The 115,343-nt window shown below is 43.4% G+C and carries 105 protein-coding genes, 3 tRNA genes, 3 rRNA genes, 3 pseudogenes and 1 riboswitch (1 of these 115 running past the window's edge); of the genes and pseudogenes, 43 read left to right on the top strand and 71 right to left on the bottom strand.

The genetic code is table 11. The features are described 5' to 3' along the window. A protein-coding gene (locus BUQ89_RS05110; protein WP_028461478.1) for an ATP-binding protein crosses the window boundary here: on the bottom strand, positions 1–2,884 show its 5' portion. The gene continues 875 nt to the left of window position 1, outside the view; only the first 2,884 of its 3,759 coding nucleotides appear in the window; the start codon lies at positions 2,882–2,884; its stop codon lies beyond the left edge, outside the window. Positions 2,885–3,435: 551 nt separating this feature from the next. Continuing rightward, positions 3,436–3,849 (bottom strand): GFA family protein, encoded by a 414-nt coding sequence (locus BUQ89_RS05105; RefSeq protein WP_028461479.1) that lies wholly within the window; start codon positions 3,847–3,849, stop codon positions 3,436–3,438. A 374-nt stretch (positions 3,850–4,223) separates the two neighbouring features. Between BUQ89_RS05105 and BUQ89_RS05100 the strand changes: the two genes are divergently transcribed. After that, the gene (locus BUQ89_RS05100) at positions 4,224–5,045 is read left to right on the top strand and encodes an alpha/beta fold hydrolase (RefSeq protein ID WP_177183585.1); all 822 of its coding nucleotides are present in this window, start codon (positions 4,224–4,226) and stop codon (positions 5,043–5,045) included. Positions 5,046–5,801: 756 nt separating this feature from the next. Here the strand turns inward: BUQ89_RS05100 and BUQ89_RS05095 are convergent. Both BUQ89_RS05095 and tnpB read right to left on the bottom strand, forming a co-directional pair. Further along, positions 5,802–6,461, bottom strand: coding sequence for a thioredoxin domain-containing protein (locus BUQ89_RS05095; protein ID WP_028461480.1), 660 nt, complete (start codon positions 6,459–6,461; stop codon positions 5,802–5,804). 586 nt (positions 6,462–7,047) lie between these two features. Continuing rightward, a complete protein-coding gene (tnpB, locus tag BUQ89_RS05090) occupies positions 7,048–8,181 on the bottom strand; it encodes an IS200/IS605 family element RNA-guided endonuclease TnpB (RefSeq protein WP_074202516.1) in 1,134 nt (377 codons plus the stop codon). A 216-nt stretch (positions 8,182–8,397) separates the two neighbouring features. Here tnpB and BUQ89_RS05085 point away from each other — a divergent pair, with 216 nt between their 5' ends. After that, positions 8,398–9,141 carry a hypothetical protein gene (locus tag BUQ89_RS05085; protein ID WP_028462416.1) on the top strand — a complete coding sequence of 248 codons (744 nt, stop codon included), beginning with the start codon at positions 8,398–8,400 and terminating at the stop codon, positions 9,139–9,141. A gap of 72 nt (positions 9,142–9,213) precedes the next feature. Here BUQ89_RS05085 and BUQ89_RS05080 read toward each other — a convergent pair whose 3' ends face one another. Together BUQ89_RS05080 and BUQ89_RS05075 are read right to left on the bottom strand one after the other, a co-directional pair. Continuing rightward, positions 9,214–9,723, bottom strand: a complete 510-nt coding sequence (locus BUQ89_RS05080; RefSeq protein ID WP_051537743.1) for an NfeD family protein — start codon at positions 9,721–9,723, stop codon at positions 9,214–9,216. A gap of 139 nt (positions 9,724–9,862) precedes the next feature. Next, positions 9,863–10,828, bottom strand: a complete 966-nt coding sequence (locus BUQ89_RS05075; protein ID WP_028462418.1) for an SPFH domain-containing protein — start codon at positions 10,826–10,828, stop codon at positions 9,863–9,865. 418 nt (positions 10,829–11,246) lie between these two features. Here BUQ89_RS05075 and murJ point away from each other — a divergent pair, with 418 nt between their 5' ends. Next, the gene (gene murJ, locus BUQ89_RS05070) at positions 11,247–12,779 is read left to right on the top strand and encodes a murein biosynthesis integral membrane protein MurJ (RefSeq protein WP_028462419.1); all 1,533 of its coding nucleotides are present in this window, start codon (positions 11,247–11,249) and stop codon (positions 12,777–12,779) included. 231 nt (positions 12,780–13,010) lie between these two features. On the opposite strand, the gene BUQ89_RS13490 is transcribed toward murJ, so the two are convergent. The 6 genes from BUQ89_RS13490 to ggt all read right to left on the bottom strand — a co-directional run bounded on the left by BUQ89_RS13490 (position 13,011) and on the right by ggt (position 18,994). Next, the gene (locus BUQ89_RS13490) at positions 13,011–13,196 is read right to left on the bottom strand and encodes a hypothetical protein (RefSeq protein ID WP_143071294.1); all 186 of its coding nucleotides are present in this window, start codon (positions 13,194–13,196) and stop codon (positions 13,011–13,013) included. 35 nt (positions 13,197–13,231) lie between these two features. Next, positions 13,232–14,044 (bottom strand): GTP cyclohydrolase FolE2, encoded by an 813-nt coding sequence (gene folE2 / locus BUQ89_RS05065; RefSeq protein ID WP_028462420.1) that lies wholly within the window; start codon positions 14,042–14,044, stop codon positions 13,232–13,234. 93 nt (positions 14,045–14,137) lie between these two features. Next, positions 14,138–15,982 (bottom strand): 1-deoxy-D-xylulose-5-phosphate synthase, encoded by a 1,845-nt coding sequence (dxs, locus tag BUQ89_RS05060; RefSeq protein WP_028462421.1) that lies wholly within the window; start codon positions 15,980–15,982, stop codon positions 14,138–14,140. Between the two features lie 45 nt (positions 15,983–16,027). Next, a complete protein-coding gene (locus tag BUQ89_RS05055; RefSeq protein ID WP_028462422.1) occupies positions 16,028–16,921 on the bottom strand; it encodes a polyprenyl synthetase family protein in 894 nt (297 codons plus the stop codon). Then, the gene (locus BUQ89_RS05050; protein ID WP_028462423.1) at positions 16,911–17,165 is read right to left on the bottom strand and encodes an exodeoxyribonuclease VII small subunit; all 255 of its coding nucleotides are present in this window, start codon (positions 17,163–17,165) and stop codon (positions 16,911–16,913) included. The genes BUQ89_RS05055 and BUQ89_RS05050 overlap by 11 nt, the downstream gene beginning before the upstream one ends. Before the next feature lie 125 nt (positions 17,166–17,290). After that, positions 17,291–18,994 carry a gamma-glutamyltransferase gene (gene ggt, locus BUQ89_RS05045; protein ID WP_051537745.1) on the bottom strand — a complete coding sequence of 568 codons (1,704 nt, stop codon included), beginning with the start codon at positions 18,992–18,994 and terminating at the stop codon, positions 17,291–17,293. A gap of 333 nt (positions 18,995–19,327) precedes the next feature. On the opposite strand from ggt, the gene BUQ89_RS05040 reads away from it, so the two are divergent. Beyond that, entirely contained in the window at positions 19,328–19,774 is a 447-nt protein-coding gene (locus tag BUQ89_RS05040; protein WP_028462424.1) for a hypothetical protein, read from the top strand. Positions 19,775–20,043: 269 nt separating this feature from the next. On the opposite strand, the pseudogene tnpA (BUQ89_RS05035) reads toward BUQ89_RS05040, so the two are convergent. Continuing rightward, positions 20,044–20,459 (bottom strand): annotated as a pseudogene (gene tnpA / locus BUQ89_RS05035) (IS200/IS605 family transposase). A gap of 31 nt (positions 20,460–20,490) precedes the next feature. On the opposite strand from tnpA (BUQ89_RS05035), the gene BUQ89_RS05030 reads away from it, so the two are divergent. The 7 genes from BUQ89_RS05030 to folK all read left to right on the top strand — a co-directional run bounded on the left by BUQ89_RS05030 (position 20,491) and on the right by folK (position 27,221). After that, complete coding sequence (locus BUQ89_RS05030; RefSeq protein ID WP_074202515.1) at positions 20,491–21,723, top strand: RNA-guided endonuclease InsQ/TnpB family protein; 1,233 nt, start codon at positions 20,491–20,493, stop codon at positions 21,721–21,723. A 396-nt stretch (positions 21,724–22,119) separates the two neighbouring features. Continuing rightward, positions 22,120–23,274: a hypothetical protein gene (locus BUQ89_RS05025; RefSeq protein WP_036574107.1), complete on the top strand. Its 1,155-nt coding sequence runs from the start codon at positions 22,120–22,122 to the stop codon at positions 23,272–23,274. 3 nt (positions 23,275–23,277) lie between these two features. After that, a complete protein-coding gene (locus BUQ89_RS05020) occupies positions 23,278–24,114 on the top strand; it encodes a nucleotidyltransferase family protein (protein WP_051537767.1) in 837 nt (278 codons plus the stop codon). Positions 24,115–24,174: 60 nt separating this feature from the next. Continuing rightward, positions 24,175–25,242, top strand: coding sequence for an LPS export ABC transporter permease LptF (lptF, locus tag BUQ89_RS05015; RefSeq protein ID WP_028462485.1), 1,068 nt, complete (start codon positions 24,175–24,177; stop codon positions 25,240–25,242). Between the two features lie 2 nt (positions 25,243–25,244). Continuing rightward, positions 25,245–26,306: an LPS export ABC transporter permease LptG gene (lptG, locus tag BUQ89_RS05010; RefSeq protein ID WP_083399581.1), complete on the top strand. Its 1,062-nt coding sequence runs from the start codon at positions 25,245–25,247 to the stop codon at positions 26,304–26,306. Between the two features lie 191 nt (positions 26,307–26,497). Next, entirely contained in the window at positions 26,498–26,854 is a 357-nt protein-coding gene (gene folX / locus BUQ89_RS05005) for a dihydroneopterin triphosphate 2'-epimerase (protein ID WP_028462487.1), read from the top strand. Beyond that, on the top strand, positions 26,847–27,221 hold the full coding sequence (folK, locus tag BUQ89_RS05000; RefSeq protein WP_028462488.1) for a 2-amino-4-hydroxy-6-hydroxymethyldihydropteridine diphosphokinase: 375 nt from the start codon (positions 26,847–26,849) through the stop codon (positions 27,219–27,221). The genes folX and folK overlap by 8 nt, the downstream gene beginning before the upstream one ends. 583 nt (positions 27,222–27,804) lie before the next feature. Here folK and BUQ89_RS04995 read toward each other — a convergent pair. Next, on the bottom strand, positions 27,805–29,037 hold the full coding sequence (locus BUQ89_RS04995) for an RNA-guided endonuclease InsQ/TnpB family protein (RefSeq protein ID WP_074202514.1): 1,233 nt from the start codon (positions 29,035–29,037) through the stop codon (positions 27,805–27,807). 30 nt (positions 29,038–29,067) lie between these two features. Here BUQ89_RS04995 and tnpA (BUQ89_RS04990) point away from each other — a divergent pair, with 30 nt between their 5' ends. From tnpA (BUQ89_RS04990) to BUQ89_RS04970, 5 genes are all read left to right on the top strand, one after another. Continuing rightward, positions 29,068–29,484: an IS200/IS605 family transposase gene (gene tnpA / locus BUQ89_RS04990; protein WP_074202513.1), complete on the top strand. Its 417-nt coding sequence runs from the start codon at positions 29,068–29,070 to the stop codon at positions 29,482–29,484. A gap of 224 nt (positions 29,485–29,708) precedes the next feature. Then, the gene (locus tag BUQ89_RS04985; protein WP_028461646.1) at positions 29,709–30,917 is read left to right on the top strand and encodes a CDP-alcohol phosphatidyltransferase family protein; all 1,209 of its coding nucleotides are present in this window, start codon (positions 29,709–29,711) and stop codon (positions 30,915–30,917) included. 139 nt (positions 30,918–31,056) lie between these two features. Beyond that, positions 31,057–32,049: a diacylglycerol/lipid kinase family protein gene (locus BUQ89_RS14130; RefSeq protein ID WP_028461647.1), complete on the top strand. Its 993-nt coding sequence runs from the start codon at positions 31,057–31,059 to the stop codon at positions 32,047–32,049. Between the two features lie 15 nt (positions 32,050–32,064). After that, a complete protein-coding gene (locus BUQ89_RS14125; protein WP_028461648.1) occupies positions 32,065–33,036 on the top strand; it encodes a hypothetical protein in 972 nt (323 codons plus the stop codon). A gap of 68 nt (positions 33,037–33,104) precedes the next feature. Continuing rightward, the gene (locus tag BUQ89_RS04970) at positions 33,105–33,749 is read left to right on the top strand and encodes a DUF2959 domain-containing protein (RefSeq protein WP_028461649.1); all 645 of its coding nucleotides are present in this window, start codon (positions 33,105–33,107) and stop codon (positions 33,747–33,749) included. A 179-nt stretch (positions 33,750–33,928) separates the two neighbouring features. Here BUQ89_RS04970 and nadC read toward each other — a convergent pair whose 3' ends face one another. Continuing rightward, a complete protein-coding gene (nadC, locus tag BUQ89_RS04965) occupies positions 33,929–34,765 on the bottom strand; it encodes a carboxylating nicotinate-nucleotide diphosphorylase (protein WP_028461650.1) in 837 nt (278 codons plus the stop codon). A gap of 86 nt (positions 34,766–34,851) precedes the next feature. Between nadC and BUQ89_RS04960 the strand changes: the two genes are divergently transcribed. The 4 genes from BUQ89_RS04960 to bamC all read left to right on the top strand — a co-directional run bounded on the left by BUQ89_RS04960 (position 34,852) and on the right by bamC (position 41,377). Beyond that, positions 34,852–36,363, top strand: coding sequence for an FMN-binding glutamate synthase family protein (locus BUQ89_RS04960; protein WP_028461651.1), 1,512 nt, complete (start codon positions 34,852–34,854; stop codon positions 36,361–36,363). 249 nt (positions 36,364–36,612) lie between these two features. Beyond that, the gene (clpB, locus tag BUQ89_RS04955) at positions 36,613–39,234 is read left to right on the top strand and encodes an ATP-dependent chaperone ClpB (protein WP_028461652.1); all 2,622 of its coding nucleotides are present in this window, start codon (positions 36,613–36,615) and stop codon (positions 39,232–39,234) included. Between the two features lie 105 nt (positions 39,235–39,339). Then, entirely contained in the window at positions 39,340–40,227 is an 888-nt protein-coding gene (gene dapA, locus BUQ89_RS04950) for a 4-hydroxy-tetrahydrodipicolinate synthase (RefSeq protein WP_028461653.1), read from the top strand. A gap of 40 nt (positions 40,228–40,267) precedes the next feature. Continuing rightward, the gene (gene bamC, locus BUQ89_RS04945; protein ID WP_245812899.1) at positions 40,268–41,377 is read left to right on the top strand and encodes an outer membrane protein assembly factor BamC; all 1,110 of its coding nucleotides are present in this window, start codon (positions 40,268–40,270) and stop codon (positions 41,375–41,377) included. Between the two features lie 135 nt (positions 41,378–41,512). Here bamC and BUQ89_RS14360 read toward each other — a convergent pair whose 3' ends face one another. The 8 genes from BUQ89_RS14360 to msrB all read right to left on the bottom strand — a co-directional run bounded on the left by BUQ89_RS14360 (position 41,513) and on the right by msrB (position 45,397). Next, positions 41,513–41,644 carry a hypothetical protein gene (locus BUQ89_RS14360; protein WP_256205446.1) on the bottom strand — a complete coding sequence of 44 codons (132 nt, stop codon included), beginning with the start codon at positions 41,642–41,644 and terminating at the stop codon, positions 41,513–41,515. An 11-nt stretch (positions 41,645–41,655) separates the two neighbouring features. Then, the gene (locus BUQ89_RS14355) at positions 41,656–41,787 is read right to left on the bottom strand and encodes a hypothetical protein (RefSeq protein ID WP_256205445.1); all 132 of its coding nucleotides are present in this window, start codon (positions 41,785–41,787) and stop codon (positions 41,656–41,658) included. Positions 41,788–41,798: 11 nt separating this feature from the next. Then, positions 41,799–41,930 carry a hypothetical protein gene (locus BUQ89_RS14350; protein ID WP_256205444.1) on the bottom strand — a complete coding sequence of 44 codons (132 nt, stop codon included), beginning with the start codon at positions 41,928–41,930 and terminating at the stop codon, positions 41,799–41,801. 218 nt (positions 41,931–42,148) lie between these two features. Further along, positions 42,149–42,382: a hypothetical protein gene (locus tag BUQ89_RS04940; protein ID WP_177183588.1), complete on the bottom strand. Its 234-nt coding sequence runs from the start codon at positions 42,380–42,382 to the stop codon at positions 42,149–42,151. Between the two features lie 364 nt (positions 42,383–42,746). Next, positions 42,747–42,878, bottom strand: a complete 132-nt coding sequence (locus BUQ89_RS14345) for a hypothetical protein (protein ID WP_256205443.1) — start codon at positions 42,876–42,878, stop codon at positions 42,747–42,749. Between the two features lie 171 nt (positions 42,879–43,049). Continuing rightward, positions 43,050–44,183: a cupin domain-containing protein gene (locus tag BUQ89_RS04935; protein ID WP_028461655.1), complete on the bottom strand. Its 1,134-nt coding sequence runs from the start codon at positions 44,181–44,183 to the stop codon at positions 43,050–43,052. 4 nt (positions 44,184–44,187) lie between these two features. Then, positions 44,188–44,868 carry a peptide-methionine (S)-S-oxide reductase MsrA gene (gene msrA, locus BUQ89_RS04930; RefSeq protein WP_218146747.1) on the bottom strand — a complete coding sequence of 227 codons (681 nt, stop codon included), beginning with the start codon at positions 44,866–44,868 and terminating at the stop codon, positions 44,188–44,190. Positions 44,869–44,872: 4 nt separating this feature from the next. Next, positions 44,873–45,397: a peptide-methionine (R)-S-oxide reductase MsrB gene (gene msrB, locus BUQ89_RS04925; RefSeq protein WP_028461656.1), complete on the bottom strand. Its 525-nt coding sequence runs from the start codon at positions 45,395–45,397 to the stop codon at positions 44,873–44,875. A gap of 190 nt (positions 45,398–45,587) precedes the next feature. Here msrB and BUQ89_RS04920 point away from each other — a divergent pair, with 190 nt between their 5' ends. The 6 genes and pseudogenes from BUQ89_RS04920 to BUQ89_RS14555 all read left to right on the top strand — a co-directional run bounded on the left by BUQ89_RS04920 (position 45,588) and on the right by BUQ89_RS14555 (position 49,224). Then, entirely contained in the window at positions 45,588–46,556 is a 969-nt protein-coding gene (locus tag BUQ89_RS04920; protein ID WP_028461657.1) for an acetyl-CoA carboxylase carboxyltransferase subunit alpha, read from the top strand. Then, positions 46,525–47,880, top strand: a complete 1,356-nt coding sequence (gene tilS, locus BUQ89_RS04915; RefSeq protein ID WP_028461658.1) for a tRNA lysidine(34) synthetase TilS — start codon at positions 46,525–46,527, stop codon at positions 47,878–47,880. Before BUQ89_RS04920 ends, tilS begins: the two co-directional genes overlap by 32 nt. 119 nt (positions 47,881–47,999) lie before the next feature. Beyond that, a complete protein-coding gene (locus BUQ89_RS13705; RefSeq protein WP_177183590.1) occupies positions 48,000–48,143 on the top strand; it encodes a hypothetical protein in 144 nt (47 codons plus the stop codon). Beyond that, positions 48,140–48,280 carry a hypothetical protein gene (locus BUQ89_RS13700; RefSeq protein ID WP_177183589.1) on the top strand — a complete coding sequence of 47 codons (141 nt, stop codon included), beginning with the start codon at positions 48,140–48,142 and terminating at the stop codon, positions 48,278–48,280. The genes BUQ89_RS13705 and BUQ89_RS13700 overlap by 4 nt, the downstream gene beginning before the upstream one ends. A gap of 379 nt (positions 48,281–48,659) precedes the next feature. Continuing rightward, positions 48,660–49,037: pseudogene (locus tag BUQ89_RS13205) on the top strand (transposase); the annotation flags it as partial. Then, positions 48,979–49,224 (top strand): integrase core domain-containing protein, encoded by a 246-nt coding sequence (locus BUQ89_RS14555; protein WP_083399528.1) that lies wholly within the window; start codon positions 48,979–48,981, stop codon positions 49,222–49,224. The pseudogene BUQ89_RS13205 and the gene BUQ89_RS14555, both read left to right, overlap by 59 nt. A gap of 6 nt (positions 49,225–49,230) precedes the next feature. Here BUQ89_RS14555 and BUQ89_RS04900 read toward each other — a convergent pair whose 3' ends face one another. Beyond that, complete coding sequence (locus BUQ89_RS04900) at positions 49,231–49,464, bottom strand: hypothetical protein (RefSeq protein ID WP_028461660.1); 234 nt, start codon at positions 49,462–49,464, stop codon at positions 49,231–49,233. A 197-nt stretch (positions 49,465–49,661) separates the two neighbouring features. Then, positions 49,662–51,026, bottom strand: a complete 1,365-nt coding sequence (locus tag BUQ89_RS04895; protein ID WP_245812898.1) for an OprO/OprP family phosphate-selective porin — start codon at positions 51,024–51,026, stop codon at positions 49,662–49,664. Positions 51,027–51,711: 685 nt separating this feature from the next. Between BUQ89_RS04895 and BUQ89_RS14340 the strand changes: the two genes are divergently transcribed. Genes BUQ89_RS14340 through BUQ89_RS04885 form a run of 3 tightly spaced genes read left to right on the top strand, consistent with a single transcriptional unit; the run spans position 51,712 to position 52,270 of the window. Next, the gene (locus tag BUQ89_RS14340; protein WP_256205442.1) at positions 51,712–51,840 is read left to right on the top strand and encodes a hypothetical protein; all 129 of its coding nucleotides are present in this window, start codon (positions 51,712–51,714) and stop codon (positions 51,838–51,840) included. Continuing rightward, on the top strand, positions 51,825–52,040 hold the full coding sequence (locus BUQ89_RS04890; protein WP_074202512.1) for a transposase: 216 nt from the start codon (positions 51,825–51,827) through the stop codon (positions 52,038–52,040). The genes BUQ89_RS14340 and BUQ89_RS04890 overlap by 16 nt, the downstream gene beginning before the upstream one ends. Next, positions 52,037–52,270, top strand: a complete 234-nt coding sequence (locus BUQ89_RS04885) for a hypothetical protein (protein ID WP_143071246.1) — start codon at positions 52,037–52,039, stop codon at positions 52,268–52,270. The genes BUQ89_RS04890 and BUQ89_RS04885 overlap by 4 nt, the downstream gene beginning before the upstream one ends. A 353-nt stretch (positions 52,271–52,623) precedes the next feature. On the opposite strand, the gene BUQ89_RS04880 is transcribed toward BUQ89_RS04885, so the two are convergent. The 16 genes from BUQ89_RS04880 to lplT form a co-directional block, all read right to left on the bottom strand. Next, positions 52,624–53,568 (bottom strand): S49 family peptidase, encoded by a 945-nt coding sequence (locus tag BUQ89_RS04880; protein ID WP_028461663.1) that lies wholly within the window; start codon positions 53,566–53,568, stop codon positions 52,624–52,626. A gap of 684 nt (positions 53,569–54,252) precedes the next feature. Continuing rightward, positions 54,253–54,365 (bottom strand): 5S ribosomal RNA (gene rrf / locus BUQ89_RS04875). A gap of 105 nt (positions 54,366–54,470) precedes the next feature. Beyond that, positions 54,471–57,412: ribosomal RNA gene (locus BUQ89_RS04870) — 23S ribosomal RNA — on the bottom strand. A 319-nt stretch (positions 57,413–57,731) separates the two neighbouring features. Next, positions 57,732–57,807: transfer RNA gene (locus BUQ89_RS04865), tRNA-Ala, on the bottom strand. A gap of 9 nt (positions 57,808–57,816) precedes the next feature. Beyond that, a tRNA-Ile gene (locus BUQ89_RS04860) sits at positions 57,817–57,893 on the bottom strand. 134 nt (positions 57,894–58,027) lie between these two features. Then, positions 58,028–59,565: ribosomal RNA gene (locus BUQ89_RS04855) — 16S ribosomal RNA — on the bottom strand. The 16S, 23S and 5S rRNA genes sit together here with 2 tRNA genes alongside, the layout of an rRNA operon. 402 nt (positions 59,566–59,967) lie before the next feature. Next, positions 59,968–61,075 (bottom strand): peptide chain release factor 2 gene (gene prfB / locus BUQ89_RS04850; RefSeq protein ID WP_143071245.1). Its coding sequence is split into 2 segments (ribosomal slippage): positions 59,968–60,993 and positions 60,995–61,075, totalling 1,107 coding nucleotides; the frame shifts between segments, so codons are not numbered across the junction. A gap of 791 nt (positions 61,076–61,866) precedes the next feature. Further along, positions 61,867–62,601, bottom strand: a complete 735-nt coding sequence (locus BUQ89_RS04845) for a uracil-DNA glycosylase (protein ID WP_028461665.1) — start codon at positions 62,599–62,601, stop codon at positions 61,867–61,869. After that, positions 62,598–63,062 carry a ribosomal protein S18-alanine N-acetyltransferase gene (gene rimI, locus BUQ89_RS04840; RefSeq protein ID WP_028461666.1) on the bottom strand — a complete coding sequence of 155 codons (465 nt, stop codon included), beginning with the start codon at positions 63,060–63,062 and terminating at the stop codon, positions 62,598–62,600. The genes BUQ89_RS04845 and rimI overlap by 4 nt, the downstream gene beginning before the upstream one ends. Then, a complete protein-coding gene (tsaB, locus tag BUQ89_RS04835; RefSeq protein WP_342742965.1) occupies positions 63,059–63,805 on the bottom strand; it encodes a tRNA (adenosine(37)-N6)-threonylcarbamoyltransferase complex dimerization subunit type 1 TsaB in 747 nt (248 codons plus the stop codon). The genes rimI and tsaB overlap by 4 nt, the downstream gene beginning before the upstream one ends. 48 nt (positions 63,806–63,853) lie before the next feature. Further along, on the bottom strand, positions 63,854–64,399 hold the full coding sequence (gene thpR, locus BUQ89_RS14550) for an RNA 2',3'-cyclic phosphodiesterase (RefSeq protein WP_051537602.1): 546 nt from the start codon (positions 64,397–64,399) through the stop codon (positions 63,854–63,856). Continuing rightward, positions 64,396–64,893 carry a 2-C-methyl-D-erythritol 2,4-cyclodiphosphate synthase gene (gene ispF, locus BUQ89_RS04825; protein WP_028461669.1) on the bottom strand — a complete coding sequence of 166 codons (498 nt, stop codon included), beginning with the start codon at positions 64,891–64,893 and terminating at the stop codon, positions 64,396–64,398. Before ispF ends, thpR begins: the two co-directional genes overlap by 4 nt. Next, positions 64,890–65,594 (bottom strand): 2-C-methyl-D-erythritol 4-phosphate cytidylyltransferase, encoded by a 705-nt coding sequence (gene ispD, locus BUQ89_RS04820; protein ID WP_028461670.1) that lies wholly within the window; start codon positions 65,592–65,594, stop codon positions 64,890–64,892. Before ispD ends, ispF begins: the two co-directional genes overlap by 4 nt. Before the next feature lie 178 nt (positions 65,595–65,772). Then, positions 65,773–66,237: a ferritin-like domain-containing protein gene (locus tag BUQ89_RS04815; protein WP_028461671.1), complete on the bottom strand. Its 465-nt coding sequence runs from the start codon at positions 66,235–66,237 to the stop codon at positions 65,773–65,775. A gap of 55 nt (positions 66,238–66,292) precedes the next feature. Continuing rightward, on the bottom strand, positions 66,293–66,895 hold the full coding sequence (locus tag BUQ89_RS04810; protein WP_028461672.1) for a peroxiredoxin: 603 nt from the start codon (positions 66,893–66,895) through the stop codon (positions 66,293–66,295). A gap of 569 nt (positions 66,896–67,464) precedes the next feature. After that, complete coding sequence (lplT, locus tag BUQ89_RS04805) at positions 67,465–68,739, bottom strand: lysophospholipid transporter LplT (RefSeq protein WP_028461673.1); 1,275 nt, start codon at positions 68,737–68,739, stop codon at positions 67,465–67,467. A gap of 262 nt (positions 68,740–69,001) precedes the next feature. Between lplT and alr the strand changes: the two genes are divergently transcribed. Beyond that, positions 69,002–70,111 (top strand): alanine racemase, encoded by a 1,110-nt coding sequence (alr, locus tag BUQ89_RS04800; protein WP_051537603.1) that lies wholly within the window; start codon positions 69,002–69,004, stop codon positions 70,109–70,111. Positions 70,112–70,143: 32 nt separating this feature from the next. Here the strand turns inward: alr and BUQ89_RS04795 are convergent, their stop codons facing one another. From BUQ89_RS04795 to BUQ89_RS04765, 7 genes are all read right to left on the bottom strand, one after another. Beyond that, entirely contained in the window at positions 70,144–70,944 is an 801-nt protein-coding gene (locus BUQ89_RS04795; RefSeq protein ID WP_028461674.1) for a peptidylprolyl isomerase, read from the bottom strand. A gap of 171 nt (positions 70,945–71,115) precedes the next feature. Next, positions 71,116–71,418, bottom strand: a complete 303-nt coding sequence (locus tag BUQ89_RS04790) for a YciI family protein (protein ID WP_028461675.1) — start codon at positions 71,416–71,418, stop codon at positions 71,116–71,118. A 55-nt stretch (positions 71,419–71,473) separates the two neighbouring features. Continuing rightward, positions 71,474–72,034 (bottom strand): septation protein A, encoded by a 561-nt coding sequence (locus BUQ89_RS04785; protein ID WP_028461676.1) that lies wholly within the window; start codon positions 72,032–72,034, stop codon positions 71,474–71,476. A gap of 99 nt (positions 72,035–72,133) precedes the next feature. Then, a complete protein-coding gene (locus tag BUQ89_RS04780; RefSeq protein WP_028461677.1) occupies positions 72,134–73,288 on the bottom strand; it encodes an FAD-dependent oxidoreductase in 1,155 nt (384 codons plus the stop codon). A 3-nt stretch (positions 73,289–73,291) separates the two neighbouring features. Then, complete coding sequence (locus tag BUQ89_RS04775; protein WP_028461678.1) at positions 73,292–73,456, bottom strand: rubredoxin; 165 nt, start codon at positions 73,454–73,456, stop codon at positions 73,292–73,294. A gap of 249 nt (positions 73,457–73,705) precedes the next feature. Then, positions 73,706–74,449 carry an MlaA family lipoprotein gene (locus tag BUQ89_RS04770; RefSeq protein ID WP_028461679.1) on the bottom strand — a complete coding sequence of 248 codons (744 nt, stop codon included), beginning with the start codon at positions 74,447–74,449 and terminating at the stop codon, positions 73,706–73,708. 445 nt (positions 74,450–74,894) lie between these two features. Then, complete coding sequence (locus tag BUQ89_RS04765) at positions 74,895–75,860, bottom strand: transposase (protein WP_074202510.1); 966 nt, start codon at positions 75,858–75,860, stop codon at positions 74,895–74,897. A gap of 92 nt (positions 75,861–75,952) precedes the next feature. Next, positions 75,953–76,028: riboswitch (cyclic di-GMP riboswitch) on the top strand. A gap of 296 nt (positions 76,029–76,324) precedes the next feature. Here BUQ89_RS04765 and BUQ89_RS13195 point away from each other — a divergent pair. Then, positions 76,325–77,087 (top strand): annotated as a pseudogene (locus tag BUQ89_RS13195) (IS5 family transposase). A gap of 291 nt (positions 77,088–77,378) precedes the next feature. On the opposite strand, the gene BUQ89_RS04755 reads toward BUQ89_RS13195, so the two are convergent. From BUQ89_RS04755 to BUQ89_RS04730, 6 genes are all read right to left on the bottom strand, one after another. Next, positions 77,379–78,098, bottom strand: coding sequence for a lysophospholipid acyltransferase family protein (locus BUQ89_RS04755; protein WP_036572984.1), 720 nt, complete (start codon positions 78,096–78,098; stop codon positions 77,379–77,381). Then, positions 78,098–78,637: a D-glycero-beta-D-manno-heptose 1,7-bisphosphate 7-phosphatase gene (gene gmhB, locus BUQ89_RS04750; RefSeq protein ID WP_028461442.1), complete on the bottom strand. Its 540-nt coding sequence runs from the start codon at positions 78,635–78,637 to the stop codon at positions 78,098–78,100. Before gmhB ends, BUQ89_RS04755 begins: the two co-directional genes overlap by 1 nt. A gap of 1 nt (position 78,638) precedes the next feature. Next, complete coding sequence (glyS, locus tag BUQ89_RS04745) at positions 78,639–80,753, bottom strand: glycine--tRNA ligase subunit beta (RefSeq protein ID WP_028461441.1); 2,115 nt, start codon at positions 80,751–80,753, stop codon at positions 78,639–78,641. Continuing rightward, entirely contained in the window at positions 80,750–81,679 is a 930-nt protein-coding gene (gene glyQ, locus BUQ89_RS04740; protein WP_028461440.1) for a glycine--tRNA ligase subunit alpha, read from the bottom strand. The genes glyS and glyQ overlap by 4 nt, the downstream gene beginning before the upstream one ends. A 44-nt stretch (positions 81,680–81,723) precedes the next feature. Then, the gene (lnt, locus tag BUQ89_RS04735; RefSeq protein ID WP_028461439.1) at positions 81,724–83,226 is read right to left on the bottom strand and encodes an apolipoprotein N-acyltransferase; all 1,503 of its coding nucleotides are present in this window, start codon (positions 83,224–83,226) and stop codon (positions 81,724–81,726) included. A gap of 300 nt (positions 83,227–83,526) precedes the next feature. Next, a complete protein-coding gene (locus tag BUQ89_RS04730; protein ID WP_028461438.1) occupies positions 83,527–84,537 on the bottom strand; it encodes a cytochrome-c peroxidase in 1,011 nt (336 codons plus the stop codon). A gap of 878 nt (positions 84,538–85,415) precedes the next feature. Between BUQ89_RS04730 and BUQ89_RS04725 the strand changes: the two genes are divergently transcribed. The 3 genes from BUQ89_RS04725 to BUQ89_RS04715 all read left to right on the top strand — a co-directional run bounded on the left by BUQ89_RS04725 (position 85,416) and on the right by BUQ89_RS04715 (position 92,375). Further along, positions 85,416–88,061 (top strand): PD-(D/E)XK nuclease family protein, encoded by a 2,646-nt coding sequence (locus BUQ89_RS04725; protein WP_028461437.1) that lies wholly within the window; start codon positions 85,416–85,418, stop codon positions 88,059–88,061. Further along, entirely contained in the window at positions 88,058–91,258 is a 3,201-nt protein-coding gene (locus tag BUQ89_RS04720; protein WP_028461436.1) for a UvrD-helicase domain-containing protein, read from the top strand. The genes BUQ89_RS04725 and BUQ89_RS04720 overlap by 4 nt, the downstream gene beginning before the upstream one ends. A gap of 604 nt (positions 91,259–91,862) precedes the next feature. Continuing rightward, positions 91,863–92,375: a CsgE family curli-type amyloid fiber assembly protein gene (locus tag BUQ89_RS04715; RefSeq protein WP_028461435.1), complete on the top strand. Its 513-nt coding sequence runs from the start codon at positions 91,863–91,865 to the stop codon at positions 92,373–92,375. 266 nt (positions 92,376–92,641) lie between these two features. Here the strand turns inward: BUQ89_RS04715 and BUQ89_RS04710 are convergent, their stop codons facing one another. The 7 genes from BUQ89_RS04710 to ftsY all read right to left on the bottom strand — a co-directional run bounded on the left by BUQ89_RS04710 (position 92,642) and on the right by ftsY (position 99,235). After that, positions 92,642–92,995, bottom strand: a complete 354-nt coding sequence (locus tag BUQ89_RS04710) for an arsenate reductase family protein (RefSeq protein ID WP_028461434.1) — start codon at positions 92,993–92,995, stop codon at positions 92,642–92,644. A gap of 607 nt (positions 92,996–93,602) precedes the next feature. Then, positions 93,603–94,550, bottom strand: coding sequence for an ornithine cyclodeaminase family protein (locus BUQ89_RS04705; RefSeq protein ID WP_028461433.1), 948 nt, complete (start codon positions 94,548–94,550; stop codon positions 93,603–93,605). A gap of 799 nt (positions 94,551–95,349) precedes the next feature. Continuing rightward, a tRNA-Ser gene (locus tag BUQ89_RS04700) sits at positions 95,350–95,442 on the bottom strand. Positions 95,443–95,649: 207 nt separating this feature from the next. Continuing rightward, entirely contained in the window at positions 95,650–96,492 is an 843-nt protein-coding gene (gene rpoH, locus BUQ89_RS04695; RefSeq protein WP_028461432.1) for an RNA polymerase sigma factor RpoH, read from the bottom strand. Between the two features lie 131 nt (positions 96,493–96,623). Further along, positions 96,624–97,535, bottom strand: coding sequence for a permease-like cell division protein FtsX (gene ftsX, locus BUQ89_RS04690; RefSeq protein WP_083399523.1), 912 nt, complete (start codon positions 97,533–97,535; stop codon positions 96,624–96,626). Next, positions 97,532–98,185 carry a cell division ATP-binding protein FtsE gene (gene ftsE, locus BUQ89_RS04685; RefSeq protein WP_028461430.1) on the bottom strand — a complete coding sequence of 218 codons (654 nt, stop codon included), beginning with the start codon at positions 98,183–98,185 and terminating at the stop codon, positions 97,532–97,534. Before ftsE ends, ftsX begins: the two co-directional genes overlap by 4 nt. A gap of 54 nt (positions 98,186–98,239) precedes the next feature. Continuing rightward, a complete protein-coding gene (gene ftsY / locus BUQ89_RS04680; RefSeq protein ID WP_028461429.1) occupies positions 98,240–99,235 on the bottom strand; it encodes a signal recognition particle-docking protein FtsY in 996 nt (331 codons plus the stop codon). A gap of 76 nt (positions 99,236–99,311) precedes the next feature. On the opposite strand from ftsY, the gene BUQ89_RS04675 reads away from it, so the two are divergent. Continuing rightward, positions 99,312–100,703: a M16 family metallopeptidase gene (locus BUQ89_RS04675; protein ID WP_036572981.1), complete on the top strand. Its 1,392-nt coding sequence runs from the start codon at positions 99,312–99,314 to the stop codon at positions 100,701–100,703. Positions 100,704–100,851: 148 nt separating this feature from the next. Here BUQ89_RS04675 and BUQ89_RS04670 read toward each other — a convergent pair whose 3' ends face one another. Next, entirely contained in the window at positions 100,852–101,397 is a 546-nt protein-coding gene (locus tag BUQ89_RS04670; RefSeq protein ID WP_028461427.1) for a cytochrome P460 family protein, read from the bottom strand. A 198-nt stretch (positions 101,398–101,595) separates the two neighbouring features. Then, positions 101,596–101,967, bottom strand: a complete 372-nt coding sequence (locus tag BUQ89_RS04665; protein WP_028461426.1) for a DUF6164 family protein — start codon at positions 101,965–101,967, stop codon at positions 101,596–101,598. Positions 101,968–102,093: 126 nt separating this feature from the next. Here BUQ89_RS04665 and BUQ89_RS04660 point away from each other — a divergent pair, with 126 nt between their 5' ends. After that, positions 102,094–102,930 carry an SDR family oxidoreductase gene (locus tag BUQ89_RS04660; RefSeq protein ID WP_028461425.1) on the top strand — a complete coding sequence of 279 codons (837 nt, stop codon included), beginning with the start codon at positions 102,094–102,096 and terminating at the stop codon, positions 102,928–102,930. A 105-nt stretch (positions 102,931–103,035) separates the two neighbouring features. On the opposite strand, the gene BUQ89_RS04655 is transcribed toward BUQ89_RS04660, so the two are convergent. Beyond that, complete coding sequence (locus BUQ89_RS04655; RefSeq protein ID WP_036572978.1) at positions 103,036–103,896, bottom strand: porin family protein; 861 nt, start codon at positions 103,894–103,896, stop codon at positions 103,036–103,038. A gap of 130 nt (positions 103,897–104,026) precedes the next feature. Here BUQ89_RS04655 and aat point away from each other — a divergent pair, with 130 nt between their 5' ends. The 6 genes from aat to BUQ89_RS04625 all read left to right on the top strand — a co-directional run bounded on the left by aat (position 104,027) and on the right by BUQ89_RS04625 (position 108,669). After that, positions 104,027–104,725, top strand: a complete 699-nt coding sequence (gene aat, locus BUQ89_RS04650; protein WP_028461423.1) for a leucyl/phenylalanyl-tRNA--protein transferase — start codon at positions 104,027–104,029, stop codon at positions 104,723–104,725. After that, complete coding sequence (locus BUQ89_RS04645; RefSeq protein WP_028461422.1) at positions 104,709–105,446, top strand: arginyltransferase; 738 nt, start codon at positions 104,709–104,711, stop codon at positions 105,444–105,446. The genes aat and BUQ89_RS04645 overlap by 17 nt, the downstream gene beginning before the upstream one ends. A gap of 73 nt (positions 105,447–105,519) precedes the next feature. Then, complete coding sequence (locus tag BUQ89_RS04640) at positions 105,520–106,551, top strand: quinone-dependent dihydroorotate dehydrogenase (RefSeq protein WP_028461421.1); 1,032 nt, start codon at positions 105,520–105,522, stop codon at positions 106,549–106,551. 20 nt (positions 106,552–106,571) lie between these two features. Continuing rightward, positions 106,572–107,237: an electron transport complex subunit RsxB gene (gene rsxB, locus BUQ89_RS04635; RefSeq protein ID WP_028461420.1), complete on the top strand. Its 666-nt coding sequence runs from the start codon at positions 106,572–106,574 to the stop codon at positions 107,235–107,237. Next, positions 107,237–107,878 (top strand): endonuclease III, encoded by a 642-nt coding sequence (nth, locus tag BUQ89_RS04630; RefSeq protein WP_028461419.1) that lies wholly within the window; start codon positions 107,237–107,239, stop codon positions 107,876–107,878. The genes rsxB and nth overlap by 1 nt, the downstream gene beginning before the upstream one ends. A 350-nt stretch (positions 107,879–108,228) precedes the next feature. Further along, the gene (locus BUQ89_RS04625) at positions 108,229–108,669 is read left to right on the top strand and encodes a DUF1841 family protein (protein ID WP_028461418.1); all 441 of its coding nucleotides are present in this window, start codon (positions 108,229–108,231) and stop codon (positions 108,667–108,669) included. Between the two features lie 94 nt (positions 108,670–108,763). Here the strand turns inward: BUQ89_RS04625 and BUQ89_RS04620 are convergent, their stop codons facing one another. From BUQ89_RS04620 to BUQ89_RS04605, 4 genes are all read right to left on the bottom strand, one after another. Further along, entirely contained in the window at positions 108,764–109,096 is a 333-nt protein-coding gene (locus BUQ89_RS04620; RefSeq protein WP_028461417.1) for a c-type cytochrome, read from the bottom strand. Positions 109,097–109,123: 27 nt separating this feature from the next. After that, on the bottom strand, positions 109,124–109,450 hold the full coding sequence (locus tag BUQ89_RS04615) for a c-type cytochrome (protein WP_028461416.1): 327 nt from the start codon (positions 109,448–109,450) through the stop codon (positions 109,124–109,126). 130 nt (positions 109,451–109,580) lie between these two features. Continuing rightward, complete coding sequence (locus BUQ89_RS04610; protein WP_028461415.1) at positions 109,581–111,485, bottom strand: ATP-binding cassette domain-containing protein; 1,905 nt, start codon at positions 111,483–111,485, stop codon at positions 109,581–109,583. A gap of 117 nt (positions 111,486–111,602) precedes the next feature. Beyond that, on the bottom strand, positions 111,603–112,028 hold the full coding sequence (locus BUQ89_RS04605) for an Hsp20/alpha crystallin family protein (protein WP_028461414.1): 426 nt from the start codon (positions 112,026–112,028) through the stop codon (positions 111,603–111,605). Positions 112,029–112,457: 429 nt separating this feature from the next. Here BUQ89_RS04605 and BUQ89_RS04600 point away from each other — a divergent pair, with 429 nt between their 5' ends. After that, positions 112,458–112,841, top strand: coding sequence for a VOC family protein (locus BUQ89_RS04600; protein WP_028461413.1), 384 nt, complete (start codon positions 112,458–112,460; stop codon positions 112,839–112,841). Positions 112,842–113,100: 259 nt separating this feature from the next. Here the strand turns inward: BUQ89_RS04600 and BUQ89_RS04590 are convergent, their stop codons facing one another. The 3 genes from BUQ89_RS04590 to BUQ89_RS04580 all read right to left on the bottom strand — a co-directional run bounded on the left by BUQ89_RS04590 (position 113,101) and on the right by BUQ89_RS04580 (position 115,292). Continuing rightward, the gene (locus BUQ89_RS04590; protein ID WP_028461411.1) at positions 113,101–113,526 is read right to left on the bottom strand and encodes a hypothetical protein; all 426 of its coding nucleotides are present in this window, start codon (positions 113,524–113,526) and stop codon (positions 113,101–113,103) included. A 536-nt stretch (positions 113,527–114,062) separates the two neighbouring features. Next, on the bottom strand, positions 114,063–114,734 hold the full coding sequence (locus BUQ89_RS04585) for a hypothetical protein (RefSeq protein WP_028461410.1): 672 nt from the start codon (positions 114,732–114,734) through the stop codon (positions 114,063–114,065). Between the two features lie 96 nt (positions 114,735–114,830). Further along, positions 114,831–115,292, bottom strand: a complete 462-nt coding sequence (locus BUQ89_RS04580; protein WP_028461409.1) for a methyltransferase family protein — start codon at positions 115,290–115,292, stop codon at positions 114,831–114,833. Positions 115,293–115,343: the final 51 nt, after the last annotated feature.

Genomic DNA, 115,343 nt, shown 5'->3' with positions numbered 1-115,343 from the left:
CTCTGCCAGCAGCCATCGCCATCGCCCGTAGTAAAGACTCACGATACATGACGTCCCCATCCAGCGTGACAACATCAATGCCTTCAATACGCGCTTGACGACGGCGACCACGTTTAATAATAATAAAATGTGGATCGACATTCGATTCTCGCGCACTGGACTTACCCTTAGCTGTATGTTGCTTTGAACTGTCTCGGTTAACAAAAGCTGCGCACAATTCCTCAATCGGTGGTGTTTCATATCCCGCATCAATGACAACTAACCACAAACCAGAATCCAGCTTCTTAATTTCATTACAGGCTGTGGTCAGATCAGATAGTCGTTTAACTCTCGCACCCGCATTTTTCAAGTAAATAGACAAATCATCACTCAAACCTTCAGTATCACCATATACCAAACAGGACAACCCGGTTAGATCAAAGATTTGACCGTCAGCCACTGAACTTTCCGGCAACAGCTTAAATGGAAATTCTATGGTAAAAGTAGCCCCTTGTTCAGGCTGGCTCTGTACTGCAATTTCCGCATCCATCAGTTTCACCAGACGATGAGAAATAGCCAATCCTAAGCCAGTACCACCAAAGCGACGCGTGGTTGAAGTATCCCCCTGTGTAAAAGAGCTAAAGAGTTTTTCTCGCATCTCTTTGTCCATACCAATACCATTATCAGTTATCTGAAACGTAACCACAATCTGATCTGAATCAGATTCGGTTAGCAGTACCCTGACTGATACCTTGCCTGCTTTTTCTTGTTTACTGGAAAACTTGATGGCATTATTAACAATATTAACTAACACTTGACGCAAGCGTAAAGGGTCTCCCAATACCTTTGCTGGTATAGTGGGATCAATAAACAAGGTAAGCTCCACGCCTTTGCTTAACGCCAGGTGTGCTAACATACCGCAGGCTTTTTCCACAACGGCGGGTAATGGAAAGAGAATGTTTTCTATTTCCAGCTTACCCGCTTCAATCTTAGAAAAATCAAGAATATCCTCAATGATGTCCAGTAAAGCATAAGCGGATTCACGAATCAGATTAGCCATCTCCATTTGATAACCGCTGAGACTGCTTTGTCTCAACACATCGACCATACCGATAACACCATTCATGGGGGTACGGATCTCATGGCTCATGGCCGCAAGGAACGCGGATTTAGCCTTATTCGCCTGTTCAGCTTCAATTCTGGCTTGCTTCAGATCTTTCATCATCAGCACATGTTCCCGAATATCCCGCATCACACCGGTAAAATGTCGTTCTTCCCCTACGAAATACTCACTCACCGCAAGATATAATGCAATCCGCTCGCCATTCTTGTGAATTCCCTCTACCTCACGCCCACGACCAATACCATGTGAACCCGGGATATAAGGACGACCTACATATTCCTGTCCATATCCAGCCTGACAATATCTTTTCATGTAACTGTCATGTTTACTGCGGTCAGGTTCCGGCATTAACAGCGAAACATTTTTTCCTACTATTTCGTCATGGGTATAGCCGAATAATTTCTCCATGACTGGATTAGCTAGAAGAATGACCCCTTTTTCATCCGTAGTAACCACACAATCAACCATATGCTCAACAACCGAGCGCATTTCTTCTTCCTTAATCGCCAGAAATTCGTTGGCACATTCTAATTCATAGGTGCGCGCAACAACCCTATTCTCGAGTTCCTGGTTAAGTTGACGAAGATTCTGTTCAGCTGCCCGGCGTTCCTGATTGCTTGCATTCAAACGGACTGTCATATCATTAAACGTATGAGCCAGTTGTCCCATTTCATTCCAGCCTTCGACAAGAGCACGTTGATGCAAATTACCTGCAGCAACATCCAACGCACTTTGATTTAATTTTTTTATCGGTATAACGACTCGACGATTGAATAAAATGGCGCCAAAAATGACAGCCAGTAATGTGAGGCCCATAATCAATAAACCAAATATACGCACACGATAAATAGGTGCGAATGCTTCGTCCACATCCATTTGTACTACCATGCCCCAGTTCATGCGCGATAAGTGACGCCAGGCTGCAACAACTTCTTTACCACGATAATCAATCGTAAGTGCACCACCAGAACCACCATATAAAGCGTTATGAATGGCTGTAGAAAGAGGAGGACTATTCAATGGAATTTGACGCTTCAATGCCGCATCAGGGTCATATTTTAAAGGAGCCATTACCAGTGCGGTTTGCTCGTCCTGGATACGCGCCACAACCGTTTCGCCACTCATTCCAAGACCCACATTATTAGATAACACCTCAAATACGCGCTCACTATAAATTTGCAGCGCCAGCACGCCTTCGACCACATCCTGAATCACAATCGGAAATGCAATAAATGCAGCGATTGCGCCATGTGATGGCCCATAATATTCAAAATCTGAGATACTACCTTCTCTTTTATCTAATGCACGACGAGCCACTCTGGCTAGCCCCGTATCACGATAAGGACCGGTTAATAGATTAGTAGCAAAATCAGATTCATGACTTTGTGAATATACGATTGTACCTTGCGGAGAAATCAAAAACAGATCGTAATAGTCCGCCTCTTCAGTAAAGCGTCTGAAATGCTCACGATAGCGTGCATCAAGTTGGCGATAAGCATCTGACTCGGCCCCATCCTGAATAAAAGCTGCGGCGAGTTCACGCATTGCACTCCGTGTCGCGCTGGTATTATGTAGCAAGCTTGCATCAAGGAGTCGTTCAAGCAGATAAGTATCAATCTGTTCGACCTTTTTATCAGCAACGGCAGAAACCTTCTGAATAGCTGTTTTTTGAATTTCGGTTACAAAAATATGTAGCCCGATATTACCAATCAGCAATATTGGCAACAGTGAAACCAATGTGAACCAAACCGCAAAACGCTGGGTAAGAGAGTTAAATCCCACTGAATTCTCCTCGTGACGTTGACGAAAATTAATCCTAATTTCTGTATGTCATCGGATATTCTTACATTGCCTTTTTTGATTACCAGACCTGACGGTTACCTACTATTACCATATCATTTGTACAGCCTGCACGATCGACTATCCATTTTATCTGACATGGTGAAGCTCCCGTTTCAATCCAGTCGCAGGATGCACAGTCATTATTTTTCCATATATCTTGTTAGTACATTCAAACCCTCCAATCATCAATGCAGGGCTAACAAACCAATCAGACCAAACAACATTACCGCTGGTATCGAAAGGCTATCCCTAGTTCTTAACCATTCTGGCCAATATTCTCTAGCCGTATCATTATGCACTTGATCCTGTAACCGCTCGGCAAAAATAAATAGGAATGCTTACCTCGCATACTACAGAATTAAAACTATTCATGAGATCAATTAATTAATTGGGCACCGACCACCTGCTCCCAGCTATAACAGAATAAAAAATGAATGATAAGAAATCACCATGCTATTAATGATTATATCTAGCCTATTCCATTTCAATCATCATGCAAGATCGTCATTCAGGCTATTTCGGGCTACCTCTTCACTCTTATCGATAATTTGATGCACATTTTTCTCCCAATTTTTTCCATCAAATGGAGTCGTGTTAATTGATTTCGGACGCATATCCAAACAACGAACATTTACATCAATACCATCAGGATTAGAACGAGGCACATAAAAAGGTTTGATACCACAAATCCTACAAAAGGTATGTTTAGCAATGTTCGTATTAAATGTATATGTTTCTAATTTATCTGCACCTGAATTTAATTTGAATTTACTCAGTGGCAAGATAAGGTGAAGAAATCCTGATTTAACACAAATAGAGCAATTGCAGTCTTTCACTTCCAGATGCTCAGGGGCTTCAACTTCAAAAGTAATCGCACCACAATGGCAACTTCCTTTATAGATCACATTATTCTCCTAAAACAAGCCTGTTGCATTCATCATAAAACTCCATTTTTCTAATAGTTTAAACGTTTCGAATTGAACCAAGCCAGGATGTATGGAGATCGCATATTCTATGAGGCTCTTGCAAAAACCCTCGCTATAAGTTTTCAGCTATTGATTATAAAAAGTTAATTTTTCAACCATTGGGGTTTTGCAAAGGCCCCTCTATGATTACCGTTATTCAGTAACAAAGACTAAGATCCTCGCCGAGAACTATCTGGCAGTCATCAGCGTCACATTATTTATCCTGTCTAATAATCATGATGACTGAAACAATTTATTCTCTGATACGACCTGATCATGTCAAAATCATGTACGGTTTAACTCGAGCAGAGCAAATGCCTGGGCAACGCGCTATCGTATTGTTGCATGGGCTAGCCAGCAATATGACGCGATGGACCGAGTTTCTCATCAACACACAACTTAAATCACAGTGGGACATCATCCGTATTGACCTGCGGGGGCATGGTGATTCAAAAACCTGTGGTCGAATTGGATTAGAGCTATGGAGCGATGATCTGGTTGCATTACTCGATACCCAAAACTATGCACAAGCAGTACTGATCGGTCATAGTCTTGGCGCACAGGTTGCATTGCATTTTGGTAGTACGCATGCATCACGAGTACAGGCCTTGGCCTTAATTGATCCAGTGTTTTATCAAGCATTACAAAACAAATGGCAATGGCTGGCACGTTACCATCCTCTATTCACATGGATTGCACAATTCGTTCGTGCGATTAATGCTATTGGATTACGGCGTACTCATATTCCATTGCTAGACCTGTATACACTTGATAAAATCACACGCCAGTCTCTTCTCGAACCCGCACTGGAGCGTAAATTTATTCGACGCTATCGCTCCATCTGGGCAGATCTACACACATTTCACACCGCCCACTACCTACAGGAATTAGCCGAGATGTTTAGACCCGTGCCACTCGCGTCAACAATTCAGTCCCCAGTACTGGTGCTGCTGTCAACGGGTACAGTCTTTACGGACATCGCGCAAACACAAGTAGTTGCTCAAGGATTCCCGCACAATCAGATAGTAACCGTAAATTGCCATCACTGGCCATTGACCGAAAAACCAAATGAAGTACGACAAGCAATTGAAACATGGTGTAAAGGGCTGTTACCGGACAATTACAATGTTATGTGAAAAAACAAAGAGAGACCTTTGAAAAGGTCCTTGCTAGAAGTTTTCAACTATTGATTATAAAGGGTTAACTTTTCAACTATTGGGGTTTTGAAAAAGCCTCAAGGAATAGAAGCAGATCGCCACCATGCCTTTTAACCGGTTATTAAAGGGCGGATTCAACTTACTTTTTCTTCTCTACAACAGGCTCGCAACCTCTCTGGGGATGCCCGCTGATCCATGGAGGCAAATTCAATAAATGCAGCACCTGCAATCAATTCAATGGTATCGAAATTAACTAAATTACCTGATAAAGAAGTCGTTTCTGAACAGCAGAAACAAATAACAAAAGACCGCTGCATAACTGTATTTTTGAACTTTTCTGATTACTTGCAGCATTGATAAATCAAGCACTTAAAAACCTTGTCCAGCCCGAGATAACCAGTTATGCAGCGGTCTTAACAATGTTAAGAAGAACATGAGAGATGAATGCATCGTATTTACTGCTCGAAAAGAAAAATGCTGGGGAGACGCGTTCAAGTCGGTAAAATATGTCAAGTGAAAAGCACTCAATCAATTACACAGCATACTGAACCATGGACAATGAAGTATTAAGAGGAAACACACTTATTCAGATACTGATCACTCTCCCGGTTACTATGGTAGCCGCCTGGATTATCCTTATGAATTGATCAAGAAAGATTTATATAGAGTGATTAGAAAAAATTGGGATTAAATTAACCAGTCCATAAATTATAGCTAACTGCATAAAGACTGTTATTAATCAACTGATTGTGACAAACAATGCTCGATCAGGGATTCCTGATGAACCATTTGACCAAACGATATATCTTTAAGTTGACCTCGCCGATCGAATAAAATTGATGAAGGTGTCCCTTGCAAAGAAAACCGCTCGAAAGTCTCAGCTTTCATGGTTTTTTGCTCTAGATAATTTTTAATTTGATTCAGCATGGCTTGCCTTTTTTCTTCGGGAAGTGTCTGAAATTCCGGAAGTAATTTGCATGCATAACGCAGCACTCTCTCGTCTGTTACAGGCTCCGTATCCCGCACGACTCGATCCATCCCGACTGCGAATGGCAATTGCCAACCCAGCTTATCATGAACCAGCATATCGCGTTGGCGCAGTGCTTTGAAAGTCTGCCCAATCACTTCACCGGTTTCGACCAATCGCTGTAAATTTTCTAGCGTATTTTTATCATAATCTTCAAACGCTGTCGCCAACCCAATAGTAATCAAACCTTGTTTCTGATATTTTTCATGCAATTGAATTGCTTTCGGCAACGCATAGAGAAAACAACCCGGACAATTAACCTGAAAAACCTCCACCAGCACAACTGAACCAATCAAATTGCTCATTGTAACGGGTCCATCCTTCACCCACGAACCCACACTAATATCAGAAAGTAACTGATTATTCATTAATATATGATCCCATTAATCCTGGCTGCGTATAAAAATAACTGCTCACCCATCTTTTGTATCCATTATATATCGCTTGAAAACTGGATATCCAATATTTAAATTACTAGAAATAGATTGTGCACATCTCAGGTCAATCATAATCTCCCCTGTGTGCTCGACTCTCCTGTTCTTTTGTAAAGCTATTTCTTTCAATTGATTTTATAAGCTAATGGTCAAGTCTAAAATGAAATAAGCAATGTGACAAGTTCAAAGAAATGAGTATTCTCGCTGAAATATTAAAAATACTGATCTCTTTTGCTTCTTTGCTATTTTGCTCTTCTATGCTTGTAAATAAAACCGGAGACTTTTGCAAAACTCCAATAGTTGAAAGCTTCTAGCGAGGGCCTTTGCAAAAATCTCAACTAATACGGCGTATTTTTTCGATATTCTGATTAATCAGTGCGCCTTTGCTCCATTCAGATGCTCTCCCTATCCGCTTTAATCGCACATTTGCCTATCTCAATCTTATCCTGCACACTGGATTGACTGCTCCCCTCCGTAAACGAAGGGGATTCCCAATTCAACGAATCCAACCCGGACGCACCTAAATGCAAACAGGACTTATAGATTCTCCAAGGGCTGACACCGCCAGTCCAGCGGCCAAAACATTACGCGCTGCGTTGATGTCTCGATCATGGATTGATTCGCATTCCGGACAAGTCCATTCACGCACATTCAAAGGCATCTTGTTTACGGTATGCCCACATCCCGAGCAGCGTTTGCTGCTTGGATACCATCGGTCAATACCTACAAGCTCTCGCCCGTACCACAGCGACTTGTATTCTAATTGCCGCACAAATTCACCCCATCCTGCATCGGAAATTGATTTTGCGAGGCAACGATTTTTCTTCATATTGCTAACAGCTAAAGACTCTACAGCTATCACTTGGTTTTCGTTCACTAGCCGTGTTGAGAGTTTATGTAGAAAGTCTTTACGAGCATCAGCAATTCCTGCATGTAGTCGCGCTACTTTCAGTCTGGCTTTTTGTCTATTGGCCGACCCTTTGCGCTTTTTAGATAGCTTGCGTTGCAGCTTAGCAAGCCTGGTTTCATTCTTTCGTAGCGTGTTAGGAGACGCAATCTTCTCGCCCGTAGAAAGAATAGCGAAGTGCGTTAATCCTAAGTCAATGCCGATTTTGCCGCTAACCCTTGGCTTTCGCGCAACAGAGTCGTCGCAAAGCATAGAAACATGGTATCGACCCGCTGAGTCTTTAGAGACTGTTGCAATCGCTAGTTTTGTTGCCTTAGGAAGGGTGCGCGACCATCTGATATTCAGTGGATCTTTCATCTTCGCCAGTTTCAGAGACTTACCGTCCCACTTGAAGGCGCTGGACGTGTATTCAGCCGATTGCTTCTCATGCTTGCTTTTGAATGACGGGTATTTGGCTCGTTTGGCAAAGAAATTACCAAATGCCGTTTGCAGGTGGCGGAGAGATTGCTGCACAGGAACACTGGAAACTTTGTTCAGCCATTCAAATTCAGGCTCTTTTTTTAACTCGGTCAACAAAGAGGAGGTAGCATGATACCCGATTCTTTTTTTCTCGGTATACCAAGCATCAGAACGAACGCGCAACATCCGATTATAGACAAACCGAGCACACCCGAATGTTTGAGCCAGAATAGTTTCTTGCTCAAAAGTTGGGTAAAACCTGAATTTGTATGCGCGCTTAATTTCCATTAACACACTGTAACAGAAATAGGTGAAAAAACAGGCTTTAGTATCAGCGAAGCTGACTCCCTATCCATCCCCGGCCTTAAGACCGGGGTTTTCCGGAAGTTGGGATGATAAATATTTGTGCCTTGTACTTCCTTTTTTTGCCTGTCTCTCTCTGCTAAACTCCACCCTCTGATGAATGCTGTAGTAACGTAATACCTCATAATTAAGGAACTCTGTATGTTTGATAAACCGAACCAACTTATTTTTTATATCAATGTATTCCTTGGCACTTTGGGAATTTTGACTATTCTGTTAAGCGACTATATTGTTATTGGATTATTCCTCTCTATCAGTGCACTATTATTGATACGTGATCAGTATCATCAGAACAAATCTGCATTCACAATTTCACACTTAGAAAAGATACTCACTATCTACGACACCAAGGGAAGACAGGCAACGCAAACACAAAAACAAACAATCACCACTAATCATGCTACTAATTCAGAATTATGGTTCAAGAATATTCATTCTGCCGGAACAATCAGTAATTTCAAAATTAATGGTCATCCACCAGTAGAACAAAGAGATGAAAATGGCGTTACTCATATATCGATGAAATTATCGCCCGAGCTGAAAACTGCTGAGACGTTCGATATCACCTTATCATACGACTGTAAAAACGCCTTTACAAAAACGCAGGAAACACTCTCCCATATCATTGATATCGACACTAAATTATTGCGCTTTGTCGTAGAGTTGCCAGAAGGGCGTCCGATTGCCTCAGCCAGAATATTTTGCCGGCACGGTGATGAAGATGAGATACTCGCATCGCCTACTATTACAGAACAGAAGAAAATTGAAGCAGATATAAAAAACCCAATCTTAGGCGCTGAATACTGTTTACAGTGGGACTGGCCTGAAGCAGATATGCTAAAAAAACTAAGCCAGTTTTTTGGCTGTACTGCGAATAAACGTTAATTAACCCAATATCCGTTTTTTTTATTGCCCGGAATACAAACATCCTTCCGGGCTTAATGAATACACCGCAATTTATTTTCCCGGTGCTCCCTTGCGGGATTCGATTGAGGTCGGCTTAACCCGCAGCACACCCACGTCAACTGATGCAACTGATACACGCTCACCTGCTGCTATTGACTCTACCCCTGCCGTCATATCAATCTCAACACGCCAATCAATTCCGGAATACCGAATTTTATCAGGCGCATGCACTTGAATTTCGTTTTCCAATACCAATTCCAAGCCAATTAAATCACTACTCTGATCTGAGCCAGACACACTATGGACCTGTAAGCGTTTCAGGGTTCTCCATAATAAGGCAGTAATAATTCCAGCACTAATTCCAACGCTGGCGATACCAGCCAGCCAAGTTTCAGGTAATAGGCCCGTTAACATCATGAACCCTGTCGCCAGAGCACCTAAACCGGAAAACAATAAGACACCCGTCGACATGCCGAGCAATAGCACTTCGGTAATCAGCATTATAAATCCGACAGCAATCCAAAATTCACCCTGATGCTGGTTGATATATTCAATCACCATAATCCATACGTCTTGATAAATATACTAACTGAGACTTTTGCAAAAGACTTTGCCAAAAGCTTCCTACTATTGATTATAAATAGTTAATTTTTTAACTATTGGAGTTCTGCAAAGCTCTCTAACTGCTAATCATTAGCAATTAAGATTGACTGTATTGAGTAGAATTTTTATTAAGTGTGCCAAGAATCGTCATTGCTTCCGTCACGATATTTGCCGCCTGAGTCTGGCTATCCGCTAACAATATAACGGATGATTCCTTGGCAATCGCTTTTTTGGCTTCGATTGCACCGCTCGCCAATTCGAGCTGAATCGCCCGTTGTCCTTGTACCGTATTGGCAACATCTCCGATAATCTTCAGTGCTTTAGCTTTTGCATCGGCAACAGCAATGATGGCTTGCGCCTCACCTTGTGAATTAAGAATTTGTTCTGCCCTATCGGCTTCAGCAGCCAGCACTCTCGCTTGCTTTTCTCCTTCAGCAACATTAATTGCTGATTGCCGTTTGCCTTCCGATTCTAAGATAACCGCACGTTTTTCTCGCTCAGCCTTCATTTGCCGTTCCATTGCATCTAACACAGAACGAGGTGGCTCGATATCCTTGATCTCGTAACGTAATACCTGCACGCCCCAAGGGCCTGCTGCCTCATTAATTGCAGCGACAATATTCGTATTCAAGCTCTCACGCTCTTCGAACGTTTTATCCAGATCCATCTGACCAATCTCACTACGCATGGTAGTTTGAGCAAGCTGAGTCACCGCATAGAGATAATCATCAACTCCATAGGAAGCCCTATAAGGATTCAAAACCTTGAGATACAGGACACCATCAACAATCAAAGAGATATTATCTTTAGTAATCGCACTTTGGCTCGGTACATCTGAGGCCTGTTCTTTCAAAGTACATTGATATGCAACTCTATCAATAAAAGGAATCAATACATTCAGACCCGCTTCCATTGTTTTATGGTACTTACCAAAACGCTCAATCACATAAGCCATATTCTGGGGCACAAACTTAACGGCATTTTTGATCAGTATCACTGACAAGAGAGCAAGTCCAACCCAGAAACTAAACACAATATCTAAAGTTGGCACCACGTACTCCATGCACGACTCCTTTTTTCATTTTATGGTTTAATAATTATGCTAAACATGAACTAGTTTAAGCAATCCAAACATAGCTTACGCCTAGTCAGCACGCATCAATGTTTATATTTAGAGGGAATAAATCTTCCATTTCCAAAGAATAAGCATGTATCCATTTTTCTGTCATCAATCATAGATCCCTCTGATACCATTAATGACAAACTTTCCTGCGGTCAGCATTTTTCTGTCTAACCAAGTACTGAGCTTAACATCCTGCTATCATTGCTATACTGACACATAGAAAGTTGATAGTCAGAATTTACAGACACGTAACACCAAAGCCAATGAGAATATTCATTATCAATCAGAAACAACAACGGCATAGCCAATCCAAAGGAAACACACTGCACAATAAACTTTTCAGGCCATTTAAACTCAATTGAATTTACTCAAAGCCCTCGCTGCTATTAGCAGCATGACTTTTGTATCTCGTGTACTTGGATTTCTGCGTGATGTACTCATCGCCCGGATTTTTGGTGTCGGAATGGCTACTGATGCATTTTTTGTAGCTTTTCGTATTCCTAATCTGTTACGTCGTTTATTTGCTGAAGGTGCATTTTCTCAAGCATTCATACCCATACTGGCAGAATATAAAAATGGCCGCTCGACAGCAGAAATACGTCATCTGATTGACCATGTCACTACGTTATTGAGTATCATATTATTTGTAGTGACATTAATCGGTATCATTGCTGCCCCACTCATCATCTATGTAAGCGCACCGGGTTTTTCTGCTCATCCTGAGCAGTTCACACTGACAATCGATTTATTGCGTATTACCTTTCCCTATATCCTGTTTATTTCCCTAGTTTCACTCGCTGGTGGCATACTCAATACTTATGGAAAGTTTTATATACCGGCCTTTACACCAGCACTATTAAATCTATCATTTATTGCCTGTGCACTATGGCTGGCACCAATGGTGACCCCCCCCATATTCGCACTGGCATGGGCTGTTTTTATCGGTGGTGTATTACAGCTCGCATTTCAGATACCCTTTCTTATGCGTATTAGGCTGATGCCGCGTCTACGTTTACAAACTCATGATACTGGTGCCTGGCGCATTCTTAAGCTCATGGGACCAGCCATTTTTGGCGTATCTATCGGTCAAATTAGTTTATTAATTAATACTATATTTGCTTCATTCCTGATTACTGGCAGCGTGTCGTGGCTTTACTATGCTGATCGTTTGATGGAATTCCCTGCTGGTCTTCTCGGAGTAGCCCTGGGAACAGTACTGCTTCCATCTCTGGCCCGGCACTACACTAATAACAATACCGAAGAATATTCCCGCTTACTAGATTGGGGCTTACGCTTGACCGTATTATTAACGCTCCCCGCTGCTCTGGCATTAGCATTACTCGCGACACCCTTGATCACCACACTATTTTACTACGGTGAATTTACTGCTAACGATGTCTGGATGACACGTGAGGCATTAATTGCCTATAGTATAGGGCTATTTGGATTGATATTGGTCAAAGTCCTGGCACCCGGATTCTATGCACGGCAGAATATAAAAACACCGGTAAAAATAGCGATCATTACGTTAATTGCAACACAATTTATGAATCTTGTGTTCATTCTACCCTTGCAACATGCCGGACTAGCACTAGCGATTGGCCTGGGTGCCTGCCTCAATGCCAGCCTACTCTATTATAAATTACGTAGTCTCAAAATTTATCAACCGCAATCAGGCTGGCTTATTTTTTTCCTGAAAATATTAATAGCCTTAATGGTAATGGCCGCGACACTCTGGTTCAGTTCAGGGAGCGATGCCTCATGGCTCCCGGATTCAGCAAGCCAGCGCATCGGTCGACTATCAGGCGTAATCATAATGGGTGCGAGCAGTTATTTTGCAGCATTATGGATACTTGGCTTCCGTTTAAAGGATTTCGTTAGGCAGCATTAATAATCATTTGATGGCTCTTCTCCCTAAAAAAGGGAATTCTCAATCCAAGGGCCGCAATCCAAGCGAATTCAAACCAACCTTGATCACTGGCCACCTCCGATAGACAGTGGTCATTGAGACTGTCTCTTAATATAAGATTTATCCCTTTTTCGCTATACAACCTATTAATTATTAACAAATAGACCGGACAAGCACCTCAATTTTTGGGCTATTTCGAGACAGACCCTTATTCTACACGTCACCGACTGCCAACATCATCTCTATCGCGATCCTTTGATTTTCGTTCACCAGCTGCCCTGAACGCTTGTCCAGACAACCTTTGCGGACGCCCACGATCCTGTCGCCTGTTGAGAGCATGACAAAACGAGTCAGACCAAATGATGATACCGACAGCACTACAACAGAGATTAATCTCAAACTAAATGCGCTTAAAATTAGAAAACCGGCTGCTTCTATATAACAGGCATACTCTTTTTATCACGCTCAATCAAGGCATAAGCAGAATGATTATGGATTGATTCAAAATTCTCTGACTCCACGGTATAAGCATCAATACGCGAATCCTGATTCAGAACTTCGGCAACATCTCGTACAATGTCTTCAACAAATTTAGGATTGTCGTAGGCCTTCTCAGTCACATATTTTTCATCAGGGCGTTTCAGCAAACCATAAAGTTCACATGACGCCTTATCTTCTGCTATCTTGATCACATCTTCGATCCACACAAAACTGTTGGTACGCACGGCAATTGTTACGTGAGAGCGCTGATTATGCGCTCCGTAATCAGAAATTTTCTTGGAACATGGACATAAACTCGTCACTGCCACGACAACCTTCATAGTGAAAGTGTAATCATTATCTTTAATTTCACCTACAAAAGTTACCTCATAATCCAGCAGACTTTTCACGCCGGAAACAGGGGCCGATTTATTGACAAAATAAGGAAAAGTCATTTCAATATGGCCAGAATCTGATTCCAGCTTCTCGACCATTTCTCGCAGGATCTTTTCAAATGATTTCACTGAAATCTCACGCTCGTGGCTATTAAGTATCTCCACGAAGCGAGACATATGTGTACCTTTGAAGTTATGAGGCAAATTCACATACATGTTAAAAACGGCCACCGTATGCTGCACACCGCCATCCTTGTCAGCAACCATAATAGGATGACGAATAGCTTTGATGCCAACTCTATCAATTGCGATCCGTCTCTTATCCGGCGAGCTTTGCACGTCTGCAATGGGTAAATCTATTTGTTTATTCATGCTATTTACCTCCTATCCAAAAAGGAGCACCCGCTAAAAACATTATCAAAGACATGTAGCGTCATTCCAAAATCAGCATTAAAGATATCGATATTAAGTGGATAAGGCCACCTGAATAGACTTTATGATACCCAACTTATCTAATCCACAATCGGCCAGCATTTGCACCGAATCACCCTGATCTATAAAAATATCTGGCAGGCCTAATTGCAGCACCTTAACCTGATCGCCTCTACTACTCAGCATCTCCAATACCGCACTACCTGCTCCTCCGATAATGGTATTCTCTTCGACCGTCACCAGCAAGTCGTGATTATTTGCTAAAGAAGCAACCAGATCAGCATCCAGCGGCTTAACAAAACGCATATTAGCAACGGTAGCACCTAGCTCTTCTGCCACTTCCAAACAAGGTGTCAGCATGCTGCCAAAAGCAAGAAGTGCCACCTTGTTTCCCTGCTGACATACCTCACCACGACCTAATGGCAATGCCTGCATTTCTTTTTGCACTACCGCGCCTGTTCCTGCACCCCGCGGATAGCGAACGGCAACCGGAGTATCCATCTGAAATGCTGTGTACAGCATTTGCCGACATTCATTCTCATCCGATGGTGTCATGATCGTCATATTCGGAATGCAACGCAAATAGGTCAAGTCAAAACTACCAGCATGTGTCGGACCATCTGCTCCGACGAGTCCTGCACGATCAATAGCAAATACAACTGGCAAATTCTGGATCGCAACATCGTGAATCAATTGATCATAAGCCCGCTGCAAGAAAGTTGAGTAAATTGCAACCACTGGTTTCAAACCATCGCAAGCCGCGCCTGCGGCAAATGTCACCGCATGTTGTTCGGCAATACCAACATCAAAATAACGTTCAGGATACTCCTGCGAAAATCTTACCAGTCCAGATCCTTCGCGCATTGCAGGCGTAATACCAATTAAACGGGCATCCTGCGCCGCCATGTCGCATAACCAATCACCAAAAATTTGCGTATAGGCTGGCTTACCGGCAGGCTTAGGAACAATACCTGCATTTGGATCAAATTTATTGACACCATGATAAAGAATCGGGTCTTCTTCTGCGACCTTGTAACCCGCGCCTTTACGGGTAACAACATGCAAAAACTGAGGGCCCTCAAGATGTTTAATATTCTTTAATGTCGTCACCAATACATTCAGGTCATGCCCGTCAATTGGACCAATATAGTTAAAGCCAAACTCCTCAAACAATGTACCCGGCGTTACCATTCCTTTCATATGTTCTTCAGCGCGCTTGGCAAGTTCCAACATCGGCGGCACGACACCCAGTACTTTCTCACCAGCCCGTCTTGCTGCCGCATAAAATCGACCAGACATAAGCTTGGCAAAATAGTTATTCAACGCACCTACCGGGCGTGAAATTGACATATCATTGTCATTTAGCACTACCAGCAAATTGGCATCCATTACCCCGGCGTTATTGAGTGCTTCAAATGCCATACCCGCACTCATGGCACCATCACCGATAATCGCAATTGAGCGCCGATCTATCCCTTCCAACTGCGCCGCAACGGCCATTCCCAGCGCAGCACTGATAGACGTGCTCGAATGAGCTGTACCAAAAGCATCGTATTCACTTTCATCACGCCGCGGAAATCCGGCAATGCCGCCGTGCATACGCAATTTACTCATGCCGTTACGACGTTCCGTCAAAACCTTATGGGCATAAGTCTGATGACCGACATCCCACACGAGTCGATCATGCGCTGTATTAAAAACATAATGCAAGGCAATCGTTAATTCTACTGTACCCAGGTTGGAGGACAGATGCCCCCCGGTTTTCGCTACAGATTCAATCAAGAAGCTGCGTAATTCCTTAGCGAGCTGAGGTAATTGCTTTCGTTCCAGTGCACGTAACTGGGAAGGCGTGTTAATAGTGTCTAACAGTGGATACATTCAAAACCTGAAAATGAAATAATCTTGATAATAAAAATACTGCGCTCAGAACTTACGTTCAATAATAAAGTCAGTTACCTGGCGTAATCGAATTGCCCGTTCACCCAAACTATCCAGTGCTCGACAAGCATCGCTTTGCAATCTTTCTGCTAACTCACGAGCTTGGCTAATGCCCAGAATACTGACATAGGTTGGTTTCTTGTTTTCCGCATCCTTGCCAGCCGTCTTTCCCAGTGTTGCGGTAGTCGCTTCGGCATCCAGAATATCGTCAACCACCTGAAACGCAAGACCAATACATTTGGCATAGTGATTCAGCTTATCCTGCTGCACATCATTTAAGCTACTGCCACAATATGCCCCCAGCATCACTGCAGCACGAATCAGCGCACCTGTCTTATGAATATGCATATACTCCAACTCTGGCAAACTCAAAGTTTTGCCAACACTGGCCAAGTCAAATGCCTGTCCACCCGCCATCCCCCGTGAGCCGGATGCCTGCGCCAACTGCCTGATCATATCTAATTGAATCTGTGGCGTATCCGCTAAACAATTTTCTGCCAACAACTGAAAGGCTAAACTTTGTAGACTATCTCCTGTCAGTAACGCTGTAGCCTCGTTATATTTCACATGACAAGTTGGTTTACCTCGCCGCAGCACATCATCGTCCATGCAAGGCAGGTCATCGTGCACCAAAGAATAGGCATGAATCAGCTCTACCGCTGCTGCTGCAACCGTCACGCGTTCCACATCAGCCATACTCAATTCGCCCGCGGCAAAAGAAAGTAACGGACGCACACGTTTTCCCCCTCCCAACACGGCATAGCGCATGGCATCATGCAGGCTCTCAGGCACACAATCAGTGGCAGGCAACCGTCTGTCCAGAAAGGTTTCGATACGGGCCTGACGGCTCCTCGCCCAATCCTGGAAATCAGTGATCATCAATGCCAGACGTCATAAAGTTTTTTAGCGTATCTGCTTCAAGCATACGCACTTGTTGTTGCGCATCCTGTAGTTTATTCTGGCAATATTGTAACAATTCTGCGCCGCGTTTATAAGCTGCAAGAGAAGCTTCCAGCGGCATCTGCCCTGCCTCCATCATCGTAATAATATGCTCCAGCTCGGTCGATGCTGCCTCAAAATTTTCTGGCTGTGAATACGCAGCAGCTTTGGATGATTTTGTCATAATGCACTCAGCACAATAATAAAAAGCAAACGCTTCTATCACTTAAAACCGTTGAAAATAACGCAATTGTCTGTGTCAGGTCAATTCTATTTTCGTATCGGCAAATTACGTACCCTTTTTTCAGTCTAATAGCGTGTATCAAAAGAACCTCGTGGATCACTCGCTACATAAGATTTTTGTTCTTTTTTATCGAAGAAAATTAATTGCATATTTCCCCATTGTCGTGTTGCAGTTTTTATTACATGCCCTTTTTGTAACAACTTAGCTATCAATTTCTCATCAAACGCATTTGGCTCAATTTCAATTTGATCGGGCAAATACTGATGATGGAAACGAGGACGAGAAACCAGTTTATACGGATCAAGCTGTTGATTATCAACATAATCAATAATCGCCAACAAAAGCATGCTGATAATACGCGAGCCACCCGGCGTACCCATAATCAATATACCGTTTTCATTCTCTACAAAGGTCGGCGACATACTGGATAAAGGACGTTTCCCTGGCAAAATTGCATTCGCTTCCCTACCATACAAGCCAAAAATATTAGGCACATTATCACCCATTGAGAAATCATCCATCTCATTATTCAGTAATACCCCGGTATTTCCTGCAATAAAACCAGAACCGAAGAATGTATTGATACTGATCGTTGCTGCGACTCGATTACCCTCTATATCAATCACTGAAAAATGAGTCGTTTCAGTTCCTTTTTCCGACTCTCTTTCGGTAGGGTACACAGCACTGGAAGAGCCTGCCCGATCCAAACTGATCCGAGCAGCGCGCTGGCGAGCATAATACGCACTCATAAGCCGTTTTTCAGGAACGCTAATGAAATCGCTATCGCCCAGATACTCAACGCGATCCTGGTAAGCCAATCGCAGTACTTCTGCAATTAAATGCATCTTATCCCATTCACTCAATTCTGATACCGGGAAATGCTCAAGCATATTGAGGCCCTGTGCCAGAGTCAATCCACCTGCAGAGGGCAGCGATGCGGATGTAATCTGTGTTCCACGATAAGTAAATTGAATTGGCTTACGCTCAACTACACGATAATCCGCCAGATCCTCATATTGCCATATCCCACCGGCCTCCCTGACAGATCGAACCATCTCTTGAGCCACATGGCCACCATAAAAACCATCTGCACCTCGTGTCGCAATGCTTCTCAAGGTAGCAGCAAGCTGCGGCTGGCGTAATAACCAACCTGAAACAGGCACTTTTCCTCCATGCAGAAAAATCCGTGCCGCAAGATGATTTTGGCGCAGCTTGTTCTGATGATTCTCAATTGTTCTGGCCAGCCGTTGATCTATGCTGAACCCATCCTGCGCTAGGCGGATCGCTGGTGCAAGCGTCTTCTCTAATGATAATTGACCATAATGTTCGTTAATATAAATCAATGCAGCAGGCACACCCGGTATCGCAGCGGCACTCGGGCCATTGAGTGAGGCACCTTTTACAGGCTTCTTTTTCTCATCTAAATACATTCCACTAAATGCTTTTCCAGGCGCAGTTTCACGCCCATCAATCATAATATCTCTGGCATCACTAGCACGGTGTAATAACCAAAAGCCACCCCCACCCAACCCCGATGCAAAAGGCTCGACTACTGCTAACGCCGCACTCACAGCGACTGCCGCATCGAATGCATTACCGCCCTGTGCAAGTACCGCTTCACCCGCCTTAGTCGCTAACGGATGAGCCGATACAATTGCCGCTGGATATATAGCAGTGGCATTTGTCGAAATGACAAACAACAATACCGACAATATCCAGCAGAACCCCGTTTGCGTTTGAACGAATATCTTTACAAATTTTTTCTGCATTTATTTATTATTTTAAATCGAAAAGATCATTTAACAGACTCAACACAGGCTATTTTCCTTAAATTTTACCTCTAGATGGAAAATCCATATTGATACATATTCTTTCCTATGGCAAGATAGGATAAATAGCGTGATATTAATCTGAAATTTGCCAGATTAAAGAGTTGGTTTAAAGGGTTGATTTGTCACCTAAGTGAAACGAGAAAAACCGCAGACATACCCATTACTAGGAAGATCTCTTTTTTCACTTAGTTTGCCATAATCACTGAAGCCGGATGTGCTTTTAAAAAAGCTTATCCGAAGAAAAACTTTATTTATTATATCGAGAAAAACTTGAGCGAATATTCTGATCAAATATTTGGATATTTTGAAACAGTGCCACTATGGCCTTTTATTCTATTTGGCATACTGGGCATTATTGCTTTAAGTGTTGAAGTCCTCAACCGAAAACGGCGGGCTGATGCTATCCATAATTTTCGTTATACCATCGAATCAGAGCTGTCTGGCATGTATCCAAAGCCGGTAAACTGGCCAGTAAATATCAATACTTATCTTTGCGATAGATTGCCTGAAATGCAGGAGAATTTTGAGATTCTGAGAATCTTTATTCCGCAAGATCGTCTACTCAGTTATAACACGGCCTGGAATAACTATTGCGATTTTTGTTATAGCATTACAGATGAAAAATGCGTTGCCGCTGAGCAGTCCTCTACTGAACAGGATCCAAAAGAAGTTTTTCATAAGCTGGTTTCTGATTTGTTACAGCATACTATCATCTAAAGTATAAATAATTACTCTATGCTATTTGTGTTTTTAGAAGCCCGCTGTTTCGCAATCAATCTGTTAAAGCACCTAATTTGATATTATCTCCCGACAGATGAATTATCTATGATTTTATAGTTCTCTGCCCTAATTGAAATAGTTCGTCAGCTTCATGAATACCAGGCATGGCTATAAAAAATACGCGCCATTCAATTTAATTATTTATCAAATAGCGCGTAAAACTTCGTCCTTCAGGGCGGAGATATAAGCGCACAGGCGAAGCCTGTTTAATGCGGTCTTTGCTGTTGTTCAATATATTGCTTAATAATCGAGAGTGGTGCTCCACCACAACTACCCGCAAAATAGCTTGGACTCCAAAGCATATTACCCCAAAGCTTATTTTTAATTTCGGGATAATTCTTTTTGCGAATAAGTCGGCTTGAAACGCCTTTCAAACTATTTACCAAGTTAGAAATAGCAATTTTTGGGGATAGTTAACTAAAAGGTGAATATGATCATGCTCACCGTTAAATTCCACCAATTCTGCTTCAAAATCCAAACACACGTTTTTAAATATTTCTTCCAAATCAATTAATACCCTTCCGGAGAAAACATCTCTACGGTATTTTGTTACAAAGACCAAATGAACATGAAGATTAAAAACGCAATGTCTTCCTGCTATTATATCGTTATTAACTTGCATAGACCAATTCCTTTTGGTATAATTATATACCATGAAGCAGATTATACGCAAAGCCTTTAAATCTCGACTCAATCCAAATTCTGACCAAGTACAGAAGATGGTTGAGTTTGCGGGTGCTAATCGGTTTGTTTGGAATAAAGCCTTAGCAATGAATCTGTTCAGATTAGAGCAGAAACAGCCATTGCTTTGGTACAACGAGTTGTCATTTTGGCTAAAGCTATGGAAATCCTCAGAAGATTATGGATTTCTAAAAACCGTTCATTCTCAACCGTTGCAACAAGCCTTAAAAAACTTAGAAAAAGCGTTCAAAGACGGTTTTGATAAAAAACAGCCTTTAAAACGGATTCCAAAATTCAAGAAAAAAGGTTTGAGTGACAGCTTTCGTTATCCACAAGGATTTAAGCTGGAGCAAGAGTCTAGCAAAGTGTTCTTGCCTAAAATCGGTTGGGTGAAATATCGTAATTCACGCCAAGTCATTGGTGACGTTAAAAATATGACGATTTCCCGTAAAGGCGGTTATTGGTACGTGTCGATTCAGACTGAGTACGAGACCGAGCTAAAGCGTCATAGCTCAACCAGTATGATTGGTGTTGATATGGGCGTTACCCGCTTTGCAACCTTGTCAGACGGCTCATACGTAGAACCTTTAAACAGTTTCAGAAAGTTATCAAAGAAACTGGCTTTTGAACAGCGTAAGCTGTCTAAAAAAGTCCGTTTCTCTGCTAACTGGAAAAAGCAGAAACAAATCATTACCCGACTGTATGAGCGTATTGCCAATGCTCGTTTAGACTTCTTACACAAAACCTCAACCGAAATCAGCAAAAATCACGCAATGGTCGTAGTTGAAAATTTAAAGATAGGAAGCATGTCTAAGAGTGTCAAGGGCAGTGTTGAAAAGCATGGTAAAAACGTCAAAGCGAAATCGGGTCTAAACAAATCCATTCTTGACCAAGGATGGGGAATGTTCGTTTCGTTCTTGGAGTATAAACAGGCTTGTTCAGGCGGGGATGTATTGAAGGTAAACCCTCAATACACCTCTCAAACCTGCCCTAGATGTCAACATGTTAGTCGTGACAATCGCAAAAGCCAAAGTGCTTTTGAATGTACAGAATGTGGATTTAAAGCCAATGCCGACTTGGTAGGTGCCTTGAATGTACTTGAGCGAGGACATCGCTTGTTAGCCTGTGGAGTTGAAACGTTAGTTTCGTCTAAGAAGCAGGAACCAGTAGGCAGTAGCAATACAAACCTACTCTTAACGGCTTAATAAGTCGCTAGGAATCCCCTTCGTTTAGGAAGGGGAGGATGTCAACCTGTTTTCTTAGCCTATTCGGAATCAATGGACAAGGCGCATCAAAGTAGCTTGATTCCTAAACGCATGAAATTTCCAAATAGCACACTGACTTAATTTTACATAAGTCAGTCGACTTTCACCCTACCCAGGCCACGTACCCGGATGCGCCTGATACCTTTCATTCATTCTTAGCCAAACAATACGGCCCGGATTTTCTATAATCGCTATAATGCGCTATCCGCTTTACTGTTTAATCGAGACTTTTACAAAAGCCCTCGCCAGAAGTTTTCGACTATTGGTTATAAAGGATTAATCTTTCAACTATTGGGGTTTTGCAAAGGTCTCAATCATGTTATCTCCGTACCTACCATGAACAACAAAACCAAGCCACCTATCTCTACAACAGTGATTGTTCGCCCAGTAATGTCTTATCGCGATATGAGCACATTTATTGATGTGCCCTGGCATATCTATATCAATGATCCTGTGTGGGTTCCACCGTTACGCCTGGAAAGACGCTTTCATTTTTCCAGGTTCAACCCTTTCTTCAAACATGGAGAGTGGCAGGCTTGGATTGCCTATCGGGAAAATCAACCCGTCGGTAGAATTGGGGCGCATATTGATTCGCTTCATCGCGAACGTTATGGTGAAGATACCGGTCATTTCAATCTGCTCGAGTGTGTGGATGATACCGAAGTATTTTCAGCACTCATGCTGCATGCTGAAATATGGTTAGCTGCTCGACATACCCGTTATATCACCGGCCCCTTTAACTTCTCCATTAATCAGGAGTGCGGTATTCTGGTAGATGGTTTTGACACCCCCCCCGTCGTGATGATGCCACATTCACCACAATGGTACAGTCGGCTGCTCGAAGAGCAAGGCTATCAAGCAGTAAAAGATTTACTCGCTTACTGGGTACGCGTAGACTTTGATACGCCACATGTAATGCAAGCGCTTATACAGAAATTTTCCAAGCAAGTACGATTACGGCCACTACAACGCAACAAATTTAATCAAGAAATAGAAATGATACGTGATATATTCAACGATGCTTGGTCAGACAATTGGGGGTTTGTTCCGTTTACTCAAACAGAGTTCGCCGAGCTTGGTAATAGCCTGCGTTTACTGGTGCCGAATGATTTTATTCAAATTGCCGAAGTTGATGGTATCCCTGCAGCCTTCATGATAGTGCTACCCAATCTCAATGAAATATTTTCCGAACTCAACGGTAATTTATTTCCTTTCGGCTGGGCCAAATTAATTAATAAAATTCGAAATAAAAAAATTCACACTGCTCGCATTCCCCTTATGGGTGTCCGTAAGCAATTTCATAATACACCGCTCGGCATGGCGCTAGCTTTCATGGTAATCGATGCGCCACGGCAAGCCGGACTTTCTCGCGGTATCAAAGAAGTTGAAATGTCATGGATATTGGAAAGCAATAAAGCTATGCGCGGTATTCTGAGCAGTATCGGCAGTAAGCAATATAAGCGCTATCGTATTTATGGAAAGACACTGTAATCAATGACTCAAATAAAACGAAACAAGCGATTTACTGCACTGGTACTAGCCGCGGATCGTACCGCCAATGACCCGATTACCCTGTACACGGGCGTGCCTTGTAAGGCCATTGCACCCGTTTGCGGAACACCAATGATTATTCGTGTACTCGATGTATTAGCAGCAAGCGATCTAGTCTCATCGACAATTCTATGCGGTCCCCCAGAATCATTTCTGCCCGCCTGTCCGGAATTAAAACATCGCATTGAGTCTGGTCAAGTCACCTGGCTACCCAATCTTAACTCTCCTGCGCGCAGCGCTGAAAGCGGTTTTAAATTGTTAGATAAAGACACACCGGTATTGTTAACGACAGCGGACCACGCCTTATTAACGCCAACAACGCTGGAATATTTTTTGAATCAATCTTATGCCGCTAATGCGGATGCTACTGTGGGACTGGTCAAGCACGAAGATATGATGACAGCTTTTCCAGGTACTAAACGGACCGTCACACGACTACGGGATGGTGGCTTTTGTGGCTGTAACCTGTTTACATTTAACCCCCGAGGGCGTGAGCTGGTTACTTTCTGGCGGCAAGCAGAAGATATGCGCAAACGCCCTTGGCGGTTAATCTTACAAATTCTTGGTCTACGAATGGTACTAGCATATTTACTGGGTTCTCTAACACTGAAACAAGCACTCAAGGCTGTTTCGGAAAAATCGAGAGTGAATATACAAGCGGTGATATTACCGGACCCACAAGCGGGCATTGATGTCGACAGCGTTAAAGATTTACAGTTTGCTGAGATGATCCTAACAAAAACAGCGGCTTCTTCTCACAATCAAAATAAATCTACTTAGCTTCCTTTGATTACATCATTGCCCACCAATACTGTGCGCCGCAATTAACAAAATAAATCCATGAAAATAATTGAACGCTATATTTCGCGCGAATTATTGATACCATTTATGGTGGTGGTAGTCCTTCTAACAGGGCTATTTGCTAGCTTCAGTAGCGCTCGACTCCTGGCAGGTGCTGTAACCGAGACACTGGGTCTCTCAGCCATGCTCAAACTTGTATTACTCAAAACTTTAATTGCCCTGGAAGTATTGGTTCCCATCGCACTTTACGTTGCTGTCATTATTGGTCTAGGAAGACTCAATAAAGATCAGGAGATTAATGTATTACGCTCTTCTGGCGTCAGTGGAAAACGGATCATATACGCCGTGCTTATTGTAGCCATTCCTGTTGGAATCATCAGTGGCATTCTGTCTATCTACCTACGCCCATGGGCATATGCCGAAAGCTATATTCTGAATGCACAGGCAGAAGCCGAATTAAATACCAATCGATTTCAGGCGGGACGCTTCTATGGCAGTGTAAATAGTGGCAGAGTGATTTATGTGCGCAACAAAGATGATGCTAACAATCAAATGGCCAATATTTTCCACTATATCAAGAAAAATGATCACAATGAGATCATCGTAGCTAAAGAAGCACAGCAGCAGTTAACACCTAATCAACGGCCACGCATACAATTATCCGATGGCTATATTTATCGACTCACACATGCCGCGACAAAAGATGATGTCATTAAATTTGAGAAAATGACCTATTTTACCGACATTAACGATGTTTCAAACTATAGACGCAAAGCGACGACGACAAGAATTTTATGGGAATCGGATCAGCCACGAGAAATTGCCGAATTACAATGGCGGCTTTCTCGTCCTATCGCAACGATTCTATTGGCTTTAATTGCCGCATCTTTCATTCGCACGGCTCCACGTCAAGACAAAAGTGACAGAACCTATTTTATAGCTGCCATGGTTTTCGCAATTTACTATAATCTGAGTGGGTTAGCTCAAACCTGGGTTGAGCAAGGCGTCGTCAGCAGCATGCCCGGTATTTGGTGGTTATATTTACTGATGGCCGGCGGCCTCGGATTACTTTCATTCGGACCCGTGCAGAAACGACTCTCACGTTAATAATGATCATTTATCGCTATATTGCTCTCCAAGTTTTTATCGGTCTGATTATTGCTACAGCAATACTGTTACCGTTATTTAGCTTTTTTGATTTATTAGATCAACTAGATGACGTTGGCAAGGGTACTTATCGCGTCGAAGATGCCTTTTTATACACAGCGCTGCTACTGCCACGCAGATTTATTCAAATTGCTCCATTTGTCGCCTTATTGGGAACAGTCGCAGCACTCGGAAAGTTAGCCGTCCATTCTGAGTTGATCGCATTGCGCGTCGCGGGCATCTCACCCATTCGTATCAGCCGGGCACCACTCTGGATTGGCTTGCTTCTTCTGTTCTTCATTGCGGCATTAGAGCAATTTGTCGCACCACAGCTTCAACAGAAAGCCATTTCACATCGTGCAGTCGCACTAGAACAAAGTGCGGAACTAGGCAGAGGTCTTGGAATATGGACCAGAAATGAACAGAATATCTTGAGAATTGGTGAGATGTTACATGCCAAAAAAGCGGCCGATATTGAGATATTGCACCTTGATAAGGATGGTTTTTTATTAACACATACTCAGGCTCAATATGCCGATATTATTGAAAATGATCTATGGCGACTAAGTAATGTTATTGTAAGAACATTCACAGACAATCAAATTTTATCAACTACTGCAAGCTCAGTAAGCTGGCAATCATTTCTCAATCCTGAAGATATTTCGACCCTGACCAAACCACCCGAAAGCCTGTCACCCATTGAACTATTCCGTCATGTAGATTTCTTGCGTAATACCGGTCAAGAAGCGGACTCCTATGCACTTGCTCTATGGAGAAAAGCAGGCAGCGCACTAATGACAATAGCCATGCTACTCCTTTCAATTCCTTTTGTTTTCGGCTCGATTCGTTCAGGTCTGGGTAATAAGCTCGTATTTGCTGCGATCATGGGAATCGCTGTTTACCTGCTTGACCAGATTATTGCCAATGTAGGCTTATTGTTCCATATAAATCCAGCCTTTACGGCGCTCTTGCCCGGATCATTCTTAATTCTAATCGCTAATTTATGGCTTAGGCGAATTATGTAATATTATTTACTTCAAGAAAAATAACGCAATACTAAAACCGCTCCTTTTGCCTGGATGACTATTATTGCGGAAAATAATCCATAACTCATGGGGGTTATCTCGAAATACCTAAAAATGAGATTTTTCATTTTATTAATTTCTGATTATTATACTTTCAAATATCCAAAATATGACTTCGAGATAATCCCATCATGGCAATAATCCGCGTTAAAAATTTATTGTTAAGAACTTATATTGGCTTTAACTCAGAAGAAATAGCTAATAAACAAGATGTCATTATTAATATGACGATTGATGTAAATCTGAACAATGCAATAAGAAATGACTCTGTAGATGAATCATATGATTACAAAACCATTACCAAAAAGATAATTTTTCTTGTTCAGGACCAGAAATTTAGAATGTTAGAAAAGCTGACACAATCTATTCTGGATGAAATCATGATCAACAAAAATGTACGTTTCGCAAAAGTAGAGGTAGATAAACCACATGCCTTACGTTTTGCTGAGTCTGTTTCGATAGAATTGGAAGCTTCAAGGCATGAATGACTGCATCCTGAGCATTGGATCCAACATTAACCCTGAAGAAAATATAAGAAAGACACTCATCTTCTTAAAACAGAAAGTCAATGTAATCGACACATCTTCATGGGTAAAAACCACACCAATTGGAATAACCGATCAAGCCGATTTTATCAACGGCGCAGTAAGAATCCGGACCGCTATATCACAACAAGCGTTGACTCAATATCTAAAGAATCTAGAAGACAGACTCGGCAGAGACCGCTCCCTCCCTAAATTCGGTCCAAGAGTCATTGACCTGGATATTGTGGTCTGGAATAATAAAATTATTGATAATGATTATTACACAAGAGACTTTATCAAAAACTCCGTCCATGAAGTATGGCAAAAATAAATCGACTGACAAAATAGTTTTTAATAGAAACAGCTTACTTAAGGTCTATTTAAAAATCCTGACACTTCAGTCTACTAACAGAAAAACATATGAATGCCTCGCTATCACAACTGAAATCGGCATTACCTTATCCGAGTAATCAATCCAGTATAAATGAATAATACAAGCGCGTCGTAACACAGACAATCGGGTGTACATACCACGCGCTCCGTCGGCCATAAAACTAGCCCAGAGACCTTTACAAAACCCCAATAGTTGAAAGATTAATTCTTTGCAATCAATAGTTAAAAACTTCTGGCGAGGGCTTTTGCAAAAGTCTCGCCCGGTGATCGATTCCTGAAGAGATTGTTTGCTCCTACCCTCTGACTTAAATGGAAAATAAATACTACAAAGCCGGTTAATTCAGAAAAAACACAAGATCACTAAAAGCCTATCGGGTACCATATTCTAGCCACATCCATAATATTCAGATTTTTTATTTTATCGATATTAGATTCTTCAGAATCAGTTATTCTGACAATATGCTTGGTAACGTTGCTTGACATCCTCCCCTTCCTAAACGAAGGGGATTCCTAGCGACTTATTAAGCCGTTAAGAGTAGGTTTGTATTGCTACTGCCTACTGGTTCCTGCTTCTTAGACGAAACTAACGTTTCAACTCCACAGGCTAACAAGCGATGTCCTCGCTCAAGTACATTCAAGGCACCTACCAAGTCGGCATTGGCCTTAAATCCACATTCTGTACATTCAAAAGCACTTTGGCTTTTGCGATTGTCACGACTAACATGTTGACATCTAGGGCAGGTTTGAGAGGTGTATTGAGGGTTTACCTTCAATACATCCCCGCCTGAACAAGCCTGTTTATACTCCAAGAACGAAAGGAACATTCCCCATCCTTGGTCAAGAATGGATTTGTTTAGACCCGATTTCGCTTTGACGTTTTTACCATGCTTTTCAACACTGCCCTTGGCACTCTTAGACATGTTTCCTATCTTTAAATTCTCAACTACGACCATTGCGTGATTTTTGCTGATTTCGGTTGAGGTTTTGTGTAAGAAGTCTAAACGAGCATTGGCAATACGCTCATGCAGTCGGGTAATGATTTGTTTCTGCTTTTTCCAGTTAGCAGAGAAACGGACTTTTTTAGACAGCTTACGCTGTTCAAAAGCCAGTTTCTTTGATAACTTTCTGAAACTGTTTAAAGGTTCTACGTATGAGCCGTCTGACAAGGTTGCAAAGCGGGTAACGCCCATATCAACACCAATCATACTGGTTGAGCTATGACGCTTTAGCTCGGTCTCGTACTCAGTCTGAATCGACACGTACCAATAACCGCCTTTACGGGAAATCGTCATATTTTTAACGTCACCAATGACTTGGCGTGAATTACGATATTTCACCCAACCGATTTTAGGCAAGAACACTTTGCTAGACTCTTGCTCCAGCTTAAATCCTTGTGGATAACGAAAGCTGTCACTCAAACCTTTTTTCTTGAATTTTGGAATCCGTTTTAAAGGCTGTTTTTTATCAAAACCGCCTTTGAACGCTTTTTCTAAGTTTTTTAAGGCTTGTTGCAACGGTTGAGAATGAACGGTTTTTAGAAATCCATAATCTTCTGAGGATTTCCATAGCTTTAGCCAAAATGACAACTCGTTGTACCAAAGCAATGGCTGTTTCTGCTCTAATCTGAACAGATTCATTGCTAAGGCTTTATTCCAAACAAACCGATTAGCACCCGCAAACTCAACCATCTTCTGTATTTGGTCAGAATTTGGACTGAGTCGAAATTTAAAGGCTTTGCGTATAATCTGCTTCATGGTTATAATTATACAAAAAGGAATTAGTCTATGCAAGTTGATAACGATGTAAGAACAGGAAGACATTGTATTTTTAATCTTCATGTTCATTTGGTCTTTGTAACAAAATACCGTAGAGATGTTTTCTCCGGAAGGGTATTAATTGATTTGGAAGAAATATTTAAAAACGTGTGTTTGGATTTTGAAGCAGAATTGGTGGAATTTAACGGTAAGCATGATCATATTCACCTTTTAGTTAACTATCCACCAAAAATTGCTATTTCTAACTTGGTAAATAGTTTGAAAGGCGTTTCAAGCCGACTTATTCGCAAAAAGAATTATCCCGAAATTAAAAATAAGCTTTGGGGTAATATGCTTTGGAGTCCAAGCTATTTTGCGGGTAGTTGTGGTGGAGCACCACTCTCGATTATTAAGCAATATATTGAACAACAGCAAAGACCGCATTAAACAGGCTTCGCCTGTGCGCTTATATCTCCGCCCTGAAGGACGAAGTTTTACGCGCTATTTGATAAAAAAATATTTCTTGATTAATCATTAAAATCCATTACCGTGGCAGAGATGTAGTGTCTATTTGTAAGCTGCATTATTTTCATATGGCCAACTGCAGACGAGACGGCCACATTTAATCGCGCTATATATTCAAATAAAAATTGGACAGCAATATAATAAAAATGTCAACTTATATTTATATCATCGGTGAAAGTGAAACAAAGATTTGGGGTCTAAGTGGTCAAGAACGCCTGCAACGTATGCTCAGGAGCATCAAACAAACCATACTGGTCAATAGTATAGAAGAAATTCCAGCGACAGCGCCGGTACTCTTTTTATCTGCCAATTATTTATTCGACATCAGGGTATTAACAGCATTGATCACAATGCAGTCACAAATGGCTCTGTACAGCTATCATGAGATGCCAGTAGCAGTACGCACGGATAGCGCTCAAGCCAGGCAGATACTTAAAGCGCTATTAGATAATGGTACAACACGGGCTATTTCTGCACTCCCCCGCTATGACCTTAAAGATTTAAAAATCGATTTTCAGCAAAATTTGAAGAAAAAGGATCCACCCTACCTATTACCCATCAACCAGACAAATCGTAAGTTACTCGAAGCAGAGCTTTTTGCTGGGTCGTATAAAGGCGTCACCGATCTTGTCACAAAGTGGCTATGGCCTTGGCCTGCATACTGGTCAACACACTTTTGTGTTCGTTATGGCATACAACCCAATCAGGTTACCTTACTCAGCTTGGTATTCGCCGTGCTCGCCGGAATTGCATTCTGGCAAGGCTACTTCGGCACCGGTTTGGCAATGGGCTGGTTCATGACCTTCCTAGATACCGTAGATGGGAAGCTGGCACGCGTCACGGTCACATCAAGCCGCCTAGGCGATATACTAGATCACGGACTGGATATTATTCACCCGCCTATCTGGTATTTCGCTTGGGGAATAGGACTGGCAACCACGTTAAATCCCATTACGCATCTAGAATCACTGATATGGTTGATGTTTATTGGCTATGTCGGCGGGCGCTTATGCGAGGGAGCCTTTCAGCTTTGGTTAGCCCCATTTGATATCTTTATCTGGCGCAAACTCGATTCATTTAATCGTTTGATTACGGCACGGCGCAATCCCAACCTGATCTTATTAACCTATGGCTGGCTAACAGGGCGGCCTGATATCGGTTTTTTGCTAGTGATTATCTGGCACTTACTTTCCACAGCTATTCTGAGCGGACGACTCATAGCTGGATGGCGCACTTGGCGCCATCATCGACCTTTACGTTCATGGTTGCAAGACATTGACCCCAGTCAAGACAGGAATGAGCTCGCAGTCAGAATTTTTACCCGCGCACCAATTGAATCCAAAAATCAGGGTTAATCATGCTCCCAATAACTGCATGCAAAAATAGAAAACACATCGAGCGATCAGATTGGCTACTCAGCAGGAGACATTTTATTCGCCCCCTCGGGAAGCGGATCACTCACTTCAGTCAACGATGTTTTTCGGAATGGCACCCATGAGCCAACAAGTCTGTATTAACCGTCTGGAATCAGGGACTGCCAAGGTTGGGTTGCTTTTTAACCCTATGAGTGGACAGGTCCGGAAACGTGGAAAGATTATAAAAAAAGCACTCAGCGACATACCTTGCGGCCTTATCCGCGAAGCCAGCAGTGCAGTGGCGTTCCAAACATCAGTCGATGCACTCATGCAAGCTGAAATTGATTTATTAGTCATTGTAGCAGGAGATGGCACAATACATGCTGTACTCAGCCATTTGTTCGCAACTCAACCACGTGCCAAATGGCCTCTGCTGGCTATTATTCCAGGTGGCACAACCAATATGACATCACTGGATCTGGGCATTCGTGGCAAACCGGAGCAGGCCCTGCAGCGACTCCGATCCTATCTGCTGCAGCCATCGACACCGATATTGATACGACGCTCTGTTTTGTGTATCGAACAAGCAGGCTCTACCAAAATATATGGACTATTCTTTGCTGTCGGGTTGGTTGCAAGAGGCGTCAAATTTTCCCGTAGTAGCGTTAAACAACTGGGCCTAACCGGTGGGATATTTACTCTTCTTATTATGCTACGTTCCCTGGCAGGTATGATTCTGGGTAGCCATCAAAATGAATGGGCACCCGTTCAAATGTCCATACTTGATGCCAATGGCAAAACACATCATGGAACCTACCTGTTTGCGCTTGTTAGTGCACTGGACTGTCTGCTCTTGGGCATACGCCCCTACTGGGGACAAGAACAGGCACCACTTCATATCACATGGGTAGACCAACAACGCAAGCACCTCTGGTCCTCATTATGGCCTTTGCTTTCAGGCCGAGGGCGCATACTCAAAGAAGAGGAAGGTTATCACAGCTACAACACACACGCATTGGCATTGCACATGAATGACGAATATATTGTAGATGGCGAACTGTATCGGTCAGTCAGCCAGGATATTCCCTTATATATTACGGCAACAGACCCCATCAACTTTTTAGCGCTATAGGATCTGCAACTCACAATGACAGCTTCTTTTCCCGTATCTACCAAACCACTACCCACTGCCTTATTAGCTGAAATAACAGCACAAAGCGAAAAAACGGTAGCAGCAGATTTCTCCATTCTGGTCGATGCCGTTGTCACACGCTTTGATACCGCACTGGATGCGGTCATACTGTATGGATCCTGTTTGCATTCCCGCGATCTGGATGAAGGAATCGTGGATCTTTACGTTATCGTTGATAGCTACCGTAATGCTTATTCAGAACGTCATTTAAGCTATCTGAATACCTGGTTACCACCCAATGTGTTCTACCTTGAGGTCTCTCATCAAGGCAAAACACTACGTGCCAAGTATGCAGTTATCTCAACAACGGATTTTGAACAAGGAGCCCAATACTGGTTTCACCCTTATATCTGGGCGCGTTTTGCTCAGCCATCCCGCCTGCTCTACGCACGCAATGAAATAAGCCGCCAGCGTATCTATCATGCACTGGCCCATGCAGTGATTACTTTTCTCAGAACAGGTATTGAAGCACAAAACACTTGTACAATCGATATCGAAGAAATATGGACGCGTTGCCTGACGCTCACTTATGCAGCAGAATTGCGACCAGAACGAGAAACACGAGCACGCTACCTCGCACGTTTGAATCTAGATAACTTTGCGCAACTCACTGCGGCCGCAAGACCTGTATTAACAGACATATTTGAAATACAGTCAAGCGGGCATTACCGCTGCCTAACCAGTACAGCAACTCGGCGGCGTGCACGATGGCATTGGCGTCTGCGGCGCTGGCAAGGACGTATTCTATCTATTTTACGCCTAACCAAGGCCAGCATTACTTTTCGGGATTGTCTTGATTATGCCGCGTGGAAAATTGAGCGGCATACCGGCATCCATATTGAAATCACGCCCATGTTACGACGCCACCCTGTTCTTTGGGGTTATAAAGTCATGTGGCAATTGCTACGACGCGGCATATTGCGTTAAAAAACCTTTTCTATAAAAATAAAACCAGGCTACCGTTTTTTTATTTAAAACTATCAATGGAGACACTTGTGTATTTTTTACAGCGTTTATTCATTTTCTCTTTTGTTTCAAGCTTACTTGCTTGCTCAAGTGTGCAATACGGCATATTAGAAAAAGTAGGCATCCCTAAACGAGATGTCATGGTTTATCGGGTTGAAAAAGCCCGCGACACACAAGAGGAAACCAAAGCACAATTTAAATCCGCGTTGGCACAGTTTACCGCTGTCACCAACTTTAAAGGAGGCGATCTCGAAACGATATACAATCAATTAAACAGTGAGTACGAAGCCAGTGTCAGTAAAGCCCAGGAAGTCAGTAAGCGTATTGCAGATATAGAAGATATTGCTCAAGCATTATTTTCCGAATGGGAACAAGAAATCACGCAATATAACAATATCTCACTTAAACATAGCAGCCAGAATAAGCTGAATGCAACTAAAACACACTACAGGCAGCTTCTCTCTTTAATGAAAAGTGCAGAAACCAAAATTAAACCGGTACTCCGCGTATTCAGTGACCATGTATTGTTTCTGAAGCACAATCTTAATGCACGCGCGATTGCTTCGCTAAAAGGAGAATTAGGAATCATGAAGGCGGACGTGTCATCCTTGATCACTTCGATGGAAAAATCCATTCATGAAGCAAATGCTTTCATTAACACTATGGAAAAATAGATAGTATCCTCAGAATTTATGGCGAACGACCCAATATACTCTGTCGTTGCCATGATGCATACATGATGGCGTTATCAACTGAAACTGATAAAAGTAACAGTATCCGATAAAATAGCGCTATCTACGGGTAGACGGGCCGGTCAACATCAATCATATGCTTTAATTTGAACATCCGTTCTCTATGAAAAACGCATCGATAAATCAACGGCCTTTATATCCTTTGTCAGGCTTCCAATAGAAATTCTATCTACCCCTGTTTCCGCTATCCTGCGTACCTTTTCCAAGGTAACATTCCCAGATGCTTCTAATATCGCGCGCTCACCTGTTGCCTGGCTGGCCAGAACAACGGCCTCACGCAACTGATTCAGACTAAAATTATCTAATAAAATCATTTTTGCACCGGCCGTCAACGCGATCTGCAATTCTTCTAATGTTTCTACCTCAATTTGAATAAATATACCATGGGGTGCAATCTCCTGTGCGCTACTCAAAGCCTGCCTAACTCCACCGGCTGCAATAATATGATTCTCTTTAATTAATATGCCGTCATACAGTCCAAAACGGTGATTCACCCCCCCGCCGCATTTAACCGCATATTTTTGTGCGAATCTAAGTCCTGGCAACGTTTTACGAGTATCAACAATGACTGCTTTTGTGCCTGACACAGCCTCAACGTAATGTTGTGTACAGGTTGCAACTGCAGACAATACCTGTAGAAAATTTAATGCAGTTCGTTCAGCCGTTAATAAGATCCGGGCATTTCCTTTGATCTCACATATCTTCTGATCTGCGTAAACCACTTCTCCGTCTTTGGCAAACCAGTGTATCTGAATCTCTGATGAGAGTGCCTGAAAACAGGCTTCGAACCATGGAATACCACATAAAACAGCAACCCCTCTATTTATAATATAAGCAGTCAGGTTCTTTTCAGCTGGAATCAGTGATGCAGTTAAATCACCTTCTCCGATGTCTTCTATCAATGCCTGCCTGACGTTATTTCTAATTTCATCTAGCAAATTTTAAAACTCCTATCAGCCTAAAGAATTCACGCAACGTATGTAAATGGAATAGTATATGTCAGCCATATGAAAAAGGAGGCAACATGCCAAGTGTAATAGATTTGATTATATATAGTATAGGCACTATGTTGGGCCTTCTCATTATTGGTACGATCATACTGTGGTTCATCCAGGATATCACTCAGAAGAAACATGCCGTATTGCGCAACTATCCAGTAATCGGACGGCTACGTTTTATTTTCGAAAAACAGGGAAAATATTTTCGACAGTACTTCTTTTCCAATGACAGAGATGAAATGCCGTTTAACCGCGCAACACGAGCCTGGGTTTATAAGAATGCAAAAGATAAGGGCAGTATAGTTGGCTTTGGTTCTACCTATGATTTGCGCGAACCCGGCTCAATTATTTTTGTTAATGCGGCATTTCCTATCTTGGAAGAAGAACAACTACCCACCCCCTCACTTCTGATTGGTGAAGGCTATTGTAAGCATCCCTTTGCGGCCCGATCAATTATCAATATCAGCGGGATGAGCTATGGCGCTATTTCAGCACCGGCTGTCCGTGCATTATCACGCGGCGCAGAAAAGGCTGGATGCTGGTTAAATACGGGAGAAGGCGGTCTTGCACCTTACCATCAGGAAGGCGACTGCGACGTTATCATGCAAATTGGCACAGCCAAATACGGTATTCGTGATGAAAACGGTAATTTCTCGCCAGAACGCGCCAAAGAACTCGCCAAGGTAGTTAAAGCATTCGAAATAAAACTTTCCCAAGGAGCCAAACCAGGCAAAGGCGGATTACTCCCAGCTGCTAAAATAGGTCATGAAATCGCTGCCATTCGCGGTATTCCTGCACATCAGGACTCGATTAGCCCCAATCGCCACAGAGATATTGGCAGCATTGACGAGTTACTCGATAAAATTATTTATATTCGAGATCTCACAGGACGTCCAGTCGGTATAAAAACAGCGATTGGTGGATGGCATTTTATCAATGAATTATGCAATGCCATCAATCGACGGGGTCATGAATACGCACCAGATTTTATCACTATTGATGGTGGCGAGGGTGGCAGCGGTGCTGCACCAGAAACCTTGCTCGATTATGTAAGTCTGTCGATTACAGAAGCATTGCCGCGGGTTGTTGATTCATTATTGCAGTCTGGCTTAAAGCAGCGCATACGGATAGTTGCGGCCGGAAAACTAGTAACTTCAGCGCAAGGAGCATGGGCACTATGTGCAGGTGCTGATTTTATTAATACCGCGCGGGGCTTCATGTTTTCGCTCGGATGTATCCAGGCCATGCGTTGCCATACAAATACTTGCCCCACCGGCGTCACAACGCATGACGCACGTCTGCAGAAAGGTCTGGTTGTACAGGAAAAATACTTGCGCGTCGCTAATTATGCTATCAATGTCAATAAAGAAATTAATATGATTGCTCATTCATGCGGGTTGCACCATGCACGCGAATTAAAACGCGAACACGTACGTATCACTGAGACAGCGGGAAAAAGCATCGCACTCAACCTCTTGTATCCTTACCCTGAAGTGCAAAATGAAGTACAAAAGCAGACTCCGGGTGCAACAGATTGAAGAATCACTGTCTGGAGGCGGTTCAGTATGACTTGGAATCTGATATTACAACCTATTGCCACATGCAAAATCTATTAATATACTCATATTCCCATAGATCTGAACGATAAAAGCTTACGGCATATTGGATACTATCGAGGAATTCCTGCCATATCTAGTTGTTTAATTCGGTTTTTCAAAACAATGCGCTCTTGAAATTTTTCTCGATTCCCCCACCTAGAAGTTAATTATCTATTATGGGAGCATTCCATGCGTTATGAGAAATTAACCACCAAATTTCAACAGGCATTAGCTGATGCACAAAGCATAGCTGTTGGCCAGGATAATGCGTACATTGAACCCCAGCATCTTCTACTGGCGCTATTACAACAACAAGATGGTGGCACCGTTTCATTACTACAGCGTTCTGGTGCAAATGCTGTAGCCATTCGGGACGCACTAAGAAAAAGTATACAGCGCTTATCTAAAGTAGAGGGTACTGGTGGAGAAATTGGTATTTCACGTACGCTTGGTAATCTGCTCAATCTCGCTGATAAGGAAGCACAGAAACGGAATGATCAGTTTATTGCATCAGAAATGTTTCTACTGGCCATTCTTCAAGACAAAGGTGAGACAGGGTTATTATTAAAACAACATGGTGCCAATTATGCCGCGCTGGAACAGGCAATCATTGCGGTACGCGGCGGAGAGAACATCACCGATGCGGAAGCTGAAACTAGCCGTGAATCACTAAAGAAATATACCCTGGATCTAACCGAACGTGCTCGGCTAGGAAAACTTGACCCCGTAATAGGGCGTGATGATGAGATTCGTCGTGCCATCCAGGTACTGCAACGACGCACTAAAAATAATCCGGTATTAATTGGTGAACCGGGTGTGGGTAAGACTGCGATTGTAGAAGGCCTGGCTCAACGTATCATCAAGGGAGAGGTCCCAGAAAATCTAAAAAATAAAAGAGTACTGTCACTCGATATGGCCGCATTATTGGCCGGCGCCAAATATCGAGGAGAATTTGAAGAACGCCTCAAGTCCGTATTGAAAGAACTCGCACAAGATCAAGGTAGCACTATCGTGTTTATCGATGAACTTCATACTGTAGTCGGTGCGGGCAAAGCGGAAGGGGCAATGGATGCGGGAAATATGTTGAAACCGGCACTGGCACGTGGAGAACTACATTGCGTGGGCGCTACTACGCTAAATGAGTATCGCAAATATATTGAAAAAGATGCCGCACTGGAACGACGTTTTCAAAAAGTACTGGTGGATGAACCGACCGTTGAAGCCACTATCGCAATCTTGCGCGGCCTACAAGAAAAATATGAAGTACACCATGGTGTCGACATTACTGATCCCGCAATCGTCGCGGCAGCTGAATTATCTAATCGCTATATTACTGATCGTTTTCTACCCGATAAGGCCATTGATTTAATCGATGAAGCGGCAGCGCGGATTCGCATGGAAATCGATTCCAAACCGGAGGCAATGGATAAGCTGGATCGGCGTTTGATACAACTTAAAATTGAACGTGAAGCTATTAAAAGAGAAACAGACGAAGCCTCTTTAAAACGCTTACAGTTATTGGAAGATGAAATAAAGCAAAAGGAACGCGAATACGCTGACCTGGAGGAAATATGGAAAACAGAGAAGTCGCATGTTCAAGGGTCACAGCAGATCAAAGAAGAAATGGAGAAGGTTAAACTGGAAATGGAAGCAGCGACCCGCCAAGGAGATTGGCAGACGGTCTCTGAATTACAGTATGGGCGTATTCCAAAACTCGAGGCACAACTAAAATCTCAGCTCGATGATCAACATCAGCAAAGCGAATTCACCGGGCAAAACAAGGTAGCCAGTATACCTAAACTGCTGCGTACTCAGGTTGGTGCAGAAGAAATTGCCGAGGTCGTTTCACGCGCTACCGGCATACCCGTTTCCAAAATGATGCAGGGTGAACGCGAAAAACTTTTGTTGATGGAAAAAAAGCTGCATGAGCGTGTGGTGGGTCAAGATGAAGCCGTACGGCTTGTCTCCGATGCAATTCGTCGGTCACGTGCAGGACTTTCTGATCCCAATCGACCCTATGGTTCCTTCCTGTTCCTGGGACCTACCGGCGTTGGTAAAACCGAGTTATGCAAATCACTTGCTGGATTTCTGTTTGACTCAGTGGATCATCTCGTTCGCATTGATATGTCAGAATTCATGGAGAGGCATTCTGTAGCACGGCTGATTGGCGCACCGCCTGGATATGTCGGTTACGAGGAAGGCGGCTATCTTACCGAGATCGTGCGCAGGAAACCTTATTCTGTCATTTTGCTGGATGAAATTGAAAAGGCACATCCCGATGTATTCAATGTACTGCTGCAGGTACTTGATGATGGTCGCATGACTGACGGTCAAGGACGCACCGTTGATTTCAAAAACACGGTTATTGTGATGACATCTAATCTTGGCTCACAGATGATACAGGAAATGTCAGGTGATGATTATCAAGTCATCAAGCTGGCTGTAATGGGAGAAGTAAAATTTCATTTTCGCCCGGAATTTATCAATCGGATAGATGAAGTCATCGTTTTCCATTCATTGGATGAAAAACATATCAAATCAATAGCGCAGATACAATTAAGATACCTTACAGCAAGGTTGGCGAAACTGGAAATAGAACTGCAAGTAACGGAAGCGGCCTTAACAGAGCTTTCCAGGGCAGGCTTTGATCCAGTTTTTGGTGCGCGTCCATTAAAGCGGGCAGTTCAGGCACAAATAGAAAACCCACTGGCAAAGGAACTATTGGAAGGTCATTTTGTCGCAAAAGATACGATTCAGGTAGATTGCAAGAATGGCATCATACAATTTTCAAAAATAAGTGGTTCTATCTAACATGGATTTATTTAGAATAAATAAAATACACAAGTTAACAGGGTTAATATATTTAAGCAGTATCAGTTTCGGGTAGAATGTATACTTTTCACTGGATAGATTGTCATGTTTAAAGGTAGCTTGGTCGCTATCGTCACCCCTATGGATGAAGATGGCGGATTAGATCTAGAATGCTATCGTGCCCTAATTGATTATCATATCACTCAAGGTACCAATGGCATTGTCGTAGTTGGCACAACAGGTGAGTCTCCTACAGTAGATTTTGAGGAACATCAGCTTCTGATGCGTACCGCGGTTGATCATGCTGCGGGACGTATCCCTATAATAGCTGGAACTGGTGCAAACTCGACTCGGGAGGCAATTGATTTATCCATTTACGCAAAGAATGCGGGCGTGAATGCTTGCTTATCTGTAGCCCCCTATTACAATAAGCCCACCCAGGAAGGATTGTATCAACATTTCAAAGCAATCGCCGAGGCGGTAGATATCCCACAAATTTTGTATAACGTACCGGGTAGAACTGTCGCAGATATTGCCAACAATACGGCCTTGAGGCTTGCTCAAGTTCCAAATATTGTCGGGATTAAAGATGCAACAGGCGACATCGGACGAGGTGGTGATTTGTTGCGGCGCGCACCGCAGGATTTCCTGATTTATAGCGGAGATGATGTCAGTTCACTGGCTTTTTTATTACTGGGGGGGCATGGTGTTATTTCAGTGACAGCTAATGTTGCTCCAAAATTGATACGTGAAATGTGTGACGCGGCATTTTCTGGTGATCTATCAGCAGCTCGCTCTGCCAATAACAAGCTCATGCGTTTACATACCGACTTATTTATCGAAGCTAACCCGATTCCTGTAAAGTGGGCAGTTGCACAAATGGGGCTAATCAACAAAGGGATACGCCTACCATTGACTCCCTTATCAAATCATCATCACCAGCTTGTCAGAGAAGCCATGAATTTAGCTGAGATTTATGATTTAAAGGGATGAAATATCGAACATGAGGTGGCAAAGAATAACCATATCATATATGGCATTGGTACTATCATTAACCGTTACAAGTTGCAATCTGATATCCGAAAGTAAAAAAATCGATTACAAATCGGCTGGAAAACTGCCTGCATTAGATATTCCGCCCGATTTGATTACACCAGCAACCGATGAGCGCTATCTTATTCCTGACCTCAACGCAACAGGTAGTGCAACATATTCTGCTTATCACAATGAACGTGGCGGACAACCCAGAACAGGATTTTCTTCTTTGTTACCCGTATCAGATAAGGATATTCATATTGAGCGCGCAGGCACCCAGCGTTGGCTAGTCGTACCACAGACACCAGAAGCAGTATGGCCGAAAATAAAAGAATTTTGGCAGGAACTCGGTTTTCTGATTAAACTAGAAGTACCCGAAACGGGAATAATGGAAACTGACTGGGCAGAAAACCGGGCTAAATTACCGCAAGATTATATTCGTAGTATCCTCTCCACATTGCTAGATAGCTTGTATTCAACAGCTGAACGGGATAAATTTCGTACGCGCCTAGAGCGTGGCGAAACAGGTACAACCGAAATTTATATCAGTCATCGTGGAATGGATGAAGTAATCGAAGGCGGCAGCACTCAACGTACCATCTGGCAACCACGTCCCGCTGATCCAGACCTTGAAGCTGAAATGCTCTCTCGTTTGATGATCTATTTTGGAGTAGCAGAAGAGAATGCGAAACTAGAATTGGCAACTGTAAGCAACACTACCCGAGAGCGCGCATATATTGATCGAGAGCAAGAGAACATACTGATAGTCAACCAAGCATTTGATCGGTCATGGCGACGGGTCGGCTTGGCTCTTGACCGTATTGGCTTTACGGTTGAAGACCGTAATCGCTTAGAAGGTATTTATTACGTACGCTATGTTAATCCTGAAACAGATAGCCATAAAAGCGGAGATGATGATGGAATTCTATCGGGGCTTATGTTCTGGCGCAAAGATACTACTGATATAAAAGCAATAAAATATCGTATACAAGTTAGCGAGACTGGAACGAATAGTAGTAAAGTTGTCGTACTGAATGAAAGCGGCCTGTCCGCAAAATCTGATACTACTGATCGCATTATTAAACTACTGTATGAGCAATTAAAATAAAGCAGAAAGCAGAAAGCAAATATAGTGATTTGATTAAGAATGTTTGTTTAGTTAGAAAACAGATTCTTTCTCAAAACCAAAAAACCGCCTGTAGGCGGTTTTTTAGTTATCTCTGATAAAACATCACGAGATAACTTATTCCTTATTTTGTTCTGACATTAATTCCTTAAAATTTTCCTTTTCTTGCTCCGGAAGCGCCTGCTTCGGTCTATCACATGCTGCCAAAAATAATACAACTAAGATGGTCGCTAAAAGAGAAACTTTCATTATATTTTTCCTTAATCCTTATTTTGTTCTGACATTAATTCCTTAAAATTTTCCTTTTCTTGCTCCGGCAGCGCCTGCTTCGGTCTATCACATGCTGCCAAAAATAATACAACTAAGATGGTCGCTAAAAGAGAAACTTTCATTATATTTTTCCTTAATCCTTGCTTTGTTCAGACATCAATTTCTCAAAATTTTCCTTTTCCTGCTCCGGCAGCGCTTGTTCCGGTCTGCCACATGCTGCTAAAAATAATACAACCAGGATAGTTGCTAAAAGTGAAAATCTCATTACATATTTCCTTATATAAAAAATTCTTAAAGTGCTACAGTGTATAACAAAATCAGCCGATCATTCAAGCAAGGCTTTTTCGCTGATTAAAAAATCAACGTAGGGATAACAGCATACTGCGTTATCCCTTTGATTCAAATTAACCTTCCCCATAAGAAGAAGGTTAATTAAAAAGAAGAGGAGCTACCTTCCAATCTCTTTTCAGTCCACTATTGGAGTTATTCCTCGTTATCCTGATTCTCATCGTCTATTACCTGTTCATCAGCCTCATCGCTTTCTTTAACTACGTTAGCTTCATCTGTCGTCGATTTATCAAAAACAGGCTCAGAATCCCGCGGAGCAAAAGCAGAGGGAGGCGGCTTGTCCATAGGATGCCCATCAAGACTCTTTTTACCCTCGCAGGCTGTTAGCACAAATATCGCAAGTGCGGCGACTAAAAACGAATACTTCATCAAATAATCTCCGATATTATTTACACTAAAAGTGATAGCATAATCGAAGTAATCTAATTATACAAATTTGCAACGCGCAAATAGTCTCTGAGACATAAAATCACAAACAGCTTATTGGATTTGAATGGTTTTAATGAATAGCTTAGCGAAATAATTGAATAACCATAAGAAAGAAAAACAAGCTAACATAGTATAAGAAATGAACGAACTCGCTAATTTTTCTAAGCCATCAATGTATGATATTGATACTATTTCTTCGAAAATAATAATTCTTAATCACAACATTGAAAGAAACAGATCCAAAAAAAACGCCCTTCAGAGCAAAGAGCGTTTTTTCATTAACCTGATTAATCTTATATGCGAATTAATTATTCGACTTATCAGGTTCACTTCCCCGTTCATCCATAAAACTTGGTGGATACTGGCCCGGCTTCGGTTCACCACATCCAACTAAAAATAATGCTAAAAGAGTAGCAGCGAATAGAGCGTATTTCATTTTTTTAATCTCCTATAAATTTATAATAAATTAAAATTTATGTATAACAACTCTTCCAACTCTTACAACCTTTTGGCCATTTTAATTAGAAAGACCACTTTCCTAATACCAGAATTATAAATTACTGTCCAGAAAATTTAAAAATTTGTATGCTCCAGCTCCCTCGAACCATCAATTCGTAGCCTCATTTATGGTTATATAGCCATAAAGATACCACTCATAGAGAATATGAATCACTGCACTATCTAATGTATCACATGGCGGTAAAATCTGGCGATCAGCCAGTTTTTCTAATAATGGGTAAGCATCACTATCGATGGGGTATGCTTCACCATTGAGAAAAAGTAAGTTATTACCACTTATTAACATGCGACTTTTTAAATCAAGCTGCACACCCATTTCCTTAACCCGCTGTATAAAAACTTCCCGTACAAGCGGGCAACTGGGCTGTTTAAAAAAAATATGGGCTTTCGGTTCCGTCAGATAAATACCCAGAAAATTTTCAATATCAACGTGATGCCACTTAATTTTACTCAATATCCCACGTGTCTGGCGTAACATAGCCTGACTGATTCTTGCCGGATGAGATTGTAGTTGCATGCCAGGATCTTCATACCAACCATCAATTTCCATATGATCTTGCAGATAAATAAGGAATTGCGTAATGAGATCATGATGACTGGGCGCACGGAATCCGATTGAGTAGGTCATGCAATCATTCTCTGCCACGCCATGATGAGCATAATTTGGCGGCAGATATAACATATCACCCGATTCCAGTGTCCATTCTTGTTCCGGACAAAAATTACTTAAGATTTTAAGGGGTGCGTCTGCAATCAAGCTATCATCCTGCTGAGCAGATATCTGCCAGCGCCTGCGGCCTAAGCCCTGTAATAGAAAAACATCATAGGAATCAAGGTGTGGTCCAATTCCACCACCTCTGGGAGCATAACTAATCATCAGATCATCCAATCGCGCATGGGGAATAAAATTAAATTTCAACAACAGGTCACGTGCAGAATGAAAAAAATGATTCACATCATTCACTAATAATGTCCATTGTTTTTTTTGCAGGCCAGAAAAGTCACGGATCGTAAAAGGGCCCTGTTTGATGGACCACTTTTCATTCTTTCGGATAACCAGGCGCGATTGTGCATCTTCTTGACAGGCAAGATTAATAAGCTCATCACGAGTCAATAATCCTTCAAATTCTGCTAAAGCATTACGTACTAACAATGGTTTTTTCTGCCAATAATCTCGGAGAAAGTCTCTCGGAGTAAGATCTCCCAGAATAATTGTTTTCATGATATCAATCTGATGATTCCCATAATTCTGCTAAGCGAGCGTCACGCCCGCAATTTTTTCGATAATAAGTATATCGCAGCGGATTCTTGATGTAATAATCCTGGTGGTATTCCTCTGCTGGATAGAATACTGATGCGGGCAATATCTCGGTAACGATTGGTTGCATAAAACGCCCAGAAGTTTCCAAAGTAACCCTGGAAGCCTCTGCCAGCTTTCTCTGCTCATCATTATGGTAAAAGATCGCACTACGATATTGCGTACCACTATCACAAAATTGTTGATTAGGGGTCAGCGGATCAATCGTAAGCCAATATGCAGCTAATAATTTGGCAAAATCAGTCTTAGTTGAATCAAAATAGACCTCCACTGCTTCAACATGTCCAGTTTCACCCGCAACTACCTGTCGATATGTTGGATTAACAACTGTACCGCCAATATAACCTGATATCGTTGCAATAACGCCCGGCAGTTTGTCAAAATCAGATTCTGTGCACCAAAAACAACCACCCGCAAAAGTAGCGATGCTCAAATTTGAATCAGTCGATTCAAGAATTTTGGTTGATGACCCCTCGTATTTATCAGATTGCTGACAAGCCGTCAGCATAGTGGTTAATAATAGCACCGCCCCTAAGCGCAACCAGTGACAAGCCCATTGAGGTAAAAGAGACAAAAAATTCGTTTCCATAAAATCAACTCCTCAGCGCAGGTAGCGAATCCGCATCCAAGACAAATTTCAAGGCAATCCCGTTGTTACACCAACGTTCGCCACGTGGCGGCGGACCGTCATTAAATACGTGACCCTGATGACCACCACATCTTGCACAATGATATTCAGTTCGTGGAAATATCAACATAAAATCACGACGAGTTCCAAGATGCCCTGGAATAGGTTGAGTAAAGCTGGGCCAACCTGTTCCACTTTCATATTTATGTATACTTTCAAATAGTGGCAGATAACATGCCGCACAAATAAAAGTCCCATCACGGTATTCTTGATTAAGTGCACTACTACCTGGTGGTTCAGTATCTTCCTCAAATAATACTTTGTATGCCTCTGGCGAAACTAAATCACGCCATGCTGCATGCGGCTTGTCTAAAGGAATAACGGTAATCGTATTTTCAGAATCTGCAATGGCCTGCCGATGTACATAGAAAGAAACTAATGGCAAACTCATAATTATGCCAAAGCCTTGTAGAAATATACGTCGTTTCATAAAGATCTCCTCATAAAATATCTAAATTATGAATACAATCATACGGTCAGTATCCCGCAAATAAATTTTCCGGGCGGATCTCATATTCGAAAGGCTATTCACCTACAATTCCTATAAAGCGCATTCATGGATGCAGGTATCTACATAAATCCTGTATCATCACTATTTTAGTAATTATATCTTAGCCTACATGAAAATTACTTTTTTGGACTTTGAACAAAGCATTGCTGAGTTTGAAGCAAAAATAGAAGAATTACGCTTTGCTCAAGATGATTCTGCATTGGATATTTCAGCAGAAATAATACGTTTACAAGCAAAAAGCCAATCGCTCACTAAAAGTGTATATTCCAAATTGACACCTTGGCAAATTTCACAAGTCGCTCGACATCCGCAGCGACCTTCTACGCTCGATTATATCCAACACCTATTCACTGATTTTGAAGAACTCCATGGTGACCGAAACTTTTCTGATGATCATGCTATCATCGGTGGGCTTGCACGTTTTAATGGCCAAACAGTGATGATTATTGGCCATCAAAAAGGACGTGATACCCGAGAAAAAATTTATCGTAATTTTGGCATGCCTAAACCTGAGGGTTACCGCAAGGCGCTTCGTCTAATGCGCCTGGCAGAAAAATTCTCTGTACCACTCATTACCTTTATTGATACCCCCGGAGCTTATCCCGGCATTGATGCAGAAGAACGGGGGCAATCTGAAGCCATCGGTAAAAACCTTTATGTTCTATCCGAATTACGGGTGCCAATCGTTTGTATCATTATCGGTGAAGGAGGATCTGGCGGTGCATTGGCTGTCGCAGTGGGTGATAGTATACATATGCTACAGTATGCAACCTATTCTGTTATTTCTCCTGAGGGTTGTGCGTCTATACTATGGAAAAGTGCTGACAAAGCATCTGAGGCTGCAGAAATTATGGGAATCACTGCTGATCGGCTTAAAGCCATGAATTTCATTGATAGTACCATCAATGAGCCTATTGGAGGTTCTCATCGCGACTATCCGAGTACAATGCAATCGGTCAAAAATGTATTGCAGGAATCATTGAGAAAGTTGCAGGATTATTCCATCGAAGCATTATTAGAAAAACGTCTTGAACGATTAATGGGGTATGGTTCTTTCAAGGAAATTAAAATCGAATAACCTGTCGTGTTATACAGAAAAAATTCTGCATGCTTACATTAAGCAAAACAGTCATCTTGTCGTCGCACTAAGTGGCGGTGTGGATTCAGTCGTACTACTACATTTACTCGTTATTCTATCGAAAAAAATACAATTTACACTTTCGGCTGTTCATGTTGATCATGGAATTAGCAACAACGCGACAGCCTGGAGCAAATTTTGCTGCGATCTATGTCATGCTGCCGATATTCCTATTACCGTTGTACATTTAAAAATCAACAAACACTCTGGAATTAGCCTTGAGGCAGCAGCCCGGAATGAACGCTATCAAGTATTCAATCAGCTAAAAGCTGACTATGTGGTATTGGCTCAGCACTTGGATGATCAGGCTGAAACACTGCTGCTACAATTATTACGTGGAGCCGGAGCAAAGGGGCTGGGAGCAATGCCTATTATCAGAAAACAGCCGGCAGACATGGCTCCGTACATACTCCGGCCATTGCTTGAAATTGCACGCATACGTATTGAAGAATATGCAAAACAAAATAAATTAAGCTGGATTACCGATGAAAGCAATAACAGCATTGCTTTCAATCGTAATTACTTGCGCCATCAAATTTTTCCTTTGTTAAAAAAACGATATCCGGGCTATCAAAAAACACTGCTACGCACAAGTCGTCATTTGGCAGAAGCTTCGAATCTTCTGGATGAATTAGCTGAAATAGATTATAAAAACTGTACGGTTTCTGGAAATATTCAGGTGGCAAGTTTGCATAAGCTAAGCCTCGCACGCGCTCGGAATTTGTTACGCTACGTATTCTCAAAACAGGGGGTAATACTTCCCAGCACAGCAAAACTAGCCGATATATTGCATCAACTGCTATCCTCACGCAGGGATAATAAATTGCATGTCACTTTCGGAAATACAGAGATTCGTTGTTACAAAGGCATAATGTATATTATGCCAAAAAATACAATGCCTGAAACACAATGGCGGCTTTCCTGGCATGGCGAAAAACAATTGTTTCTTGCGGATTTAAATGGCACGATTTGCTTTATCCAGTTGGAGAATCAAGGCATTAATATTCAGAAACTAATGAGTCAACCCGTAACTATCCGTCCACGCTTAGGTGGCGAACGATTCTATCCTGACTGCAAACGACCTCGCCGAAGTCTAAAAAACTTATTACAGGAGGCGCGCATGCCACCATGGAAACGTAAAACTTTACCATTATTATTTTGTGAAGAGCATCTTGTCTGGGTCCCTGAAATCGGGATAGATTGTAATTTCCAGGTAAAACCGGGTGAATCGGGACTAGTTCCGGTATGGGAGCCAACTCTATAACCAACCTTGCTGTCAGGTTTCTATAATTCTTAGAAACCTTCGCACGGTAGACTGAAGTGGTACCGCAAAACTGGACAAATTGTTAAGCTCTGATATGAGATAAATAGAGAGACACAATCATGAGCAAGAAACGCATGCAATATTCAACAGAATTCAAAGCCAAAATAGCCTTGGCAGCAATACGTGGAGAAGAAACGGTACCACAACTAGCCCTCGTTATCCTATCCATCCCACGCAGATTAATAGCTGGAAACGTTATTTGATTGAAAAGGCCAGTGATTTGTTTGGCAAGAATGGTGACGCCAATAATAAGAATGGTCATAGTGTCGACGATTTACATCGCGTGATTGGGCAATTGACGGTGGAACGCGATTTTTTAGCCAGAAAGCGCGATCATTAAGTGTTGCTGAGCGCAAAACAATGAGCGAGCACCACGAGAAACTAAGTCAATCGCGTCAATGCCATTTGACTTCGTGTTGCACACTCGCCGTATTATTATCAGTCACAATCCACAAGTGAGAGTGAGTTAATTTTGCGGCGTAAAATGAATGAACAGTATTTGAAAACACATAGCATGCTTCACGCAGTTATGCCACCTGGTTCAGGCGCCAGAGGATGATGATAGGCCGCACAAGGAAACAACCTCAATGATGAAGATGCTGGGCATTATTAGCACAGCATCAAAGCCCAAAATTAGCATCCCGGCCAAGCAGCACAGGAAATATCCTTATCTGCTCAAAGGTAAGACCATTAGTCGTCCCAACTAAGTTTGGGCGACTGATATCACTTACGTGCCGATGGAAAAAGGTTTTGGCTATCTTGTTGCTATTATGGACCGGCATTCGCGTAAAGTACTGAGCTGGCGCTTATCCAACACGTTGGATGCTGACTTCTGTGTCCGGATTTTGGAAGCTGCCATCCAGGATCATGGCTGTCCAAAAATCATGAATAGTGATCAGGGTGTGCAGTTTACCAGTGAGGCATTTACATCAATACTAAAAACCAATGGTATACAGATCAGCATGGATGACAAGGGCTGCTACTATGACAATATTCGAGACCTTTGCAAAAACCCAGTAGTTGAAAAATTAATCCTTTATAATCAATACCAAAAAACCTCTAGCGAGGGCTTTTACAAAAATCTCTATTTTTGTTGAACGGTTATGGCGTACAGTCAAATACGAACATTTATATGCTCGGGAATTCAACAATCTAAAGGAGATAAGGAAAAGTTTAAATGTTTGGTTCAACTGGCACAATCAGGAATATTTTCATCAAAGTCTTGATGATCTAACACCAGATGAGGTTTACTATCAGAAGCATGCAATTCCTCAAGCTGCCTGAGCTTGATTAACCAGCCATGTTAAAGCTTAATCTTAATTTATCTTCAGGTTGTCTAGGTTTAATGGGGATCACTTTACAAGAGCAATTCTGGATAGGCTGGGCGATCCGTAACATCAATTGTGGCGCATAATGCTGACCAATTGCTTTTTCGATGGATGCCCAGCCAATCAGATGGTCAACTTGATTCAGAAAGTTTCCTTTGCGGGTACGGCGCACGACATCAAAATCCGAGAAGTTCACAATACATACTCATCTCATTGATTAAAAATAGTATTTTATCAAAAATAGCAGTCAAATATACCGTCTAGCGTGCAAAGGTCTCATACTGACTGAACTACTTGATACAATAATCGAGATTTTTGCAAAAGCCCTCGCCAGAAGTTTTCAACTATTGGGATTTTGCAAAGGTCTTTAATTATATATTCAAGATCAGTCTATTAGAAAGCTAATTGGGCGCGAATCATGAAAGTATCTAAATTATCAAGTTTACTGCCATCACTTTTAGTAAGCGGCGAATCCGTAATTTTTAATGCTTTGTCGTAACCCGCCATCAACCGAACGGTTTCATTAAGGTACCAATTTAAAGCAATCGTAAGGTTAGATAATTTACCACCTTTGAAAGTATTATCATTTAAATCTACTTCAGCATAACGTACAGCTAACTCCCATGCTCCCATACCGCCATTCGTAAAACTGAAGTTCTTGGCCGGAATCACTTTATAAAATTTACCGTTCTTATAGTTACGTGACTCACCTGTTAGAGTCCAGGCTGCTTCTCCATACCAGCCATTAAAATTCAAACTGGATTCCCCATTCTTACGATCTATCCAGGTATTTGTGTATTCACCACCGATACTAAAAGGACCCATAACACCGCTCGCTTCAAGTCCAAGCATTTTGATATTCTTAATATCTGTGATGCCAGCACTAATCAAATTTAAATTAGACATATGGGTTGACTCACTTGCTAACTGAAGAGGCCGGTCAGCTATTTCACCAGCATCATTGGGTTCGCGGAAATTACCGGCCACACCTAAATGAATAACCCGACTTTCTTCCATTATTGGCGCAAAGGTGACCCGAGAACTGACCGCCCAACCTTCGTCAGCGCGGGTCTTCCTCTTATTCGCAGCGATGGTATCCCCATAAATTCCAACCTGACCTGTCCAGTTTCGCCCGCGACGTGATACATTAAGGCCCAACGCGCGATCAACTGTTGATTCATTAAGAACATTCATCACTGAACGTTCTATAAATATCATATCATTTGAACTTTCCTGTAATTCACGACTAAAAGCTTGTTTCTGTTCTCCCACAATAATATCGATAAAATCCAGGCCAGTATAGTTAATAAACATATCTTTTACCCCAACCTGGTTATCAGCAAAATCAACTTGGCTTTTAAAATTCCAATCCCTAAAAAAAGTACCGCTAAACTCCATACGCCCTCTTCGAAGCTCTGTTCCGTCATTAGCCTCAATGCGCTGACCATCTGCATCACGAAAATTATCGCCACTACTAAAAGAAGCATCCGCATGAATACGACCACCCAGCTTAAACTTAAAATCACCATCTGATGTCTCGAATTTCAAACCATCTTTCCCCAGCGACACCTTAGTTGTATCCATTGTAGCGAGCCTTTCCTGTGGAATTTTTGTTTCTTCTGATTTTGCTTTTTGCTCAGAATAAGTCGCACCTTCTCCGCTAGTGTTAATGGAAGAATCCTCTATTCTCTGGAAGGAACCTAAATGCTCTCTACCAGCCCCAGGTTCCACATAGATTTGTTTGGTTTCAATATCCACGTAAAGGTCTATTGCGTAAGCAGTAAATGATAGGCTTACACATATAAGCATAATAGATGCCAGTATCAACTTGGAGAAACTCATTTTAGCCCCAATAATTGGTAAAAAACTGCGATGAGTTTATTAAATTCTTGTTACAGTTTTATGACATAGATACAACAAACTCTCTTATCTGCGGAAATACACACCTCTGATTCTTATAACCAGTATTGTTTTGAGATGGGCGCCAGCTGCTTTTTAATGCTATCTATAAATTTAAGTATTACAGCCAGTGAGGCATGCCGATTTTCATGAAATCCTCCATTCCATAAAATTAATCCATGGAATGGAGGACAAAATATAGAAAAGAAACCTTTGCAAAAATCCTCGTCAGAAGTTTTCTGCTATTGATTATAAAGGGTTAATTTTTCAACTATTGGGGTTTTGCAAAAGTTTCAGAAAAATTGCTACCAACACTCGAATTGGAGCTATCGGGAATCAAACATGAATTGACAGAAGTCAAAACGATACGAGGTTTCATAAAAGATGTGCGGTGTATTTCGACGAAGGAGTCGCAATGGGATACCGTCTAATTGAATCGATGCGACCGAACTTATTGAGCTTGTCCCAAAATATCCAAAAATCAAGGTATGTGGCGCATTGATTTATTAAAATAGAGGCACGACTATTGTGGGAAGAAACAGCCATGTCCCGTCAAGTTGAAATGATTTCACTGGAGAAGTTAGTTTCTCCTGACCACCCTTATCATTATTTTAAGCAGGCACTCAAGAAACATTTATTGCGCGTTGTTTATCTGTCGTGTCATCTGATTTAGGCCGAGAGGGTTACGGCATAGTCCGTCTTTTCTACGGTTTGTTATTAGAGTTTATGGAGGATTTAAGTGATCGGGAATGTGAACGATTTTTGAAAGAGAACCTGAGTGGCAAATGGTTGTGTGGATTTGGATTAAGTGAGATAACGCCAGATCACAATGTGTTTTATCATACCCGTAAGCGCAAGGTACCGAACGGTTGAGCCAACTATTTGCTCAGATGCGTGAAGAGCTTGCCCGTCATGGCTTGATCAGTGAGGTATTTACGTTTGTGGATGCAACACACTTAATTGCCAAAGCGAATTTATGGAAAGAACGAGATCGGGCAATCAAAGCAAAACTGGACAAGCTTAACAACGAAGTACTGCCCAAGCTCGCCTGTGATAAGCAGGCAAAGATTGGTACGGCTATAAACAGCATAGCGCCCCGTTGACATGCAATCGGGTTTAATCAACAAGGTAGCCGTGACAGCCCCACTTCCAACTCAGGTTTCCTCTCAGCTCAAAGCAAATCACTCAACTGAATTAAGTCCAGCGAGCTTAGATATTAGATCCGTAGGCTGAAAAGAAGACCAGTGCCCTAAGAGCTCAGAGGTAAGAATCATCGCTATGCTAAAGCTAGCGATGATTGATTCGTTGCCAGGCTAGTGAACTACTGATAGGTTGTTACGACAAAATCCCTCGGTAATTAATCCGCCAGTTTCCCTTAGTAATAGCACTAATGAAAATCATTTCAGAACAACAAGCCGATTCGATCACTGTATAACCTAATTACTTCCCATCAATATCATCGGAATTTCCAAGCAGAATTAGATAATATATTCATACTCACTTCACTGAAACGCTTAGCAAAACGTTCAGCGATACCTTCTTTGGCAGTATAATCAACAATATATTCAGATTTAATTACCTCACGTGCAACATATTCGGTGCTTCCCAGTGCATCAGCAAGCCCTAACTCTATACTCTTTTCACCTGTCCAAATGGCTCCACTAAAAATCTCTGGAGTATCCTTTAAACGATCACCTCTACCTTGTTGCACTATTCCGATAAACTGATCATGGATTTCTTTCAACATTTCTCTAGCATGATCTTTCTGCTTAGGATCAGCAGGGGAAAACGGATCAAGAAAGCCCTTGTTTTCTCCAGCAGTGAGCAAACGACGTTCAATACCTAATTTTTCTAATGTCCCAGTAAAACCGAAACCATCCATTAAGACGCCAATAGAACCAACTAAGCTAGCCTTATCAACAAAAATCTTATCCGCCGCCACTGCCACATAATAGCCACCCGAAGCGCATATATCAGTAATTACCGCATATAATGGTATCTTTGGATACTCTGTACGTAAACGACGAATTTCATCATTAATATAACCAGCTTGTACGGGGCTTCCGCCAGGACTGTTAATTCGTAAAACTACGCCTTGCGTATTCTTATCCTTAAAGGCTTCTCTCAAACTTGAATTAACATTGTTTGCGCTACTAATGCTGTCAGCCGAAATTTCACCATGCAAATTAACAAGTGCCGTATGTTTATCTGCTATACGTACCCCGCTATTACCAATCCATCCCAGCCCTAGAGAAAGGAGAATAAATAAATATATAAAAAACAATGACTTAAAAAATATTCCCCAACGACGAGTACGCTTCTGCTCATTTATAGAAGAAAAAACTAGTTTTTCTAAAAGTTTTCTTTCCCAATTCTCATTTTTACTTTCAAGATTATTCATGATTATTACCGTCCATTAGTAGCATATATCAGAATCATGCCCAACTCTGAGTTCAACGCTATACTATATAAATTAATACACACACCAAATTGGAATAAAAAGCTTGTCTTGCAGAAACGATAGCCATAATTCGTGATATCTTAAAAAAATAATCTCATGTTTATATCGTATTACTCTATCTAAAAGAATATAAAAATTAAGATAATTGATTGATAGGCCTATAAATCTAGGTCGAAAAATTGAGCCCAAACTAGACGATCACGAATATCAAGCTTACACAACTTATAGAACAACCTATTAGATGCCTGTAGAACCAAAATTCCGTATCAAAAAGAAATACGCTTGCCACAATCTCGATCCACTCTTGGAATTAATTCCCCCTTTCCTCCAAGCAATGGAAAAATAGTGTAAATGAGCAACCGAGGGCGGGTTTCTCAATCAGCCGCTTCTCCCTGACGGTTTCACGAATCGACGCATTCAGATTAATTCTATAATGATTCAAATTATCGCAAATTTAGAAAATTTTAGATGAAGCTCATGCTATTAAAACATGAAAATAAATAATAATATACCTGTTGTTATCCCGTTATCAAGGTGCCTTCATGAGTCTTATAATTTGCACCAATCTCATATTATAAATAAAAAAAACCCTCATTTTTTAGGATGAGGGTTTTATAAAAATTTGCCTGGCGGTAACCTACTTTAACATGCGAATGCACACTATCATCGGCGCTACTTCGTTTCACGATTCTGTTCGGGATGGGAAGATGTGGGTCCAAAGTGCTATGGCCGCCAAGCGTAACTATATACAGGATTAAAAATAATCCTGTATTTGGAAGAAGTAGAAAATAATTAGATATGTATACATATACCCTATATAACAAATAATTTCTTAAGGTTATAGGATCAAGCCGCACGGTCAATTAGTATCGGTTAGCTTAACATATTACTATGCTTCCACACCCGACCTATCAACGTCGTAGTCTTCGACGAACCTTTAGGAGAGTTAAACTCTCGGGAAGTCTTATCTTGAGGCGAGTTTCCCGCTTAGATGCTTTCAGCGGTTATCTCTTCCGCACTTAGCTACCCGGCAATACGACTGGCGTCATAACCGGTACACCAGAGGTGCGTCCACTCCGGTCCTCTCGTACTAGGAGCAGGTCCACTCAAACTTCCAACGCCCACGGCAGATAGGGACCAAACTGTCTCACGACGTTTTAAACCCAGCTCACGTACCACTTTAAATGGCGAACAGCCATACCCTTGGGACCGGCTACAGCCCCAGGATGTGATGAGCCGACATCGAGGTGCCAAACTCCCCCGTCGATATGAACTCTTGGGAGGAATCAGCCTGTTATCCCCGGCGTACCTTTTATCCGTTGAGCGATGGCCCTTCCATACAGAACCACCGGATCACTATGACCTGCTTTCGCATCTGCTCGACTTGTCAGTCTCGCAGTCAAGCACGCTTTTGCCATTGCACTATCAGCACGATTTCCGACCGTACCTAGCGTACCTTCGTACTCCTCCGTTACAATTTGGGAGGAGACCGCCCCAGTCAAACTGCCTACCATACACGGTCCCCGATCCAGATAATGGACCTAGGTTAGAATCCCGACAACATCAGGGTGGTATTTCAACGTCGGCTCCATGAACTCTAGCGAGCCCACTTCATAGCCTCCCACCTATCCTACACAAATGTTATCAAAATCCAATGTAAAGCTACAGTAAAGGTGCACGGGGTCTTTCCGTCTAGCCGCGGGGAGATTGCATCTTCACAAACATTTCAACTTCGCTGAGTCCCGGGAGGAGACAGTGTGGCCATCGTTACGCCATTCGTGCAGGTCGGAACTTACCCGACAAGGAATTTCGCTACCTTAGGACCGTTATAGTTACGGCCGCCGTTTACCGGGGCTTCAATCAAGAGCTTGCACCCCATCATTTAACCTTCCGGCACCGGGCAGGCGTCACACTCTATACGTCCACTTTCGTGTTTGCAGAGTGCTATGTTTTTATTAAACAGTCGCAGCCACCATTTCATTGCAACCCTTTTCCGCTTCACGCGCGAGGCGCTACACGTACAAAGGGCACACCTTTTCCCGAAGTTACGGTGCAATTTTGCCGAGTTCCTTCTCCCGAGTTCTCTCAAGCGCCTTGGAATTCTCATCCCACCCACCTGTGTTGGTTTACGGTACGGTCCTCATTCAACTGGAGCTTAGTGGCTTTTCCTGGAAGCATGGTATCACTCACTTGGCACTCCGAAGAGTGTTTCGTTATCACGTCTCAACTAAGCCGCCCGGATTTGCCTAAGCAGCACGTCTACACGCTTGAACCGGGACATCCAACACCCGGCTGAATTAACCTTCTCCGTCCCCACATCGCATTGAACAAAGGTACTGGAATATTAACCAGTTTCCCATCAGTTACGCATCTCTGCCTCACCTTAGGGGCCGACTCACCCTGCGCCGATTAACGTTGCACAGGAAACCTTGGGTTTACGGCGAGGGAGTCTTTCACTCCCTTTATCGCTACTCATGTCAGCATTCGCACTTCCGATACCTCCAGCGGTCTTCTCAAACCACCTTCACAGGCTTACGGAACGCTCTCCTACCATTTACATATAATGTAAATCCCTAGCTTCGGTGCACAGTTTGAGCCCCGTTACATCTTCCGCGCAGGACGACTCGATCAGTGAGCTATTACGCTTTCTTTAAAGGATGGCTGCTTCTAAGCCAACCTCCTGACTGTTTTTGCCTTCCCACTTCGTTTCCCACTTAACTGTGTCTTGGGGACCTTAGCTGAGGGTCTGGGTTGTTTCCCTTTCGACACCGGACGTTAGCACCCGATGTCTGTCTCCCACGCTTACACTCTTTGGTATTCGGAGTTTGCAATGGTTTGGTAAGTCTCAATGACCCCCTAGCCATAACAGTGCTCTACCCCCAAAGGTGATACGTGAGGCACTACCTAAATAGTTTTCGGAGAGAACCAGCTATTTCCAGATTTGTTTAGCCTTTCACCCCTACCCACAGCTCATCCCCTAATTTTTCAACATTAGTGGGTTCGGACCTCCACGAGGTGTTACCCTCGCTTCATCCTGGCCATGAGTAGATCATCTGGTTTCGGGTCTACACCCAGCAACTAAACGCCCTATTAAGACTCGCTTTCGCTGCGCTTCCCCTATACGGTTAAGCTTGCTACTGAATGTAAGTCGCTGACCCATTATACAAAAGGTACGCAGTCACCCGATATCGAAATATCAGGCTCCTACTGTTTGTATGCATGCGGTTTCAGGATCTATTTCACTCCCCTTCCGGGGTTCTTTTCGCCTTTCCCTCACGGTACTGGTTCACTATCGGTCGATTACGAGTATTTAGCCTTGGAGGATGGTCCCCCCATATTCAGACAGGATTTCTCGTGTCCCGCCCTACTTTTCCCAATCCTAGTTCCACATTTGAATTTTCATCTACAGGGCTATCACCTACTATGGCCTAACTTTCCAGAAAGTTTGATTAATTCATATGCTAAAAATTGGAGGCTGATCCCATTTCGCTCGCCACTACTCTGGGAATCTCGGTTGATTTCTTTTCCTCTGGTTACTTAGATGTTTCAGTTCTCCAGGTTAGCTACACTTAACCTATATATTCAGTTAAGGTTGACCCTTGCTTAATCGATTCTTTTAGTAAAAAAACATTAAAAACCGATTAAGCAAGGGTCGGGTTTCCCCATTCGGACATCTCCGGATCAAAGCTTGTTTGCCAGCTCCCCGAAGCTTTTCGCAGGCTTCCACGTCCTTCATCGCCTGTAATCGCCAAGGCATCCACCACATGCACTTATTCGCTTGATCCTATAACCTTAAGAGCTCTTTACAAAAATAAATTCATATTAAACTATCAGTTACAGGTATTTGCAAGCATCACATTGAAAGATATGATGCTTTGATACAATCTAACCCATTACCTTGCACTTATATTTCATAAATTTAATTGAATAAATTTACTCTAGTATAAATACAAGACATTCTACTTCTTCCAAATTTTTAAAGAACAATAAAAATAAACCTAATATACAAAACTAAATTTCATATATTAATTATATTTCAAAGATGTATAAAGCTCATCTTCAAAACTTTAATTTTATAGATGTATTATATAAAAGTATAATACTGGTGGAGGTGAACGGGATCGAACCGATGACCCCCTGCTTGCAAAGCAGGTGCTCTCCCAGCTGAGCTACACCCCCTATTTAAGTTGGTGGGTCTGGGTGGACTCGAACCACCGACCCCACGCTTATCAAGCGTGTGCTCTAACCAACTGAGCTACAGACCCTAATTATGAGCCCAAGCAACATGCATTCTATTTAATAAACATATTTAGATGCTGTTTGTTGATTCTTAGCTCTACTTTTATATAATCTAATACAATCGATAGGTTGTGGATACTCAAACAAGGAATTTCTCTAGAAAGGAGGTGATCCAGCCGCAGGTTCCCCTACGGCTACCTTGTTACGACTTCACCCCAGTCATGAATCTCACCGTGGCAAGCGCCCTCCTTGCGGTTAGACTACCTGCTTCTGGTGAAACCCACTCCCATGGTGTGACGGGCGGTGTGTACAAGACCCGGGAACGTATTCACCGCGACATGCTGATCCGCGATTACTAGCGATTCCGACTTCACGGAGTCGAGTTGCAGACTCCGATCCGGACTACGACGCGCTTTCTGAGATTAGCTCCCCCTCGCGGGTTGGCAACCCTCTGTACGCGCCATTGTATTACGTGTGAAGCCCTACCCATAAGGGCCATGAGGACTTGACGTCATCCCCACCTTCCTCCGGTTTGTCACCGGCAGTCTCATTAAAGTGCCCAACTAAATGATGGCAATTAATGACAAGGGTTGCGCTCGTTGCGGGACTTAACCCAACATCTCACGACACGAGCTGACGACAGCCATGCAGCACCTGTGTTATCTTTCCCTTTCGGGCACACTCACCTCTCAGCGAGCTTAGATACATGTCAAGGGTAGGTAAGGTTTTTCGCGTTGCATCGAATTAATCCACATAATCCACCGCTTGTGCGGGTCCCCGTCAATTCCTTTGAGTTTTAATCTTGCGACCGTACTCCCCAGGCGGTCAACTTCACGCGTTAGCTACGTTACCAAACCTATTAAGATCCGACAACTAGTTGACATAGTTTAGGGCGTGGACTACCAGGGTATCTAATCCTGTTTGCTCCCCACGCTTTCGTGCCTGAGCGTCAGTGTTAACCCAGGGGGCTGCCTTCGCCATCGGTGTTCCTCCATATCTCTACGCATTTCACTGCTACACATGGAATTCCACCCCCCTCTGCTACACTCTAGCTTTGTAGTTTCAAACGCAGTTCCCAGGTTAAGCCCGGGGATTTCACATCTGACTTACAAAACCGCCTGCGCACCCTTTACGCCCAGTAATTCCGATTAACGCTCGCACCCTACGTATTACCGCGGCTGCTGGCACGTAGTTAGCCGGTGCTTCTTCTGTCGATACCGTCATTAGTTACGATTATTAGTCGCAACCTTTTCTTCTCGACTGAAAGAGCTTTACAACCCGAAGGCCTTCTTCACTCACGCGGCATGGCTGGATCAGGCTTTCGCCCATTGTCCAAAATTCCCCACTGCTGCCTCCCGTAGGAGTCTGGGCCGTGTCTCAGTCCCAGTGTGGCTGGTCGTCCTCTCAGACCAACTACTGATCGTCGCCTTGGTGAGCCATTACCTCACCAACTAGCTAATCAGACATCGGCCGCTCCAAAAGCACAAGGTCTTACGATCCCCTGCTTTTCTCCTCAGAGATTATGCGGTATTAGCACATCTTTCGATGCGTTATCCCCCACTTAAGGACACGTTCCGATGTATTACTCACCCGTCCGCCACTCGCCACCAGGAGCAAGCTCCCGTGCTGCCGTTCGACTTGCATGTGTAAAGCATGCCGCCAGCGTTCAATCTGAGCCAGGATCAAACTCTTCAGTTTAATTCTGTTATACTCTCGCTTGACGTTTTTTGACTTCATGATTAGTGAATTATCATGATTTCATTTTGTTTTGCGAGTACTTCAATTTATTACCAAGCCGCTACATTCCGCAGCAGGCTTAGCTTTCCTTGCTAAGTACCCACACCTATCGATTGTTATATTTTTAAAGAGCGTCTCTGCTTTGTTTGCTACGTCATGCAGAGAAGAATCGAATTATACAGACTATAATCCAGTGGTCAAGCTATTTTCTATTTTAATAATGATTTTTTCTCTTATTGAGACTGTCAGTTGCTTTAATAATTATTAATATGTAATAAATACAGTTGCTTATCTAATTATCATCATTTTCATTTTGATTAGCGTATTTATTAGCGCGATTCTTTCCTTCATAGAACCCTTATATTAATTTACGCCATGCTTCAAACTTGCTTCTATAAAATCATCCAGATCACCATCTAGCACTCCCTGAGTATTCCCAGTTTCCATGTTTGTACGTAAATCCTTGATGCGTGATTGATCTAATACATAAGAACGAATCTGATGCCCCCAACCAATATCAGACTTTGACTCTTCCATTGCTTGTTTTTCCACATTACGCTTTCGCAATTCAGCTTCGTATAGGCGTGACTTTAACATTGCCATCGCATCTGCTCGATTACGGTGCTGAGATCGACCGTTCTGACACTGCACGACGATTCCTGTTGGATTATGCGTAATACGTATAGCGGAATCCGTTTTATTAATATGCTGACCACCAGCACCTGATGCTCGAAAAGTATCTATACGCAAATCAGCTGGGTTGACATCTATTTCAATTGTTTCATCTATCTCAGGATAGACAAATACACTTGCAAACGAAGTGTGACGGCGGTTGCCAGAATCAAACGGAGATTTCCTAACTAATCGATGTATCCCTGTTTCAGTCCTCAAGTATCCATAAGCATATTCTCCTATAATTTTAAAGCTTGCACTTTTAATACCTGCTGTCTCACCAAATGATTCTTCCAAAATTTCCACTTTAAACCCACGCCGTTCACAATAGCGTAAATACATACGTTCCAGCATAGCTGCCCAATCCTGAGCCTCGGTACCACCCGAACCAGATTGAATGTCGACAAAGCAGTTATTTGAATCCATTCGATCAGAAAACATACGACGAAATTCTAAAGTGGCTATTGTTTTTTCTAACCGATCAATATCATTACCGATACTCTCTAATGTCGCTATATCATTTTCTTCTCTCGCCATTACAAATAGCTCGCGGGCATCATACAACTCTTGCTCAACCGAAGTCAGCGTGACGACTATCCCTTCCAACATTTTTTTTTCACGCCCCAACTCCTGAGCGCGCTGATTATCATTCCAAACAACAGGGTCTTCAGCTAATCGTGTGATTTCAATCAGCCGTGTCTGCTTAGCATCAAAGTCAAAGAAACCTCCGCAATTCTTTTGCTCGATTATCAAGATCGACGAGCTGGTTTAAAAATATATTTATTTGTTCCGTTTCCATAAAATCCACCTAAAATCAATATTATATATAAAAAATAATCGAACCGAATATGCTAATCACACACAAAATCTGTTTTTACAATCATAAATTCAAATAAGCATATAAGACAAAACCAGGCTTTAACTTTTCAATCATTAAATCACTCCAATATTCGTTGATAAATAATCATGCATACAATTACATTAAATCTTAATCTTAATATCGCGTAAATACCTCCATATCATGCTCACTAAAAATTAATTTTTAGTGTACGTAGCTTGAAACGGCTTATTGAACAAGATTTCACGAGCTCAAGCATGGTTTTTCTACTATTCCCAATACTTAGATCATAACCATGCAAAGAGGAATAATTAGCTATTGAATCTAAATTTAATCGTAATACAGGAAAATTATTGGGGATAGTTAATAGACGCTCGATATCACTAAAACGACATTCGTCTTTTGTGTAGAATAATTCTATCGACTTCGAATTGATTCATGCTCATGATTTGAATATCAATCGCTTAAATAAAAATATGCTACTTCCTCAACATCAGTGTGCCGCTATTGTCAGAACCTAAAGACTCTGGCAACCTGGTTCAATCAGGGTATAACATTCATAGTAGCGCTGCTCATTGAATATCCAATATTTTTCTCACGAACAACAGCATTAATCTGATAACAAGATTGCACTTTCATCGCATGACAACTGCTTCATTACCCAGCAATCCCAACTGATTGAAAGCAATAATCCAATCAACAAGCACATCGATTACTCGGCACATCAACAACAAAAGTCTTCAGAAAACCGGCTATAACAAAGATTGCATAGTAGCCTTGGCAAAACACAAGTCTTCCCAGGCTTTTTCTTTTTCAGACAGCACACGTAATAAGTAGGCTGGATGATAGGTAACAATTAATGGAATACCAGAATATTCATATAACTTGCCACGCAAATTAGAAACATTCTCATTACATTTAAGAAGGCTCTGCGCTGCAGTCTTTCCCAACGCAACAATCAGTTTGGGTTTGATTAATGCTATCTGTTTTTCAAGATAAGGCTCACATTGACTAATCTCATTCAAATCAGGATTTTTGTTATTGGGCGGGCGGCATTTTACAATATTAGTGATGTAAACTCGGTATCCACGCTTCAATCCAATTGCTGCCAGCATATTATCAAGCAACTCTCCAGCTTGACCAACAAAAGGTTCTCCGGTCGCATCTTCTTTTTCTCCTGGTCCTTCACCGACATAAAGCCAATCCGCATTCTCATCACCAATGCCAAATACCGTATGCGCACGCGTATGACTTAATGGACAAGCAGTACAATGCATCACCGAAGTTTTAAGCTGACTCCAATTCATCTGCCGAATTTCTGAACAACGCTCTTGATTAATCGAAATCGCAAGCTTCTGACTCTTATTCCGTTTCTTTTTAACCGAATGCATCTGAGATGGCGCATGATATTGTTGATCATTCGGTTTAATACGCCATATCGGTGTTAAGCCTAATTCTTTAAGTATTTCTTTCCGTCTATTATTCATAATATAAACTTCATAACAATAGCGTCTTCACGCCCACACATTGCAGGATAATATCCTTTACGTATTGCGATCTGCCGGAAACCGATCTGTTTATATAAATGAGCAGCACCCTGATTCGATTCGCGAACATCAAGCAGTATGGATTTCACGCGCTGTTGTCTGGCGAATTGAATAAAATGCTGCAGTAATTTACTACCCCATCCCTTGTTTTGCCATTCAGCGGCTATACCAATCGTAAGTATATGTGCTTCGTCTGGGCCCATCATCATAACGCCATAGCCAAAAAATGTATCCGTCTGTTCTAATACCCGACAAAAATATCCCGCACTGATTGAATCAGCAAAGTTTCCCACAGACCATGGAAAAAGAAAAATCTCTCGCTCAATCATGATTACTCGATCCAGATCACATGAAAGCATCTCTCTTATCCATACTTTTTCCTGTAAAAGAGCATCATTCATCGCTCATTTTCCTTCAAGGCTATTTTGTTACGTATGTATATCGGTGTTGCATCCATCGGATCAATGGCTGACTTACTTACAAATTTTGGAACAGCCAATTGAGCGATCTCTTGTGCATGGGGATGCATACCTCGTTTAATATGGAGAAGATGCTCACCATACAGAGCAGATAATTCTTTGCTATAAACATCAAAGCCACTACCACAACCAATCCAGTGACCATCCGACAATGACGGTGCCTGTTCTGGCTGACAAAGCGTGGGTGCCGTTACTGCCTTCCAGCTTTCAGCGAGTTTCATATAAGCAGCATGGTAGATTTCGCCCATGCGAGCATCGAGCGCCACAACAACCTGATGATGACCCGCTCCTTGTGCCACCGCTTCCAATGTACTAACACCAACAACCGCAAGATTACTAGCAAATGCCAGCCCCTGAGCCACGCCACAGGCAATACGCAAACCAGTGAAAGAACCTGGCCCCGCGCCATAGGCAATACCATCTAATCTTGTTAACGATAATTCAGACTCTGCTAATAATTCCTGTAGCATTGATAACAGTAATTCGGAGTGTCGGCGGCCAGCAAGTATTTCCTTGTTACATATCTTGCCATCCAGCCAGAGTGCAGCGGAACAATATTCTGTGGATGTATCAAAAGCGAGGATTTTCAAAGTGTCTAAATAGATAAAATATCCGGAGATTCTAACCAAACATTCATTCAGCCATCTCTTTATAGTGAGAGGCATTCTGAACTTATATATACTGCGACCTTCCTTTTTCTAAAAAACCAGGACTTATCTCAGTGACCAACGATCCAGAGGAATATAATAAACCCCACTGTCAGTTTGTTTTGATTGCATCAGAGTCCACTCGTGTATTCGCCAACTTATCGGCCTAGTCAGGTTATACTCGACGGGATATACCGCTCTTCTTACGAGCGTTATATGCGGCCTATAATCTCGCCTATCAAATAAGAATCCAGCATCAGAAAGCACGTTTCTCAGGGAATCCACTAAGATCAATAACTCCGGAGAATACTGCTTCATTCCCGCACAAATAATACGATTCTGCTTCCAGTAATAAATCTCATCGATGGAAAAATCGAAGGATTTAGCTATCACTCCTTTAGCGATCGAACAAAGGTCATCCACGCGGTTAACATTCACCTCTCCTAGAAATACCAGTGTAAGATGTATTGCTTCTATTTTGACTCCACGTCCTCCGGAAATTAATACAGACCGCTTTGCTAAATGTGCCAGTTGTTTTCGTACAGCCTCATCTGGCCAAATTGCAAAGAATATTCGGACCGTTCTGTTTTCCTTTATGGATATTCGCTTCAACCACTCTCGCCATTTGTCTTATTAATGAAGCATATTGCCTCCGCCATAATGCCTTCTCCTCGCCCGACAAAACCCAATTTTTCAGCAGTTTTCGCTTTAATATTAACATCTTCCTTTCGGATTCCCAGATCTTGTGCAATATTTATAATCATAGCTGAAATATAGGGCGACATTCTTGGTGCCTGAGCGATAATCGTTGCATCGATATTGATTACCTTATAGCCGCTTTTTTCTAGTAAATCAGAAACATTACGTAGCAGTACACGGCTATCAATGTCCTTATAGCGGGAGTCTGTATCCGAAAAATGTCTGCCAATATCACCCAGTGCCGCGGCGCCAAGTAATGCATCACATATGGCGTGCAATAACACATCCGCATCAGAGTGGCCAAATAAGCCTTTCTCATAAGGAATTGCGACGCCACCAATAATCAGCTCACGGTCCTCAACCAATTGATGTACATCAAAACCTTGCCCGACTCTCATTGTGCTCATTGAATCTTCCTTTCCTGCAGGATTAATTCGGCTAACGCAAAATCCTGAGGATAGGTAACCTTCAAATTGCACACATCGCTCAGTATTAATTTTGGATGAAATCCCAGCCTCTCAACTGCACTTGCATCATCCGTTATATTTACAGTTGTTGCATTATTCAATGCATCTATCAACAAATGATAACGAAACATTTGTGGCGTCTGTGCTTGCCATAAATTTTCCCGGGATTCCGTACTACCAATACGATTATGAATGTCACCGCGTTTCAGTGTATCTGCTACTGGAATAGCTAATAATCCACCAACCTTGTCATTCATTAATTCATTCATTAACTTCTCAAGCTGTACTGTGGTTAAGCAAGGTCGTGCGGCATCATGAATCAGTACCCAGTCATTTTCATTGATAACAGCCTTTTCCTGTCCTACCGCAAGCCCATTTCGTACACTTTCAGCGCGTGTTACACCACCGCAGTACAATACCATCAACTTATCTGAAAATTCAGACCAGTCATATTGCGCCCACTCAGTATCACCCGGTGCAAGCACGATGAACACACGGGAAATCCATTGGGATTGGCACAATGTGTGTATCGCATGATATATCATTGGCTTGTGAGCCAACGATAGATATTGTTTCGGTAATTCGTTACCCATGCGCGAGCCGGTACCGGCCGCTGGAATTAATGCAAAATATTTAGTCATTATCTAGCGTACAAAAACATAAAGAAATATCATGAATGGTTAATTTGATAACGCGTTTTACGACAGTTTTATCCTGTACTGCGGTATCAGCCAGATGAGGACAGGCTCTCCCTGTTTTAAGCATAAAATAATTTTATGCTCACTTCCAAATATCTCTTCACTGTAAAATCTATAACAGTTATTTTTTCTGCTTCGTTACAAATACGCCCGTTTGGCCAGTACGGCGCAACATCTTATTAACTGAATCAACATGCATCTCCTCCTCCACAATCAGGTCACGAGCATACTCTTCCAGTAATACTGATTTACCCTGAATTAGCGCTAACAATTGGTAATAAACTGTGAGAGCCTCATTTTCATGTGCTAAAGATTCCTTAAGAATATCATTGATATCATGTTGATGCGTTTCTAGTAATGGCCCAATGGACAATGAAGGATAGCCGCCAAGCAAAGTAACCAGCTCACCCGCCTTGTGAGCATGTAACAATCCCTCTTCAGCCTGTTTCTTGAGCCAATCTACGACAGGGATACGACTATAACCATAAACCATTAATGAATAGTGCGTATAACGTACCACCCCAGCAAGCTCAAGCTCCATGATCTTGTTCAAAAGTATCACTGCTTTATCTTTATCAAAATCCATGCTTTTCTCCTCTTTAATTGTGAAAAAAGTACCAGGGTGAGACATTCAACCGATGTTATAACTTTGCTGCGTGTGTATCTAGATATTCAGCAACACCTTCGGGACTAGCCTTCATACCAGGCTCTCCAGCTTTCCAGCCGGCCGGACATACCTCGCCGTGAGACTCATGAAATTGTAGTGCATCCACCATGCGCAGCATTTCGTCTACATCGCGCCCCAACGGCAAATCATTAACCACTTGGTGACGCACAATACCTTGCTTGTCAATCAGAAATGAAGCTCGCAAAGCGACTTGATCTGGATGGCTGACACCATAAGCATGCATGATTTTGCCACCTACATCGGCTACCAGGGTAAGGCCCACTGGACCAACGCCACCCTTATTTACTGGAGTATTACGCCAGGCATAATGAGTAAACTGGGAATCTACCGATACACCCACTACCTCCACATTGCGCTTATGGAATTCTTCCATTCGATGAGAATGAGCAATAATCTCGGAAGGGCAGACAAAAGTAAAATCTAATGGATAGAAAAACAGTACCGCGTACTTGCCTTGAATATGTTTATGAAAGTTAAAAATTTCATTAAAACTACCATCGGGCAAAACTGCGGGCTTAGTGAAATCAGGGGCAGGATGAGTGACAAGTACGGACATTAATATTCTCCTATTTAAGTGAGTAAATCAGATTCAGATTTGGTTCTAAAAAACCATGTGCTATGTTAAGTCCTTTTCATCAACAGGATACAATATAACAGCCAACATTAATTTTAGTATATCCCTTCTTTGCAACTCCTTCGACTCTCAAATAATCATGACACAAAATATAATGTAGGCATATACCATACAATTCAACCACTTTACCATTAGCAACCAGAAGCTTACAGGTGCCACTAAACCAGGTATTCAATGAGCTCGCGTTAGTTTTTTATTGCACCAGGAAGATGTTATTTAAAAGACCGCTGCATAACTGGTTATCTCGGGCTGGGCAAGGTTTTAAGTGTTTGATTTATCAATGCTGCAAGTAATCAGAACAGCTTAAAAACACAGTTATGCAGCGGTCTTTTAATGCAATCTAGAAAACTGACAGGAATGAATAACGCAGAGTTTTGCCAATCTAATAAAGAGTTATAATATTTATGAATATTCATAAATATTATAGAATTATTAAACACCAGCGCTGTTGAAAAAATCATATCAAAGCTAATCTAATATAGATGCAGCTGTTAATGTGTTTTATGTGTACCTATTAAATGTAGCGAGTCCTCTTTTCGCTGATTAAGCAAATGCCATTTCCGAATTAATGTCATAGTTATGGACACAAATAATCCAAACAGAACAATAACAATATAAATATGCACCTCAAATGATACTAATATTGCATAGAATAACAACATCACAAGAATACTCAGATTTTCATTAAAATTCTGTACGGCAATCGAGTGCCCTGCACCCATCAAAATATACCCACGGTGCTGCAGTAAGGCATTCATCGGCACGACAAAGAATCCCGCAAGTCCACCTATTAGTATCAGTAAAATAATTACAATCCATAAATCATGCGCTGCAATCATGGTCATCACTACGATACCCATCACTATACCAAGCGGAATTACTTTTAGCGATTGCTTTAACATGATCAGCCGTGCTGCCATTATGGCACCAATTGCAATACCGATAGCAACAATTCCTTGTAACTGTGCAGCCTTACTAAGAGGATAACCAAGTGCAACCTCAGCCCATTTCAGTACAATAAACTGTAGCGTTGCTCCCGCCCCCCAAAATAAGGTCGTCACAGCCAGTGAAATTTGCCCAAGCTTATCCGTCCACAATAGCTTCACACAATGCCCAAAATCATATATTAGAAACAGCGGGCTTTTTTTAAGAATACGGTGATCGACACCCGTGTTAGGAATATTGAAATTAAGTATAGCAGCGACGATATAGATGATGGCCACCAAGAAAATACTGACTTTCAATATAGAATCAATACCGACAGCAGTCAAAGGAGAACCAAATGCAAGCAGCACATCGGAAACGGCAGGTGTAATCAATATTCCTCCCATCACGGTACCAAGTACAATGGAAGCCACCGTGAGCCCTTCAATCCAACCATTAGCAATGATCAGTTTTTCCGGTGGCAACAGCTCAGTAAGAATGCCGTATTTAGCAGGAGAATAAGCAGCAGCCCCTAATCCTACAATGGCATATGCAGCGAGTGCAACATATTGATGTACAGAGAAGAATAATAGTCCACATCCAATAATTTTGATAGTATTACTAATAAGCATTACTCTCCCCTTAGGCATAGAGTCAGCAAATGCGCCGACAAAAGGAGCGAGAACCACGTAAAATAATACAAAAACAAACTTCAACATGGGCGTCAAATAAGCTGGGGCATGCAGCTCTATCAATAATGCAATCGCCACAACTAATAGCGCGTTATCCGCCAGTGAAGAAAAAAACTGCGCAGCCATGATAGTATAGAAACCGCGTTTCAAACTATTCCCTCTAAAAGTTTTAGCATTTTTTATTAAGTACTCAAATACAGAGCAGTGGCTTTATACCATGAAACCACTTTGGCAACTAATCGTAATAGCTCTGAACCATTCTATCCATCTACTATTTGCGGTCTCGATACTATCTTCACGGTCGGAGTTATGATTGAATGACACTTGGATCAATCGTCGCTAAGACTAAATATCGATTGCTATTATAAAAATATAATGCAAATAAATAACGCTCCTCCTGGAAATAAAATCGATGTCCCGCTCTATTCGTGCATTCATTGACCTTGCTGCACTGGAGCATAATTTAACCGTTGTTCGTCGTTATGCTGCTCATACACGTATCATGGCGGTGATCAAAGCCGATGCTTATGGCCATGGATTATTACATACTGCCAAAGCGTTGAGAAAAGCTGACGGCTTTGCAATGCTAGAACTTGATGCCGCCATACGTCTGCGCGACGCAGGGTACCAGCAATCCATTCTGTTGCTTGAAGGTTTTTTTTCTGTATCAGAATTAGCACAGTGCAAAAAATACCGTTTAAGTGCTGTCATTCATAATCATGAACAACTGGCCATGCTATCAGCATCCAAACATGGCCGACTTGATGTCTTCTTAAAAATAAATACCGGCATGAATCGTCTGGGGTTTGCACCAGAGCAATTTTTATCGGTATTAGGCGCTTTAAAAGCAAACCCTGCCATTGGCCACATTACGCTAATGACCCATTTTTCTAGTGCGAGTGACACCGATGGAGATCAAGAAGTTATCAAGCAACTACAATGCTTCAACAGCATGACTACGAGTCATAGCTATCCACGCTCTCTTGCCAATTCTGCTGCAGTTATACGTTATCCTGAAACCCATGCTGACTGGGTGCGCCCTGGTATCATGCTCTATGGCGCTTCGCCTCTAACCAACAAAACTGCTGCTGAATTAAATCTTCACCCAGCTATGACTGTGACGAGCAAAATTATCGCGCTACAGTATCTACAAAGCGGAAACAAGGTTGGGTATAGCGGTTGTTTCCAAGCTGATAGGCCAATGCTTATCGGCATAGTTGCGGGAGGTTACGCCGATGGTTATCCACGACATGCACCCACTGGCACACCGGTATTAGTGAATAATCAGCGTACCCGCATTCTTGGACGGGTATCCATGGATATGCTCACCGTTGATTTAAGTGGGATTAAAGATGCTGAATTAAATAGTCCGGTGATCTTATGGGGAAAAGGAATGCCAATAGATGAAGTGGCAAATGCAGCAAATACGATTAGCTATGAACTACTATGTGCGCTGACTCCACGAGTCACAAAGACAGCACAAGATCATACATTAACTCACTGTGCTCGCGGAGGTCTCTAAAAATCCCAATCCTCTATCAAATACTCATGGAATTATTCCACTTTGGCTTTACTACGTAAATCCTGAACAACCGCCGCGAATTCTCGCTGCAATACACGCTGCTGTATATTCTGTTTAATTTCATCAAACGGAGGAAATGTCATAGGACGGACATCCGTTAATTCAATGACGTGCCAGCCAAAAGAAGTTTGTACCGGCTCCTCGGTAAATTTTCCTTTCTGCAATTTCTCTAACGTTTCAGCAAAAGGCCTGACGTACGCTGCAGCAGGACTCCAGTCAAGCTCTCCTCCACTATCCTTGCTACCATCATCTCGAGATTTTTCTGATGCAATTTTTCCAAAATCGGCACCCTTCTTCTTAAGACTGGCAATAACGTCCCTGGCTTCATTTTCATTTTCTACCAGAATATGACGCGCTTTGTACTCCTTATCACCCATTTGCACTTTCAGTATTTCATATTCCTTGCGCAAGGTTTCATCACTAACCACATTATTCTTTATATAGTTAGCCTGAAACGCTCTTACCAATACTGCTTGACGGGATAATTCCAATTGCGTAACAACCTCTTGGTCACGATCAAGTCCCTTCTTGATTGCTTCCTGAGCAAGGATTTCTTCCGTAATCAAATTTTCTCGTAAAGCCTTTCTCATTTCTGGATTATCTGCCTGACCTTGAGCAATATTAGCTTTGACCATTAACTCTAGCCGCGATTGAGGAATAATCACGCCATTTACCTTGGCCACAGCCGTAGCAGCCTGGGCCTGAGCAGTTGACATGGCAATCAAGCTAAAAATACTAACTATCGTTAATCGGGAAAATTTCGTCAAGCGCATGGAAATTCCTTTTTAATAATTTGGATAAAATTAAAATTCATATAGCAGTATACGCTTTAACGCTAAGCAGGTGAATCCTTGCTCACGATCTATCCAGCTAATATGCCGCATACCATTGAATTTCAGATTATCGGAGAAGAAATGAAAATCTTTACTCTCCTCTAATCATGTTTACACTGGCAACACCTTTATAAATGGCTTGACCGTTACTTTTGCGTAGACTCCTGCAACAACATAGGGATCAGCTTCTCCCCAAGCACGGGCCGCCTCTAATGATTCAAACTCAGCCACTATCAGGCTTCCAGAAAATCCGGCAGGCCCCGGATCAGCGTTATCAATTGTGGGATAGGGTCCGGCTAAAATAAGACGTCCATCCGTTTGTAACGCTTTGAGTCGCTCCAAATGTGCGGATCGTGCTGCGAGGCGCTTATCTAGGCTATTCGACACATCTTCACCACTGATTACATAAAGCATCATACACCTTTGCCTTTTTTATTCTCAATATGTTCACTGCGACCAGGGTCGGCTTTCATGAACTATGATTATCGTATAACGCAGAATCAATATTTTTCATATATCTAACTAAAACTACCGCCTGCAAAACCACGAAGACAAGCATTAATCCCGTCGAACCGAACAATTTGAAGGTCACCCAGGTATCGATAGCGTAATTAAAAGCTACATAGAGGTTAATACCACCCATAAATATAAAAAATACGATCCAGCTCACATTAAGCTTATTCCAAGCAGCCACTGGCAATACGATCTTATCTTGGAATAGCGATCGTATCAGGTTTTTCTTAAAAAGATGATTCGATATCAAAAGTACAACAGCTAATAACCCATAAACTACAGTGGGCTTCCACATGATAAAGGTCTCGTCTGTTAGCGCAAGTGTTGCGCCACCAAACAGGCTAATCGTAATTAAACTTACCCACATCGTGGCATCTATTTTATGGTGATGAAACCATACCCAGGCGGCTTGTATCAAAGTAGTCACGATCGCTACTGCTGTAGCCATATAAATATCGTAAATCTTGAAGATACAGAAAAACAGAATCACCGGAAACAGATCAAAAAGAAATTTCATTGATACCAATTATTATCGTGAGTAATAAGCCAAAAGTTAAGTGCCAATCAGCCCGGGCATAGTTAATCCATTCAAACAAGTATTTTAATTCAGAACACGCTACATCATTATCGGCGGCAATTGCGTAGTCAGCGTATTCTTTTCCTTAACCGCCATACCCAGTAGTGCATAGCCCAGCAAACCACCCGCTCTATCTTGATATAATGCCTTAACACTATCTTCAGTCGTATCAATATGCCACTCACCGCTGACACTAAAATCAGGGGGCGATACTACAGTTGGACAGGCTGGTGTCTTTACCATAACCGGCATTGCCGGATAATGCACGGGAGTAGGGTTACCTGCCAGAGTTGCTGCTAGGGCGCGTGCAGCATATGTAATCGGCATTACAAATGGCAACACCTTACCCACCACATCCGCACAGTCACCCAGCGCATATATATTCTCAGACTCAGTCTGCAATAATTTATTAACCACAATCCCGCGATTGACCGGAATATCCGCTGCTTCCGCCAATTGGGTACGTGGACGCAACCCAACTGCCGACAACACGATATCTGATTCGATAATTTCACCATTCGAAAGAGCCAGACGCAAACATTCACCCTCTCGTTCCACACACTGAATCATGGCATCCAAATGAAAGTTTACACCGGCCGCTTCAAGTTTATTCTGCATAAAAGTGCCACCCGTCGGTGGCAAAAGTCGCCCCAGAGGTTGTGCACTAATATCAATCACATGAACCTTATAATTCGTCGCCACAAGATCATTCGCAAATTCACAGCCAATTAGACCAGCACCAATAATGCTAACCTGTTTTTTCCCGGATAATGCACCACGGAAGAAACGGTAATCATCGAGATCATTAACTGATAATATTTCAGATACTCCATCCCCTTGTAATGGCAATCGAATAGGGTCCGCACCCAGAGCCAAAACGAGTTGGCCATACGATATCACTTCTCCATCTTCAAGCGACAACCTGTTATTCGACTTATCAATCGCCACTACCCGAGCATGCGAGCGAATGGATATATTCAACTGCGCCGCCATCTTTACAGCATCGCCGCTTAGTATAGTTTCGGGAGTTTTTCCTGTCGTCAATGCATTCGACAACATTGGCTTGGAATAAAAACCACCATGATCCGCAGATAGCATGATAATGGGTAATTCACCGTCTAACCTACGTAGCTCACGAGCAACAGCATAACCCGCCAGTCCGCTGCCAATAATAACTACGGGTTCATGACGCATTATCTAAATCTCCAGCATTTCAAAATCAGCCTTAACGACACCACAGTCTGGACAAGTCCAATCCTCAGGGATGTCTTCCCAACGAGTACCCGCCTTGACACCATGCTCCGGGTCACCAATGGCCTCGTCATAGATAAAACCACATATATTACATTGAAACTTTCTCATTTCTACCCACCTTCCTTGAGATTATTATCATGTTTTATAAAAAACACCCAGCTGATGCTTGAAAAATTAATGTCAGCATTCAAGTTATATTTTTTCCGGATAATAGATAAGAACAGCATTTCCAGATTGCAACGAGACAGAAACGGTATATACCTGAAATCATTACTTCCAAGCATGATCCAGAAGTATCTAATGCGCGGGGAATAATGCCATTAATATAGAAGAACAAAAGCCGCATTCTAGTACGTTTTATTCTGCTTCATCAGAAGAAGGTAAATTACCGTTATGCACTAAACTATGTCGTCGCTGCAAATAGGCGTCGCGTATAAATTCATATTTATCCAGCGCAGCTTCTTCTAGAGTTTTTTCGACATCGAGTAATTGCGCGCGCGTATCAAGTGCTCTTGCTCCGCCTACTGGTATCCGTATGGCGGCATCAATACTATTGAGATAAACGCCGGTCGTAACCGGGTCAGCGAAAAAACTATCCACACCAATTCCTACTGCATCACGTAAAGAACTCGGTCCCAGAAAAGGCAAAACCAGATATGGGCCGCTTGCAATGCCATAATGGCCCATGGTTTGACCAAAATCCTCGTTACGTTTACTTATATCGATATCGCTGGCCATACTAATATCACTCGCAATATCAATCATACCCAGCATACCAAAGGTCGTATTAATTAGTACACGTGTACTACTGGCCAGTGCACTACTAAAATTTAGCTGCAGAATAGAATTAGCTGTCACTACGACATCATTCAGATTAGAAAAAAAATTACCCACAACCATTTCGATAGGATCAGGAACTACCCACTTATAACCCCTCGCTACCGGTTCCAATACCTTATCATCGATTGCTTCATTAAACTCAAAAACAGTACGATTTATTGATTCCAACGGATCCTGCTGATTGTTAAATGAAGCACAACCAGAAAGATTTACTCCTAATAACAGCAAGGTAACAGCTTTGAAACAAAAAAAGCGGGTCATATTCTGGTTCATTTTTGTAATGGTTTGTAATAAATCTTGCCACATTTATATAGTATTATACAATAGGTTCAATCTACTCCACCAACTGGATGGTAGCAACCTTGATATTTACACGATAAGGTTTATACCAGTATAAAAACAAACGGTTATCTCCTAATACTGAAAATTTGATCAGGTTAAGCAATTGATCATGCTAGCACTATTTTTTTACCTTTTGCTATGACATCTAAACTATCAAGAAAAATGAAGCCCCATTAAAATCTTGCGCCATATTATCTTCAGGGGCTGTCGCGTAATTCAATTATTTGCGCCTTGATGCAAAAGATTTACTATTTTTTTTAAGATAGTAGTCTAGATGCTGCGTAAACAGTGACTAAATAGTAGTTATATCTATGAGATTTGTTAGATTGATGCGGTTTTAGCTGATTCTGGACGCAATGGCTCCTCAAGAAAAGACGAGACCAGATGGATTAAGCACTAAAATACGTTTGAGGTTGAAACTGATTGCAGACATAAACGCAGCAAATTGATTCTTGGCGATACCGCGATAACGCACGTTTCGGTTACGTTTAGAGAAAACGCGTTCATAAGGCATTCTCAAGTGACTGAGCCAGCGATCTTTGTCATGATTTTTCGCTAGCATGTGATTCATCATGATTGCCGCCAAATGGACACCTCGTTTTGCAGCGGCATGCTGTGCAGGTTTAGTGCAATAGCCTTTGTCCGCATAGATGGCCCCTGAACTAGGGCATACATGCTTGAGCCCTTTTGCATCAGTCACATTCCCTGGTGTCACGGCTATCTTGTTGATTAAACCCGATTGCATGTCAACAGAGCTATGCTGTTTATAACCATACCAATATTTGTTTTTTCCTTTACAACCAATCTTTGCCTGCTTATCACAGGCGAGCTTGGGCAGTACTTCGTTGTTAAGCTTGTCCAGTTTTGCTTTGATTGCCCGATCTCGTTCTTTCCATAAATTCGCTTTGGCAATTAAGTGTGTTGCATCCACAAACGTAAATACCTCACTGATCAAGCCATGACGGGCAAGCTCTTCGCGCATCTGAGCAAATAGTTGGCTCAACCGTTCGGTACCTATGCGCTTACGGGTACGATAAAACGCATTGTGATCTGGCGTTATCTCACTTAATCCAAATCCACACAACCATTTGCCACTCAGGTTCTCTTTCAAAAATCGTTCACATTCCCGATCACTTAAATCTTCCATAAACTGTAATAACAAACCGTAGAACAGACGGACTATGCCGTAACCCTCTCGGCCTAAATCAGATGGCACGCCAGATAAACAACGCGTAATAAATGTTTCATTGAGTATCTGCTTAAAATAACGGTAAGGGTGATCAGGAGGAACTAACTCCTCCAGTGAAATCATTTCAACTTGACGGAACATGGCTGTTTCTTCCAATAATAGTCGTGCCTCTATTTTAACAAATCAATACGCCACATATCTTGATTTCGGGATATTTCGAGACAGGCCCCTTCAGTAGAGAAAGGCAAGCTTATCGTGAGATAAGAACGCAAAGCTTCTAATCTTGAAAGAAATAGTGGCGTTACCAAAGCTCGAGGTCATATCAAGAAAGAATAGCGTGAATGCACTTTCGTGTGTCTGAATCCAGACTCGATCAATGCGTAAGGCGTTGAACAACATGCCACACTGTTCTCTTTCCTCCACTCAGTTAATTACAAATAAACGTCTCGATTCAGTAAACACAGTCATCAGTTTTACTCATTCTTTAACTCTAGGCATTCTACTGGCCGGCTATATTAATTTAAATCATCCTGTATCGGTCGCTCTAAATAATATAATCACAAAATGAAAAATATGAGATGCTTGTAAAAACGAAAGGATTTCGCATGACACATTCACATCGCAAGCATGATATATCAGACGAAGTATGGGCGTTGCTTGAGACTCATTTACCTGGCCGCCAAGGTGCTTGGGGAGGCATAGCTAGAGATAACCGCCAGTTCATTGATGCCGTTTTCTGGATTATGCGCACCGGCGCACCGTGGCGGGATTTACCGCTGGATTATGGAGGTTGGAGCAATACGCATCGCCGTTTTATCCGCTGGCGCGACAAGGGCATCTGGGAAAAATTACTGGAAGTCTTGATTGACCATCCGGATTACGAGTGGCTTATGATTGACGCCAGCCATTGTAAGAATCATCCCCATGCCACCGGGACCAAGAGCGAAAATCAGGGCATGGGCCGCACAAAAGGGGGCTCAACACCAAGATATGTCTGGCCGTGGATGCGCATGGTATGCCGATCAGAGTTTTTATTACGCAGGATACCACAACGGATTGAACGCAGACTGACCGCTTGATCGAAGGACTTGATGCGGATTATTTGCTGTCAGGTCGCCATTATGGCAGCAATGCAACGATTGAACAGCCAGGGTATGAAAATCGTAACCTCCTCAAAAAGAAACCATACAGTGCAAAGATCTTACGACAAAGAATACTATAAATTACGGCACTGGTTGAAAACGCTTTCCTCCATCCCAAGAAATGGCACGGCATTGCCACAAGATACGCCAAAAATACAAAAATAGTGCTTCATTTCTCGCTGTTGTGCAAATCAGATGTATCGCTCTCTGGGTAAATATCTCATGATTACGCTATCTAAAGCAATAACCAGCTAATCAATATTACCATCTGAAATCAGTAAATCACAATTCTCAAGCAAAATAATCAACCAAAGGTTGGCACTACAGAATAGGCCAGGGACGCATTGATTTCACTTCTTTGATGATAATTATGAGACTACGGACGAATAAAAAGCAGGTCGAGCAAAAGTACATTACCGGTTATGGGCCTGCACTTCCTTGTTGCACTTCGAAATTGAATCCGCGCTTAAAAAAACATAGACTGCCAATCTATGCAAGATTATCAGATCCATACCGTTTAAGTTTCTAAATGACGAATGCGGATCATCTCTTTCTCAATCCAGGTCTCCACTTTCTCATTCAGCTCGGCTGCCTCCATTCCGGCTGGATCAATGGGTTCGCCAATACTCACCGTTATCGTACCGGGTTGCTTGATAAAAGAATTTTTTCCCCAGAATTCTCCCGCATTATGTGCCACAGGCACCACCCAGACCTTAGCGTGAGTGGCAAGCCATGCGCCGCCAATACGATACTTTCCTTTCTTGCCCGGTGCGATGCGTGTTCCTTCCGGAAACACCACAACCCAGAATCCCTGCTTTAATCGCTCTTTTCCTTGTTCAACAATCTGCTCCAGCGCTGCTTTCCCCGAACTCCGATCGATTGCAATCGGATTCGTCATCGCCAAACCCCAGCCAAAAAAAGGGATACGTAACAATTCCTTTTTAAGGACCCATACCTGCGGTGGAAAAATTTTCTGGAACGCCAGTGTTTCCCATGCGGATTGATGTTTCGATAACACGATACTCGGTATTTTGGGAATACGATCTGCGCCCAGTACACGGTAACGCACGCCACATATCACACGTACCAAAAACAGCATCAAGTGCGTCCAACTAGAAGTCACACGATAACGTCCATGCGCCGAGAGCGGAAAACAGGCAAGCGTTATTAATGCGTAGGGCGGTGTAATGATGATTTGCAACAACAGATACAATGCTGAACGTAATGCAGCCAGCATTATGCCTGTCCAACCAGAAAATCAACCGCTGTCGACAGATTTTCAAAAATTTGCGTATTCTCTGGCAATAGATTGTCCGCACGCGTTCTTTCGCCCTTACCTGTCAACACCAAAATCGGCTGCGCACCGACCCCAGCACTCGCCTGCAAATCCCGAAGCGAATCACCAATCATAGGAACATTCTTTAAATCAGTACCGTAACGCTGCATAATTTCCTTGAGCATACCTGTTGCCGGTTTCCGACAGGCACATTTATCCATATTCGTATGCGGACAAAAAAATATCGCATCAATACGCCCGCCTGCCTGATTAACCGCTTTATACATTTTCTCATTAATGGCGTTATAAGTGGTCATATCCAATAATCCACGTCCAATACCGGACTGATTCGTGACAATCACTACCCGATAACCTAAATGAGTCAAACGCGCAATCGCTTCCAGGCTACCGGGAATAGGTTCCCATTCATCCGGTGTCTTAATAAAGGTAAGGCTAGTATGATTGATAACGCCATTATGATCGAGAATAATCAATTTCATATCAGGTAACCAGTTTCGAAATATCCGCCACGCGATTCATTGTTTTATGTAATAAGTCCAGCAGACAGAGCCGGTTAGCACGCAAATCGGTATCATCCGTAAAAACCATCACTTGATCAAAGAAAGCATCAATCGGTTCCTTGAGCACCGCTAATGCCTGCAATGAACGGGTATAATGGCCCGCCTCAAATGCCGCATCAGCCTGAGATTTCACGCTGGTCAACATTTCATAGAGCGCTGTCTCAGCAGGTTCCTTCAGCCAGACAACATTGATAGCTTCGCTTAAAGCAACAGACTGCTTCTTCAAGCCCTTCTCAAGGATATTATGTACACGCTTGTTAGCAGCTGCCAGGCTCACCGCCTCAGGTAGTTCAGAAAAAGCGCGCACAGCCTCTAGCCGTTTAGGAATCTCTGACAGTCGTTCAGGCAAGCCACCCAGAACGGCTTCCACTTCCTGCGCCTGATAGCCTTGCTCTCGTAAACTGCCGGCTAACCGATCATAGATAAAGTGCGTCAGGGTACAAGATTCATCGGTAAAGCGATCACCAAAAGCAGCGCGGGCTTGTTTCAATAACATATCGAGCGATAATGGCAATGCCTTTTCTATCAATATACGAATGACGCCTAAGGCATGACGGCGCAATGCGAAAGGATCTTTGTCTCCGGTCGGAATCTGTTTAATCCCAAATAAACCGGTCAATGTTTCCAGTTTATCAGCCAGTGCCACACAGATGCCCACCTGATGACGCGGTAATGTATCACCGGCGAAGCGTGGCTTATAATGATCTTCAATCGCGCACGCAATTTCTTCACTCAACCCATCCTGCAGCGCATAATAGCGCCCCATCACGCCCTGCAATTCAGGAAACTCGTTAACCATTTCAGTCAGCAGATCCGCTTTAGCCAGCTGCGCCGCTTCACTCGCCTGCTTTGCAAGCGCGGCACCACCCAGCTGCAGACCGATCGCATGCGCAATGGCTCTTACTCTTTCTATTCGCTCACCCTGCATGCCCAGCTTATTGTGATAAACCACTTTATCCAATCCGGCAATACGCGAAGCCAATGATCTTTTGCGATCCTGATCAAAGAAAAATTTCGCATCGGCCAGACGAGAACGCACTACACGCTCATTGCCAGTAATCACCAGACCCGTATCCGCTGGGCGAATATTGGCAACAATCATAAATTTATTGGCCAGCCTGCCATGCGCATCCAGCATTGGAAAGTATTTTTGATTCGCCTTCATAGTCAGAATCAGACATTCCTGGGGTACCGCAAGGAATTCAGGATCAAACTGACCAGCCAGTACATTAGGGCGTTCTACCAGTGCAGTCACTTCATCTAATAACGCCTCATCCTCGACATGCTCAAGATTTTCTTTTGCCACCAGGATTGCCAGCTGGCGCTTAATTTCGGTGCGGCGCGCAACAAAATTAGCGATTACGGCGCCTTCTGTTTCCAGCTGCTGCGCATAATTATCTGCGCCCTTCAGCACCACAGGATTTATTTTTGCCTCAAAGCGATGCCCTTGTGTTGCGCGTCCGGCGGTCAAGCCTAACGCATTCACCGATACGATTTCCGTACCATGTAGCGCAACCAATCCATGCGCCGGGCGTACAAAATTTACACTCTGCCAGCCATCCGCCAACTGATAAGTCATCACTCTTGGAATAGGCAATCTGTTCAGGGCCTCATCCAGCGCTTTTTGCAGGCCTTCAGCCAACACGATCCCTGTAACGCGACTATCCAAAAACAAGACTTCCGTCTTGCCCTCTATCACACGTTTAAGATGAGGAACAACGCTCATATCAGCACCCAGGCTGGCCAGCTTCTTAAGCAGGGGTGGCGTCGCTTGTCCATCATCATCCAGGCCAACCGCGACAGGCATCAATTTTCGTGAAACCGACTCATCCGCTGCCTGCGCTAAAACATGCGTAATATGTACGGCCAGGCGACGAGGCGAGGCATAGGCTGTTACAGGCGCATCTTTGGCCACCAGATTTTGAGTTACCAGGCTGGCAAACAGTAGCTCGGCAAAACTATCGCCCAGCTGTTTGAGCGATTTAGGCGGCAATTCTTCGACCAACAATTCCACCAGTAAATTTTTCATTGTCATGCTGATCCTGATCCGGCCGATTTGGAAATCTGCGCAACCCATTCACGTGGCGCCAGGGGGAAAGGCGGTTCCAGACGTTCTCGACTGGCATAATACGCTTGCGCCACACTCCTGGCCAAATGACGAATACGGCCTATATAAGCAGCCCGCTCTGTGACCGAGATTGCACTGCGTGCATCCAGCAAATTAAAAGTATGTGCTGCTTTCAATACCTGTTCATAGGCTGGCAGCGCCAATTGTTGGGCGACTAAATGAATCGCTTGTTCCTCATGCTTGGTAAACGCCATAAATAAAAATGCCGTATCACTCTGTTCAAAGTTATAGATAGATTGTTCAACCTCATTTTGATGATAGACATCGCGATAAGTTAATCCGTCTGCCCAGATCAGGTCAAAAACATTCTCTACACCCTGCAAGTACATCGCCAATCGTTCCAGCCCATAAGTTATTTCACCAGTGACAGGCTTACAATCAATTCCGCCTACCTGTTGAAAATAGGTAAACTGCGTGACTTCCATACCATTCAACCATACCTCCCATCCCAACCCCCACGCACCCAGGGTCGGATTCTCCCAATCATCTTCAATCAAGCGGACATCATTCTGCTTCAAATCAAAGCCGATTTCCCGCAGAGAATCAAAATATAAATCCAGAATATTCGCTGGTGCCGGCTTAAGCACCACCTGAAATTGATAATAATGCTGCAAACGGTTAGGGTTATCCCCGTAGCGTCCATCTTTAGGACGCCGGACTGGCTGCACATAAGCAGCACGCCAGGGTTCTGGCCCGAGAGCACGCAAAAAGGTGGCGGTATGGCTCGTGCCCGCACCAACCTCCATATCATAGGGCTGCAGTAATGCACAGCCTTGTTTGTCCCAATAGCGCTGGAGTGCAAAGATAATTTCCTGGAATGTGAGTGTCGACATAATGATGCTTCAGCTGGACCGCAGTAATCGTAATAGCCGGGATTTTACAGGGTTTTCTGTGAAGCGCGAAAGACTGACAAAAATCCACCAAGTAATAGCAATCCCGCCAGCCCGAGTATCAGACTATTACCGAAACGAACATACGGCGTTGCCCCGGTAAATCCCTGCGCCGTACCATGCAATGCAGCTGTAGTAAATACAGGCATTTCCTGCTGTACGATCCCCCGCTCATTAATGATGGCCGTCACACCCGTATTCGTAGCGCGTAGCATATAGCGCGCGGTTTCCAGAGCGCGCATTTGTGATATCTGCAAATGCTGCTGTGGCCCGATAGAGCGCCCGAACCAGGCGTCGTTACTAACATTGACCAGCAAGGTCGCTTGCGGTAACTGGCCAATAATCTCCTCACCAAACACATCCTCGTAACAAATATTCACGGCCACGCGCTGCCCTGCGACATGCATGGGTTGCTGTTGTAAATCGCCACGTGAAAAATCTGACAACGGAATTTTCAATACCTCGATAATCCAACCAAATAGAGGCTTTAGTGGAATAAATTCACCAAAGGGAACCAAATGATGCTTGCGATAATGCTGATTAGCCGAGGAACCAAAACTAAACATAGTATTGTAATAGGCATCACTTCCATCGGGCGCGGATTCAATCATTCCAACCAGGACATCTCCATCGTTTCTCATGGCATGCATAGCCAAGTGTTCAAGATAAGCCGGTGGTACCACATCGTAAAATAACGGAATAGAAATTTCTGGTGTAACAATCAGACGGCTATCACTTTCCAATATTAACCCGGCATAAGTCTCCAGGGTATTCAGCACGTGATCCTCCCGCCACTTCATATCCTGGGCAATATTTCCCTGCACCAGGCTCACTGTCACGGGTTTTTCAAACGGTTGCACCCAGTCAACCTGCTGCAAATAAAAACCACACAACCAGACCATCCCCAGCGGCAATACATAACGCCAGGTGCGCAAACCCTGTGCCAGCCACAACAATAAGAATGCCGCACTCAATACCAATATAAACGAAACGCCATAAGCACCCAGTACGGGCGCAAAGCCCGCCAGTGGACTAAATGGAACCTGCGAATAACCCAATGCCAGCCATGGAAATCCGGTAAACAGACTTCCTCGTAACCATTCAGACAATGTCCATAATGCAGCAGCAGTCAGTGCCCAGATAACCGGTGAAATGATACGCAACCTGACCAGTATCCAGCCACTTAACGCGGGGAACAGGGCCAGATAGATACATAACAAAAATAAAGCAAATACAGCAACAGGCATAGACATTGCGCCAAAATCATGCAAACTCACATAAATCCAGCTGACGCCCGCGCCAAACATGCCCATGCCATAAGAAAAACCCAGCCAGGCAGCCTGTCTTGATGTCGTACTTTTACGCCAGAAGCCAAACAACAGCGCAAGCGTAACAACAGGAACAGGAAAAAGATAAAAAGGTGCAAAACCGAGAACAGTCAGGACGCCTAGACAGAAGGTAATGCTGAATGCTACGTAGAATTTATTCAAACTGAGCTTAACCGGTGGATAACATCACAAACATACGTACAAAATCATGTTGTGAGGATAACCCGGATTTAATAAAAATGAAATCGGAGAAAAAATAACTCGAATATAAACAATCCGGTAACGCAGCATCAGGGAGTAAATAAACTGAATACCATCGGTACCCGAATTGCCAGGTCATCACACTGGATACGCCAGAAATGATTCATATTGAACAACCTTGTTCCGACCGGCCTGCTAATCTCCGGTATGGATCATTCCCATTATTACGACATGACCCATACCGGAATACTGCGCTGTCTATTACTTCTTATCGCTATTTTCAGTGCTGGTTAACGTCCCCAGGAATGCTTTGACATCTTTAACAAATGCCGGGCCGATTTTTTTGCCCAGCTGATGTTTCGCCATTAAATAAATTGCCTCATCTAATGTTGCGACCGAACCATCATGAAAGTAAGGCCCTGTCTTGGTAATATTTCTCAGGCTGGGTACTTTGAAGGCCTTTTTATCGCTTTCGATATTGGTCACGACAAAACGGCCCATGTCGGTTGTTTCATAAGATTCTACCAAGCCTATTTTTTTGTATGAATTTCCACCAATGGCAACACCATTGTGGCAAGTGGCACAACCGGCGCGAATAAATTTCTTCAAGCCCCTCTTCTCATCGATGTTCAATGCATCCTCGTCACCCTTGAGAAAAGCATCGAATCGTGAAGGCGTTAAAAGGGTCCGTTCAAAAGCGCCGATTGCCTTACCAACATTGGCATATACAAACGGATCATCCTCTTCTTGGAATGCATCTGCAAATAATGCCTGATATTCATCAATCCCCTTTAATTTGTCTATAACCGCTGCTTCACTCGGCATTCCCATTTCAACTGGATTCAGGATAGGGCCTAGAGCTTGTTCTTCGACATCTTTAGCGCGTCCATCCCAGAATTGCGCAATATGAAGCGCGGCATTCATCGTTGTCGGAGAATTCCTATCACCCCGCTTACCTTCATGACCCGGCGAAGTAGGTTCATTGTCCACACCAAAATTGTCCAGTCCATGGCATGAGTTACACGAAATCTGATCATTTACTGAAAGCCTTGGATCCAGATAAAGTTTCTTACCCAGCTTAATCAGCGCGGCATTCTCTTCCTCATCAATAATCGATACAGGTAATGGCTCAAAAAACTGTTTAATAACGGTCATATCAAGCTTGTGACCACGCTTGTGAGCATGGTTATGTTCTCCATCATGATCGTGATGACCACCTTGGGCATAAGCACCCGCACTTAAGGTGAGTGCCAGAAACAGAATCAATTTCATGTTGTCCCCTTTTATATTCAATTATATTTTTTAAAACCTAAACATAATAGGGTGACAAGACGCATTAGTAAATAAATGAAAAAATTATTTACATCCAAAAGCCATGCTCAAAACCAAAAAACCATTAGAGACAAAAGTATCTCGGAAGGACAACCACAGGGTCTAACAGCAATACAAAATCATTTATAAACAATCCATTAACAAAGTAATTTGCGTCAAAAGAGCTCTCAAAACTAATCAGCATCGCTAGTTGCGTTTTTTTCAACATGACTCCACGCCACCCTTCTTTCTTTCTTTCTTTCTTTCTTTCTGCCAGATCATAATAGTCTGCAATGGAATATATTTACACCCTTGCAGAGGCTGTTCTGAAATCAATTTTTTCTAGCTTCCTGCCAAATTTCAGATACATTCAATCTATTTCTGGTTGTTTCCATCGATGATGCGCTCCGGTTTAACCACATGCTCTCTGCCTGTAAATCAGCTTCGGATATCCTTCCAATTCGAGACTTCCGATCGACGAATTGATGACCCATCATGTATTTACAGTTATAGTAGCGAGCGACAGCTTACCTGGCTTGCTGTCCGGATATGCATTTTTGATTGGCTGTTACTGCATAGCTTTTCACCAGAAATTATTTAATAAATCTTGCAGCAACTGAATTAGGTTGTCACTCAAAGACCGGCTGTATTGATATTAAGCGATAATACCGTGACCTGAAATTATTCATCTACGCCCTTGAAGATACGAATTTATTCGCCAACCGGTCCACATGTAAAACAACGTACTGGCCAGCGAGAATAGTGGCTTACTTCTGACCCTGGAAAACCCCCTTTCCTTTTCTCAACACATTGGCCAAATATTATATAAAAAGAATGGTATGAAAATCAGATTTGGAATGGGACTCGATAACCAGCGTGGCTGGCATACACGGAATACACTCGGGGAAATCACAGTGGGAGAAAAAGGCATGCTGAGCATTCTTGAAACTCAGCTGGGTCTGATCCGAAAAGTCGCTCTGCAATCACGGCGCATCGTGCAATATCTAACCTGTCTGAAGCAATGCGATCATGCAGCACGCTTTTACCATCAGAGTCTTGAAGCCGATGAACTGGGTACCGCCGCAACACTGCTTGGCTGGCGTGATCAGTGGTATTTATATGGCTGGGATGGGAAAATAGAAGGAATGGAAGCCAAGCGATTAGCCGATATGTCCGAGGTAGAGTCCATAGCGTGTAAAAAGGTCGCGCCATCTGAAGGAGAACGACTCGCGCACATCCTCCAGGCCATGAAACGGCGTATTCCCGCTATTTCTAGCATCACACTCACCAGGCCACTCGCTCACTACCCTAAACGCTGGCAATTGATATTGTCTCGCTTACAAACCGAATTTCAGGAGCTGGCCAGCGTTCCGCACGCAGGATCGTTCCTGCATACCCTGCAAGATCGTTTGCGCGATGTACAGTCAGGAAAAAAGCTCGGGAAAGTTGACAGACTTGATTTTAAAGCCGATGGCTCCGTTATCATCGCACGCGCAGAAACCCGTATTTTGGCAGCACACTGGCTGGCTGATCGCATGGCAGAAAACATTGCGGATGGAATACTGGTCGCTACAGACAGCACCGACCTGCTGGACGATATATTAGCCGCAAACCAGCAAGCCCGGCATGGCCTGAATGAATCCAGCAGCGCCCGTTCTGTTCTGCAACTATTACCCATGGCACTGACATTATTGTGGGCTCCGCTTGACTTCACGGTACTCATCTCATTTTTAAATCACCCGATATCACCTATTCGCCATTTTGCACGTCGCCAATTGGCCGAAAAGCTGGCTGCTTATCCCGGTATAAGAGGTCAGCGATGGACGGATACACTCAACCGGATCGATGCGCACTATGGTGATCAAGCTGCTGCCGTACGGGAACAAATCCATACCTGGATTGATCACCCCCGCTTTGATCAAAAGGGTGGCGTATCCATTGATCAAGTATTGATTCGGGCACAGAAAATGGCAGATTATTTTCGTGTCCAGCTTACCGATACCGATGAAACAAAACACATTTTATGGGATACCGGATTGGTTCAGACGACGGTCTTTATACAATCCCTGGAACAATTGCAGGAAGATGGCGTAATTGCCCGTATTCGTCCGCGCCAGCTACAAAAACTGCTAGCACAAGCCACTGCACAAGGTAGCGTCAATCCTAATCGGATCGCCGAAGTCGGCTCACTCTCTACAGTCGATGATCTCGGCGCACTCATCGAATCATTTGATCAGGTTATCTGGTGGCAACCGGTTATGCCTAATACACCGAAAGAATTTCCCTGGTCCGCTTTGGAACGGCATACATTAGCCCGGGCTGGAGTGATGCTGCCCGATCATGCCGACGTCCTGGGAAATCTTGCGACAGACTGGCTTAAACCTGTTCTCGCCGCCAGAAAACAATTAATCATTGTATTACCTCCTCAGGATGTGGAAGCACATCCGACATGGCAGATGATGCTGTCACAAATACACAATATTACCGAGCAAAGCATTGAACAGGTATTCAATCATCATCCACAAACCACGACATGCAGCATACCGCTGCCGCACACGCCATTACCGCAGCCCAGACGCTGGTGGCAATTATCGATAGACACCCCCATCGGCAAACATCCGTACCATTCATACTCCAGCCTGGAATTGTTTTTGTTTAACCCTTATCAGTGGCTGCTGCGCTACCCGGCAGGACTTGAGACATCTTCTGTTCTGGCAGTCAGCGATGGGTTTTTACTGGATGGGCGACTTGCACATACGCTTATCGAGCATTTTTTCGCCTTGCCCGCTCCGTTGGGAATGACAAAGTCTGAGATATCGACCTGGTTTGACCGGATTTTTCCGGAAATAATAGAAGCCGAAGGTGCGGTGTTACTCATGCATGGCCGTCGCTCGGATTACGAAGAATTACGGTATCGTTTACACCGCGCAATCACCACATTGCTCACACAAATAAAAACCGCCGGCGTGACTAAAATAAAATCAGAACAGGCCCTCAAGGGACAGTTCCCTGGCGGAAAGATTATCGGTTACGCTGATTTAATGCTAACCAACGGTCAGGGTCAGCACGCGATTGTGGACATGAAATGGGGGGGTACAAAAAAATTCACTGAGCAGCTTAGGGAAAATACGCACCTGCAGCTGGGTATCTATGCCGAACTGGTGCGTCAAAAGACGGGCGCATGGCCAGCGGTAGGCTACTACGTCCTGTCTGAAGCCAAATTAATCGCACAACAGGATGCTTATTTTCCGGATGCAATTCAGGTAAACAAAAAAACCGAGGAATCGATACCTCATCTATGGGAACGACTCAAGGAAACCTATATCTGGCGCGATACGCTACTGCAGCAAGGGAGAATCGAAGTAGCGCTGGCGGATCAGGAGGAAATCGAAGCCATTACCCCCCCGGAAGCCGGTTTAAAAATTACACCCCTCAATCCCTGCTACAACGACTACCGAGTGCTGGCAGGTTGGAGGCCCGCATGAACACTCGCTTACATTTTATCAGCGCGGGCGCGGGCAGTGGCAAAACCTATCGCCTGACCCAGATTCTGCACAAAAAACTTGCAGCAGGCGAAATCCGTGCGTCCGGTGTGATCGCCACTACTTTCACTCGTAAGGCTGCAACCGAACTGCGGGAGCGGGTTCGCTCCTACTTGCTTGAACAAGGAGAAATCAAGATCGCCAACGCGATGGGTCAAGCACGCATCAATACCGTCAATGGCGTGTGCGGCGATCTGCTAAACCGCTTTGCCTTTGAAATCGGAATATCCACTGAGCAGCAAGTGCTGGAAGAAGCACAGGAGAAAATATTACTGGCACAGGCCACTGATTCAGTCATGAGCAGTCAGGAAATGGCAAAAATGCTCGCTATTGCGCGCCGCATGAGTATTGATGACTGGCGGAAGGATCTTTCTGAACTAATCAAGCAGGCACGTTCAAACGATATATCCATAGCGCAGTTGGCTGATTTCGCCGTACAAAATGCGGATGATTTACTTCGATATTTTCCTAAAGCCACTCAAGAGGATCTGGATGCACAGCTTATTCAGGCAATCGCTTATCGATTACCCGAACTGGAACAGGCTGCCATCAAGGGAAAAAAGAAAAATACCCATACCTACCTGACACTGGCAAAAGCAATGCACGCCGGATTAATCGCTAAAGAAACGGTCTGGCGCGAATGGGTCAGATTAGCGGCTACCACGCCGGAGAAAGGCATGATACACATCGCGGAACATATCAGCACGGTGGCGAATCGCTACGCTGAACATCCCGATTTGCAACGTGACATCAGGGATTATCTGCAAATGCAATTCACCCTATGTGCCAGGGTACTGCAAGTCTATCAGGACAGAAAACGTGAGCTGGGCATACTCGATTTCACCGATCAAGAACATCTTTTGCTGATGGCGTTGGATAATGACACTGTTGCGTCAACCTTGCGTGAGGAACTGGATCTCCTGATGGTGGATGAGTTCCAGGATACCAGTCCCATTCAACTGGCGCTGTTTCTCAAACTGGCACAGTTTGCCAAGAAAACTTACTGGGTTGGTGACATCAAACAGGCGATCTACGGCTTCCGTGGCAGCGATACCACGCTGATGCAAGCCATTCTTGATGCGCTCCCCACCTTGCATGGCGATAAAACAGTGTTGGATAAATCATGGCGCGCGCGCGAGCCGCTGGTCAAATTAGTCAATGCGGTATTTACACCCGCATTCGCCAATACCCTTCGACCAGAGGAAATTCAATTGGCCGCAGAGCGCAAAGAATCGTTAACTGGCGCCGCGTTTGCCAATTGGAAGTTGGACGGCAGCAATATCGACAAGCGTAATTCGGCACTGGTCACGGGAGTTAAACAGCTACTGGCATCCGGCTATGTCGTATTTGATAAATCTACTCAGAAAAATCGTGCCATTCACTATCGTGACATCGCTATCCTCTCGCGCTCTAATGATAATGCCAGTAAGATCGCTGCCATCTTACGCACACAGGGCGTTCCTGCCGCCATTTTACAGGCGGGCCTCCTGAATACGCCTGAAGCAGTTCTGGCCATCGCTTGCCTACGGCGCTTAAATGATCCGGCTGATACGGTTGCAAGCGCGGAAATCTGTTCTCTGGCCAACTGTGAAGAACCGGAAAGCTGGGTAACCGATCGCCTGCAGCTGATGGCGAATGCACCACAAGACAGGCCACACGATTATGGCCATGATTGGCGGGAGAACGGCAAGCACGCTCATCCATTATTGGCAACTCTAGCAAAACTACGTATCGATCTGCCATTCTTCTCGCCGCGAGAAGCACTGCAAACGGTCATTGCACAAGGACAATTATCTACGGTCGTATTACGCTGGTGTAGCAGCAGCGCTGAAGCAGCCAGCCGGCTGGCCAATCTCGAAACATTGCTTGGTATGGCACGCCAATATGAGGAAGCCTGCCAGAACATGCATCAAAGCGCCAGCATCTCTGGATTAATTCGATGGCTCAATGAGCAGGTGCAAACACAACAAGACTTTCTTGCCTTACCCGCCACGAATGCAGTCAAAGTCATGACCCATCATGCTGCCAAGGGATTGGAATGGCCTGTCGTTATCCTAACCGGCCTGGAGAGCAAGGTGAGAAGCCGGTTATGGTCAATCAGCACGGTCTCGCAGACAACGGTGGACGTAACCTATCCACTGAAAAATCGCTTCATCCGTTTCTGGCCCTGGCCATTCGGTAAAATGGAAAAAGTCACCATTGCCGAGCCCATTGACCAATCCGATATCGCAAAGCATTTTCATAACGCCGCAATTGAGGAGGACAAACGTCTCCTCTATGTCAGCATGACCCGCGCACGCGATTTACTCATTTTTACACACGGAGCAAGAGAAAATGAGAATAATTGGATGAGCACGGTTGCGGCGAATTGGCTACAAGGTAAAGCGGATGCCAGCATATTGGATTTACCAACGGGCGAGACCATCCCTTATCAGCACTGTTTACTTAATCCATCCGCCGAAGAAACGGAATATACTACCGAAGCAGAACCACTCTATTGGTTCAACACACGCGTCAATTTACCGAATACCCTTGTTAAGAAACAACGCCTGCCACTCAAAACCACACCCTCACTAATCACACCACAAACATGTGAAGTGCGGGAAAGTATGACACTGGGCAAGCGTATACATCTAAGAAAAAATGCGGATATGACACAGCTCGGCATGGCTATTCATGGCTGTATGAGCGCAGCACTGGCAGACTTGAACACACCGTTGACAATCGCTGAAATTGATGCGGTGCTGCAACGCATGGGCGTGGATAGCATCCTCCAGTCACAAGCATTGCTAGACCAGATTGTTGCTCTGAGCACCTGGATTAAAACGCGCTGGCCGGATGCCATTCCCTTCACAGAAATTCCCATTGAAACACGCATGCTAAATGGCCAGATACTGCAAGGCCGTATCGATCTATTGCTTAAAGTGAAGGGTGGCTGGATATTACTCGATCATAAATCCAATCCGGGCAATCAGAATCAGTGGGCTACTGTCGCACAACACTATGCTGGACAAATTGCGGCATACAAATACGCCGTCGAACAGGCAAGCGGTGAGCGTGTCCTGGAAAGCTGGTTATTTTTTCCTATCTCAGCAGGCGCTATTTTACTTCATCCTGCCAAACAAGCCGATGCCTGCTAAAGCCAGAGCGCAATCAGCTCAAATACCTTAAAAATCACATTCACAGCATCATCGTAATTCATTTGTGCAAGCGGGCAGAAAAAAGACGGCGACTTTTGAAAAAGTCCTCGTTATAAGTTTTAGATCATTGATTATAAAGAATTAATTTTTCAATCATTGGGGTTTTACAAAGGTCTCGGACGGTAGCAATTGGATAGGAAAGACCGCTGCATAATTGGTTATCTCGGGCTGGGCAAGATTTTTAAGTGTTTGATTTATCAATGCTGCAAGTAATCAGAAAAGCTCAAAAATACAGTTATGCAGCGGTCTTTAGGATAATGCATAAAAGATTCTGCAACAGCTTTCAGCTGGCTTGAATACTTTATATAACTGAATTGACATCCGGTGATGCTATTGCATTGCGATGGCTACTTTTCTTATATTCTGGCGGCCGATTGCTTGTTTTTCATTTTTCGCTATACTGGCCCATGTTTTGGATACAGTCTACTGGAACAAATTATCTTAATGGTTTCTTGTCTGTCAAATCAATCCTCTCATCAGGTTGAGAAGCAGTCAACCGATTAGAATCGGTTTGTACGAAATTCTAGCGTGATACAGTTAACTAATGATGAATCGAAGGCCGTTTTTTGTAGCAATCATCACGATAAGCATATTCACAGGCACCGCTGAACGAACCTCGGCACAGGATCTCAATAATAGCACGTATGAATCCACAACACCGGGCGCTAACGCGGCAACAGCACCGATTCCCGGTTTCAATGACAGCGGCTTTATTGACTCCGGCGTTTTAGAAGGCCTCGATACTTTGGAAGGGGATCTGGAGATAGGCGGCCTACTGATCGACAACACGCTCACCAAATTTGGACACATGCTATTTGATGCTTTCAACCGTTACTGGAATCCACCGGAAGGCGCTCAATATAATATTGCATTTAGTGAGCGTATCGACCCTCTTCGTGGAAGCCTAATCACGGTGAAGCTGAATGATGCGATAATTTTTGAGAATTTTGTAAAGCCGCGTGAAGAGGCCATCAGCGATCTCGGCATGGGACTTGCCAGAGATATCCGCACCCTGGTTCTCAACGTATCCAACCTCCAGGCTGAAGAATTTTATTAGAATCGAACAAAAAAATCCTTGTCAAGCAGATACCGCCTGAACCGAGAACCACCTGAAAAATACATCGGTTTAATACTGACTAAACGAATTTATATAAATTAAATAATTGAGTTAGTTCGCTAGCATCATTGCCTGTTTTTATCACCCAAACATCCGGTGCTCGTCGATTCATTGCATTTTCCCGCCATTTCCTGGTATGTGATTACCAGAACGCATGAGCATTTCGAAGCATGGGTTATCGTTTCAATTATCTTATACAGCTAAAATCAACACCAGATACCCACCAATTGTTCTTCGTTAAAACCCACGGTCGCACGTTCTCCATCGGTAATCAGCGGCCGTTTGATTAAACGTCCGTTACTCGCGAGCAAAGCCAGAACTTCCCGGCTGGATAGTGCAGGCAATTTCTCTTTTATTTTTAATTCGCGATATTGCACGCCGCTGGTATTAAAAAGTTTATTCAATGGTATATTGGCACATTCAGAGACGGCGAGGAGTTCTTCTACCGAAGGCGGGTTCTCGGTGATATCGATAAACTCATAAACAATTCCAGCTTGCTGAAAAATTTTCTCCGCCTTGCGACAAGTCCCGCACTTTTTATAACCATAAAATTTAAGCATGTATTCGAATCAATGTTAGACAAATGACCTATCTTACACCCTTCAAAAATTCAGTGTCATTCGCTTTAATTTTTATCCTGTAGTACGAATTCTGTTACAAAAATCAGAGTGGCATAAATCAACCCGTTGATCTATTTTATTATGCACTTAAATTACTGAACTGCCTCTCGATAAGACAGATTTCTATTGTAAAATCTTGTCCATATTCTTATGCATTCCACTGTCCTTTTTTTGAGCAGAGGCATAAGTTCAAATCTCCTGATTATGATGCCACTGAATGCCACTAAAATCTGTCGTTGATGAGCCGCTCTAGAAAACATAGTAGAAGATATTCTTCTTATTCTTTACAACAAAATTTTCTAGCGACTTTTACAAAAGCCCTCGCTATAAGCTTTACTCTATTGATTATAAAGGATTAATTTTCAACTATTCGGGTTTTACAAATATCTCCTTTAACTTGGTTTAATGGCTTTTCTTTCCAGGCACCATTTTCCTTAAATCTAACGCTTCTCGTCAGTAAATCAGATCCAACCGCATACATCTACCATGTAGTATTAGCTCATCTTTAAGCCGTAATTTGATTTGAAAAACGATATCTCAATATTCATCAGTTTCTTTTTGATGCTCTTTGATAGGCGAGTATCGATAACGCAAGATCTCCCATAGCATGACCTCGAAATATAAATGCATTTCGATCGCTATCCTGGTTTCGCCCAGAAAATTTTCCCAATACTAGCCCAGATAAATCTCCCGTAACAAACGCCGGTGGCACAAGTTTATTGGGTAGTACTGCCTCTTGCTCCAGATCGTCAATCGTTATCTGATCAAGCACAGAGAAACTTTCTTTCTTCCAAGGTGCAGCTAAGTCCGCAATAGCAGAAAAAGAGCCGGACTTAAGCCACTTAGCATCGAGAAAGGGAACCAAGTCAGCAGAATAAGTCACCGAACTGATGACGAGATCTGCCCCCGTGACCGCTTCCTCTCCAGAACTGCAAACTACAGGAGATACAGATCGAGTCATTGCTTCCTCGCAGAGACGCTCAATATTCGATTGTCCCCGGCCGAACACACGCGCCTCCTTGAGTGGGAAAAGATCTGAAAATGCGTGCAAATGGCTTTTAGCCTGAACCCCACATCCGATAAAGGCGATAACAGACGAATCTTTTCTTGCCATATGCTTAGCGGCCGTTACACTTAAACCTGCTGTGCGGACAGCCGTAATCCAGTTTCCATCAAGAATGGCAACCGGAAGTCCACTACTGCTATCAAGCATAGTAACAAGGCCATTTATTTGCGGAAGACTCCGCTCCGGATTGCGCGGATTAAGAACAACTGTTTTTACTGCAAGTAAAGGTGGATTATCAGCGGCAGCTAACGCCGCCATCATGTATCGCCCGTCACCTGGCAAAATTACAGCTTTCGAAGCACTCCAGGCTGTTCGATTCTCAGCATTCAGAATCAACGATTCGATACTATCGACAACCTCACTTGTGGTAATTCCTAAGCCGGAAAGTTGACTTTCAGAAAAATAGGGAATCGAATTGTTTGTATTCATATCTAATCTCCGCTAACCGCCGCATAGCGATCAAACTCAACCGAGAACCGCGAGCGCAACGAATGGCTCTCGGCTCGCGCGTTTTGTATATCGTCCATCATGGGCATGAACTAATGAGGTAAAAGTTCCTCTGCAAGAGGATCGCCACCCTTAGGAATATTTCGTTATTAGATGCTAACTACCAGCAAATAGCAAGGACCAACCTACGAGGAAAGACCTGTAAGAAACTGCTAGTAAAACTGTGAATTGATGAGCAAAAATACCGCATGAGGCGCAGGCTGATGGCTAGATAGTGCAAAACATCGAAGTCACATAATCTAACAGCCGCTTTAAACGGTGTAAATACTGAATTGTCTTTCAATAAGATGGGTTCCTGCTGTGAGAACCGTCCACATTTCTGTGCATTCTTCGCTATCCTTCTTTGAACTGATAAATCAGCTCACCCCTCTGATCGTTACATACACTATCTTTATTGATTTGCAACCCCGAGCGAGGTTGATTAGTCGTTTAGGTTTTTCGTAATCAGCATTGATGGTAGCGTTTAGATCTTTCACCTACCGGGGTGCACGGTATCCGTGCGGGCATTTTTCTTCCGCTTTTAATTTCGTAATAGTAGGGTGAGACATTTTGCTCATTTTGCAGCAGAGCCACTTTTATTTGCTATAAAACTACTACAAAATTAGCATACTCTTTAGTGGCTTCTAGTGGGCTTTCTGGATTACCATGAAATAGGCTAACTCGTTAAATAGTTTGTTTATTGTATTTTATGAATTTACCCGAGTTGCTATGGATAAGGAAATGGCGGAGAAGGTGGGATTCGAACCCACGTGCCAAGTTACCTTGACCAACTGATTTCGAGTCAGCGCCGTTATGACCGCTTCGGTACCTCTCCATTTCAAGCCTGTCTATAAATAAACAGTAATACACGCAAATGCTATTTTAGCAGCTTATTTTATTCCTGTTTACATCTTGCGCGGCAGTACTGCGCACAAAGTAAGCTCTGAATGCGATGCGCCTCCATTTTATCGTATCAACAAGACAACCATTCATTTATTTCCTGAGTTCATCTCGTCGTGAGCAACACGCATGTCAATCAAACTCAAACATTCGTAGCCATCACCCCGCGCATCTTCTGAATGGCTTTAGCCTCAATCTGGCGAATACGTTCTGCGGATACGCCGAATTTATCGGCAAGATCATGCAATGTTGCCGTATCTTTTTCCCTTAGCCAACGCGCTTCAATGATATAGCGACTCCGCGCATCCAGGCTTTCAAGCGACTGTTTCAGCCTTTCACCCTGCAAATAACCATTTTGTTTAATTTCCAGCACCTTCGATGGCTCCACTCCATCGGTCAAATAAGCAATCGGGCTATATGTTTCATCATCTTCTGATAGCGGCTCCAACGAAATATCATACCCGCTGAAACGAGTTTCCATTTCCACCACTTCTTCTGATTTGACACCCAACTGCTGTGCAACGGCATCCACTTCTCGCGGATTCATCGTATCCAGACCTTGCTTCATGCTGCGTAAGTTAAAAAACAGTTTCCGTTGCTGCTTGGTCGTAGCAATCTTGACCAACCGCCAGTTACGCATAATGAATTCATGAATCTCGGCTTTAATCCAGTGTACGGCAAATGATACCAAGCGCACCCCGCGTTCCGGATCATAGCGTTTAACTGCCTTCATCAAGCCGATATTTCCCTCTTGGATCAGATCAGCCTGCGGCAGGCCATATCCCTTATATCCCCTGGCAATCGCGATCACAAATCGCAAATGAGATAATATCAGCCGTTGCGCAGCATCAATGTCACCTTTGTCTCGCAAGCGTCTCGCTAACCGACCCTCTTCTTCCTGGGAAAGAATTGAGAATACGCTCGTAGATTGAATATAGCTTTCAAGACTCCCTCCTAATGAGGGTATCGCTAAGGCACAAGTCATCATTTTCTCCTTCTCTGTTTGGCATATTTATGCCTCAAAGCACCATGCAAAACTATTTTAGCACTCTACTACCGAGAGTGCCAATAGCCCAGATTGACTCCCACATGTATCATCATAAGATGATACAAAAATCATTTTGGTTCAATCTGCCAGAGATAACTGGCAACCGATAATCGTGCACCCAGCCATCCCAGCCATGATGAAAATAACAGCAAACTGATGCTATCTTCGGTAGAAAGGTGTTGCAGATGAAAATCGATTGCATAAAGCTGTGTCAGTACGACCAGCTTATCATTAATGATATGAATACCCAACGCGATAATGAGCCATGCCGTTACTCCGCCGGCCAATCCTTGAATCGCACCAAAATAAAGAAAGGGGCGACGTATAAAACTATCGGTTGCACCAATCAATTTGGATACCTCGATTTCGTCACGTTTGGTCAGAATCTGCAAACGGATGGTATTAAACATCACCATAACCAAGGCAATACTGAGCACAGTCGCCAACATGAGTACTGCAAACTGCCCCAGTTTAAGCAATGCATCCAGCCGATTAGCCCAGGCGGAATCAAACTGCACATATTCAATTTCCGGCCATGCCTGTATCGAGAGACGCAATTCCTCCAATATATCCGCTGGAGCGGATCTTGCATGAACGATAAAGGCATCCGGCAATGGATTGTGTGCCAGATTACTCACGACATCTGTCAGTCCGCTACTTTGTTCCAGCTGACGCAAGGCAACCGCTTTTGGCACAAACTCAAAATGCTCGATTTGTGAATGTGTGGTCAGACGCTGTTCTACTTTTTCTATATCCGCCTTGTTTGCGGTTAGTTTAAAAAATAAACTCAATTGCGAGGAACCAACCATTTCACCGGAAAAAGACTGTATATTCACCAACAAGGTATAGACGCCCACAGGTAAGCTAAAGGCAATCCCGATCACAATGATACTGAGCAGACTCGCGATAGGGGTAGAGAAAAATCGGGTGATGGTCAGTGCCGATGCGTGCCAATGTTGGATAAGCCATGCTTTCATCATGCCAACAGCTTCCCATGGTCCAACGCCAAAATACGATGTGTCGTATTCTCTAGTATGGTCGCATCGTGCGTTGCGATTAACACCGTTACTCCAACTTGGTGAAATGAAGTAAACATACTCATGATATCTCTTGCATAATCCATATCCAGATTTCCCGTCGGTTCATCTGCAATTAGAATAACCGGGCGATGAACAACTGCACGCGCAATACATAATCGCTGCCTTTCACCTCCAGAAAGCGCAATGGGAAATGCCTTTTCCTTTTCTAATAAGCCCACCTTATCGAGCGCAGCACGTATGCGACTTGAGGTTGATTTTCTTTCAAAGCCTCCAATTTGGAGGGGCAATAACACATTATCAAAAACAGTGCGATCAAATAACACCTTTTGATCCTGAAAAATAAAACCGATATTACGGCGTAAAAAAGGAACCGCACTTCTTTTCAGCTGATTAATATTCTGACCACTGATAATAATACTGCCTGTCGTGGATCGCTCAATTGCCGCAATCAGCTTTAATAATGTACTTTTACCCGCACCCGAATGACCTGTTACAAAAACCATCTCACCTTTTTCAATGGTAAAGTCGATATTTTTTAGCGCATTGAATCCATCAGGAAAGCGTTTACAAACATTCTTAAAGCTAATCATATTGTGCTTATCTTACTCAGCAGCAGCCATGTGCCGCAACGAAAAATACACCGATTAATCAAATATTGCTTCCACAAATTCTCTGGCATCAAAGGGTCTTAAATCATCCACACCTTCCCCGACACCCAGAAAGCGAAGTGCCGGCGGATTTTCTACGTGTTGCGTCGCAATAGCGGCAATGACACCGCCCTTAGCCGTCCCGTCAAGCTTGGTTAGTACCAGGCCCGTCACACCGAGTGCCTCATCGAAAGCTTTGACCTGTGCCACCGCATTCTGTCCGGTATTTGCATCCAGCACCAATAATACCTCGTGCGGCGCATCCGGCATGGCCTTCGCAATCACGCGTTTTACTTTCTTGATTTCCTCCATAAGGTGTAATTGTGTGGTCAAACGTCCGGCCGTATCAGCGAGCACGACATCAATATTCCGCGCCTTAGCTGCATTCACGGCATCAAAAATCACCGCAGCCGGGTCATTCCTGTTATTGGGATCGTTTTCCGGTGCAATAACGGCAATATTATTACGTTCACCCCAAACTATTAATTGCTCCCGCGCGGCAGCACGAAAAGTATCGCCTGCGGCCAGCAAAACTGATTTTCCCTCTGACTGAAAATATTTGGCCAATTTCCCAATAGACGTCGTCTTCCCAACACCATTTACGCCCGTTATCATAATGACAAACGGTTTTTCTTTCGTCATATCAAGTGGTTGCTCCAGAGGTGCCAGCATCGTGATGAGTGCTTCCTGCAATGCTTTCTTTAACTGCGCCGCGTCGGATAAACCATCGCGTTTTACCTGCTTACGCAGATCCTCAAGTAACCGATTGGTTGCGTTGACACCCGTATCAGCAGTTAACAAGATAGTTTCAAGTTCTTCATAGAGCGCTTCATCTATCTTGCCGCCACCAAACAAGCCGGATAATTGTTTACCTAGATTTTGTCGGGTGCGAGACAATCCATGTCTGACCTTGTCAGCCAGGCTAACCGATTCAGCTGTGGATTCAGGCGTCGGTTCAGCAGGATCTTTTTTCGATTTAAAAAAACTAAACATTCTGGTAGGCTGTTATCTATATTTGAATTCGCAAACCCTGATTTTATTCTGTTTACTCAAACTTAGGTTAGTAAAAATGAAACCTGATCACCGGATTACCTTTTTTTTGCTGTATTGGCAGATTATTTTCGCCATATTGGCTTCGTCCGTAGCATTTGCCAACCCTCACGAATATACACTGGACAACGGTTTAAAACTGATCGTCAAAGAAGACCATCGTTCTCCGGTTGTGGTAACACAAATCTGGTACAAAGCCGGCAGCATTGATGAATTGAACGGAACGACCGGCGTTGCCCACGTTTTAGAGCACATGATGTTCCAAGGAACGCATAAGGTCCCAGAAGGCGCGTTTTCAAAACAAATTGCGGCCGTTGGAGGAAACGATAATGCATTCACCAGCCGTGACTATACAGCCTATTTCCAACAACTGCACACCCGCCATTTACCCCTGGCAATGGAACTGGAAGCTGATCGGATGCGTAATCTGATTCTAACAGAAGAAGCCTTTTCTAAAGAGATCAAGGTGGTCATGGAGGAAAGACGATTACGTACCGATGATCAAGCACGCTCACTCATGTATGAAAAAATGATCGCAACAGCTTATCAAGCCCACCCCTATCGCTATCCTGTTATCGGCTGGATGAATGACTTGGAACATATGCGTGTGCAGGATACACAAGACTGGTACGATCGTTGGTATGCTCCGAATAACGCCACATTAGTAATCGTTGGCGATGTCGATCCTAAGGCCGTATTTGCGATGGCAGAACAATATTACGGAAAAATAGAACCGCGTACACTTTTATCGCTCGCTTTACGTAAGCCACAAACTGAACCACCGCAACTGGGCATTAAACGTATCACCGTTAAAGCACCCGCAAAACTACCTTATCTGGCCATGAGTTACCATACGCCTTCATTGCAAGATGTCGCACATGACTGGGAACCCTATGCGCTGGAAATGTTAGCGGGCGTACTTGATGGCAATGCCTCAGCCAGACTCAATAAGGCACTCGTACGCGAACAACAAATCGCCAGCTCGGTTGACGCCAGCTATAATTCCACCGCACGCGGTCCCAGTCTGTTTTATCTCAGCAGCACGCCCAGTGAAGGAAAAACCGTGGCAGCACTTGAAACAGCATTACGTAACGAAATAGAAAAACTCATCAATGAGGGGGTAACGGAAGAAGAACTCATGCGTGTGAAAGCGCAGTTAGTTGCAAGCCATGTTTTTCAGCGTGATTCTATATTTTCTCAGGCAATGCAGATTGGCAGGCTAGAAAGTATTGGCTTGTCTTATCGGGATATTGATACCATGCTGCAGAAATTAAAAGCAGTAACAGCCGAACAGGTCCGCAGTGTTGCAAAGAAATATTTTCAGGATGATAGCTTGACCGTTGCCGTACTGGATCCTCAACCATTGGAACAAAAAGATGCCGTTACTACATCCAGCCAATCACGTCATTAACGAGTGGGGCGCACCAAGCGCGGGGAACTTGCCATACCGGGCATGATAAGGTTGTATAGTCGCATGTCGGCCATGTACTAGATAGCATAATTACTGTATTAATACATACATGGCCGATCTTGTTTCATCCAGCATGGATTACTTATTCTTATTGTGCCAGCGGATTGCCGACATGTTTTTCTACATAATCAATCAATTTCTGATAAGTAAACAAGTAATCCTGATTCTGCAATGGCGTATGACACTGTACGCAATTTAAATCATTATCTTTTGGCGTACCATCCGGGTTATATACTGCGAATCCCCAATGTCCCGTCCGATCTTTTGCAGAATAAGCCTCATTCCAGATATCCTTATTTTCCATAACCGCAACGGCTGCCAGTGAATCAATTTCAAATAAACCATCACTACCTACAATAGGCTTATTTTCCGCATCCATTTTGGGACTATATATCTCCATCACCACGACAGAACCAGGCGCGGCCTTGCTGCCTTGTGTATAGCTCGCAACCATCGCCAGGTTGGCATAGAATTTGGCAACCTGCTTTTGATTTGCTCGATTCTCAGTCGCATACTTTGTGAAAGATTTCTCATAGCCAAGCGGGAATTGCACAAACTCCGGATTGCCGCCACCATAAGCATAGAGAGGTAAAACAGCAAATAGTATCGCGATAAATTTCAAAGGGTATTTCAAGTTATATTCTCCTTATTAATCGTTTTTTATATAATCAGGTAAGTCGCTTGACTCATACGGTATCTCAAAATCAACACCACGAAGCAATTTAAATACACTGACAGCTGGCTTATTAACATCTAAAGACAACACCTGATGTCATATTGTTCCGTTTCCTTCCCGGCTGATACACGCGCTGCATTGATTAAATATCGTGCATCATCCCATATTCCCAAGATCAACAACCAATTTTATGGATAAGTAAATCACTAACAAGACGGCGACCAAATGAGCCACCCATTGAATTGGACTCTCTTTTATTTTATCAATAAAAGTTTTACTCTTCCCTTCCTTTTTCAAGCGTGCATATTCTTCTCTTATTCTGAGTGTACGCGCCGCCTGGTATTCGTCAAGTAACACACGTGCTTTTTGAAGCTGATCGTCATCTCGTAACCATATCGCAGGAACGGAAACACCCCAGTTACCCGGTGAAGTTTCATAAAAATCAATCTCATTATGGGCCAGCAATTCACGTACATCCGTCACCTCTTCATCAGAAACACCATTCAGTCTAAATAAAATCGTTGACATTAAGGGTTCGTCCCTATGTTATTTTCTATTTAAAAAACATTGCCTAGTGGATGGATGCTATCTTCGAGCTCAATTAATTGTCAAGCGCACGGGACAAGGAATCCATTTTCGGGTTAAGCTTAGCAAATGAAAAAGACGATATTGATAACAGGCTGTTCAAGCGGCATCGGCTACTGTGTTGCCCATGCATTACATAAACAAGGCTACCATGTTTTTGCAACCGCACGAAGACAAGAAAGCGTCGATACACTGTTAGCTGAGGGCCTGGAAAGCTTACGTCTGGACCTGGCTGATTCAGATTCGATTCAACAAGCCTTTGAGGCAGTCATGCAACGCACCAATGGCGAATTGTATGCCTTATTCAATAATGGTGCATACGGTTTACCCGGCGCGGTTGAAGATCTTAGCCGGGAAGCACTCCGTATACAATTTGAAACCAATGTTTTTGGCTGGCAGGAGTTATCCAATCTTGTACTACCTGTTATGCGCCGACAAGGCTATGGGCGGATTATTCAAAACAGTTCAGTACTGGGTTTTGTATCTATGCCCTTTCGCGGTGCCTACAATGCATCAAAATATGCCATCGAAGGCCTGAGCGATACACTGCGTCTTGAATTAAAAGGAAGCAATATCTATATCAGTTTAATTGAGCCGGGTCCAATTGCCAGTCAGTTTCGTGCAAATTCGGCAAAAGCATTAGGGCAATATATCGATGTCGACAAAAGTTTTCATCGCGAGCGATATCTCGGTGTACTCAAACGACTACACAAACCAGGCCCTGCTGTACCGTTTACCTTACCCCCCGAGGCCGTATTAAAAAGAGTGATCCATGCATTAGAATCCAGCAATCCTAAACCCCGTTATTATGTTACCGTCCCCACTTATTTATTTGGCTTTCTTAAACGAATATTGAGCACACGTATACTTGATATGCTGCTGGCCAAAGCGGGTAATAGTAATTAACGGTCAGGATTCGGAAACAGGGAAAAGCCAACAAAATATGCGACGGATAATATACGCGTATTCTGTCAGGCGGATTTTTCCTGCATTGTCGTTAGCATCCGTACTCTAGAAACCGATTCCAATATAGCCGCCCGCTGTTAAACCATCGATATTGACTCCATCGTGCTTACCACCTGTCACATGATAACGGGCATCAACACCAACATAAAAATCCTTCCAGATATTGTAATCGGCACCTGCGGCAAACATGACCCCCGGGGTCAAGACGGTTATCGATTCGGACGGAGGGCTAATTACATGAAGCGCCAGGCCCGCAGGAATAATCCAGGGTCTCAGCTTGTAACCATCCAAAAATTTTATTTTGGGTGCTGCCGTCAAGGTAAACTGGCTCACCGTCACAGCGCGTGGGTTAAGTCCACCTCCGGCCAGTTGAGTGGGCGCATTGGCAAGAGCATTACCCTGCGCGACACCAAATCGCTTGTACTCGAACATCAATTCAGCCATCACATCGGTTTTAGGCATGATCCCCCATAGATCATTTGTCAAACTAAAATCAAAACCCGCACCAATATACCAGGCATCTTTATCTGCCTGATCCTGGGCACCGACAGGGGCGACATTACTTTGCAAAGTTACACCATTACGATTTTGCATGCTGTGTGCAAAACCACCGCGAAAAAACAGCATGTGCTTATGATCCTCACTCCCACGTCTGTCTATTGTTCGGGCCATTTCTTCAACTTCCGTCACCTTCTGTGCCTCTCGGGCAGAATGGGATTTCACTCGCATTAATTCATTCTGAATGGCTTTCATCTGGGCTTCTAATTGCTCGACGTGCTGTTCTAAAGCCCGGACCGCGGTATCATCTTGAGCCCGGGCTTCCTGCATCGCCATCATGGCGATAATCACAAGCAAGCCGGCCATAGCCTTAATCCTTCCTCGCGGCGTATCTAGACCATATTTCATTTAACGCTCCTTTTACTCATCTATTTTATTTATAGGTGCTCGTCCAAGGATCGATAATAAAAAATATTTACACTATCAACTTTGATCTAAATCAAGGTAATATTAATTAACCCATGTTTTCATAAACATTATGATTCCTCTGCTCGCATCACACACCGCATTTCCCAGAGTAGAAATGGCACTGAGCAAACCAAATGGACTGCTTGCCATGGGTGGCGATCTTTCGCCACACCGTTTACTCACAGCCTATCGCCAGGGTATTTTCCCCTGGTTCAATGAAGGAGAACCGATTCTATGGTGGAGCCCGGATCCGCGTATGGTCTTGTTCCCTAGTGAATTGAAAATTTCACGTTCACTCAATAGGACGTTGAAGAAAGGCCATTACGTAGTTCGTACAGACAGTCATTTTAGCCAGGTCATTCAATCCTGTGCAGCACCTCGTAAGGGTCAGCCCGGAACATGGATACATCCCGAAATGATTTCAGCTTACATGACACTGCATGAGATGGGACTCGCTCATTCGGTTGAGACTTGGGTAAATGAAGAATTGGTAGGCGGGCTGTATGGCGTTGCGTTAGGAAAAGTATTTTTTGGAGAATCCATGTTTTCCTGCGTACCGGACGCTTCCAAAATCGCATTTGCACATCTGGTTATGCAACTGGAACGTTGGCATTTTGGTCTGATTGATTGCCAGCTCAAAACCGCTCACCTGGCTTCTTTAGGTGCACGTGAAATTCCCAGAGCTGAATTTAGTCAAAGGCTATGTGAATTAACCGCCTATCCTAAACAACCTGAAAAGTGGTATTTTGATTATGAACCAATTCGATAACTCTTTATTGCCTGTGCTAAAATTTCATACGACTCAATCTTACCCCTGTAGCTATCTGCCTGAGAAATCAGCGCGTTCTCAAGTAGCAACACCCGATCATTTAATTGACGCAAGTATCTATGCAAAGCTGATACAAACCGGTTTTCGCCGCAGTGGTAACTATACTTATCGTCCTTGCTGTGATCAGTGCCAGGCCTGTTTGCCGATACGTATACTCATCAATCAATTTACGCCTAATCGGACACAACGCCGCGCCTTAAAACGACACCAGCATCTGATCGCAAAACACTGTGAATTACATTACCAGGCACATCACTTCGCACTCTATCAGCGTTATCAGGCGAAACGACATGATGGCAGCGACATGGATTATCAGGATCATGAACAATACTGTAATTTTCTACTACAAAGTAATGTCGATTCCAAATTAATTGAATTCTACGAATATAAGCAGTTACGCATGGTCAGTATTATTGATCTGCTACCTGACGGATTGTCATCAGTTTATACTTTCTTCGATCCGGATCTAGCTAACACAAGTTTTGGCACTTACAACATATTGTGGCAAATAGAACAGTGCCGCAAACTTGGCTTAACCTATCTTTACCTTGGTTACTGGATCAAGAAGAATCAAAAAATGAGCTATAAAGTTAATTTTCAACCATTAGAGGTACTGTTTAATGGACAATGGCAACCGTTTAGCAACTTGCCTTTTTTATAAGAAATCATGTTAACCAATCACCTGCGCCATATCCGTCATCAATGAACACCTCCTCTAAAGTAAAACCAATCTGATGCGCTACACCCTGCTTCGACCACTACTCTTCACACTCTCACCCGAAACGGCACATTGCGTTACATTCAGCCTGCTTGAGAAAGCGAGAAAATTGAGGCTACTTCCCGATCACCCGGTTATCTGTCCGTCCCGCAGGGTGATGAATCTGGACTTTCCCAATCCTATTGGATTGGCAGCCGGGCTTGATAAAAATGGCGAATATCTCGATGTATTGGCCTTACTCGGTTTTGGCTTTATTGAGATAGGCACTGTAACGCCGCGTCCACAGCCGGGTAATCCGAAGCCCCGTATTTTTCGCTTGCCACAGGCACAGGCAGTAATCAACCGTATGGGTTTTAATAATCAGGGTGTGGACGCAATGATAGAAAATATCAGACGCTCAGATTATCAAGGTATACTGGGCATCAATATTGGCAAGAATTTTGATACGCCAATAGAAAACGCCGCCACAGATTATCTGACTTGCCTGCGTAAGGTATATTCCCTGGCCAGTTATATTACGGTCAACATCTCTTCGCCCAACACACAAAACCTGCGACAACTACAGAATACGGCGGAGCTTGATCATCTGCTACATGTCTTAAAATCAGAACAAACAAGACTGGCAGACAAACATGGCTACTACACGCCCTTGGCAGTAAAAATTGCACCTGATCTGGAATCATCACAAATTGAGTCGATTGCCCGCTTGCTAATGAAACATCGGATTGATAGTATCATTGCGACTAACACAACCCTCTCTCGAACCGGTGTGACGCAATTTCCATCGTCAAGGGAAACGGGTGGATTAAGCGGCGCGCCTCTGACACAACGCGCCACCGCAGTTATTCATCAGTTACAACTGATTTTACAGGGCGCCGTACCCATCATTGGCGTGGGCGGTATCTTGTCAGCAAACGATGCCGAAGAAAAAATAAAAGCAGGGGCCAGTTTAGTGCAGATTTATACCGGCCTGATTTACCATGGTCCCGATCTGATCAAAGCAATAGCGCAAAAAATCTGCACCAGCGAACAGAGTCCAGACACCTGATCACTACTCAATATCATCCTATGATTAAAAATGAACTCATAGAAAAAATTGATGCCATTTTGCCGCAAACACAATGTGGCCAATGTGGTTTCCCAGGGTGCAAACCCTATGCGATCGCAATTACAGAAGGCCGCGCCGATATCAACCAATGTCCGCCAGGCGACGTGGCAGGTATTCAGCAATTAGCAGACCTATTAGGCATAGAAGCAAAGCCACTTAATATCATTCATGGCATACCCAAGCCTAAGTCAGTGGCGGTAATTGATGAGAACCTGTGCATCGGCTGTACATTTTGTATCCAATCCTGCCCTGTCGATGCCATCGTTGGCGCAGCCAAACAAATGCACACGGTGATTGCTGCAGAATGCACCGGTTGTGAATTATGCCTTGCGCCTTGCCCGGTAGATTGTATTCGCATGATTCCAGATGAGAAACCAGTTAATCAGACAGGATATACCCCGAAAAATAATGCCGCAGATATCGCCCGCACACGCTATCAATTCAGACTGGAAAGACTGGCACGGAAAGAACAGGAACATCAAGAAAGATTCACAAAAAAAATGCATATAACGAAACCACATGCCGCATCCCTGACTGATGACCGCAAGCAAGCGATTATCCAGGCAGCAATAAAACGGGCTACGGCCGCACGGGCTCAGGCGGCCGATAAGAAAACGGAAATCTGATGAACGCAGCGAAACGTCGTGAAATTTTTTCCCGCCTGCAAGCGACCAACCCTCACCCCACAACCGAACTTGAATATCAGTCATCATTCGAATTATTGATAGCCGTCATATTGTCTGCGCAGGCTACGGACAAAGGCGTCAATCTAGCAACCAGAAAACTTTTCTCCCAAGCAAATACACCGGAAAAAATATGGGCGCTGGGCGAAGCCGGATTGCTCGATGCCATCAAAAGTATCGGTTTATACAAAACCAAAGCAAAAAATATTATGGCGACCTGCCAGCAGCTTGTTGAACATCATAACAGCGAGGTGCCGCGTACCCGTGAACAGCTGGAAGCATTGCCAGGAGTCGGACGCAAAACAGCGAACGTCGTATTGAATACCGCCTTTGGCGAGCCGACTATTGCAGTAGATACCCATATCTTCCGGGTAGCAAATCGCACGGGAATTGCGCCTGGAAAAAATGTACAGACAGTCGAATTAAAACTACTCAAAGTCGTACCCAAGGAATTTCGGCATAACGCACATCACTGGCTCATTCTGCACGGACGTTACATATGCCAGGCAAGAAAACCAAAATGCCCCATATGTAATATTAATTCGCTATGTGAATTTAAAGAAAAAACAACCGACGTACCTTGACTGTACAAACCATTATGGCCTCAACTCACATTCCTTCATTGACATCCTCTCCCGCCTAAAGACAGGGGATTTCTGCTGCCTCTACCCGGAATAAGGTAGATAGCTTCGGTGGGTTCCTGTTGCTGACGACATAACTGCATCGTTCACTTGACAAGCGAGCTGGGCATGTCCTGCCCTTAGAATATTGATGGCCGCGTTGAGGTCTGCATTTTCTGCGTACCTACATTCGACACACAACAACAAATGCCAGATTGGCCGGTCATAAGGATGCCTGCGGCGGCCGCACTATTCATCCTCCCCCTGAACGGAGAGCGGAGAGGATTTTCACTCAGTATGTTAAAATCCAAACCATGTTTAAACCATCCAGAGAGCAAGCACGTCAATTATTCTTCGATGCCTGGCATCGATACCGCCAGCGGGAGATTCTTTCCGGTCTGGAAAATATCGCCCTTGAAGTAATATTACTGCACCCGGAGTACCATGACATTCTGGATAATGCCGATCATTACCGCGACAAGGATTATCTACCGGAAATGGGTGACACCAATCCTTTTTTACACATGAGCATGCACGTCGCCATTAAAGAACAACTGTCCATAGATCAGCCCATCGGTATCTGCCAGCGATTCGAGTCCCTACTAAAGAAAACAGGTAATGAGCATGATGCGACACACCAAACCATGGAGTGCCTGGCAGAAATGATCTGGCAAGCGCAGCGTAATCAATCCACGCCTGATGCTGCGATTTACTTCGAATGTCTCGACAGGCAGATCAGCAAAACCAGCCGATAATAAAAACGGAGCATAACAGAACCAATGTTATACCCCGCCTTTATTCAGATCGATAAAATAAACAAGCAAACGCTTTTATCTGTGTTTTTTATCTTTATTTTGATCCGCTGAACAATCCGCTGGACTGTTTAGAATAGTAAAATGCGAGGTTTTCAATATCTTCTGCGCTCAAGGCAGCTGTCATACCAACCATGATTGGATCAGAGCGTCCCCCGGTCTTATAATCTTTTAATGCCTTGGCCAGATAACTTCTGTGCTGTCCGCCAATCTTCGGGAAATTCGGAGCAGGACTATTACCATCAATGCCATGACACGAAGCGCAGACTTCTGCTGCCTTTTTCTTACCTGCCTCTATATCAGCAGCTACTGCTTGCCCGGCAAGCATCAGAACCATGCCGCTCACTGCGGCAATTACAAAATTCTTCATAACTTATTCCTTGCGTAAATGACTTAATTATTTTCCGGCGTAATAAGCAGCAAAATCTTCAAGATCCTGCTCGGAAAGCGTTGCGGCTATCGCGCTCATGCTCGGATGATTGCGAGCACCACTCTTGTAATCTCCCAGCGCCTTAAGCAGATAAGCCTCATGCTGTCCACCTATTTTCGGAACATGATACAACACAGGATAAGCGGTGCGATAGCCTTCTATCTCATGACAACCAATACACATGGAAACTTTATCTTTTACAGCAGCGGCATCACCTGCTGCCTGAGCCAGGCCAGAAAATACCATAAACATGCTCGTAGCAAGCAATAAATTCATAATTGCTTTTTGTTTCATTACAATCCTCCCCTAAAATATAAGACTTTAAACGATGCGCCTTATTTGGTCAATGAATAGTGAAAGTATGTCCATGTTGTTTATAGGGAAATTACCATCACCCATTTTCTTCATCGGACATCAACACCACCTATTTTTTCTCCAGTTCATCCCACCTTGCAAGACAACTCATCAACTCTTTTTCAATACCAGAATATCGTGCCTGTAATGTCCTGGCTTTATCCGGATCGTCACGATAGATATCTGAGTCGCCCAGCTGCAGCGTAATATTTGCCTGCTCCCGCTCTAAAGCTTCAATCATTGCAGGTAATGCTTCCAATTCACGGGTTTCATGATAACTCAGCTTTGCAGTACGAGCGGCATCTTTTGTTGCTTTGGTTTTTAGCGCGGCCGGTCGAGCTGATGCCAGCTTCTGCTGAGGCGTCTCTTTCGCAAAACGCTGCACACGTGCCCAATCCTCATAACCACCAATATATTCACGCAGCAGACCATCACCCTCAAATGCAATGACCTGCGTCACCACGTTATCAAGAAACTCACGATCGTGACTAACCAGAAACAATGTACCCGAATAGTCTTGCAATAAAGCTTCTAGTAGTTCCAGTGTCTCGATATCCAGATCATTAGTAGGCTCATCTAACACCAATACATTCGCGGGACGTGTAAATAATCGCGCCAATAGTAGACGATTACGCTCACCGCCCGATAGTGATTTTACAGGCGACCGAGCGCGCTGCGGTGGAAACAGAAAATCCTCCAGGTAACTAATGACATGTTTCTTTACGCCGTTGATCTCTATAAAATCAGATCCCTGACTGATCGTCTCGGTCAAGGTCATGTCATCGTTCAATTGTTCCCGCATTTGATCAAAATAAGCGACCGATAGTTTAGTTCCCTGTCGCACTTCGCCGGAATCAGGCTGCAACTCACCCAGTATTAATTTCAATAAAGTAGATTTTCCTGCGCCATTGGGACCTAACAAACCAACCCGGTCACCACGCATAATGCGGCATGAGAAATCCTGGATGACCGTTTTATCGCCAAAGTGTTTACTCACCTGATCTAATTCAGCCACCAGCTTTCCGGATCGTTCACCCCTATCAACGCTGATATTTGCAGTACCGGTACGCTCACGGCGGGCAGCACGCTCCAAACGCAGCCGCTCAAGCTGCCGCACCCTGCCTTCATTACGTGTCCGTCGCGCCTGTATCCCCTTGCGTATCCAGACTTCCTCCTGGGCCAGCACCTTATCAAATTTCTGGTTATGAATCGCCTCAATCTCCAGCATCTCTGCTTTCTTACGTTGGTAACTGGTAAAATTACCTGTAAAAGTCTCCAAATGACCGCGATCCAATTCAATAATCCGTGTGGCTACATTATCAAGAAAACGACGATCATGCGTAATCAACAACACACTGCCGGAAAAATCCTTGAGTAAGCTTTCCAGCCATTCGATCGAAGAAAAATCCAGATGATTGGTTGGCTCATCCAGTAGCAATACATCGGGTGACATGACCAGGGCACGCGCCAATGCAACCCGTTTCTTTAAACCACCTGAAAGCTGTCCAAGCAACGCATCGGTCGGCAAATTCAGCTTATCAATAATGGCTTCTACTCTGGCCTGAATACTCCAGCCATCTTGCGCTTCCAGTTCAACCTGCAAATCCTGTAAACGCGCAAGCAAAGCTTCCGTATCGCTCTCCCCTTCGCTTAAAGCATGAGAAACCGCATGATAATCCAGCAATACCCGGCTAATACTGCCTAACCCATTTGATACTTCCTGGAATACGGTATTAGCAGGTTCCAGAACCGGCTCCTGTGACACATACGCCAGTTTCAGGCCAGGCGCATACCATAACTGACCATCATCCGGTTTGATTTCACCTGCCAGCACACGCAAAAGGCTAGACTTGCCCCCCCCATTTCTTCCAATCAGACCCACTCGCTCGCCGGGATCAAGCTGTAAATTAACGTGATCCAGTAATGCGTGATGACCAAACGCAAGGCAGGCCTTTTCTATTGTAATGAGAGGCATAGGGGAAAGTTATTTCGCTTATTCAAGAAGGGCGCAATTCTGTCATGCTTTTCAAGCCTTGGAAAGCGCCTCCGTATGAAAAATGGAGCCGACCGGCTCCATTTCATTAATCTACCATTAATCTACTGAAGTCACATTAATTTTCTTGGGTTGAACCGATTCTCTTTTAGGAATGATAATTTCTAATACCCCCTGTTTGCATACCGCAGATATGGCATCTGAATTGGCCGTATCCGGTAAGCTGAATCGTCGATAAAAAGAACCATAGGTTCGTTCAACCCGCTTATAGTTTTCCTTCTCTGTTTTTGCTTCGGTTTTCTTCTCACCCTTAATCGTCAACACACCTTCTTCCATGCTCACATCGATCTCTTCAGGCTTAACACCGGGAATATCCGCGTGTAATACAAACCTATTCGGGTCCTCCCTGATATCAACAGCAGGTGCCCACTCAGCAGTCGCTGTTGAGCCTTCGACTGCGCTGCGATCCAGTTCCTTTTGTAATTGACTCAGCAATCCCCAGGGTTCATAACGAGTTATAGCCATAATTCCTCCTCACAGATTGAAAATACATAAAAATAAACGCGTAAGCATTCGTTCATGACTCTCTACCTATTCAATTCATTACTGCTCCGCTATTCAAACGATCATGCTCACATCACACTGCATCAAATACCGATCTCATACTTTCTACGCCTCTTATTCAACACCTGAACCAGAGTCCCGGCACCTTAAAGAGGAAACCTACAACAACAAAACAAGATCTCAGTCATCCATATGGGTACGCTTGTTTCTTTTTCAACTGATCCAGAACAATCTATTTGAAAACTATAAGATCAGCTGTCCCAAGCCATGACACGCGTTACCCTGAAAAACGAATCGATTTAAGCAACACAAATACACAATCAATGCTGCTATAGTATAGCGATCTGTACGCAATAAGCGAGTATTGATCAAAATCTGGAGAAATACACAATGAGTATCTTTACGCATGTCACTGTCGGCACTAACGATCTGGATCAAGCCCGTATTTTCTATGATCTTGTTTTAGCCGAGCTAAATATAAAGCGGATCAGCGATCTGGGTGACCGTGGTTCAATCTGGGGAATAGATACGCCGGCCTTTTTTGTACTGAAGCCGGCAAACGGCCAGCCAGCCAGCGTCGGTAACGGCATTACCATCAGCTTTGAGGCCCCCAGCCGAGCGGCTGTCGATGCGTTTCATGCAGCAGCTTTAGCTGCCGGATGCCCCGATGAAGGCGCACCGGGTCCGCGTAACTGGGCACCCAATGCCTACGCTGCCTATACCCGCGATATCGACGGCAACAAATTAGCAGTCTACTGTTTCAAGCCAACCTGATCACCCGCGCAAGACTGAATTCAAAGACACCAGAAACCCCGCCGATCCATATCGGGGTTTCTTTTATACCTGATGATTTGCACAATGTAAGTACGCCACTGTAGAAAACCGGAATCAATAATCGCAATCTACCGGAAAACAGGCTGAAAGCTGCGATTGCAGGCAGTAAGCTATGCCACATGATATCGCCGAATTCAGCACGACGCTGTGGTTCCGCTGTGGTCCCTGTAGCGTAAATACAGCTTACTCACCCATATGCTTATCCTCTGATCTCACCTTCTTCCGCATCCTTTTTCCATAAGGGTCGATTATGTGACCAGGCGTAAAAAATCATATAACTCACCACCATTAAGGCAAAGCCAAGCGCAATCCAGATATCCAGATTATGAATTAGGAATATCTCACGACCAAATGTCAAAGTAGCCATAAAAACAAAATGATAGAGTACCATCCGGTGCGATTCGCGCATCAATCGGATACGCGCCATCTGAGTTAATTCGAAACAAATAATCGCGTAAAAGAATTCGGTCTTCAGCACGCCTTTCAATAAAGAAAAGTCAGTATAAATCAACATACCTCCCTTCACTAACATACTGAAAGCACCCACGATTGTAATCAGACTGGCAAATATCCAGAAAGCCTGTTCAATAATCAGAAATACTCTAAAGACTTTCGATTTTTCCATGTGTTATTTACTCGATATTTCTAATCTGTGGTTAAAAAATGGCTTTAAAAGAACCGTTTGATCCTTGAAATGAATGGCCGTCTCCGCTCTAAATGCGATTTCTGTTTCTCCCTTAATCGTGGTGTATGCTGATTTTTATATCATCCGGCATTTTGTAAAATTGTGGCACAAAACAGAGAATCGGTATGGAAAAATTACCCAGGATGCAGGATGACATTATTAAATAAATCGAGCTTAATACGGGAAGACAGCCTGCCAGGCATCATGCTGATAAATTACGCCGAAAGAGAAGCCAATGCCCTATAGATACAACGAGAACCGTCGTTATCAAACCGGAAAATCTCGTTATAAAGTGACGAGCGGGCACGAGCATAACAACGCATTGCAACGACGGGGTAATATCCCGACTTGATTTACGGAATCGGCAATCTCTGAGTGGCTCTCCACCGGAACGAGAGTTCGCGTTCCCCTCTTTGAGCTATTACACGAGCACGCGTTAGCTCGTCAGCGAGAAACGAGCGTTGCTAAACCTTTTATTAGGCATACGAAGCCTCAATATCAATACTTAGAGCCTCAACCAACTCCACCACGGCGCCCAAATCACATACGAACTGAGCGTGTAATGGTACTGGATAGCTCTTATCAAAAGCGTGAATATAGCAGGGTGTATAAACGATTTTCCCTATATCTTTAGATTCAACATATGGAATAACATAAGGGGGTATTCTGTGCGCTATAGGATGGCGATAACGAGTTAAACCAGCATACCAATCCGTAAATCTCCCTACTTTATTTGCTACGTTTTCAGGTAAGTATTTCTCGAATTCCTTATTGAATAAACCTATATCGTGTTTATTTTTTTCTAGATCCATTTTCTGCTCTAATGCATGGTGATAGGCCAGAAACCAAGCTATATTATCGTTAATACCGGAGCAATTAATTAAAAAAGCATGAAGATTAGCATTGCCTTGTGCCAACACGACTGAATTTGCCTCTTTATTTATTTCAGGCGGAATATTTTCAAAAAAGAACTTCATACACTCTCTTAACATTACAAGTCTTCGTGCAATACCATATACCGCGTGCTCCCTAGCTTCAGGAGGCATTTTCTCAGACATAGTAACGAGTTTTTCCTGAAGATCAAAACACTTCGCGTAAAGTTTTCTACTTTTTAGATGCAGTTTTTCTATTTGCTCTTCCGTGTACATTATTTTGATACCTAACGCTTGAACTCAGGCATGTTTGATCCACTACCTATTTTTTTCATGGTAAAAATGAGTCACCCGCAGCGATTAGTTGCCCCCTCAAACCCACCGGCGAACCTCAGATGTGTACTTGGTGTATTCTTCGGCAAATTTATCCCGCATATAGCGCTCCTCTGGAATAATTTGGAAACGGTTCATATATGCAATGAACACAGGGAGAAACAGCAAAGAAAGGGCACTGCTCAGGTAGAGTCCCCACGCGCATAAAACCAACAAAAAACCCACGTACATCGGGTTCCGGCTATGTCGATAAATTCCACGCACTACCAGGCTGGTCGAACGATCTGGCACGCGTGGGTCCATTGTTGTCCCGACGGATATGAATTCCAGGATTCCAAGAAGAATAATGCAAACGCCGACAACCGCGATCCCAGACGACAGCCAGGTTGCACCGAGAATAGTGAAACTTAGACTCGGCCAGATGCGCGATACGGCCCACATACATGCAGCAACAATTGCCACCAAAACAATCGGTGGAATCTTAAGTTCGAGCACTTTCACGGAATTTCGAGATATGATCATTTCTAGTGCATGACAGCAGAGGAAAAAGCG

The organism is Nitrosomonas cryotolerans ATCC 49181, assembly GCF_900143275.1.
GTDB classification, from domain to species: Bacteria; Pseudomonadota; Gammaproteobacteria; order Burkholderiales; family Nitrosomonadaceae; genus Nitrosomonas; species Nitrosomonas cryotolerans.
This window is presented reverse-complemented; position numbering and strand designations above follow the sequence as displayed.

Excerpts from the sequence above, each read along its gene's own strand:
- BUQ89_RS05100 (WP_177183585.1), top strand. The coding sequence starts at position 4,224 with ATGCCTGGGCAACGCGCTATCGTATTGTTGCATGGGCTAGCCAGCAAT.
- BUQ89_RS05095 (WP_028461480.1), bottom strand. The coding sequence starts at position 6,461 with ATGAATAATCAGTTACTTTCTGATATTAGTGTGGGTTCGTGGGTGAAG.
- tnpB (WP_074202516.1), bottom strand. The coding sequence starts at position 8,181 with ATGGAAATTAAGCGCGCATACAAATTCAGGTTTTACCCAACTTTTGAG.
- BUQ89_RS05085 (WP_028462416.1), top strand. The coding sequence starts at position 8,398 with ATGTTTGATAAACCGAACCAACTTATTTTTTATATCAATGTATTCCTT.
- BUQ89_RS05080 (WP_051537743.1), bottom strand. The coding sequence starts at position 9,723 with ATGGTGATTGAATATATCAACCAGCATCAGGGTGAATTTTGGATTGCT.
- BUQ89_RS05075 (WP_028462418.1), bottom strand. The coding sequence starts at position 10,828 with ATGGAGTACGTGGTGCCAACTTTAGATATTGTGTTTAGTTTCTGGGTT.
- folE2 (WP_028462420.1), bottom strand. The coding sequence starts at position 14,044 with ATGAATAAACAAATAGATTTACCCATTGCAGACGTGCAAAGCTCGCCG.
- dxs (WP_028462421.1), bottom strand. The coding sequence starts at position 15,982 with ATGTATCCACTGTTAGACACTATTAACACGCCTTCCCAGTTACGTGCA.
- BUQ89_RS05055 (WP_028462422.1), bottom strand. The coding sequence starts at position 16,921 with ATGATCACTGATTTCCAGGATTGGGCGAGGAGCCGTCAGGCCCGTATC.
- BUQ89_RS05050 (WP_028462423.1), bottom strand. The coding sequence starts at position 17,165 with ATGACAAAATCATCCAAAGCTGCTGCGTATTCACAGCCAGAAAATTTT.
- ggt (WP_051537745.1), bottom strand. The coding sequence starts at position 18,994 with ATGCAGAAAAAATTTGTAAAGATATTCGTTCAAACGCAAACGGGGTTC.
- BUQ89_RS05030 (WP_074202515.1), top strand. The coding sequence starts at position 20,491 with ATGAAGCAGATTATACGCAAAGCCTTTAAATCTCGACTCAATCCAAAT.
- BUQ89_RS05025 (WP_036574107.1), top strand. The coding sequence starts at position 22,120 with ATGAACAACAAAACCAAGCCACCTATCTCTACAACAGTGATTGTTCGC.
- BUQ89_RS05020 (WP_051537767.1), top strand. The coding sequence starts at position 23,278 with ATGACTCAAATAAAACGAAACAAGCGATTTACTGCACTGGTACTAGCC.
- lptF (WP_028462485.1), top strand. The coding sequence starts at position 24,175 with ATGAAAATAATTGAACGCTATATTTCGCGCGAATTATTGATACCATTT.
- lptG (WP_083399581.1), top strand. The coding sequence starts at position 25,245 with ATGATCATTTATCGCTATATTGCTCTCCAAGTTTTTATCGGTCTGATT.
- folX (WP_028462487.1), top strand. The coding sequence starts at position 26,498 with ATGGCAATAATCCGCGTTAAAAATTTATTGTTAAGAACTTATATTGGC.
- folK (WP_028462488.1), top strand. The coding sequence starts at position 26,847 with ATGAATGACTGCATCCTGAGCATTGGATCCAACATTAACCCTGAAGAA.
- BUQ89_RS04995 (WP_074202514.1), bottom strand. The coding sequence starts at position 29,037 with ATGAAGCAGATTATACGCAAAGCCTTTAAATTTCGACTCAGTCCAAAT.
- tnpA (WP_074202513.1), top strand. The coding sequence starts at position 29,068 with ATGCAAGTTGATAACGATGTAAGAACAGGAAGACATTGTATTTTTAAT.
- BUQ89_RS04985 (WP_028461646.1), top strand. The coding sequence starts at position 29,709 with ATGTCAACTTATATTTATATCATCGGTGAAAGTGAAACAAAGATTTGG.
- BUQ89_RS14130 (WP_028461647.1), top strand. The coding sequence starts at position 31,057 with ATGAGCCAACAAGTCTGTATTAACCGTCTGGAATCAGGGACTGCCAAG.
- BUQ89_RS14125 (WP_028461648.1), top strand. The coding sequence starts at position 32,065 with ATGACAGCTTCTTTTCCCGTATCTACCAAACCACTACCCACTGCCTTA.
- BUQ89_RS04960 (WP_028461651.1), top strand. The coding sequence starts at position 34,852 with ATGCCAAGTGTAATAGATTTGATTATATATAGTATAGGCACTATGTTG.
- clpB (WP_028461652.1), top strand. The coding sequence starts at position 36,613 with ATGCGTTATGAGAAATTAACCACCAAATTTCAACAGGCATTAGCTGAT.
- dapA (WP_028461653.1), top strand. The coding sequence starts at position 39,340 with ATGTTTAAAGGTAGCTTGGTCGCTATCGTCACCCCTATGGATGAAGAT.
- bamC (WP_245812899.1), top strand. The coding sequence starts at position 40,268 with ATGGCATTGGTACTATCATTAACCGTTACAAGTTGCAATCTGATATCC.
- BUQ89_RS14360 (WP_256205446.1), bottom strand. The coding sequence starts at position 41,644 with ATGAAAGTTTCTCTTTTAGCGACCATCTTAGTTGTATTATTTTTGGCA.
- BUQ89_RS14355 (WP_256205445.1), bottom strand. The coding sequence starts at position 41,787 with ATGAAAGTTTCTCTTTTAGCGACCATCTTAGTTGTATTATTTTTGGCA.
- BUQ89_RS14350 (WP_256205444.1), bottom strand. The coding sequence starts at position 41,930 with ATGAGATTTTCACTTTTAGCAACTATCCTGGTTGTATTATTTTTAGCA.
- BUQ89_RS04940 (WP_177183588.1), bottom strand. The coding sequence starts at position 42,382 with ATGAAGTATTCGTTTTTAGTCGCCGCACTTGCGATATTTGTGCTAACA.
- BUQ89_RS14345 (WP_256205443.1), bottom strand. The coding sequence starts at position 42,878 with ATGAAATACGCTCTATTCGCTGCTACTCTTTTAGCATTATTTTTAGTT.
- BUQ89_RS04935 (WP_028461655.1), bottom strand. The coding sequence starts at position 44,183 with ATGAAAACAATTATTCTGGGAGATCTTACTCCGAGAGACTTTCTCCGA.
- msrA (WP_218146747.1), bottom strand. The coding sequence starts at position 44,868 with ATGGAAACGAATTTTTTGTCTCTTTTACCTCAATGGGCTTGTCACTGG.
- msrB (WP_028461656.1), bottom strand. The coding sequence starts at position 45,397 with ATGAAACGACGTATATTTCTACAAGGCTTTGGCATAATTATGAGTTTG.
- BUQ89_RS04920 (WP_028461657.1), top strand. The coding sequence starts at position 45,588 with ATGAAAATTACTTTTTTGGACTTTGAACAAAGCATTGCTGAGTTTGAA.
- tilS (WP_028461658.1), top strand. The coding sequence starts at position 46,525 with ATGGTTCTTTCAAGGAAATTAAAATCGAATAACCTGTCGTGTTATACA.
- BUQ89_RS13705 (WP_177183590.1), top strand. The coding sequence starts at position 48,000 with ATGAGCAAGAAACGCATGCAATATTCAACAGAATTCAAAGCCAAAATA.
- BUQ89_RS14340 (WP_256205442.1), top strand. The coding sequence starts at position 51,712 with ATGTCCCGTCAAGTTGAAATGATTTCACTGGAGAAGTTAGTTTCTCCT.
- BUQ89_RS04880 (WP_028461663.1), bottom strand. The coding sequence starts at position 53,568 with ATGAATAATCTTGAAAGTAAAAATGAGAATTGGGAAAGAAAACTTTTA.
- BUQ89_RS04845 (WP_028461665.1), bottom strand. The coding sequence starts at position 62,601 with ATGAATAATAGACGGAAAGAAATACTTAAAGAATTAGGCTTAACACCG.
- rimI (WP_028461666.1), bottom strand. The coding sequence starts at position 63,062 with ATGAATGATGCTCTTTTACAGGAAAAAGTATGGATAAGAGAGATGCTT.
- tsaB (WP_342742965.1), bottom strand. The coding sequence starts at position 63,805 with ATGCCTCTCACTATAAAGAGATGGCTGAATGAATGTTTGGTTAGAATC.
- ispF (WP_028461669.1), bottom strand. The coding sequence starts at position 64,893 with ATGAGCACAATGAGAGTCGGGCAAGGTTTTGATGTACATCAATTGGTT.
- ispD (WP_028461670.1), bottom strand. The coding sequence starts at position 65,594 with ATGACTAAATATTTTGCATTAATTCCAGCGGCCGGTACCGGCTCGCGC.
- BUQ89_RS04815 (WP_028461671.1), bottom strand. The coding sequence starts at position 66,237 with ATGGATTTTGATAAAGATAAAGCAGTGATACTTTTGAACAAGATCATG.
- BUQ89_RS04810 (WP_028461672.1), bottom strand. The coding sequence starts at position 66,895 with ATGTCCGTACTTGTCACTCATCCTGCCCCTGATTTCACTAAGCCCGCA.
- alr (WP_051537603.1), top strand. The coding sequence starts at position 69,002 with ATGTCCCGCTCTATTCGTGCATTCATTGACCTTGCTGCACTGGAGCAT.
- BUQ89_RS04795 (WP_028461674.1), bottom strand. The coding sequence starts at position 70,944 with ATGCGCTTGACGAAATTTTCCCGATTAACGATAGTTAGTATTTTTAGC.
- BUQ89_RS04790 (WP_028461675.1), bottom strand. The coding sequence starts at position 71,418 with ATGCTTTATGTAATCAGTGGTGAAGATGTGTCGAATAGCCTAGATAAG.
- BUQ89_RS04785 (WP_028461676.1), bottom strand. The coding sequence starts at position 72,034 with ATGAAATTTCTTTTTGATCTGTTTCCGGTGATTCTGTTTTTCTGTATC.
- BUQ89_RS04780 (WP_028461677.1), bottom strand. The coding sequence starts at position 73,288 with ATGCGTCATGAACCCGTAGTTATTATTGGCAGCGGACTGGCGGGTTAT.
- BUQ89_RS04775 (WP_028461678.1), bottom strand. The coding sequence starts at position 73,456 with ATGAGAAAGTTTCAATGTAATATATGTGGTTTTATCTATGACGAGGCC.
- BUQ89_RS04770 (WP_028461679.1), bottom strand. The coding sequence starts at position 74,449 with ATGACCCGCTTTTTTTGTTTCAAAGCTGTTACCTTGCTGTTATTAGGA.
- BUQ89_RS04765 (WP_074202510.1), bottom strand. The coding sequence starts at position 75,860 with ATGTTCCGTCAAGTTGAAATGATTTCACTGGAGGAGTTAGTTCCTCCT.
- BUQ89_RS04755 (WP_036572984.1), bottom strand. The coding sequence starts at position 78,098 with ATGCTGGCTGCATTACGTTCAGCATTGTATCTGTTGTTGCAAATCATC.
- gmhB (WP_028461442.1), bottom strand. The coding sequence starts at position 78,637 with ATGAAATTGATTATTCTCGATCATAATGGCGTTATCAATCATACTAGC.
- glyS (WP_028461441.1), bottom strand. The coding sequence starts at position 80,753 with ATGACAATGAAAAATTTACTGGTGGAATTGTTGGTCGAAGAATTGCCG.
- glyQ (WP_028461440.1), bottom strand. The coding sequence starts at position 81,679 with ATGTCGACACTCACATTCCAGGAAATTATCTTTGCACTCCAGCGCTAT.
- BUQ89_RS04730 (WP_028461438.1), bottom strand. The coding sequence starts at position 84,537 with ATGAAATTGATTCTGTTTCTGGCACTCACCTTAAGTGCGGGTGCTTAT.
- BUQ89_RS04725 (WP_028461437.1), top strand. The coding sequence starts at position 85,416 with ATGAAAATCAGATTTGGAATGGGACTCGATAACCAGCGTGGCTGGCAT.
- BUQ89_RS04720 (WP_028461436.1), top strand. The coding sequence starts at position 88,058 with ATGAACACTCGCTTACATTTTATCAGCGCGGGCGCGGGCAGTGGCAAA.
- BUQ89_RS04715 (WP_028461435.1), top strand. The coding sequence starts at position 91,863 with ATGATGAATCGAAGGCCGTTTTTTGTAGCAATCATCACGATAAGCATA.
- BUQ89_RS04710 (WP_028461434.1), bottom strand. The coding sequence starts at position 92,995 with ATGCTTAAATTTTATGGTTATAAAAAGTGCGGGACTTGTCGCAAGGCG.
- BUQ89_RS04705 (WP_028461433.1), bottom strand. The coding sequence starts at position 94,550 with ATGAATACAAACAATTCGATTCCCTATTTTTCTGAAAGTCAACTTTCC.
- rpoH (WP_028461432.1), bottom strand. The coding sequence starts at position 96,492 with ATGACTTGTGCCTTAGCGATACCCTCATTAGGAGGGAGTCTTGAAAGC.
- ftsX (WP_083399523.1), bottom strand. The coding sequence starts at position 97,535 with ATGATGAAAGCATGGCTTATCCAACATTGGCACGCATCGGCACTGACC.
- ftsE (WP_028461430.1), bottom strand. The coding sequence starts at position 98,185 with ATGATTAGCTTTAAGAATGTTTGTAAACGCTTTCCTGATGGATTCAAT.
- ftsY (WP_028461429.1), bottom strand. The coding sequence starts at position 99,235 with ATGTTTAGTTTTTTTAAATCGAAAAAAGATCCTGCTGAACCGACGCCT.
- BUQ89_RS04675 (WP_036572981.1), top strand. The coding sequence starts at position 99,312 with ATGAAACCTGATCACCGGATTACCTTTTTTTTGCTGTATTGGCAGATT.
- BUQ89_RS04665 (WP_028461426.1), bottom strand. The coding sequence starts at position 101,967 with ATGTCAACGATTTTATTTAGACTGAATGGTGTTTCTGATGAAGAGGTG.
- BUQ89_RS04660 (WP_028461425.1), top strand. The coding sequence starts at position 102,094 with ATGAAAAAGACGATATTGATAACAGGCTGTTCAAGCGGCATCGGCTAC.
- BUQ89_RS04655 (WP_036572978.1), bottom strand. The coding sequence starts at position 103,896 with ATGAAATATGGTCTAGATACGCCGCGAGGAAGGATTAAGGCTATGGCC.
- aat (WP_028461423.1), top strand. The coding sequence starts at position 104,027 with ATGATTCCTCTGCTCGCATCACACACCGCATTTCCCAGAGTAGAAATG.
- BUQ89_RS04645 (WP_028461422.1), top strand. The coding sequence starts at position 104,709 with ATGAACCAATTCGATAACTCTTTATTGCCTGTGCTAAAATTTCATACG.
- BUQ89_RS04640 (WP_028461421.1), top strand. The coding sequence starts at position 105,520 with ATGCGCTACACCCTGCTTCGACCACTACTCTTCACACTCTCACCCGAA.
- rsxB (WP_028461420.1), top strand. The coding sequence starts at position 106,572 with ATGATTAAAAATGAACTCATAGAAAAAATTGATGCCATTTTGCCGCAA.
- nth (WP_028461419.1), top strand. The coding sequence starts at position 107,237 with ATGAACGCAGCGAAACGTCGTGAAATTTTTTCCCGCCTGCAAGCGACC.
- BUQ89_RS04625 (WP_028461418.1), top strand. The coding sequence starts at position 108,229 with ATGTTTAAACCATCCAGAGAGCAAGCACGTCAATTATTCTTCGATGCC.
- BUQ89_RS04620 (WP_028461417.1), bottom strand. The coding sequence starts at position 109,096 with ATGAAGAATTTTGTAATTGCCGCAGTGAGCGGCATGGTTCTGATGCTT.
- BUQ89_RS04615 (WP_028461416.1), bottom strand. The coding sequence starts at position 109,450 with ATGAAACAAAAAGCAATTATGAATTTATTGCTTGCTACGAGCATGTTT.
- BUQ89_RS04610 (WP_028461415.1), bottom strand. The coding sequence starts at position 111,485 with ATGCCTCTCATTACAATAGAAAAGGCCTGCCTTGCGTTTGGTCATCAC.
- BUQ89_RS04605 (WP_028461414.1), bottom strand. The coding sequence starts at position 112,028 with ATGGCTATAACTCGTTATGAACCCTGGGGATTGCTGAGTCAATTACAA.
- BUQ89_RS04600 (WP_028461413.1), top strand. The coding sequence starts at position 112,458 with ATGAGTATCTTTACGCATGTCACTGTCGGCACTAACGATCTGGATCAA.
- BUQ89_RS04590 (WP_028461411.1), bottom strand. The coding sequence starts at position 113,526 with ATGGAAAAATCGAAAGTCTTTAGAGTATTTCTGATTATTGAACAGGCT.
- BUQ89_RS04585 (WP_028461410.1), bottom strand. The coding sequence starts at position 114,734 with ATGTACACGGAAGAGCAAATAGAAAAACTGCATCTAAAAAGTAGAAAA.